The following is a 113,947-nucleotide window of genomic DNA, read 5'->3' as shown; positions in this document are numbered from 1 at the left end:
TGGACGCCGCTCCAGCCCGCAAGCTGGGGACCGGTCGACCCGCAGGCCGTGGCCGACCTCGGAAAGGACACGCCGATGGGCCGTTGTGGTGAGCCCGCGGAACTCGGTCCGGCCTATGTCTATCTCGCCTCGGCGGATTCAAGCTTCGTGACGGGCCAGACCCTGCATGTGAATGGCGGGAAAATCGTCAATGGCTGAAATGCTGCCCTCCCTGATGGTGCCGGTGTCGAGCTGGCTGCGATCGACGCCCCATCGCTACTGGCTGGAGCATCAGGGGCTGCGGCTGCTCGATTTTTCCAAGGCATCGCGACTCGAAGGTGGCTTCGGTCCGCTGGACGGACAGGGTCGGCTCACGCCGGACGCCGCGCCGGACACGACGCTGACGGCGCGCGCCACACATGTCTATGCGATCGCCGCCATGCGCGGCCTGCCGGGCTGCATGCCGCTTGCCGAACATGGCGTGCGGTCGCTGCTCGGGCCGTTACGCGATGCCGAGCATGGCGGGTGGTTCGCCGGGCTGACCGACGGACGCCCCGCAGCGTCGCAGACGCGCAAGCAGAACTACCTGCACGCCTTTGTGGCGCTCGCGGCCTCGTCGGCCTCCGTGGCGGGGGTGCCGGGAGCCGAAATCCTGCTGGAACTGGCGACCTCGATCTGGGAGACGCACTTCTGGAGCGAGGAAGAAGGCGTTTTTCGCGAGAGCTTCGCGGAAGACTGGTCGGATGAAGAGGATTACCGGGGCGCCAATTCCAACATGCATTCCGTCGAGGCCTGCATGGCGCTGGCGGATGTGACGGGAGACCCGGTATGGCGATACCGGGCGCTGCGGGTCGTCGAATGCTTCATTCATATGCTGGCGCGCGACGCGGCTTATGGCGTGCGTGAACATTACGACCGAAGCTGGACCTATCATCCGGACTACCATCGCGATCAGCCGACGGACGATCTGCGCCCCTATGGGATGACGCCGGGCCATTTCGTGGAATGGTCGCATCTGCTGCTGAAACTCGAAGCGGCCCTGCTGCGGGAAGACGGCGCGGCGCCGGAGTGGCTGCTGACCGACAGCACGGCCCTGTTCGAGAGCGGCATGGCCGCGGGGTGGGACCGCAACGGCAAGGGCGGCCTGCTTTATACGGTCGACAACGATCTTGTGCCGGTGGTGGAGAACCGGCCGCACTGGTGCCAGGCCGAGGCCCTGACGGCGGCGGCGGCGCTGCTGAAACGAACGGGCCATGCGCGCTATGAGGCATGGTATCGCACGATCTGGGATTATATCGACCTGCACATGATCGATCGCCGGGACGGGGGGTGGATTCAGGAGCTGGACGCGAACAACCGCCCATCCGAGGTCGTTTATCCGGGCAAGGCGGATGTCTACCATGCATGGCAGTCCACCCTGACGCCGCTCCTGCCGCTTTCTCCCAGTTTCGCGACGGCGGTGCGCGAGCTGTTCTGAGGCGGTTCTCAGGCCACGTCCACGCAAAGGGCGTAGCAGGCCGGGCCGCTGGCCTGAAATGCGGCGCTGGGGGCGAGACTCATAAGGGGCTTGGTGAACAGGATGCCATAGGGGTCGAGGGCCACGGGCTCCATCCCCGACGCGTCATTCTGGCAGGACCACGCGATGCTGCCCGTTCCATAGACACACAGCGCCCTGAGCCTGCCATGATCCAACGGTCCAGGCGCGAAGCGGTCTTCGACATGAAGCCATTGCAGCCGCACCTCATGCGACATGCCGAGGGCTGCGGTCAGCGATATGATCTGTTCAACATCGTCCTTCAGAAAGGGCGTCCGGTTTCCGCCCAGCGCAAGCCCTTCAACCTGCTTGAGCACGTGATCGAAGGGGCCCGAGAGAATGGCGCTCCTGGTCAGGTCTCCGCCGGTCGCACCGAGGCGCGCGTCCCAGTCCCGGGGCACCCTTCGCGCCCAGATTACGGCGTCAACGAACGGCATCAGGATGTCGCTTACGATCCGGGTGTCGGCCGATGCCGTCAGATGCGGCCCGATTTCTCCCGCCGGCCAGCTTTCGATGACGAACATGTCAGACTGCTGCCATCGGTGCTCGCGTCATGACGACGGTGCAGGCGTCCGGATGATCGAGAGTCAGGAGAAGCCGCTGGGTTCCCGGCGCCATCGTCGAGAGTGGCGGAGAGCGATGCAGGACGGCTCCATCGTCTGAACGACGTGGAAACAGGCGTCCTTTCAGCAGGATGAGGCTGCCTTCCGACGTGTCGTGAATGGTCTCGTCATCGGCCGTTTTCCATTGAACGCCCGGACCCGCATAGGTGCACAGAAGCCGCAGCGGCACGTTGTCGATGTGAAAACAGCGGCAACTGTCGTCATCGATGCGTTCCAGTCGCAGACGCAGATCCGGTGTTCCGGCCAGTTGCCGATACTGGCGGGCCAGCTGGATCGCATCCGCCAGAAGCGGAATGCAGCCCAGCGGAAACAGCGAGCGGATTTCCGCGTAGATGGCGTCCGGCGTTCCCCGCGTGAGGATCAGCCCCGGTCCTGCTCTGAGATATTGCGCAATCGAGCGAACGAGAATGTCGTCCAGCGCGCGTTCCCTCACCACGATATGCCTGTCTGGCTCTTCGATCGGGCGAAAGGCGGCCACGGCGTTCATATGCAGACGTGTCGGGCAGATCGAGGACATGCGATGGCTCCGGTGTATTGTTATGTTATAACATACGATCTAGGATCGCACCAGCGCAATCGCCCTCGTGGCCACAGGAAAGGAGCCTGCTCCATGTCCGCCAAACTGCCTGTCACCGTTCTTTCGGGGTTTCTCGGGGCCGGAAAGACGACGTTGCTCAATCACATCCTGAACAATCGGGAAGGCCGCAGGGTCGCTGTGATCGTCAACGACATGAGTGACGTGAACATTGACGCCGATCTCGTGCGCGAGGGCAGTGACCTGTCGCGTACGGACGAGAAACTCGTGGAAATGACCAATGGTTGCATCTGCTGCACATTGCGCGATGACCTGCTTCAGGAGGTCCAGCGCCTCGCCCGCGAGGGGCGCTTCGACTATCTGCTGATCGAATCCACCGGGATCGCGGAGCCGCTGCCCGTGGCCGCGACTTTCGAATTTCGTGACGAGGAAGGCCGGAGCCTCTCCGATCTGGCCCGCCTCGATACGATGGTGACGGTCGTCGATGCCGTGAACCTGCTCAGGGATTACAGCTCGACGGATTTTCTGCGCGACCGTGGTGAAGTGGCTGGCGAGGAGGACGAGCGGGCGTTGGTCGATCTGCTGGTCGAGCAGATCGAGTTTGCCGATGTCGTCGTGCTGAACAAGGTCTCCGCCGCGACACCGGACCAGCGCGAAGCCGCCCGGCAGATCATCGTGAGCCTCAATCCGGATGCCGATATCATCGAGACGGATATGGGCGTCGTGCCGCTGGCGCGCGTGCTGAATACGCATCGCTTCGATTATGAAAAGGCGCATCAGCACCCGCTCTGGTACAAGGAGCTTTTCGGCTCTTCGGAGCACGTTCCCGAAACCGAGGAATATGGCATCCGGAGCTTCGTCTACCGGGCGCGCCGCCCGTTCCTGCCGGATCGTTTCAAGACGTTCATAGACAGGACATGGCCCGGCGTCGTGCGTTCGAAGGGCCATTTCTGGCTGGCGACGCGGCCTGAATGGGTGGGAGAGCTGGGGCAGGCGGGTGCGCTGGTGCGCACGCAGGCCCTCGGTTTATGGTGGTGCGAAATTCCCCGCTCGCAATGGCCTGACAGTGACGAGTGGCGCGGCCATCTCTTTTCGAACTGGGACCCGGTCTATGCCGATCGTCGTCAGGAGATGGTGTTCATCGGAACCCGGGAGATGGATGAGGACGGTATCCGTGCCGCACTCGACGGCTGTCTTGTTCCCGAATTTCCCGGCGGCCGGTTCGATCCGCTTCTTTACGCCCATCTGCCCGATCCTTTCCCGGCATGGCGTTCGGCCTCGGAGGTTGTGTCCGACGATGCCTGAACCGTCCTTCGATCCCACCAATGAACGCACGCTGCGCCATGAGATGTGGCGGCGTTATGAGGGCAGGGAATGGGAGGCTTTCGATCAGTTGCCGCCGCTGGTCCGGCAGCGTGTGACCGAGCATGCCTATGATGCCTGGTCGGTCAACGTCCTCATGCTCTGGAAGCACTATAAACGCGTTTATGGTCGCACGATGCGCGCCGAGCGGGCCTTGATCCGCTATCTCGATTATTGCGAGAGACTCGAGCGCGAGGCCTTCGGCGCGCGCTATTCGGCGGAGAATGGCCGCTCCCTGCCGCATGACGCCGCGGCCGTGCCGGTACTACGGATGGGGAACCGGAGCCTGTCGAAAGCTCGCGGCCGCTCCCGCGCGAGCGCTCAGGCCTTGCGCAGGAATTCGGCCTTGAGCATGTAGCCCCCCGCTTCGACGGCGTGATCGCCGCCGCGCAGCCGGATGTTCTTGATCTTGGTGCCGACTTTCAGCGTCGTCGAAGAGCCTTTCACCTTGAGATCCTTGATGACGACGACCGTGTCGCCATCGGCGAGTGTCGATCCGTTGGCGTCTTTGACGATCTCGTCCATCGACGCGGCTTCGGCGATTTCGGCTGGCCACTCATAACCACAGGTATCACAAATATAGTTCGCACCTTCGAGATGCGTCTCATCCAGCGTGCATTGCGGGCAGGGCGGTGTGTTTTTGCTCATAACCGGGGCTTAACACCCCAGGTCCGGCCCCGACAATCCTTTTGGGCGTCTCCCGGATTTCCCCGGGTGGCCGAATGCGGAAAAGGGGGAGAAAAAGGAGCCGCCCGCGGCGACCCGCTATGCGGTCAGGGACTCAAATCTCCATGGAGGTTTCGCTTCTCTCTTGGCCTTGCCTGGTTCCTGCTCTACGCCCGCAGTGAAGCGTATGTGTGTGACAGGTCATGAAGCGGGGACCGGGATGGATGACATCGTAAGCGGCGGCGAAGCCCTCAACGGCGAAAATCTTGCGTGGCTCGCGGAGATGTATGCGCGATGGGCGCAAAACCCCTCGAGCGTCGATTCCTCTCTGGCGACGCTGTTTTCCGGATTTGACGAGGAACGGGCCCAGATCCTCGCCGAAATGAGCGGCGCCAGCTGGATGAAAGCGGCGGCTCCGGTCGCCGAACGCGAAAAAGCCCCGGGCGTAACGACTTCCGCCCTTCAGTCTCCCGAGGGGCCGATGATCACGGCGAGTGTCGATGACAGTCTGCGCGCCGTGCAGATGATCCGCGCCTATCGCGTGCGCGGGCATGTCGAGGCCCGGCTGGACCCTCTGGGCCTGCATGTTCCCCAGCCGCATGAGGATCTCGATCCGGCGACGTACGGGTTTGGACCGGAGGATTTCGACCGTTCGATCTATCTCGGCACGATGTTGCACACGCTCATGCCGCATCGGGAGACGGCAACCATTCGTGAAGTGCTCGCGGCCCTGCGCGAGACGTATTGCGGGCCGATCGGCGTGGAATACATGCACATCCAGGACCCGGCGATCCGGCGCTGGCTTCAGCAGCGGCTGGAGAGCGATGACTGGCGGCACAGTTTTTCGCCCGAGCAGAAGCGTCGCATTCTCGGGCAGCTGACGGAGGCCGAGGGCTTCGAGAGTTTCTGCCAGAAGCGCTTCACGGGTACCAAGCGCTTCGGCTTGGAGGGCAGCGAAGTCACGATTCCGGTGCTGCATGCCATCATCGAGCGATCGGCCAGCCACGGGACGCGCTCCGTCGCACTCGGCATGGCGCATCGCGGGCGTCTGAACACGATGGTCAATGTCGTGCGCAAGCCATTCGCGGCGATTTTCAGCGAGTTTGCGGGCGCTTCCTTCAAGCCGACGGACGTGCAGGGTTCCGGGGACGTCAAATATCATCTGGGAACGGCAGCGGTGCTGCGGGTCGCGGGGCAGAACGTGCGCGTGTCACTCCTGCCTAACCCGTCGCATCTCGAAGCCGTCGATCCCGTCGTGATCGGGCAGGTCCGCGCGGCGCAGGATCGCGACGGCTGCGTGGGTCTGGAAGGGCGATACCGCCATCTCGGCCTGCTGGTGCATGGAGACGCCGCGTTCGCCGGTCAGGGTATCGCCTACGAGACCATGGCGATGTCCCAGCTGGTCGGCTATCGCACGGGCGGCACGGTCCATGTTGTGATCAACAACCAGATCGGCTTCACGACCGTGTCGGCCCATGGGTATTCGGGCATGTATTGCACGGATATTGCCAAGGCCGTGCAGGCGCCGATCCTGCACGTGAATGGCGACGAGCCTGAGGCGGCCATTTACTGTGCGCGGCTGGCCGCGGATTTTCGTCGGGAATTCAACGCCGATATCGTGCTCGATCTCGTCTGCTATCGTCGTCATGGCCATAACGAAGCCGATGAACCGGCGTTCACGCAGCCGACGATGTACAAGGCCATCGCGGCGCGTCCGACGACGCGGACCCTGTATGCCCATCGGCTCGTGCGCGAGTACATCATGGACGATGCGGCGGTCACGAAGCAGTGGGACTCTTTCCAGAGCCGTCTCGACGAAGAGTTCGAGCGTTCGCGCAGCTATCGTCCCAATCGCGCGGAGTGGATCGATGCGGGGCGCGACGGCAGTCCGTCGCGCAGCGGGGTTTCCGAAGACGAACCTTCAACGGGGATCGGCGAGGCGCAGCTGGACGAGATCGTCCATGCGCTCACCCAACTGCCATCCGATTTCGCGCTGCACCCGCGTCTGCGCCGCGTCATTGACGCGCGCGCCCATGCGCTGGCGTCCGGCGAAGGGATCGACTGGGCGACGGGAGAGGCGCTGGCTTTCGGCAGCCTCGTTCTGGAAGGCCACAGGGTGCGTCTCTCGGGCGAGGACTGCCAGCGCGGGACGTTCAGCCAGCGTCATGCGGTGCTGATCGACCAGCTCAACCAGCAGGAATACACACCGCTCAACGCCATGCCCAATGCGCGCGCGCCGCTGGAGGTCTATAACTCACTTCTCTCCGAGTTCGGCGTGCTTGGCTTTGAATATGGCTACACGCTGGGAGAGCCCGAGGCCCTGGTGCTCTGGGAGGCGCAGTTCGGTGATTTCGCCAACGGAGCGCAGGTGATCATCGACCAGTTCATCGCATCGGGCGAGACGAAATGGCTGCGGACGTCCGGTCTCGTGATGCTGTTGCCGCATGGTTATGAAGGCCAGGGGCCGGAGCATTCGTCCGCACGTCTGGAGCGCTATCTCCAGCTTTGCGCGGAAGACAATCTGCGCGTCTGCAACATCACGACGCCTGCCAATTATTTCCACGTCCTGCGGCGGCAGGTCGTCAGCCCGCATCGCAAACCGCTGATTGTGATGACGCCCAAATCGCTCCTTCGCCACAAGAGCACCGTTTCCGCCATGGCGGATTTCAGGACGGGGACTGGCTTTCGCCCGGTGCTGTGTGAGACGGACGAGCTTCTGCCGGACGATCAGATCACGCGCGTCGTGCTGTGTTCGGGCAAGGTTTATTATGACCTCCACGCGGCCCGCGCCTCTTCCGACCGGCGCGACGTCGCGCTGATCCGTCTGGAGCAGATCTACCCGTTCCCGGGGGCGGCTTTGGGCGGGGTGCTGTCGCGCTATCCGAACGCGAAGATTATCTGGTGCCAGGAGGAATCGCAGAACGGGGGCGCGTGGCATTTCGTGGACCGGCGGATCGAGGACGTCCTGACGGAAATCGGTCACACCGCGGGACGTTCGCATTTCGTCGGGCGTCCGGCTTCGGCGTCGCCCGCCACGGGCCTTGCGAGCGTCCATCTTGCCGAGCAGCAAGGGGTCGTCGGGACGGCGCTGGCGCTGTTCTGACGGCGGGGCGAAAGCGTCAGAAGGGCAGCACGGCGTCCATGACCTGCTGGCCGTAACGCGGCGTCTGCATCTGGGTGAGTGTGCCGCGACCGCCGTATGAAATGCGGGCTTCCGCCATGCGTTCATGCGTGACGGTGTTGTCGGCGGTGATGTCCTGTGGGCGCACGATGCCGCTGACGTAAAGCTGGCGCAGTTCGCTGTTCACGCGGACCTGCTGCTGGGCCATCACGACGAAATTGCCGTTGGGCAGAACCTGGGTGATGGTTCCGGCCAGGCTGAGCGTCACGCTTTCATTGCGTGTGATGCGGCCCGTGGCCGCATTGTTGTTGTCACTGGCCGTCTGAAGCGTGTCGGCGCCGATGACATGCGAGATGACCTTCTGTTTGACGCCGAAAAGCTGCGGAATGCCGAAATTTTCCGCGGCACTTCGCTGTGCCGTGGTGTTGTTGTTGAGCTGCGCGGTATCGGAGATTTCGACGAGAATCGTGACGAGGTCCCCGACCTGAGACGCGCGCTGGTCCTTGAAGAACGCGCGGCTGCCGCTGTGCCAGAGACTCGCCGGTTCGGAGTTGGGCGCTTGCAGGGCGGGCATGGGCATCGTGACCGGACGGTAGTTCTGCGCCAGGGTCGGGTCCGAGATTTTTGTCATTCTGGGCGGACGACCGACTTCCGAAAGCTGCGCAAGATTGCTGCAACCTGTCAGGCCCAACGTCATCGCGGAGGCCATGAGAAGAGCATATTGTTTCATGTCCGCATGCCGTCCTGTTTCCGTCGGTGTCGTATGATGCCTGACGGAAACTAAGGAACGGTAAATGCTTGGCGCGAAATTCACGCTTAGGCGGATTTTCAGGATCGGCGGGCGAAAGCTGTCGCGGCGGAAGCGCGCATGCGGTTGTCCATCGGCACCGGCATGGCGCCCGGCAGGATCTCGATCTGCGAACGATCCGTCACCCGGCCGGTAATGACCATTTTCGTCGAGGGATTGAGTACTTCGACCATGTCGTTGCGGATGCCGTCTGCGAGGGCGATGCCGGAGGCAGTGACGCGCAGGGACGCCATGTTGTAAATCATGACGACGGAGTTGTCCTTGTGGACCAGCATCGGGTGCAGAAGCTGCGCGCTGGTCAGGGGACGATCCGGCGTCAGCGGTACGCGTGCCGTTAGCGTCATGGCCTCTTCGGGATCGTGCAAACTGTCAACGGGAAGCTGATCGGCGCGCATGCGGGAGACGATCAGGTTGTCAGCCGTGATCGGTTCGCCGATCTGAACGGTATGGCGCACCGTGAGAGCCTGTACCTGGTGCACGATCTGGCCTGACACACGTGTTTCGAGGGGCGTATCCCCGTCGATGGTCATGACGGCCGAGAAACTTCCGTTCTGGACGCCGCTGTAATTGACCTGAACCAGATGGGGCGGCGTGTCGATATCGAGCGGCACGACCAGCGGATCGAAGTGATCGATGACGAGTTCGGTATCCGGATCCCGCGGGGTCACATGCAGGGCGGCTTGCAGGAGCGACATCGCATAATCATGGCCGTAGACATGCGCCCCGCGACGGACGGTCACGCTGACCAGCGGGGACGCATCGGGCCAGTCGATACCGTACTGGGCGGCGATGGCCGTGAGCTGCGGACCACTGACCTCGTAGCTTTTGCCCAGGGCCGGCGCTTCGCCCAGAACCGTATCCTGATCAGGCGAGACACCATCGAACAGATCCGACAGATGGACTTTTTCGCCACGCAGCACGACCTCGTGCCGTAATGTTGCGGCCATGCCGGGTGACAGCCCGAGCCAGCCGACCGCGACCAGCGTCAGAGTCGCGAGGCGCCATAGCCTGGCTGTACCGGGTGGCATACGAATGACGGCCCGGCCCATGATCAGGAGCGGCTGAGGTTGGTCAGCGTCTGCATCATGTCGTCCGATGCAGTGATGACTTTACTGTTCATCTCGTAAGCGCGCTGGGCGGAGATAAGGTCCGTGATCTCGGTCACGACATTGACGTTCGACGCTTCGACATAGCCTTGCATGACCTGTCCGATACCCTGGGTCGAATTCGGATTGCCGACGTTCGGATCGCCTGATGCCTGAGTCTGAAGGAACAGGTTCTGTCCCATGGCGGCGAGGCCGTTTTCGTTGATGAAGGTGGCGAGCTGTATCTGTCCGACGATCTGTGACGTGGTCTGGCCCGGGGTCGTGACGGCGACCTGCCCCGACGTGTCCACGGAAACCGTGAGGGCGTTCTGCGGAATGCTGATCGGCGGAATGAGCGTGTAGCCATCGGCCGTGACGATCGTGCCGGAATCGGAAAGGGAGAAGGTGCCGTCCCGGGTATAGGCCGTTTCGCCGGAAGGAAGCTGGACCTGAAAATATCCTCGACCTTCGATCGCCATATCGAGGGAGTTGCTGGTCTGCTCCAGCGTGCCCTGTTCGTTGATGCGATAGATGGCGGCGGTGCGGACGCCCAGGCCGACCTGCGCACCGGCGGGGATGATGGTGCCCGTGTCCGAACTCGTCGTGCCGACCCGACGCATGTTCTGGTAGATCAGGTCCTGGAATTCCGCGCGTGAACGTTTGTAGCCCGTCGTCGTCATGTTCGCGATGTTGTTTGAGATCGTCTCGACGTTCGTCTGCTGGGCCTGCATGCCGGTGCCGGCGATGTCCAGTGAGCGCATCATGAGCAGTGGTCCTTCGGGATATCAGTCGGTGCGGGGGCGGAGGGAGCGGTGACGGATCAGGACGACGCCTGAACGATCCGGGAAATCGCGTTCTGCTGGCGTGTGGCCTCGTTCTGGACAAACTCGGACATGAACTCGAAATTGCGCTGGATCTGCATCATCTGCGTCACTTCCGACATGAGCTGGACGTTGCTGCTTTCGACCATGCCCTGCACGAGCTTGGGTTGCGGGTCCTGCCGGGTCTGCGTGTTGGCGACGAGAAGCTTGCCCCCCTCGACCTGCAGCTTGTTGTTATCCTGCGGAACAACGATGCCGATCTGTCCGATCACGCCGTTTTCCGTCGAGATCGTGCCATCGGAGGCGATGGTGACCGTCTGGTCCTGTCGCGGGATGCGGATCGGTTGCCCGTTGCGATCCAGAAGGGGATTGGAGGCCTCGTCCGTCACGGAGCCGTCCATGGCGCGGACGAAGCGACCGGAACGGGTGAGGCGGTTGCCGTTCGCCGTTTTGACGGTGAAATAGCCGTCGCCGCCAATGGCGATATCGAGCGGATTGCCGGTCTGTTCGAACTGGCCCTGTCCGATATCGCGGAATGTGGCGAGATCCTGATTATATTGAAGATTGGTCTCGCCGTCAGGGGCCTGAGCGCCGTTCTGTCTGGACAGATAATCGCTGAAAAGAATGTGCTGGGCCTTGAAACCATTGGTCGAGGCATTGGCGATGTTGTTCGCCACGATACTCATGGCACGCTGTTCGGTGTCCAGCCGGGACAGCGCAATATAAGTGGCGTTTTCCATAAGTCGGTCCTCAAGTTCCCGACTATCTGACCGCCTGTTCATTGCCAAAAGGTTGACGCTCGCCGGATTTCTTTATTTCGGAGCGAGTCGGAAGAGAAGATGGGTTCGATCGCGCGGCCGGAAAGCCGAGAAATTCACGCGCTTCCCGCCACTCGTTTGAAAAAGGGTGCGTGGCATCGGAAGGCGCCATCAGTCGGGCGATATTGGCCGCTCCGGCGGACATGTATCGGATCATCTCACGAATTCCCCTCTGGGATTGGAAAGTGCTGCTTCGGAATGATAGAGCAAATGATAATCAATCTCAATAAGAAAGGATGCCGGGATGCTCTTTCCAACCTCGATACGCGTGAGATTGTCCGCGCTTTACGCGTCGCGATAGGGAGATAACGTCTCCAGGGCGTCTTTCTCGGCCATGATGGCGTCCCGTTCGCTGACCAGAAAATTCGCGACCGCATCGCGCAGGGCAGGATCTCGAAGGTGATGGGTCGAACGTGTCAGGACGGGCAGATAGCCGCGCTGAATTTTGTGTTCGCCCTGAGCGCCGGCTTCGACGCGGCTGAGGCCGTGCGCAATCGCGAATTCGATGGCACGATAATAGCACAGCTCGAAATGCAGGAAGGGCCACTGCCCCTCGCAGCCCCAGTTGCGCCCGTAGAGCACGCCGCCGCCCATGATGTTCAGCGCGGCGGCAACGGGCGTGCCGTCATGTTCGGCGGTCATGAGGACGACCTGGGCGCCGAGCCGTGCGGCGAGAAGCGGGAAGAAACGTTCGGTCAGGTAGGCGTTGCCCCACTTCCGATCCACTGTCGACTGGTAGAACCGATAGAAAGCGCGCCAGTCGGCGTCGGTGATGTCGTGACCCTGCTTGGTATGAAATGTCAGGCCACAGGCTTGCGCGTCCCGGCGTTCGCGGCGCAGCGTCTTGCGTTTGCGGGACGAGAGCGCGGAGAGAAAATCTTCAAAGTCGCGATAATCGCGGTTATGCCACTGATATTGCAGGCCATAGCGCGCCAGCCATCCGGCCTCGACCAGTCGCTGCTGGTCCGTGGCCGTGCAGAATGTTGCGTGGATTGAGGAAAGTCCGAGTTCGTCGCAAGCCTGGGCGAGGGCTTCGGCCATGGCGTGCGCGAGGATTTCCGGCTCCGGCTGGGCCGGATCGATCAGCAGGCGTGGACCCGTGACCGGAGAGAAGGGAACGGCGACCTGAAACTTGGGGTAGTAGCGTCCGCCCGCCTGCTCATAGGCCTGCGCCCATGTCTGGTCGAAAACATACTCTCCGTAGGAGTGTCCCTTTCCAAAAAGGGGCGCGACGGCGGCGATCGTTCCGGTCTGGTCGCGCAGAACGGCGTGACGCGGAATCCAGCCCGTGCGGGCGCCGACGGAGCCGCTGTCTTCAAGGGCCGACAGGAAGCCGTGGCTGACGAAGGGGTTGTCCCCTCCCGCGCAACGGTTCCAAAGGGCGGAGTCGATCTCATGGATCGAGGCGTGCAGTGTCAGTGACCATTCCGGCATGGCGGCCAGTGTGAAGCGTGCGCGCCTCGATTGCAAAGGGTGGGTGCAAGGGATGGACGGGGCTGGTCAGCCGACTTCGAAGAGGGCTTCGACCTCGACCGGTGCGTCTAGCGGCAGCGACGGAACGCCGACAGTCGAACGGGCATGGCGGCCAGCGTCCCCGAACACGGCCACAGCGAGGTCGGATGCGCCGTTCATGACGGCGGCATGCTGCGTGAAGTCCGGGGTGCAGGCCATGAAACCGCCCAGGCGGACGACGCGCTTGACCTTGCCGAGATCGCCGATGGCGGCCTGAACCTGGGCCAGAACGTTGAGCAGACAGAGCCGGGCACATTCTTTGCCGAGTTCGGGCGCAATCACGTCTCCGAGTTTGCCTGTCGCCCTGAGCTTGCCTTCAACAAGCGGGAGTTGCCCGGAGATAACGAGCATATTGCCTGTCTGTACGGCGGCGACATAGGTCGCGACGGGGGTCGCGGCCTGAGGAAGGGTCAGGCCAAGGGCGGCGAGGCGATCGAGCGGCGTTTCCGACATTGTGTTCTTCAACCTTGTGGCAGTGGTGTTTGTGAAGGTTCGATCTGACGATCAACCGACCAGTCTCAGCCCCGCCCTGCGGCGCGGCGTGCCTGAGTCTTCGGGCATGGACAAGGGAAGCATGGGATCTTCCATGGCTTCCGGTTCGGCCTCCGGCGCCGCGTCCGGCAGGCGCTTGCCGAGATAGGCTTCGGACAGGGCCCGAAACGCATAATCGAGCAGAGACGTGGCATAGGCTGCGATCGGATCGCCCTCGACCGTTCCGCAGGGACCGAAACGCGTATGGGCGAAGCGTGCCACATAGGCGTCCAGTGGCGCGCCGTATTGCAGACCGACCGTCACCGCCTGTCCCACGCTGTCGAGCAGGCCGCGCACCATCGCGCTTTCGCGGGCTGGAACGATGGAAACCTCACCGATCGAGCCGTCTTCGTATTCGCCCGTCCGCAGATAGAGCTTGTGACCGCCGACCGAAGCGCGCTGCGTGAAGCCGCCATGCCGTGCGGGGAGCGGGCGGCGTGTTCCGCGTTCGAGGCGGGCGGGGCGGCTTGGCAGGGCGAGCGGGTCCGGGCGCGCGGGCATGCGATCCACGAAGCCGTTCAGCGCGCGATGCATGGCCTGATGGGCGGTCGGGCCGGGGAGGGAAATCGGAGACGTGCCGGTCATGGCGGCGGCCAGAGCCGTTTCGGGCGTGAATCCGCGATGGGCCAGACGCGCGATCGTGCTAGGCCGCAGATGCCCTTCCGCGTCCAGAGGGGAAAAGATGGGCGTCAGTCCGCAGGATTCGACGCCGAGCAGCGCATCCACGGGACCTGGCGACGAAAAGCCGGTTTCGATCGGCGCATGACGGGGCGCGTCTTCGGCGATACCGCTCTCGTCGCGGATCAGGGCAGCATGCTCGGCCAGCCCGGGGATCGGAAGGGATGCCGGGGGCAGGGGCACGGGCCCGGCTCCCTGTCTGGCCAGAGATGAGGCCAGCCATGCCAGCGCGCAGGCGGCGTCGCGGCCGAGATGGCTGTCATAGTCCATACCCAGCAGGGCAAGGCAGGCGTCGAGGTTGGTCAGAAGCAGCGTGCCCGCGGGGCCGGTTCGAGTCTCTTCGTCCGGCATACGTGGAGCGAGAGCCTCGAAAAGCGGGAGTTCACCGTTCAGCGTGTCGGCCGCGACCCCGTATTTGCGCCGTAGCACGTCGCAGGCCAGCCGGATGCTGGCGATGAACGCGTCGGTGGCGAACAGTCCGTCCTGAACGAAGGCCGCAAGATTGACGATGAAACCGCCGTTGCGATCCTGCATGCCTTGCCAGACGGACGCGATCGGCGCGAGCTGACGCATCAGGAGGAGGCAGGCGAGCGCCTTGCCGGGTGGCAGGAGATCTTTGCCGGAAGCGGGCGCGGGCAGGGCGTCCATCTCCGCCAGCCAGCGACCGGCTTCCGTGGTCAGCCGGATGGCGGCCATCGATTCCGGGCCGCGTGGCGGTGCGAGCTGAAGCAGCGCGCACGCGGCTTCGTCGTCCCACGGGGCGGGCAGGATGACGGACTGGACGGTCGGGTCATCGGGGTCGGCGGTGACGTGCGCAGTGCGCATGCGAACGCCGTTCCAATACTGGCGGGCTGCTGTCATGTCGTGATCCTAGGCCTGCGGGAGACCGCAAGAAAGCGCCTTAAAGCCTGCGATATGGTGGATAATACTCCGTATAACGTGGATATGGGGGATAACATCGGATGAGGCGCGGGACGGGATGCATGGACGCCACCCGGTTTAGCCTGTAGTACTGACGGCATGTCCTTCACCTTTGATGTCTTCGGGGCCTGACTTCCATGAGTGCAGCGACCGGCGTCCGTGCGCGCCCTGCCACTGTAGAACTCGTTACCGGTCTGCTGGTGCTGGGGGTTCTAGTCGTCCTGATCGTGGTCGCCATTGGCGGCCGACATCGTTCGGGGAGCGACGGTTATCCGTTGAACGCGGTTTTCAATCAGATTGACGGTCTCGATGTCGGTTCCGACGTCCGTCTTTCCGGCATTACCGTCGGGCATGTGACGGGCGAGGTCGTGGATCCCAAGGATTTCAGGGCACGCGTGACCTTTACAGTGCGTCCCGATATCAAACTGCCGGTCGACAGCGCCGCGATCGTTACGTCCGACTCCCTGCTGGGCGGCAAGTACATCGCGCTCTCGCCGGGTGGCAGCGAGACGATGCTCAAGGCGGGCGGCGAAGTTATCCAGACGCAGGGCTCCATCAGTCTGGAGCAGTTGCTGAGCAAGTTCATCTTCTCGGTGACGGATACGTTGCAGAAATCCAAGCCGCAGTCGGGGAAGGCCTCGGGAGGGCTGGAATGAGTGCTGCGACGGCCTGGCTGGACCGCGACGGCGCGCCGATCGGCTGCGTGGAAAAGCTGAAGGTTCTGCGCGAGAACGAGGAAGAGCTGCGGCAGGTCATGCAGGATGCCTTCGAGGACGCGGTGCTGATGGGCGTCGCGCCGGAGGCGATGCGGGTTTTTTTCAACGATATGGTGGCGCGATTGCGCGAGCCCGGGGCCTGAACGTGCGCCATCCCTTTTCGATTCCGCTCTCTATTCCGTTTCTGGTGGCCGGTTGTTTCGGATTTGCGCCTTGCGCTGTGGCGGCTACGCCCGTGGCGGGTCCTGTGATGTATCCGGCGGTCACTTGGCAGGGGCGTGGCGCGGCTGTTCTGCGGGTTCTCAATCGCGTGGACTCGCGTATCGAGCTTCTGACCATTCCGGTTGACGGGGAAGGGCGGTACGGCAGCCTGCATATCGCGCTGCATCGCTGCGTGGATCGGCCGCCGACGCTGCCCGGAGACGCCGCGATCCAGGCGACGATGACCGATGATTCCGATCCCGCCGTGAAATTCGACGGCTGGATGATGGCCGCCGAACCCGCTCTCGCCGTCCTGCAAAGTCCGCTTTATCAGGTGAGTGTCGTATCCTGTGGCGGGGATGTGCGCGCGCCTTTGGTCGGCCCTCTTCCGGCGGCCCCTCAGCCCCGGATCTCGACCGACACGCCCACTGCCCAGCAGACCGTCTCGGGTGACGGGGAAGCTCTGACAGGTGAGGCGGGCGTCATCCAGCTGGCCCCCACACCGGGCGCGGTTCAGCCTCTTCAGGCGCCCCCGCAATCCGGCCGCAGGCAGGCATCTTCACCTTCGAACGAGACGTCGTCCGGGCCGATGATGCTGGCGCCTTCCGCCGAACCTTCCGCTCCGGCGGGTGCGGGGCCTCTGCCGCTCTCGCCGCCTTCCCCGCCCCCGGATCCGGCTCGGAACGGCGACAGATTGCCGCCTCCGCAGCCTTTGCAGGACCCTTGACAGAGGAAATATCGCGACGTCCCCTGTTTTTGTCACGATATGATGTCACAATGCACCGATTACCGTCCCTGGTCAGGGTGAAGCCGCCTTAAAAGGAGGAAACTGGACCATGACAGACACGACTGCGACGCGGGATACGACAGTATCGCCGCATATCGACATCGCGCCTGGGCACGCTGCTTTTCTGCTCGATTTTGACGGGACGCTCGTCGATATCGCACCGACGCCTGACAGCGTGGTGGTCGAGCCCGGACTTGCCGAAACGCTGATACGGCTGCGCGACCTCTGCGGAGGGGCGCTTGCGATCGTGACCGGCCGCCCGATCGAACAGGTTGATCATTTCCTGCCGGGCGTCCCGACGGCGGTTTGTGGCGAGCACGGGGTGGCCATCCGCCGCCATCCTGGCGATCCGATCAGCCGGGATACACTGCTGGAATTGCCTCCGGCATGGCTGATGGAGGCCGAACGTCTTGTCGCGGCCTGGCCTGGCGCCAGTCTTGAGCGCAAACGGGCCGGGTTCGTGTTGCATTATCGTGGCGCGCCGGAAGCCGGATCTCCGATGGAAGCGGCGATGCGATCATGGCTGGAGGGCCAGAGCGCCTTTGAGCTTCATCCCGCGAAAATGGCATGGGAGATTCGCCCGGCCGGGATCGACAAGGGGAACGCGGTGCGCGCCCTTATGGAGGCAGCTCCCTTCGCGGGACGTCGCCCGATTTTCGTGGGCGATGATGTGACCGATATGGACGGCATAAGGGCGGCCGAACTCGTCGGCGGTGTGGGCTTCCGGATCCCGGAAGACTTTCCGACCCCTCATGCTTTCCGCATGTGGCTGCGACATTACGCGGAGGTGCGTGCATGGGACGTCTGATCGTTGTTTCCAACCGGGTGCCGTCGCCCCGCGAGCGCACACAGCCCGCCGGCGGCCTCGCCGTGGGGCTTCGTGATGCGATGAAAGGGGTGGAGAGCGTCTGGTTCGGCTGGTCGGGGCAGTATTCCGAAGACTCAGCGGATCAGGAGCCGGTTTTCGACAAGGTTGAAGGCGTCACTTTTGCGACGGTGGATCTGACACGGGAGCAATACGAGCGTTTTTACGAAAACTTCTCAAATGCCCTGCTCTGGCCGCTCTTTCATTATCGTATCGGGATCATCGACTTTCATCGTGAGGATCTGAGGGTCTATCGCGAGGTGAATGCGATGTTCGCCGATCATCTTGTCCGGTTTCTGAAGCCGGACGATACGATCTGGGTTCATGACTATCATCTGATGCCGCTGGGTGCCGAACTGCGCAAACGCGGCGTCAAATGCAAGATCGGTTTCTTCCTGCATATTCCGTTCCCGCCGTGGAGCGTCATGCGCGTCCTGCCTCCGGCGGCGGAATTCCTCCGGGAGATGGTTTCGTATGATCTGATCGGTCTTCAGACCGAGGAGGACGTGCGCAATCTCAACGAATGCTTCCGTGGCTGCGGTCTCGACAAGGCGGCGCAGGCCTTCCCCATCGGAATCGATCCCAAGGAATTCGCGCAGCAGGCCGTTGACAACATTCGCGATCCCGAAGTGAAACGCCTCAAGGACAGCCTGCGCGGACGCAAGCTGATCCTGGGCGTGGATCGCCTGGATTACTCGAAGGGCATTCCCGAGCGGCTTCGGGGTTACGAGACCCTTCTCAAGCGGTATCCGGAGCATCTGCGGGGCGCTGTTTTCCTGCAGATCTCGCCGCTGTCACGCGCCGGGGTCTCCAGTTATCAGACGCTGCGCCGCGAACTCGATGAGCTGGTGGGTTTCATCAACGGCCAGCATGCCGATTTCGACTGGACGCCCATCCGCTATCTGACCCAGCCCGTGCCGCGTGCGTTGCTGGCGAGCTTTCACCGGCTCGCGGATGTGGCGCTCGTCACACCGTTGCGCGATGGCATGAACCTCGTCGCCAAGGAGTTCGTGGCGGCTCAGGACGCTGCGGATCCCGGCGTGCTGGTTCTGTCCCATTTCGCGGGAGCGGCGCCGGAAATGGAAAACGCGCTGCTCATCAATCCTTATGATTGCGACGATGTGGCCGATGCGCTCGACCAGGCATTGACGATGCCTCTGGACGAGCGGCAAAAACGATGGGAAGCGCTGAACGAGGAAGTGACGCGCAATACCGCGGCGCATTGGGCGCGGCATTTTCTTGAGGTGCTTGGGGAGACAGCCAGTCCATCATGACACGTTCGGCCGTTCAGAGCAGTCTCGGGGTTCTGCTGATTTTCGCAAGTTTCTTCGCATTGGGAACGGCGTGGTATTCGCAGCACGTTCTCGGTGAAGTGCCATGCGAACTCTGCCTGGTCGAGCGCGTACCGTGGCGGTTTATTTTTGTCGCGGGCGTTCTGGCGTTCGTCGTGCCCCGGCGTGTCGGATTCTGGTCTCTGGTTGCGGGGCTTGTTCTGCTTACCGCGAGCGCGTTGCTCTCATTTGTGCATGTGGGGGTCGAGCATCACTGGTGGGAGAGCCCGTTTCCGTCGTGTCGGGCGCCGATCGTGCATGGCAGCACCTATCGTGAGAGGCTGCTGAGCATGCCGCTGCGGCCGACAAAACCTTGTGATGCGCCAAGCTACGTGTTCGGACTCCCTTTCTCGATGGCGGCGCTCGAAGGCGTTTATTCCGCGGTTCTGGCGGCCATCGTGATCGTCGGACTCGTGCGGCCGGGCGCGCTCGCGGATACGCGGCGGTCATAAACGCGTGGCCTGAATTGAACCGTCGGGCGATGTGAGTCTTTAACTCCGGATATGCCGCCATCCGGTGAAAGGACACATCATGACCATCCCAGTTCTCAAAACCCATGATGGACTGACGCTGCCCGCCGTTTCGTTCGGAACGTACAAGCTCAATGGTTCGGCCGGCGTCGAGGCGATGAAAAGCGCGATCGACGTAGGTTACGTATGGCTGGACAGCGCGTTCAATTACGAAAACGAAGGCGCGGTCGGCAAAGCCGTGCGAGACGGGCGTGTTTCCCGCGACAAGCTCATCGTGGCCTCGAAGCTGCCGGGACGTCATCATCAGTATGACGAAGCGCTGGCTACGATCGAGGAGTCGCTCTATCGCGCCCAGCTCGACTATTACGACCTCTATTATATTCACTGGCCCAATCCCAAAGAGGGCAAGTATGTCGAGGCCTGGAAGGCGCTGGTGGAAGCCAGGCGGCGCGGTCTGGTTCGCTCGGTCGCGGTGTGCAATTTCCTGCCCGAGCATCTTGAGCGCATCATCGAAGCGACCGGCGAGGTTCCGAGCGTCAACCAGATCGAGCTGCATCCGTATTTTCCGCAGGACGCGCAGCGCGCCTGGAACAAGGCGCATGATATCGTAACCCAGGCATGGAGTCCGCTTGGCCGTGCGAGCGCCATGCTCAAGGACCCGGTCCTGACGAAGATTGCCGAGCGCCTGGGCCGGAGCGTTCCGCAGGTGATCCTGCGTTGGCATACGCAGCTTGGCGTCGTGCCGATCCCCAAATCCGCCAAGCCCGAGCGACAGAAGGACAATCTGTTCCTGTTCGACTTCGAACTGACTGCGGATGATATGGCCGCGATCGCAACATTGGCCCGTCCGGACGGACGCACCAAAAATCAGGATCCGTCCTTCTACCAGGAGTTCTGATAGAAGGTTCGGCCTACGGTCGTCTTGCCGGATCGAAAGCGTTACGGTACCGCATAGGAACGTTCTTGATGTTCCCGGGGGTGGTATGCGGCGTCTTTTCCTGTGGTGTTCGACGATCTTCCTGTCTTCCCCGGCCTTTTTGCTCGCAACGGCGAGCGCGGGGGAGCCTCCCGCTCCCAGCCAGAATGCGCCTCTGGCGATGCGGCAGGTCTTCGCGCCTCTGGTTCTGCCGGACGCCTCTGACCGATATCGTTCGGGCAGTGGGCTGCCGGGGCCGGATTACTGGCAGAATCGCGCGGATTACAGCATTAGCGCGCATATCGATCCGGCTTCCCACGTTCTGGGCGGCGACGAGACCATCACCTATACGAACAACAGCCCGGATGCGCTGGATGTCCTGTGGGTGCAGCTCGATCAGAACATCTACAAGGACGGCGCGCGGGCCGGGTTCTCCAACCCGGAGCGTCATCCGCACCATACGGACGGCATGGTGATCGAACGGGTGGAGGTTGGAGAGGCTGCTCACCGTCAGGCGGTCGCGACGCTCGTCTCCGATACCCGTATGCAGGTGCGTCTTCCGACTGCGCTGGCCCATGGCGGCAGGGTGCGGCTGCATATCGTGTGGCATCACACCATACCGGGCGTCTGGGGTGGCCGGACGGCGGTGACGCCGGTCAGGGACGGCACGATCTTCGAGGTCGCGCAGTGGTATCCCCGCATGGCCGTGTACGATGACCGGCGCGGCTGGGACACGCTGCCCTTCCTCGGGCAGGAATTCTTCCTCGATTACGGCGATTTCGACTATGCGGTGACGGTTCCGTGGAACTTCACGGTCGCCGGGTCCGGCGCGCTGGTCAACCCGGCGGAAGTTCTCACGCCGAAGGAGCGATCCCGCCTCGACGCCGCCGGGAAGAGCGACACGCGCGTTATGATCCGCACGGCGGAGGACGTGACCGATCCCGCGAGCCATCTGGCCCGTGCGGGAGAGAAAACCTGGCGCTTCCACATGACCAACACGCGCGACGTGTCTTTCGCGGCGTCAGATGCCTTCGTGTGGGATGCCGCTCGCATCAACCTGCCGCCGGTCGCCCCCGCGCCGGGCATGAAGCCGGTGCCGCGACTGGCGATGTCGGTCTATCCGCGCGAGGGGATCGGACCGCAGGCGTGGGATCGCTCGACGGATTATGTCAAACACGCCATCGAGTATTTTTCGCAGCAGTGGTTCGCCTATCCCTGGCCGAACGCCGTCAATCTGGGCGGTCATGGCGCGGGTATGGAATATCCCGGCATCGTGTTCGATGGATGGGAGGATCACGGGCCGGAACTGTTCTGGATCACGACGCATGAGCTGGGCCATGACTGGTTTCCGATGATCGTCGGCTCCAACGAGCGTCGCAACGCCTTCATGGATGAAGGCTTCAACACGTTCATCGACGTCTATGCATCGGACCATTTCAATCACGGGGAATACGCGCCCAAGAGCGATAGCGAGTTCGCGCCGAAAACCGGTCGTCCGGCGGAGGATATCCTGCCGGTTCTGACCGATCCGCAGGCGCCGACGCTCATGACGCCGTCCGAACTGGTATCGGAAAAATACCGCCATCCGGTGACCTATTTCAAATCGGCCTACGGGCTGATGCTGTTGCGCGAGCAGATCCTCGGACCGGAACGGTTCGACCCGGCTTTCCGGCGTTATATCGCCTCCTGGGCGTTCCACCATCCGACGCCTTCGGATTTCTTCCGCTTCATGAGCAGCGAAACGGGCGAGGATCTGACATGGTTCTGGCGGGGCTGGTATTTCGAGAACTGGGCGCCGGGCTACGCGCTCGACAGCGTCGCGGCGGCCAAGGACGGCGGCACGATGGTCGTCGTGCGCAACACGGGCAAGCTGCTCCTGCCGGTGACGCTGTGCGTCACCTATGCGGATGGCTCTCATGAGGATCGGGTGGTGCCGACGGAAAGCTGGTATCTGCATGATCATGTGACGATCACCCTGCCGGACGGCAAGCGGGTCGCGCGGGCCGAACTCGATCCGGATCACAAGCTTCCGGAGCCGGACCGGACGGATAATGTGCGCGATGTTTCCGTGCCCTGATCGGGTCGTCTATCGCGCGCGATGGGAAAGGGAGAGACGGAGTTGGCGCAGGTCTGGATGTGGGCCCTGAAAATTCGGAGGAAGGTGTGTTTCCCTGGATCGTCGTTGCTGGCCATGGCGACTTTCGCGCATCCTTGCGCCGGAGCGGAAAAGACTTCAGAGACCGCGTTCTACACCAATAGCTGTTACGAAAAGGAAAGCGGGGACGTCGCGGGCTACGTCGTGAAAGAGCAGGGCGGTGGCCCGCATCCGGATCTTTGGATTTACTGGTCCGAAGGTGTTTTCATGGAACCGGCGCCTGCGAAGATCGTCAACGACGCGCGGGCGCCCGGACGTTTCGCTTTTGTGGCCTCATTGCCGGGCGGCTCCCGCCGACTGTCTTTTGACGGCGTGAAGACCGACAGGGCTCTGGAGGGGATGATGACCTCTCCGTGGGACACGACGCCCAGACACGTCGTGTTGGAGCGTCGTCCCGAGAAGGAAGCTTTCGACCCGCAACGCCATGTCGGCACGGGCTACTGCGCGCCTTTGACGTCGAGCCCGTCGTCAGAGGCACAGCATCCATAGATTTCGCGGCATCGCCATGTCATGCCGTGCCTCGATTTTTATGTGAAAACTCCATCTCTTCTGGGGCGGAGCCTGTCACCGGTTCGCGTGATCACGCCATGATCCTGTCCAGCGCGGCGCAGAATCCTTCCATGTCCCGCATCGATCCGATCGTCACGCGTGACATGGTCGGCCAGATGGGCCAGTTGCGGCCGATCTCGATCTTCTGCCGCGCGAAGGCTTCCTTGACGGCGGGGGCCGGTTTTTTCCAGTCGACCAGAATCATGTTGGCCTGGCTTCCGGGAATAAAGCGAATGTTTCGCCTGGTCAGATGGGCCAACGTCATGTCGCGTGCGGCGATCATGTCATTGCGGCGCTGGAGGATCATGTCCTTTTCGACGAGGCTTGGGCCACCGACGGCCATGGCGACGACGCTCAGCATGCTGATGAGGTTCTCGCCGTCGAAACGCATCATGCGGTCGTGCAGGGCGGGGCTTGCGAAGGTAAGGCCGAGACGCAGACCGGCCATGCCGAAGAGTTTGGAGAAGGTGCGCAGAACGAGGACGTCGTCACGGCCTTGTGTGAGGGGAATGGCGCTCCGGGCGGTCGAGAAGTGGATATAGGCCTCGTCGACGACCAGCACCGCGTCCTTCGGCTTGTTGTCGGCCAGCCACTGGATGTCTTCGAGCGACGTCACCGTGCCGGTCGGGTTGTTCGGCGAACAGATATAATACATGCCGGCGTTCGGGTCGGCGCGCAGCATGGCGCGGACATCGGTGGCGTAGTTGTTGGCGGCCGAGAGCGGCACGCGGGTCAGCTTGGTCCTGAGCCATTCGGCGCTTCCCCAGACCGCCTCATAGGTCGGGTTGGCGGTTACGACGCCGCGCGTCGGCGAGCAGAAGCAGATGACCGTGCGTAGCAGAGGCTCCGACGAGCCGGGCCAGGGCAGAACGTTCCCGACCGGAACGCCTTCCACCGTGGCAGCGGTCTCGATCAGGGTTTTGCGCAGGTGGTCGGGTTCGTAGCGGTTGCCCTGAAGGACGATCGCCTGTCCGGCCGCCGCCGGGGAAGGGAACGGTCCCGTCCAGCACTCGTTGGTGCTGATGCGGATCATGTCGGTATGGCCGACGAAGCCCGGATCTTTTCTGGGGGCGGCGGCGAAGGCTTCCGGCATCAGGCTGCCGAATGCGGCGCCCACCGACAGCAGGGAAGAAATGCGCCCGAACTGGCGGCGTGAATAGCCACGGGCGCGGAGATCGTCCTCAACCTCTTTCGAAAAAACCGTGGCCATATGCGCGTCTCCCTGTGCTGCGGGCGATTTCTGAATCCCGCACCACGCTAGGGAGGGCGGCATGGCGCTGTCAATGTCGTTCCGACGTGAAAACCTTCGGGTTGGAACCCGCTCAGTATTCCGGATTTTTCTGGTCTTCGGGAACCGAGGTCGGCGTGCCGGGGGTGCCGGAATAGGTCAGCAGCAGAACCGTTCGGGTGTCGCCCGAAACCCCGCGATGGATGTCGTTGACGCTCTCGGCGAACGCCTCGCCCTGATGGAAGGTTTTCTCTTTGCCGCTTTCCCGATCCTGGATCGTCAACTGCCCTTCGAGGACGTATCCCGCGTTTGGAACCGGGTGGTGGTGCCAGGGCAACGCCGTATGGGGCGGAATGGTCAGCTTCAGCATCGTGAGCTGGGGCTGGGTGGTCGGATAGTGCTCATAGGCGACGCCGTTCCAGGAGTGATCGTCTTTGAGCAGCGTCTGCGCGTGGGCCGTGGCGCTTTTCGGCGGTGCGGCGCGGGCAGCGACGGGTATGGCGCAGCAGAGGGCGGCGAGAATGGTGGTCCGGGACATGGACAGGGATATGGACATGCTGGAAATTCTCCGTGCTCTGTGGAGGAAAGACGAAACGTCAGATTTTCATGACGTGGAACGGCATGAAACGGCGGTCACTTTGTCGTCTTGATGTTTTACGGCTAGAAGCGCCAGCGGTTCATTACGGTCGGGACGTCCCGGCATGGCATGGAGAGAGCCTTGAGCGGATGGCAAGCCGGCGAAAGCCGCGTAACCGATACCGATCGTATGCATGTCGAGGCGGTGGTGACCCGGTCGGGCACATCGTTCGCGCGGGGCATGAAGGTCCTGCCGAAGGATCGACGCTATGCCATGTTCGCGATCTACGCGTTCTGTCGCGAGGTCGACGATATCGCCGATGGCGACGTTGTCGTGCCGGATCGCGGCGCGGCGCTGGCCGGGTGGCATCAACGCATCGTGCGTATTTACGCGGGCGAGACGCAGGATGCGCTGGATCGGGCGCTGTATGACGCCGTGCGTCGCTACGATCTGCGCCAGGCGGATTTCGACGCGGTGATCGACGGCATGGCCATGGACGCCGAGACCATCATCGTGGCGCCTGACGAGGCGACGCTCGACCTCTATTGCGATCGGGTGGCTTCGGCGGTGGGTCGTCTGTCGGTCCGGGCTTTCGGCGATGCCTCGGAAGCGGCGGACAGGGTGGCGTATCATCTGGGCCGCGCGCTCCAGCTGACCAATATCCTGCGCGATCTCGACGAGGATGCGGGGCGCGGACGGCTATACCTGCCCCGCGAGCTGTTGCAGCGTTACGATGTGCCGCTCGATCCGAACGAGGCGCTCTATGCGCAGGGGCTGGATACGCTGTGCCGCGTTCTCGCGGCGCGGGCACAGGATCATTTCCGCGCGGCGGTCGTGGCGATGAAGCGCTGCGATCACCGGGCGATGCGACCGGCGCGCATGATGGCGGCGTCCTATGCCTGTGTTCTGGCGGCTCTGATGAAGCGCGGCTGGCGTCATCCGGAACGGCCGGTGAAGGTCAGCAAGCTCGTGCGCGGCGTGCGGTCGTTGATTGCCTACGCGGTCTGAGGGCGACGTCATGACCCATGTGCATGTGATCGGCGGCGGGCTCGCCGGGCTTTCGGCGGCCATCGAGCTGGCGGGGCGCGCGTTCGTGACGGTCCATGAGGCGGGGCCGGCCTGTGGTGGGCGGGCGCGCTCCTATCATGACAAGGCGCTCGGCACGCGCATCGATAACGGCAATCATCTGGTGCTCTCCGCCAATGACGCTGTGTTTCGCTATCTGGGGCTGATCGGGGCCGAGAAATCCCTCAAAGGCCCCGGCGTTCCGATTTTCCCCTATTTCGATCTCGAAGCCGATCTGGCCTGGGCGCTCAGGCTCTCCAGAGGACGGGTGCCGTTCTGGGCGTTGCCGGGCGGGGCGCGCGTGCCGGGCATGAAGATGCGCGAACTGGGTTCGCTCTTCCGGCTGCTGAAGGCGGATGACGCGGCAACCGTCGAGTCCTGTCTGATCCCGGGAATGCTGAGCCGCCGCCTTCTGGAACCCTTCGCCGTCTCGGCGCTCAACACCGATTGTGCGACGGGCAGCGCGCGGCTGCTGGGGAACATCGTCGAGCAGTCTCTGGCGAAGGGCGGCATGGCGTGCTGTCCCTGGTATCCGTCCGAAGGGCTGTCGGAGAGCTTTGTGGACCCGGCCGTCGCGCATCTGGGTGCGCTGGGGAGCGAAGTGCGTCATGGCGCGCGCGTGACGGGGCTGGAGACGCGTGATGGACGTGTGACGGCTCTGGTTTTCGGGGCCGAAACCATGGCGCTCGGGGCGGAGGATCATGTTGTGATGGCGGTGCCCGCCCCTGTGGCCTCCGGTCTTCTGGCGCCCCACTGGCCCGGTTTCACGGCGCCGGACGCGTTCGAGAGCATCGTCAACGTGCATTACCGCCTGCCGGAAGTGCCGGATGTGCGCGGGCGCGTCGCGCAGGCCGGATTCGTCGGCGTGGTCGGCGGGATTACGGAGTGGGTGTTCGTCAAGGACGACATTCTTTCGGTGACGGTGAGCGCGGCCAACCGATATGGGTCAAGAGATCACGAAAATTTGAAAGCAACCATCTGGCAGGAGGTGCGCCGCGTGATCGGACCGGTCGTGAGCGGTGGTTTGCCTGTCGTGATGCCGCCGGTTCGACTCGTGTGGGAGAAGCGTGCGACCTTCGCCGCCACGCCTGCGCAGGACAGGCTACGTCCCGGTGCGGCCACGCCGTTCGGGAATATGGTTCTCGCGGGCGACTGGACGCAGACGGGACTGCCTTCGACCATCGAGGGCGCGATCCGTTCAGGGGTGACGGCAAGCCGGGCTTCGGGGCTTCTGCCGGGGGGCTGAACGGCTCGGATGCATCAAGAATGATGACCGATTTGCGACAATGGAGTAAAATCCCTGTTTTTATGGTCATTTGAGGACGATAGCCGACGATGTTGATCTATTCCGACGTTCTGGAACGGCCTGAAACGCCGGTGGTGCCCGATGCGGCCGCTGCCGATGCGCGCCAGGTTCAGCAGGCCGTGGAAGCCGCGCATGCTGCCCTGAGCGGGCGGCAGCGCGAGGATGGGCATTGGGTTTTCGAGCTGGAAGCCGATGCGACGATTCCGGCGGAATATGTGCTGCTTGAGCACTATCTGGACCGGATCGATGACGGGCTTCAGGCTCGGATCGGTCATTATCTGCGTCGCATTCAGGGCGAGCACGGCGGCTGGCCGCTTTATCATGATGGCGGCTTTGATCTTTCGGCGTCCGTGAAAGCCTATTTCGCGCTGAAGGCGATCGGCGACGATATCGACGCCCCGCATATGAAACTGGCGCGCGAGGCGATCCTGGATCGTGGCGGCGCGGCGCGCAGCAATGTTTTCACGCGGTTTCAGATGGCGTTGTTCGGTGAAGTGCCCTGGTGCGCGACGCCGGCCATGCCGATCGAGCTGATGCTGATGCCCAAACGGGCACTGTTTTCGATGTGGAACATGTCCTACTGGTCGCGCTCGGTCATAGCGCCTCTGCTGGTGCTGCGGGCTAAGGAGCCACGGGCGATCAATCCGCGCGGCATCCATATCCAGGAGCTGTTCGTCACGCCGCCCGACGCGGTGAAAGACTGGATCCGCGGACCGTTCCGCTCCATCTGGGGGCATGCGTTCAAATATGTGGATGTGGCGCTGCAGCCGCTTCAGTACCGCTTTCCCAAAGCTCTGCGCGAGAAAGCGTTCCGTCGGGCCATCGAGTTCATCGAGCCGCGTCTGAGCGGTGGTGGTCTGGGTGCGATCTATCCGGCCATGGCCAATGTCGTGATGATGTATCGCGCGCTCGGCGTTCCCGATAATGATCCGCGCGCGGCGCAGGCATGGCAGGCCGTGCAGGATCTTCTCGTCCATAATGGCGATGAAACCTATTGTCAGCCCTGCGTCTCGCCTGTCTGGGACACCGGACTGGCTGGTCTGGCCATGGCGGAAGCGTCTTCCGGCCCGGCGGCGACCAAACCGGCCGAGACGAAAGCCAGCCTGCGCAAGAGCATGGCATGGCTGCGCGAGCGTCAGATTCTCGATGTGAAGGGTGACTGGGCGCTGAACTGCCCGGATGTCCGCCCCGGCGGCTGGGCGTTCCAGTACGAGAACGACTATTACCCCGATGTGGATGACACGGCTGTCGTCGGTATGTTGATGCATCGTGAAGATCCCGAGGGGAACAGGGAAGCCATTTCACGCGCGCGGGAATGGATCATCGGCATGCAGAGCACCGATGGCGGCTGGGGCGCGTTCGATATCGACAACGACCTCGACGTTCTCAATCACATTCCGTTCGCCGATCATGGCGCGCTGCTCGACCCGCCGACGGCGGATGTGTCCGCGCGCTGCATTTCCTTCCTGGCCCAGCTTGGCGATCCGGATGACCGGCCGGTCATGGACCGTGGGCTCGAATATCTGCGCAGGGAGCAGGAGCCGGAGGGATGCTGGTTCGGGCGCTGGGGCACGAACTATATCTACGGCACCTGGTCGGTTCTGTGTGCGTTTAACGCGGCGGGCGTGCCGCATGACGATCCGGCGGTCCTGCGGGCGGTGCGCTGGCTGGAGAGTGTGCAGCGTTCCGACGGTGGCTGGGGCGAGGATTGCGCGAGCTACGAAGGCGGACCGCCGGGAGAATACAAGACGAGCCTGCCGACGCAGACGGCCTGGGCCGTTCTGGGACTGATGGCGGTGGGACGCCGCGACAGTGAGGCTGTCCGTCGTGGCATCGCGTATCTCGTGACCGTGCAGGGCGAGGACGGCGAGTGGCAGGAAGAGCCTTATAACGCCGTCGGTTTCCCCAAGGTCTTCTATCTTCGCTATCACGGCTACAAGCAGTTCTTTCCGCTCATGGCGCTGTCGCGTTTCCGCAATCTCGGCCTGAGCAATGCCGGGCGCGTCGAGTACGGGTTCTGATGCTTGGCGCGCTGGTTGGCCTGAAAGCCGAAGCGAAGCTTCTGCGGATGCTTCTGCCGGATGCGCCGATCGCCGTGAGCGGCGCGACGTTCGAGGGCGCGTGCGGGGCGATGGATCGTCTGCGACGGTCGGGCGCGACGTCGCTGCTGTCATTCGGATGCTCGGCGGGTCTTTCACCGGACGTTCGCGCCGGAGCCGTTCAGGTCGCGGCCTGGGTGGATGTCGATGGCGTCACCTACGAAACGGACTCCGCGATGCGGGCGCGTTTCGGGGCGGCGTTGCCCGATGCGCTGGGAGACGGGCTGCGTCACAGCGATACGCTGGTCGTGACGGCGGCTGAGAAAGAGGCGCTGTACAAGCGGAGCGGCTGTCTGGCTGTTGATATGGAAAGCGGGCTGGTGGCGCAAAGCGGGCTGCCGTTTGCCGTGCTGCGCGTGGTCTGTGACGATGCGCGTCGTGATCTGCCGCCGGTCGCCTGCGATGTGCTGGCCGGTGGACGGATTTCCGTGCCGCGGCTGATCGGGGGGCTGGCGCGTCAGCCGGGGCAGATCGGTGCGCTGATCGCGCTGGGTCGCGAAGCGGCCCGCGCCCGGCAGTCCATGAAGGCGTTTCTGACGCGCCTCGCCGTTTCAGGGTAGGTCCTGGAAGGAGAGCGCCCGGCCTCCGGGTTCTGCAAGGGGACCTTAATCTCTCTGATTCCGCATGTTGTTTGCGACCCGGCGATCGGGCAGACTCGTTTTCATGAGTGTTCAGAGTTCCTCCTCCGGCCTGTCGGTCCCGAAAATCCGCGCGCGCAAGGGAGGCGCGCCGATCGTGGCGTTGACCGCCTATAGCGCCCTGTCGGCGCGGCTGGTCGATCCGCATGTCGATGTCATCCTCGTCGGCGATAGTGTGGCGATGGTTGAGCACGGCATGACGTCGACACTGGGGGCGACGCTTGAACTCATGATTCTGCATGGTCGGAGCGTGGCGCAAGCGGCGAGCCATGCGCTGGTCGTCGTCGATCTGCCGTTCGGCAGCTACGAGAGCCGTCCGGAACAGGCCTTCGAAAATGCGTCGCGTGTGATGCGCGAGACGGGATGCGCCGCCGTGAAGCTCGAAGGCGGTGTGGCCATGCGCGAGACGATTGCTTTCCTGACACGTCGTGGCGTGCCGGTCATGGCCCATATCGGACTGACGCCGCAATCGGTCATGACGATGGGCGGGTTTCGGACGCAGGGTCGTGACGAGGCCGACTGGGCAATAATCGAGGCCGATGCGTTGGCCGTGAGCGAAGCCGGTGCGTTCGCGGTTGTTCTTGAGGGAATGGTTGAGCCTCTGGCCGTGCGGATTACGGAAAACCTTTCGATTCCGACGATCGGCATTGGTGCATCCGCGCGGTGCGACGGGCAGATTCTCGTGCTGGAGGATATGCTGGGGCTGACGCCGCGCGCGCCGAAATTCGTCCGGCGTTTCGGGACGCTGGGCGATGCGGCGCGCGGTGCGGTCGAAGCCTATGCCCAGGCCGTGCGGGAGCGGAGCTTTCCGGCCGAGGCGGAAACCTATGCCGCGACGCAAGCCATTGCGCCGCTGGAGTGAAGCCGTTCAGTCGTTCGTGATCGCCGGGGCCGCTTCGGAGGCTTGTCGCGTTTCCTGGACGGTTCCAACAATAACGTCTCCTTCACGACGGACATGGAACCCATGAGCGGCACCTCTTCTCCCACCCATCCTCATCGCCGCGAGAAACCGACGGCTCCAACGGGGGATGTCTTCCTGCGGACGTTGTGTCTGGCGAGCGATCTGAATTCGGTGGGTACGATGTTCGGCGGCTGGATCATGGCGCAGCTCGACATCGCGGCGACGCTGGCGGGCAATGCGCGTGCGAAGGGACGGGTGATGACGGCGGGGGTGAATGACCTGCGGTTGGTGCGGCCATTGCTGCCGGGGCATGAAATACAGATCTACTGCCATCCGGTGCATGTCGGGCGGACATCGATGCAGTTTCAGACGGAGCTCTGGGCGCGCCAGCCCGGGGACGAGGCGCTTGAATATTGCGCCCATGCGGTGTTCGTGATGGTGGCCATCGATCATGACGGGAAGCCGCGGGCTGTTCCCGCGGGCTGATCCGCTGTCAGAAAGGCTCTGTCAGGTTCGCAGGCTGCTCAGGCGTCCGGCTGCCAGCCCGGCCACAGCTCCGGCGGGCACGAGCCATGAGAAGGCGATGCCGTGCCCGTCCAGCTCAATCCGGGAGAGCGTGGCGACGGTGAGCACGGAAATTGCAAATGCGATGAGCGCGTCGCGCCCGGTGGCGCGCGGGCTTGTCATGGCCAGCAGAAAGACGCCCAGCACGGTGCCATAGCAGTAGGACGTGATCGAGAAGGCGAAAAGCACGGTCGATTGCGGGCCGCCGGAAAAGGCGAGCGTAGCGACGATCAGAGCCGCTCCCCAGAAGGCGGTGATGCCGCGTGACAGTGCCGTTTCGGGCCAGGGAAAACGGGCCAGGAGGGGGCGGAAATCGCCCATGACCGCGCCTGTCATGGCGTTCATCGCGCTCGAGAGCGATCCCATCGTGGCTGCGAGGATTCCTGCTACCAGAAGGCCGCACAGGGCTGGCGGCAGCGTGAGGATGAAATCCGGGAAAAGGTGATCGGGGGTGGCCAGCGGCGCGGCGTGGTTTTGTGTGCTCAGGAGCGCGCCGATGAGGGAAAGCGACGTGAAAAGCACGGCGACAAGCAGCGCGCTGCCGATCATGGCGCTCTGAGCGCCGCGCAGGCTGCGCGCCGCGAGGCAGCGCTGGATCATGAGCTGGTCCGTGCCGTGCGAGGCCAGTGTCAGCACCGTCCCGCCCAGGATCGCGGCGGCGAAGGTGAAGGGATCGGTGAGCGGCGGCAGGCCGTGCGAGAAAAGACGGGCATGGCTGATCGTCTCGGCGAGTGCGCCGTCGGGCAGGCGGTGGAGCAGGATCGCGATGCCGGCAAAGGCGCCTGTGAGATAGAGCACGAGCTGGATGGAGTCCGACCAGATGACGGCGCGCAGACCGCCGAGCATCGTGTAGGACAGGGTGAGCGCCATGATGACGATTAGCAGGGCGAGCCGTCCGAACGGGCTCGTCACGCCCGGCAGGCCCGAGGCGGCGCATAACGCGGCGACGGGGAGCATGCCCGCGAAGAGGCGGACGGATTCCGCCAGAACGCGTGTAACGAGGAAGGTGGCCGATACGAGGCGTTGCGTGACGGAACCGAAGCGCTGGCCCAGATATTCGTAGGCGCTCGCCATGTCCCGGTCGCGAAACAGGGGCAGGAAGAAAAGCGCCACGATCACGCGCCCGATCAGATAGCCGATCGCAAGGCCCGTGAAGACGAAAGAACGTCCGTAGGCGACGCCGGGGACGCTCACGACGGTCAGGGTCGAGGTTTCCGTGGCCACGATCGACAGGCAGATGGCCCAGGCGGGCAGATCGTGATGGGCGCGCGAGGGGTCGCCGTGCTGGCCGCGTGAGAGCGCCAGGGAGATGGTGGGCAGGAGCACCATATAGGCGACGATGACGAGCACGGCGATGGACATGGCTCCTGCCTACCCCGTCGTTCGCCTTTCGCAAACATCCTGAACGTGTCCGTTCCATGAGCCTGGGTTATCGCCCGTGGCGCGGGGAGGGGATTGTCGGTCCCGGAAGATCGCGACAGGATGGCGTTCATGAAACACAATGATGCGCGTGATTCGTTTCGCATGAGCCGCCGTGCGCTCATGGGTTCGCTACCGGTCTGGGGCTCGCTGCCGGTCTGGACGGCTCCGCTTCTGGTAACGGGATGTGCGGCGACGCCGGGAGAACGCTTTGCGCCGATCGAGCGGCGTGTGCGGCGGGACATCGCGGCGGGGCATACGCCGGGCGCGGTCGTGACCGTGTGTCATCGCGGGGCGCTCGTCTATCGGGGTGTTTTCGGCGCGCGCGCGCTGGTGCCGGAGCGTCTGCCGATGACGTGGGAGACGCATTTCGACATGGCGTCCCTGACCAAGGTGCTGATCACCGCGCCGAGCCTCATGCAGTTCTGGGAGGCGGGGTTTTTCGGGCTCGACGATCCTGTCGCGCGATACTGGCCCGAATTTGCCGCGAACGGCAAAGACGGCATTACCGTCCGGATGTTGCTGACGCATTATTCCGGCCTGCCGCCGGATGTCGATCTCAAGACGCCCTGGACGGGCAAGGAGGAGGGGCTGCGCCGGGTCATCGGATCGACGCCGGACCATCCGCCGGGGACGAATTTCGTCTATAGCGACATCAATTTTCTCGCGCTCGGTTTTCTGGTCGAGCATTTCAGCCGGTTGCCGCTGGACGTCTATGCGCGGCAGCATATCCTGAAGCCGATGGGGCTGGACCAGTCGGGATTTCTGCCGTCCGCCGCGCTGAAATCCGTGATCGCGCCGACGCAGTATGACGAGAATGGCGTGATCCTGGACGGCGTGGTGCATGACCCGACGGCTAGGCGCATGGGCGGAGTGGCCGGTCATGCGGGGTATTTCTCGACACCCGGAGACACGACGCGTTACGCGCTCGCGCTGATGGATCGGCTGAAGGGGCGCGCCAGCGCCTTTCCCCTGAAACGGGAAACGCTGCAACTCATGACCACGCCGCAGCAGCCCCTGAAAGAGGCCACGGATATCCGGGGTCTGGGGTGGGATATCGCGACCCATTTTTCATCGCCTCGGGGCGCGATTTTTCCGACGGGATCTTTCGGCCATACCGGCTATACCGGCACGTCGCTCTGGTTCGATCCCTTCTCCGACAGCGCCGTGATGATCCTGACCAATCGTGTTCATCCCGATGGAAAGGGCAATGTCGTGGCTCTGCGTCGCGATGTCGCCACACTGGCGGCGCGGGCGCTGGGGCTGGAAGCGCGCGGCTAAATCTACCCTGCCGGGGTTGGCTTTCATGAACGTGTCGAGGCGTTCCGGGCGTCTCTTCATGGGTCATCGAGGCGGGTGGTTTCTGGTTTGTTCAAAAGGAAAATGTTGCAAGACGGAATGGTTTTGCCTATGTCTATGGCACAGTGCCAATTATGAGCGTCCGCTTTTCGGGCGCTTTTTTTATGCCTGCATTTTAAATCCGAGAGAATTTGATGACTGTTGAACTGCAAATGACCCCGCTGGGCGCCGCACCACTGGGACTGAGGCTCCTTGAGGACCGTGTGTTGAGACTGGAAACGCTGTCCGGCACGTTATCGGATCAGCAGGAGCAGATGCGGGCGGAAATGCGTCGCGAAATCCTATCGCTACGCGAACAGATGAAATCGCTGGAAGTGAAAGTCGATAGCGGCAACCGGGAGGTGAATTCAAAGCTCGATCGACTGCTGGGCGAACGTGCGGTGGTGACCGGCCTGATCACGCTGATCACCTCCGTTCTCGGAACGGGAGCGGTGCATTTCGCGTTTTCGCTGGGGCAGAACGGATGAACGGGCTGGATCTCGGTCAACTCAAGCATTGTGTCGTCGTGCCGACGCTGGAGGCGCTGGGACTGGCGCAGCCCGCGGCGATCAACCTCGTGACCGGTACGGCGCTGGTCGAAACGCGATGTGTCTATCTCCGGCAACTCGGGGCGGGGCCGGCGCTTGGTCTGTGGCAGATGGAGCCGGAGACGCATGACGACTGCTGGGTGAATTATCTGAATTTTCCGGTGCGCCATGCGCTGCATGTCACGATCAGGGCGATGCTGGCGCCCGACCTGCCGCCGCTGGCGCAGCTTGTCAGCAATCTGCGCTATGCCTGCGCCATGACGCGGGTGCGATATCTGCGCGCACCCGCGCCTTTGCCCGATGCGCGGGATGCCGCGGCTCTGAGCGCCTATCACAAGCGGTATTACAACACCGTTCTGGGCGCGGCCGACGTGGCGGCGAACAGGGCGATGTTTGCCGAAGCGTTGACGGTGTGAGCCGGGGCGGAAGCCGCGTCATGCGCCGGGGAGCAGGCGCAGGACGATGAGACTGAGCGTGGCGAGGCCCAGGAGCGAGAGCGTCACGGTCAGGGCCACGCGAAGTCCGGCCCGGGCGACGGAGCCGAGATCCACGCCCAGACCGAGCGCGCCCATGGACATCACCGTGAGTCCCGTGGCCATGGTTTTGGCCAGCGCGACCAGCGTGCCGGGCACGAGGCCGGTGGAACGGAACGCGATGAGGATCAGGAAGCCGATGATGAACCACGGTACGAAGCGGAAGATCCGTCCGTGTTTGCGCGTCTCGTCGTGCGGGGTGTCGCTCCCGGGGAAGAAAAGCGCGGCGACCAGCGAGAGGGTCACGCAGACGGGTCCGAGCATCAGGACGCGCACCAGTTTCACCACCGTGCCGACCTGCATGGCGACGCTGCCGAAAGGGGCTGTGGCGGCCAGGACCTGCGGCACCGCATAAACCGTCAAGCCCGCGAAAGCGCCATAGGTGCTGTCCTGCATGGCCAGGGCGATGCCGATGAATGGCAGGGTCAGCACGACCGCCACGCCCAGAACGGCCGTGAAGGCGATCGCGGCGGCGACATCCCTGCTGTCGGCCCGGATGACGGGCGCGACGGCGGCGATGGCGGAATTGCCGCAGATGGCGTTGCCGCACGCGACCAGGAGCGCCATGCGTGCGGGCAGGCCGAGCGTCCGACCGATGGCGAAGCCGAGCAGCAGGGTGACCGCCACGATGGCGGCGATTCCGACCATCAGCAGCGGGCCGATGGCGAGAAGGCTGGTCGTGCTCACGGAAAGGCCGAGCAGGACGACCGAAATTTCCAGGAGCGTGCTGGCGCAGAAGGCGATGCCGGGTTGATGGCGCGGATCGGGCGTCCAGACGCTGCGTATCGCCGTGCCCGTCACGATGGCGAGGACGAGCGCTTCGAGCCAGGCACGGCCGAAAGCGGCATGTTCCGCGGCCTCGAGAGCATAGGCGATCGCGGTCACGCCAGCGCAGGCCGCGAGGCCGGGCAGGCGCGCGCGCGTCGCGGCGATGAGACGGTTCGAGGTCGGGTGTGGCCTGGATCGTGGCATGAAAGGTTCTCCCGACGGCCGGGATAGTGGATTTCAAACAATCAAAAAAATGAATTGATCTGTTTGTTTCGTTCGTTAAATTCGATGAATGACTTTGGAGCAGCTTCGGATTTTTGTCAGCGTGGCCGAGCGCGAGCACGTGACGGCGGCGGCCAGGGCCCTGAACGTCACGCAATCGACAGTGTCCGCGTCCATTGCGGCGCTGGAAGCCCGTCACGCGATCCGACTTTTCGATCGCGTCGGACGGGGTATCGTTCTGACGGAGGCCGGGCGGATTTTTCTCGACGAGGCGCGGCGCGTTCTGGCCGATGCCGAGCATGCGCGGAACGTTCTCGACGAGCTGGGCGGTCTCAGGCGCGGCACGCTGCGGATGATGGCGAGCCAGACGATCGCGGGTTACTGGCTGCCGCCGCTCGTTGTGGAATATCGACGGCGCTTTCCCGCGATCCGGATTCTGGTGGAACTGGGCAATACGGAGCAGGTCGCCAATGCCGTCCGCGAAGGGCGGTCCGAACTCGGCGTCGTGGAAGGCCATGTCGATGATCCGGCGCTTATGGCATGGACCGTGGGCTTCGATCGTCTGCGGCTCGTGCGGTCGACGCCGTTTGACGGAGAGACCGTCGATCGGAACTGGCTTGAAAACGCGGCCTGGATCGCGCGTGAGCCGGGGTCGGGGACCCGTTCGTTTCTCGACAGAGCGCTCCGGAAGTCAGGGATTAATCCGTCGACGCTTCGCGATGTTCTGGTTCTGCCTTCGAATGAAAGCGTGCGGACGGCGGCGGAATCGGGCGCGGGCGTGGCGGCGCTCTCTTCTCTCGTGGTCTCCGCGGCGCTGGCTTCAGGGGCCTTGTATGCGGCCCCGCTCGATTTCGGGCCGCGCCCTTTCTTCGGACTCAGTCACAGGGAACGCAGTCGCAGCCGGGCCGTCGCCGCTTTTCTGGATCTGATCGGAGAGATGGGCGAAGCAGAGTCGGGCCGTGGAGCGGGGGCTGGTCCGGGATCGTCACGGGCGCGGCCATGAGGTCACATTCTGGGCGGTGCGATACCGGGGATACATTGCATCACGCTCCCGGTATCGCCTCGATAAATGCTGGGATATTTATGACTAAAAAGAGGCGTAGAGCGCTCTTTTTGTGTTCTTTTCATAAAAACCACACGCATTTAGAGAAACGACACGGGATCGATGTCGATTTCAACTTTCTCCTGAGACGCGGTTCGCAGTCCCGCCAGCCAATGGCGCAGGATAGGCTGAACGGCGATGTTGCGCGGCGCGCGCAGCAGGAGGCGGCGACGGTGACGCCCCCGCAGCAGCGCGAGCGGCGCCGGGGCGGGACCGAGAATCTGCACGCCCGGGATCCGGGGGGCGTGCTCGCCGATCGTGCGGGCGAGACGATCGGCGGCTTCGGCGGTGTGGGCGCTGACAATCAGCGCGGCGAGGCGGCCATAGGGCGGCCAGAAGCCCGGACGGCGCTGGGCGGCTTCCTGGGCCAGGAAGCCCTGATAGTCGCCCGAGACGAGCGCTTTCATGACGGGATGCTCGCAGACATAGCTCTGGAGAAACACGTGGCCGGGCGCTTCGGCGCGGCCCGCGCGGCCGGCCACCTGATGGAGCAACTGGACCGTGCGTTCGGCGGCGCGCAGATCGCCGCCGCCGAGGCCGAGATCCGCATCCACCACGCCGACGAGCGTCAGATGCGGAAAATGCCAGCCTTTGGCGACGATCTGCGTACCGATGATGAGATCGACCTCGCGCGCCGAAATCTGACGGACGGCCTCGGCGGTGGCCTGGGGTGAGCCGAGCGTGTCCGAGGCCATGACGAGAATGCGCGCATCAGGGAAACGGGCGCGGGATTCCTCGAGGATGCGTTCGATGCCGGGGCCGATCGGCACGAGACTGTTCTCGGCCTGACAGCCTGGGCAGGTCGGTGGCATGGGCTCGGTATGGCCGCAATGATGACAGGCGAGTTCGTGGCGGACGCGATGCTCGACCAGCCAGGCCGAACAGTTCGGGCATTCCATGCGAAAACCGCAGGCGCGACAGAGGGTCAGGGGCGCGTAACCCCGCCGGTTGAGGAACAGCATGGCCTGTTCGCCGCGGGCGAAGCTCTGTTCGATGGCGTCGGTCAGGACGGGCGAGAGGAACAGCCCGCGTTCGGGCGGATGGGTGCGCATGTCGAGAAGTTCGACATCGGGCATGAGGGCGCCGCCGTGGCGGTCCGCGAGGTGCAGATGGCGGTAGCGCCCGGCTTCGACGTTCGCGACGGTTTCGAGGCTCGGAGTGGCGGAGGCCAGGACGATCGGCACATCGGCGAGGCGCGCGCGCACGACGGCCATGTCGCGACCGTGATAGGTCACGCCGTCTTCCTGCTTGAAGGCGGTGTCGTGTTCCTCATCCACGACGATCAGCCCCAGATCCACGAAAGGCAGGAACAGCGCGGAGCGCGCGCCGACGACCACGCGCGCCTGACCGTCGAGCACGGCGCGCCACGTGATGCGGCGACGCTTCGTGCCGAGGTCCGAATGCCAGATGGCGGCCTGCGCGCCGAAGCGCTTCGTGAAGCGCTCGGCCCATTGCGCCGAGAGCGCGATTTCGGGCAGCAGCACGAGAACCTGACGGCCCTGCCGCAGGGCCTCGGCGACCGCTTCGAGATAGACTTCCGTCTTGCCGGACCCGGTCACGCCTTCGAGCAAGGTCGCGCTGAAACAACGCGCGTCCACACCGGCGCGCAACTCCTGCGCGACCTCCGCCTGTCCGGGGGAGAGAACGGGCGGGTTGAAGGCGGGGTCGAGGGTTGCGAAATGCGCCTCGGGCGGCAGGGGTGTTTCGCGCAAAAGGCCGATGGCGGCCATGCCGCGTATGACGGCGGGGCTGGCATCGGCGAGGCTTGCGAGGTCGCCCGTCGAGCGCGGGGCGTTGCCGAGGGCTCCGAGAACGCGTGCGCGGGCCGGGGTCATGCGAATGTCGGCGGGGTCGGTTTCGCCACGCGTCCAGCCAAGCCTGGGGCGGGGCGTGTCGGTGTTGCAGGCACGCAGGGCCATGGCGAGCACGAGGCCGGGCGGCGTCAGCGTATAGGCGGCCAGCCAGTCCACGAAGCGGCGCAGGGATTGCGGCAGGCGTGGAATGTCGAGGGTCGCGCGGATGGGACGCAGCCGCCTGACGTCGATGGCGGGTCCGGGCGGGGCCGCGAGATCGGGGGGCACGGTCGAGTCGACGTCCCAGACGCAGCCGGTTTCCTCCCGTCGTCCGAGCGGGACGCGGACGAGCGTTCCCGGCTCCGGAATGTCGCCGACGGAGGGGGGGAGATAGTCCAGCGGGCCGGGGAAAGGGAGCGGCAGGAGAACGGGCAGGCGTTCGCGGCTCTCGCGCTTGTCCTTCGGCTCGACTAATGTTTCCCGCATCATGCTGACTGTCGATGGCTCCCTGCTCCGGATCGAGCCTAGCGCGAATGAGCGCGCGCGTCGCCGTACGGCGGGGTTCCATCTGTTTTCCGTTGAGGCCGCGCGGGCATGAAAGCGGGCGAGGCCGTCGAAACCTGGCTGGAATGGATGGCGCGCGAGCGCCGTTCCAGCATGCGGACGGTGGCGGCGTATCGCCATGATCTTGGTCTCGCCCTGGGGTTTTTGACCGATCATCTGGGCGGAGAGCCGGATCTCGCGGCGCTTGGAAAGCTCAAGGTGGCGGATCTCCGGGCATGGCTCGCGCATGAAACCGCCCGAACGGAGCAGAAGCCGACCCGGCGTGTGGTGACGACGGACGGGCGTGCGCGGAGTCGGGCCCGGCGGCTTTCGGCCCTGCGCTCGTTTTTCCGCTATCTCGCCGAGCGATACGGGATCGAGAACCCCGCGCCGCAGCTCCTTGCCGCGCCGAAAACCAGAAAGCGTCTGCCACGCCCTTTGTCGCGCGAGGATGCTTTGAAGGCGCCGGAGGATATCGCGGCGCTGTCGCATACGACCGAAGGGGCGGTGCGCGACGAGGCGCTTTTCATGCTGCTTTATGGCGCGGGATTACGCATCGGCGAGGCGCTGGATCTGGACTGTCGGGATCTCGGCGGCGCGGGGGATGGTCTGCTGCGGATCGTGGGCAAGGGGGGGCGCGAGCGGATCGTGCCGCTGCTTCCCGCCGTCGTGACGGCGCTCGAGGCATGGCGGCGCGTTCATCCCGCACCCTCGCCTGACGCGCCGCTGTTTACGGGTGTGCGTGGCGGCCGGTTGCAGGCGCCTGTCGCACGCCGCGCCATGCAGACCTGGCGCGAACAGGCCGGTCTGTCATCGAGCGCGACGCCGCATGCGCTCCGTCATTCCTTCGCCACGCATATGCTTGAAGGCGGCGCGGATCTTCGGTCCATTCAGGAACTTCTGGGTCACGCCAGTCTTTCGACCACGCAGGTCTATACGCTGGCGGATGAGCGCCATCTGCTCTCCGTCTGGCGGTCGGCCCATCCGATGGCCGGTGGGATGCCGGAGGCGACGGTTACGGACGGGAAAGCGGGGAAGAAGATATGAGGCGACGGGCCGGGGTTCTGGCGGCGCTCATGGCGTTGGGGAGCCATGTCGCGAGGGCGGAGTCGTGCCATGTGGCGCCCGTGCTGGAGGTCTCGATCCGCAGCGATTCCCTGTTTCTCAATGCCCCGGTTCGGCTGGATGGTCATGCCGGGCGGATGCTGGTCGATACGGGTTCGGAAGGCAGTCTGGTGACGCCGGAGACGCAGAAGCGCCTCGATCTGCGCGCGGATCCGCGCATCATGACGGTCATGCGTGGCGCGAACGGGCGTGGAACGCTTTCGCCGGTGGTCGTCGTGAGGTCGTTGCGGCTTGGCGGGTTCGAACTCGGGCCCCGTCCGATGCCGCTGGGGGCGTTGCCCGGCGTTCCTGACGATCTCGAACCGCCGATCATGGGCTTGATGGGCGCGGATCTGTGGCGCGGTTACGATCTGGAGATCGATGTCCCGCACGGGCGTCTGGTCTTCTGGGCCGTGGGTGGAGGCGCCTGTCGCAATGTGCCGTCATGGCCCGCGCCGTTCGAGACATTGCCCGCGGCGCTGGATCGTGGACGGCTGACGGTGCCGTTCCGGCTCGACGGTGTTGCCGGGCGGGCGCTGGTGGATAGCGGCGCGCGTTCGCATGTGGTGTCACGCGCGTTCGCGCGCAGGACCGGGGTCGATGACGCCGTTCTGGCGCGCGATCCCGGCGGGATTTCGAGCGGTGTGGACATGAATGCGAAACGCTATGTCTGGCATCGATTCCACCTCCTGTCTCTCGGAGAGGGTCACGAGGAGAGCGGCGCCGGTCTCTGGCGGGAGCCCGTTCTGACCGTATCGGACGTGCAGGATGGCGCGGACATGCTGATGGGCGCGGACTGGTTCGCGCGCCATGACGTCTGGCTGTCCTATGCCACGCGACAGGTGTTTTTCCGCTCGGTGGCACCCGGTCGCCGGTAAGGCGGCCTGAAGCCGCCTTTCGGTGGAGGCTCTACTGTCTTTGACGGGCGTCGGCCGCCACGAGGTCGATCCAGGGATGACGGCGCTCAACGAAGTCGACGATGCGGGCCTTGTGCCTGGCGCGTTCCGTAACGCCATTGGTCATGGAGGCGTCATGGGCACGATATTCCGCCAGGATTTTCGGCACGTATCGGCCCGTCAGGCCCAGTTCGGCGCAACGGCACCACAGATCATAGTCTTCCCATCCCATTGCATCGCGCGCGACATAATATCCGCCGACCGCGGCCCACGCCCATTTGGCGATCATGGCTGTCGCGTCGACATGGTTGCCGCCCGTCATGGCGAGAGGCTCGAAAGGAACATCGCCAAGGAGGGCGGGTCTGGAATGTCCTTGCGGATCGTCGGGGGTGGCGGCCACCATGACGACGCCGGTCGCGTTGAAAATTCTCATGATCGGATAGGCATAGGCCGTCTGATCGTCAGCCATGCTGTCGCGCAGTTCGGCGCAGGCTTCGGGCAGAAGACGATTATCGGCGTCGAGCTGCATGACAAACGGCGTTTCAGCCGCGTCCATGCCGACATTGCGCGCGCCCCCCAGCCCGGCATTCGTATTGGTACGCAGCAGGGCCAGACGGTTGAAGCGGGAGGCGTTGCGTTCCATCCAGCGTTGGACGAGATCTGTCGAATCGTCGGTTGATCCGTCGTCCACGACGATCAGGTCGAGGCATTCCAGGGTCTGGTCCCGCACGGAATCCAGCGCGTCGAGGATATAGCTGGCGTAATTGTAGGAGGTCACGACAACGGTGACTTCGGCCTCCCGGAGACAGTCCTGCGTATGGAGGGCGGTACTTTCCGGTATTGTCGGCAGTGGCGCGCGCGGGCGCATCTGCCGGGCGATCAGGGTTTCGGCGGAACGCGCCGCATCGGAAGGATCGCCCGTACCGAGCCCGTCGAAAACCGTGCGCAGGCGCTGTGCCTGTGCCTGCGGGCCGAAAGGCCAGAGCACGTCATTGTACGCGTCGCGCGCCATGCGGGCGCGTTTCGCCGGGTCGTCGATCAGAACCAGAAGCGCCTGTTTCCACGCTTTGGCGGAATCGGCGAGGACGCCTGTGATGCCATCGCGGATGACGCGGCGGAACGGGCCTGTCGGCGATGCGACGCAGACCGTGCCGGCCAGAGCAGGTTCGACATATTTGATTTCGGACTTGGCTTCACAAAAGACGTTCCCGGTTTCCAGCGGCGCGATCGAGATGTCGAAGCGCGCGAACTCGTCGGGGAGATCCGTGAGCGGGACCATGTCGCGCCATTCGATCTGATCCTGGACATCGGACAGTTCGGGAAATTCTTCCATGAGCAGCACAGGCCGCTTGTTCCCGGCTTCCCGGAACAGAACGAGACGGGCATGGGGGCGGGCGAGAAGGACATCGCGCAGGACGGGTACGACAGGTGCGAAGTCGCGCTGGTGGGTGCGTGAGCCGGTGGCGTAGCCGATGCGCACGAGTCCGTCTTCGCGCGTCGGGCGCATGCGGTGAGCCATGCGCGCTCGCGCCAAAGTAGCCTGATCATAAACATTGGGTACGAGCAACGTCAGACGCTTGTCGATGCGCATGACGTGGGCCAGTTCCTTCGTCGTGGCGAAGCCGAGGTCGCAGCGCAACATTGTACGACGCATATCCGCGAAACAGCGTTCGATTCTCTCTTCTGTAGCGCCGATGGATCGGATGCCGTCGATGATATCGATGCGGGCGAGGTGCGGCACGAACACGATGTCGTCCGCATCGAAAATCGTCACCGTGCCTTTTTCCTGTCCGAGGCGAAGCAGGGTGTCCACATGGCCACTGAATTCGACGCGCCAGAGAACCATGATATCGGCCCACGCGATATCATGCGGGCCGATTGCGGCGCACGGCGTGACGCGGGCTTCGTACCCCGCCACGCGCGCGGCGATGGCAAGCCGGTCGCAGCGATAGGCGACGCCGGGTGTGTCGGGCTCTCCGGCGATGAAAAGAATGCATCGCGCTGTTTGGGACCGAAGGGGCTCAGGCGATAGGGGTGCGGGCGATGGCGCGAGGGGAAAAGAGGCCGGAGACAGGCGCCGCGCCAGGCGGTGACGCAATCCTCGTGACGCGGAAGCGGTCTGTTCCTGAGCTGCATCGTGTTCGGCTAACGCTGCCGTCCGGTTGTTTTCAGCGGCTTTCCGCACCCTGTCGGCCTCCAGCCACGCCTGCGTCAATGCGTCGAGGCTGCGTCCTGCTTCGCGTTGCTCCAGCAGGATGCGTCGGTTCTGATCGGCCAGTCTGGTCGTGGATATCAGCGCCCGTCGCAGACGGATGATCTCGGCGGCAAGGCCCGCCTGACGGCGGATGTCCGCACGAAACTGACGTTGTCCGGGGTCAAGAAGACGGGCGATAGGCGTGCCGACCCAGCCGGACGGAGTGTCCGAAGAAAGGCAAGCGTGAACGTCCAGCCGGAAACATGTATTCGGCGCTTCGCCGAGGATCTCATCGCGCAAGGCAATATGGGCCGAGAGGAGCTGCCCGTCCGGAGGGAGCGCGGTTTCAATCCGGATCGACCATACGGAATCTATGTCAGGATCGGGGAAGGGGCGGATTCGGATGCCGCCATCAAGCCGGTCGTCGCCCAGAATTTCTCCCAGGAGCCAGACGAAGTCGGCGGGTGTCGTGACGGTGAGAACGGCTGATTTCGGCAGGCCCATGAACGTCCTGCGAACGAGCCATGACACGAAAGGCAGATATTCGGAGCCCGGATAAGAACAGGCCGAAGGTGGAATCGTTTCAGCCGGAATGTCGATGTCTGAAAATGTAAAATGCAGAGGGTTGGTCAAGAGTTACCTCGTTAAGACATGACATCGTTTGAACATGCGCATCTCTTCTATCATGCGAGTGTCGCGACTGTAAAAAACGGTCTCCCGCCTCAGGTGAATTCTTATTAAGTTGTGGATTTAAAAAGACTTTATTTCGGAATGGAGGGAGAATTCCCGGGTGTTCCGATAACTTTTGATTAAGAAAATCGCGGTAGGGTGAACCGTCATGGAGAGCATTTGGGGAGGAGGATTCGCAGTCAAAAACTCCCCGGAAACGGCGTGCAGAACGATGAGGTCAATCATCTCTCCCCAGAAGACTGAATTCAAGTGATCGAAATATAAGCCGCTCTTGGTTTGTTGCCTCGGGCTCTAATGCCCGGTGATCCACAGCAGAAGAGCTTTAGGAGTTAGCGATATGTCCATTACTACTGTCGTAGGCGCTTCAGGCGCGACGATTCAGGTTTCCGTGGATGGCGGCCTGAGCCAGAAGATGGTCGCCGATTATCAGAACTCGATTCTTCGCGCACAGGCCAAGGGTGGGCTCGCGACATTCGATCTCAAGCCTGGCGGCAATTCGGACACGCTTCCTGGTGGAGCGTCTGTTCTGCAGGGTGTTGTGACGGCGGGTGGTGCGTATAGCGTCACGGGTGCGTATACGAACCTTGTGGTTGCGGCCCTTGCTTCTGAAGGTTCGACGGTTCTTGATGGTCAGGTGACGGTTGATGCGTCGGGCTCGACGGGCTCTTCGCTGTCCATTCTCACCAGCAATCTTGGCAACACGGACGTCACTGTTGGCGACCAGTCTGGCAAATATGTTGCCACGGCGGGCACCAGCACGTTTGATTCGAGCAAGAGCGACGGTTCGTGGACGATTTCCACGGGCATGGACACGAAGAACACGCTCACTCTTGGTTCGGGTTCGAACTACGTCGTTTCCGAAGGTCAGGACACGATCGACGGGGTTGGCAGCAACGATACGGTCACGCTGCTTGGTGGTTCGTCGACCGTTACGCTTGCGACGCATGCTGCGGTTGTTGACGCGGCTTCGAGCGACCTGATCACGGTTGGCGACGGCAGCACCGTGTTTGGCGGCTTTGGTTCGACGGTGAACTTCTCCGGCGGCACGGGAACGGTTGTCGGCTCGATCGGCGACACCATCACGGCGGCGAGCTCGCTGCTTGTGGTTCATGGCGTTTCGAACGACATTGATGCCAGCGGCGCGCTGACGTTCATCAGCGGCACGGGCACGACGACGATCAACGCTGGTACGGCGACGATCTTTGGCGCGGCTGGGCTGGATGCGCTCGTGAACACGACGTCGAGTGCTGCGCTGTTCGTGGCCAACGACGGCAACGAGACGATTGACGGTTCGTCGGCTTCGATGGGTCTGCATGCGTTTGCTGGTGTTGGCGACAACACGGTGATTGGCGGTTCGGCGAGCGATACGCTGGTTGGCGGCACGGGCAATGCGACGATGACGGGTGGTTCGGGCGCGGCGAACCTGTTTGTCATTACGGATGGTCTTGCTGGCGGTGACTACACGATCACCGACTTTGGCTCGGCTGCTGGGAACATCATGGCGCTGTATGGCTATGGCCTGCAGAACAGCAGCGGTCTGCATAACGTTCTGGATGCGGCGACGGTGGCTGGTGGCAACACGACGATCCAGCTGGCGGACAACTCCAAGATCACCTTTGTGGGTGTGACGGATCTGAGCGCTTCCAACTTCAACCTGAGCTGATTCTCCGCTTCAGGATGTGTTGAAGGAAAGCCGGGCCTTGTGCCCGGCTTTTTCTATTGTCACCACCACATGGCACCTCACCTTGCGAGGTTGGGGCGAGATAGAGATGTCGTTCGTCGCGAATGCGATGTTCGAGGCGCTGCGTTTAGCAGATGCATCCGAATCGAAGGTGCTGGATAATGTGTGATAGCGGCACGACTTTTGCGGAAGAAAAAATTAAGCTCATATTTGTTATTTAAAATGAAATATCCTTATATTCAAAAACTTTTACTATAAAATAGAATATATATAAATACTTATATAAATACTTATATAAATATTTATTAAATAAATAATGTATTTATAATTTATTTCATAATATATACATATTAAGTATTTTTTTTATAAATGCGCAAGCAAAATATACCACTTTCCCGACGGTTTTACTTTAATTCGATTTCCTATTCTTTTCGAAGGCAAGGCGAGGCTGTGTCTTGCTGGTTAACAACCGCCTAACGTTGGTTAACAAAAGCTTGCTTGTTGTAGGGGCGTTTGCTAGTCCCGATACGAAGATTTGGGCGATCTTTGTTCACGCTCAGTCTTGGGTGTTCTGCAAAGAGCCAAGGAGCAAAACAGATGGCAATTATCACCGTCGTCGGTGCCTCAGGCACGACGGTTCAGGTCACAGTGGATGGTGGTCTGAATCAGAAACTGGCGATCGACTATCAGAACTCGATCCTCAAAGCGTCGACCTCAAACAGCCTCGCTGCATTCGATCTCAAGCCTGGCGGCAATTCGGACACGCTTCCTGGTGGAGCGTCTGTTCTGCAGGGTGTTGTGACGGCGGGTGGTGCGTATAGCGTCACGGGTGCGTATACGAACCTTGTGGTTGCGGCCCTTGCTTCTGAAGGTTCGACGGTTCTTGATGGTCAGGTGACGGTTGATGCGTCGGGCTCGACGGGCTCTTCGCTGTCCATTCTCACCAGCAATCTTGGCAACACGGACGTCACTGTTGGCGACCAGTCTGGCAAATATGTTGCCACGGCGGGCACCAGCACGTTTGATTCGAGCAAGAGCGACGGTTCGTGGACGATTTCCACGGGCATGGACACGAAGAACACGCTCACTCTTGGTTCGGGTTCGAACTACGTCGTTTCCGAAGGTCAGGACACGATCGACGGGGTTGGCAGCAACGATACGGTCACGCTGCTTGGTGGTTCGTCGACCGTTACGCTTGCGACGCATGCTGCGGTTGTTGACGCGGCTTCGAGCGACCTGATCACGGTTGGCGACGGCAGCACCGTGTTTGGCGGCTTTGGTTCGACGGTGAACTTCTCCGGCGGCACGGGAACGGTTGTCGGCTCGATCGGCGACACCATCACGGCGGCGAGCTCGCTGCTTGTGGTTCATGGCGTTTCGAACGACATTGATGCCAGCGGCGCGCTGACGTTCATCAGCGGCACGGGCACGACGACGATCAACGCTGGTACGGCGACGATCTTTGGCGCGGCTGGGCTGGATGCGCTCGTGAACACGACGTCGAGTGCTGCGCTGTTCGTGGCCAACGACGGCAACGAGACGATTGACGGTTCGTCGGCTTCGATGGGTCTGCATGCGTTTGCTGGTGTTGGCGACAACACGGTGATTGGCGGTTCGGCGAGCGATACGCTGGTTGGCGGCACGGGCAATGCGACGATGACGGGTGGTTCGGGCGCGGCGAACCTGTTTGTCATTACGGATGGTCTTGCTGGCGGTGACTACACGATCACCGACTTTGGCTCGGCTGCTGGGAACATCATGGCGCTGTATGGCTATGGCCTGCAGAACAGCAGCGGTCTGCATAACGTTCTGGATGCGGCGACGGTGGCTGGTGGCAACACGACGATCCAGCTGGCGGACAACTCCAAGATCACCTTTGTGGGTGTGACGGATCTGAGCGCTTCCAACTTCAACCTGAGCTGATTCTCCGCTTCAGGATGTGTTGAAGGAAAGCCGGGCCTTGTGCCCGGCTTTTTCTATTGTCACCACCACATGGCACCTCACCTTGCGAGGTGTATAACGTTCCATATGATACAGAAGCCGGCCGAAGATTTCCTTCACGAAGAAACTCCTTTTCCTTCGAACGCGCGTGACGAGCTGATCGGGAGCTATCGTTCGAGCAATCATATTGCCGGGCTGCGCGTCAGGGACATGCGTGCGGAAATCGACGGGCTGCGTGAGCTTCTGGCCCTGCGTGAGCGCTCCCTTTCCTGGCGTGTAACGGCGCCCCTGCGATTCGTGCGTGCGCTTTCCCTGGGGCGTCTGCCCTCGGGGCGTCCCTTGCGGGAAGTGCCAGGGCGTTTCCGGCAGATCTGGCGCGAGGGGCATCTGTGGGAGCGGCTGGTCAGGCGCGACGAACCAGGGAAGCTCCGCCTCGCTCAGCAACGGATTAACATGGCGGCTCAGGCCTATCGCCAGCCCGTCATACGCTCACCTGATCTGCTGGTCGGCCATGTGGTGATCATCGCGGAGCTTAGCCTCAAGCAGTGCGCGAAGTACCGTGTGTGGCAGAAGCGCGAAGCCCTTGAGACACTGGGCTGGCAGGTGACGGTCGTGGACTGGCGCGCGAGTCGCGCGGCCTGGACGGCCCTTCAGGGTGCGACGGATGTCGTTTTCTATCGGACACCGGGCTTCGACTCGGTCATGGCGCTCGTCTCCGAGGCCCATCGACTCGCTCTCGATCCGGTCTGGGAAGTCGACGATCTGATTTTCGACGCTGCGGAATATCGTCAGAACGGAAATATAGATTCCCTTCCCCAGGTGGAGCGCGACCTTCTTCTGTCTGGCGTGGGGCTGTTTCGGCAATGCATGCTGGCCTGCGGGCGCGGGATCGCTTCGACGGATGCGCTCGCGGAAGCAATGCGTGAAGCGGGTCTTGAGGATGTCCGCGTTGTTGAAAACGCTCTGGATGCGCAGACTCTGGCTTTTGCCACGACAGCCCGTGAACATCGCTCAGACCGGGATGGGCGTGTCTGGGTCTGTTACGGCTCCGGGACTAACACGCATGACGCCGATTTTCGCATCGCTTCGCGGGGACTGGCACGTGCCATGCGGCGGGAGCCGTCCCTATGTCTTCGAATCTTTGGAGATGTCTCCCTGCCCGAGGAGTTGCAGGGTTTTGGTGACAGGGTCGAACGGCGTCAGGGGCTCGATTACGCGCTCTATCTTCAGGAACTCGCCAACACCGATATCGCCATCGCGCCTCTGGAAGAGACGCGCTTCAACGATGCCAAAAGTAATATAAAGTATATCGAAGCTTCTATTCTTGAACTTCCCTCGATCTGTTCTCCCCGCGCCGCGTTTCGCGTGGTGGTGCGGAGCGGTGAAAACGGTCTGACCGCAGAAACCGAGGTGCAATGGGAAGACGCCTTCATCCGGCTGACGGGCGACGCGGCTCTCAGGCGCAGACTCGGTCAACGGGCTTATGCGGACGTTCTGGCGCGTTATGCGCCGCAGGCCATGGCTCGGGAGCAGGTCGCCCCCGCCTTCGGTCCCGTTCCATCGCTGGATCGGTCCGTTCCCCGGGTTCTGCTGGTGAATATCTATTTCGCGCCGCTCTCGTTCGGAGGCGCGACGATCGTCGTTGAAGAGATGGCCCGGCGTCTCGCTGCTTACGAGATGAAGCTCGCGATCTTCACGGGGCAGGATGTCATCGCCGCGTATGACCAATCGGCATCGCGTTACCAGACAGAGGGGCTCGATGTTCTCGCTGTCAGGGCGTCGGAAAATGAAGATGCCCTCGGAGCGATCGAGAATCCCGAAGCCGCCGCGGTTTTCGCGGAGTGGATCGATGTTTTCCGGCCCGATCTGGTGCATATCCACGCTCTGCAGGGACTCGGCGTCGGGCTGCTCAGGGCGTGCGAGGAGCGCGGCGTTCCGTATGTCCTGACCCTGCATGACGCATGGTGGCTTTGCGATCGTCAGTTCATGGTCAGGGAAGACGGACGTTACTGTTTCCAGAAGAAAATAGACCTGCGGATCTGTCAGGAGTGCGTCAAGGGCGCGGCCCATCTCGAAAGCCGGGCAGCGGTCATGCGTCATGGTCTGCGCAACGCCGCCCTGCTGCTGAGTCCGTCCGAGACGCATCGGGCGCTCTATGTGGCCAATGGCGTCGATCCCGAGAAAATAGCCCTTCATCGCAACGGCTTCCGGTGGCCGACCCGGCCCCGCAAAGCGCGTGTTCCAGGGGCTCCGCTGCGCTTCGGGTTCGTGGGAGGGACGGAAAATATCAAAGGTTACGGTGTGCTCAAGCGCGCGGCGGCCATGCTGGAGGAGAATGCCTGGTCCCTGACGCTCGTCGATAACAAGATCAATCTGGGTTTTCACTCGATAGATCGGGTCGACTGGGGCATTCGCGGTGAACTGCGCGTCGTGGCGGCCTATACGCAGGACACCATGGACGCGTTCTATGACGAGATCGACGTCCTGCTGTTTCCCTCACAATGGAAGGAAAGTTTCGGCCTGACCGTGCGCGAAGCGCTTGCACGGGACGTCTGGGTGGTGAGCACCAGTCCGGGAGGGCAGGCGGAACCGATCACGGACGGCGTCAATGGCACGCTCATCCCGTTGAACGGTCATCCCCAGGCTCTGGCCGACGCCATGGGCACGCTCATCGGCCGGGTCGGGGAGTTCGATACATACACGAACCCGCTCAAGGACCAGTTGTCGGATTACGATACCCAGGCTCGTGAGTTGAGCGCCTTTTACGATCGTGTTCTGAGGGAAGCGGCTGCAAAACGGGCGAGGCTCGACCACCGGTCCTCGGCGGCGACGGCCTGAACGAGGCGGCCGCGCCATGTTGCGTGTCGCACACCCGGACGTGGCGGATGGGAAGCGAGATAGGCGTCGATCCAGGCCGGATTGAAAAATGCGGGGTCGGGTATGAGTTTGCGCCAGTCCTGCGTGTCCGGAATTCCGCTGGGGTTGTCGCGCAGAAGTTCGGTTTTGATGAATGGGACGCGCCCGGATTTCAGGACGGCACGCCAGTCGGTGTGCATCGGATTGGTGGCAAGAAGCTTCGCCAGACCGCGTTTCGGCTCCCATGCCGCCTGGACGCGCAGTCCTGCGGCTTTCAGGGCGAGGCCGAGCCCGAGTTCGCCGTGAAGAACGATTTCCTCCTTGGTCATGTCCGCGAAGGGCTGTTCGAAAATGCGCCGGACGGCAGGGTGGGCGAAACTTTCCGCGCTGAACGCGATGAACCACGATTGGATATGATCGACGACGGCGCGTGAGGCGACCATACCCCAGACGTCGGTGTTTCGGGCGCGCATACGCCTGACCAGCGGCGGCAGGGGCGTCAGGGGGCCGAATACGCTGTCATTGGCCAGCAGGATTTCCGTCGCCCCCTCCGTGACGCCTTTGGCGATCAGATCCTGCCATGCCCCGAAGTCGAGCCCCGCGTTGGGTCGCAGGTGGAAGGTGATGGGCAGACCGGGAAACATACGCTTCGCCACGTCCAGCAAGGCGTCGTCATGACCCGAGAGGGCGACATGTACGCGGTAGCCGCACTCGACGATCTGTCGCAGCAGGTGCTGCGTCTGGGGCGCGATGGTGGGGACCGGGTCATAATGTGCAAAAAGACAGGTCGCTGTCATTACTTGGGTTCTTTGCGTGATAATGCCGGAAAAAAAGATACAAATTTGGTTCCTGTGTCAGTATGTTCCGGTATCAAACCTTTATTGTTTGACGGACTGACTGCATCGCCAAGGATCGGACCTCTATGAGCAAGGCTTTTATCACTGCCGTTATCCAGGATTCCATGCAGTGCACCGGCGTTGCCGCCAATCAGGCCGCCACGGACCTGCTGGCTGCCATCGTCGCGGATTTGAAGAAAGAAGGAAAATTCACGCTTCCGTCTTTCGGGACGTTCACGGTTCACAAGCTCAAGGCGCGCAAGGCGCTGAACCCGCGCACCGGCGAGTCCGTCAAGGTGAAGGCGCGCAAGACCGTACGGTTCAAGGCCAGTCCCAATTTGCGAAAGGCCGTCTGAACGGGAGGCCGGCCAGCGCGGGAGGCTGGTCATGATCATGCGTCGTGATGGGTATCCAGGTCGCCGAAGCGCGTGAATTCGCCCTCGAAGTAGAGCGGGATCGTGCCGGTCGGTCCATGACGCTGCTTTTCGAGGATCAGTTCCGCCTTGTTGTGGACCAGCGCCATCTTGCGCTGCCATTCTTCGACGGCGGTCTGATATTTGTCCATGCTGTCATAGGCGCTGTCCTTGGGCATGCGCTGCTGGAGATAATATTCGTCGCGATAGACGAACATGACGGCATCGGCATCCTGCTCGATCGAGCCGGATTCACGCAGATCTGACAGCATCGGTCGTTTGTCTTCGCGGGATTCGACCTGACGGGAAAGCTGGGACAGCGCGATGACAGGCACCTCGAATTCCTTGGCAATGGCCTTGAGGCCCTGCGTGATCATCGAGATTTCGAGGACGCGGCTGTCCGGGCGTGTGCCAAGCGCCGGGCGCATGAGCTGAAGGTAGTCCACCACGACGAGGCTCAGGCCTTTTGTGCGCTTGAGACGCCGACAGCGCGTGCGCATCGCGGAGAGCGAAATGGCCGGAGTGTCGTCGATCTGGAGCGGCAGCGTGGCCAGTTCCCGCGAGACGCGCACGAAACGGTCGAACTCCCTGGCGCCGATATCGCCGCGCCGGATCCGCTCGCCCGACACTTCGGCCTGTTCGGACAAAATACGTGTGGCAAGCTGTTCGGACGACATTTCCAGCGAAAAAATCGCGACCGCGCCGGAGGGCTTGCGATTCTGGTCTTCGGCCTCGCGCTGGAGAGCCCTGGCCGCCGAGAAGGCGATCTTGGTGGCCAGCGCCGTCTTTCCCATGGCGGGACGACCCGCGAGGATCAGCAGATCCGACGGATGCAGCCCGCCGGTCTTCTTGTCGAAGTCCCGCAGGCCGGATGTCAGGCCGCTGACGTCGCCGGTGCGCTTGTAGGCCAGCTCCGCCACTTCCAGCGCGCCGGTGAGGGCCTGTTCGAAGGTGACGAAGCCACCATCCTGACCCTTGTCCGTGGCGAGCTTGAAAAGCGTTTCCTCGGCGATGCCGATCTGCGTCGTGCCGTCCGTGCCATCCGCGGTGCCGTAAGCATTGTTGACGACGGTTTCGCCGATATCGATCAATTCGCGGCGAATCCAGGCGTCATGAATGGCGCGTCCGTAATCGCCTGCGTTCACGATGCCGACCATGGCGCCAAGGAGCCGCGCGAGGTAGCTGGTGCCGCCCACATCGTCGAGCACGCCGCTATGCTCGAATTCGGCGCGCATGGTGATGGGATCGGCGAGGCTGCCGCGATCGATGCGGCGCGCTATGGCTTCATAGATCCTGCCATTGACCGGATCGGCGAAATGCGCCGGGATCAGGAAGTCCGAAACCCGTTCATACGCCTTGTTGTTGGTGAGCAGCGCGCCGAGGAGCGCTTGCTCCGCCTCGATATTGGCGGGCGGCGAACGGCGCAGCATGGCTGTCAGGCCGTCGCTGGAGTCGGCGGGATGGGGAGGAGCGGAGGGGGTGTCGATCATGTTCACCCGCTATTTCTATCATGCGTCGGGATGATTCGCGACGGGAGCCTGAAAGCTCTCGCGGGGGGAGATCAGGCCGTCTGCCAGCCGAGACCGACGAAAGCGACGCGCCGGTGCGGCCCGTCTTCGCGCACGACGATGATCTGGCGTTCCTCGAGATAGGCCAGTTGCCGCCGTGCCCGTCCGAGGGAATGTGTGGCGTAGGCGCGTGCCAGCGCCGCGTCATCGGGGCAGGGAAGGCCGTCCATCGCGGCGCGTGCCAGCAGAAGTGCCAGCCCCTGCACGTCTTCCGGCAGGGTGCTGGCGATGGTTTCCGCCTGAAGCCATGGTTCGCTCCGGGCGCGTTCGGCTTCGATTCCCGAGCGGACGGTGGCCAGCAACATGCGGAATCGGGGCATGTCCAGCGCGTCCCGTCCCAGTCCTTCAATCCGCGCCCGGAGCTGAAAGTCCTGATAGAGCGTGGCCAGAGGACGATAATCCGCGTCGGGTTCGGCGGTGACGTCCGAGACCAGCCGCCATAACGTGTCCCGGTCCGCATCCTTCGACGGGGGGGCATCGGGGGCGACCATGCTGGCGGGGCGGTCGGCGGCGAAGGCGTCGAGCTGAGCCAGCAGGTCGGGCGCGGGGGTGCGACGCTCGCGCGGACGGGGCGTGAAGGATTCGACCGGTTCGAGGATCAGGTCGCGCATTTCGGTCGCGTCCATGGCTTCGAACGGGGCGAGCTTCGGGCCGGTCGCATGGCTGGCGGTCTCGACGGCGCCGATGCTGACCATCACGGGGCGCCGCGACAGCGCCGGACCGAGCGCCATGAACTGGCCGCGCGCGAGATCCCGAAAGGCCTCGGCCGTCCGGCGTTCCATGCCGAGAAGATCGGCGGCGCGCGCCATGTCGATATCGAGGAAGGTGCGGCCCATCAGGAAATTCGAAGCCTCGGCCGCGACGTTCTTGGCAAGCTTCGCCAGTCGCTGCGTCGCGATGATGCCCGCCAGGCCGCGCTTGCGCCCACGGCACATGAGATTGGTCATCGCGCCCAGTGAAAGACGCCGCGCCTCGTCCGACGTGTCGCCGCTCGCAACGGGCGCGAAAAGCTGCGCCTCGTCCACGACCACCAGAACCGGATACCAGTGTTCGCGAGGGGCGTCGAACAGGCCGTTGAGGAACGAGCCCGCGGCGCGCAACTGCATTTCGGCATCCAGGGATTCGAGATTGAGCACGACCGAGGCGCGGTGAACGCGCGCGCGCTCACCGGCGGCGCGTAGAGTGGCCTCCGTCTGCTCGGCGCCGTCAATGACGAGATGGCCGTACCGGGCGGCGAGCGTGACGAAATCGCCCTCGGGATCGATGATCGCTTGTTGCACGAGGCTTGCGGTCTGTTCGAGCAGGCGGCGCAGGAGATGCGATTTGCCCGAGCCGGAGTTCCCCTGCACCAGAAGGCGGGTGGCCAGAAGTTCGGGCAGGTCGAGCGGCACGTCCGCGCCGTCGCGGCCGCGACCAAGGGCAATGGATACGGTCATGGGCGCGTCCTACAGGAAACGGGCGCGCAAGTCAGCCTTTCGGATGCGCTTTCAGCCATGCGACAAGACCGTTCGCGGCGGCCCGTGCGGTCGAGAAACAGCCCTGCAACAGATAGCCGCCCGTGGGCGCTTCCCAGTCCAGCATTTCGCCCGCGGCAAACACGCCGGGCCGATTACGCAGCATGAAGTGCTGGTCCAGCGCTTCGAAGCGCAGGCCACCCGCGACCGAAATGGCGCGATCCATCGCTTCAGGCGCGGTCAGCCGTAACGGGGCGTTCTTGATACGCGCGGCGAGAGCGCCGGGGTCCGACGCCGGGACGCTCTCATGACGGGAGGCTTCATGCAGGATCGCGCGGGCGAGAGGCGACAGACCCGCGCCTTTGCGGAGGCGGTTGGCGAGGCTTTCGCGCGGGCGCATCTGTCCGAGCCGGGTCGCGAGGGACGGCTCGGTCGTGCCCGGTCGGAGATCGACGAAGGCGATGGCTCCGCCCTGTGTGGCGATGGCATCCCGTATCGGGCCGGACAGGGCATAGATCGGCGCACCCTCGATTCCGTGGCGCGTGAAGCTGAGATCGCCGCGATGAGTGCGATTGCCGTAACGCAGGGCGATGCCGCTGAGCACCGCGCCGTCCCAGCGCTCGAACTCCTCGCGCGTCCATTTCGGCAGGAAGCCGCAATTCGAGGGTGCGAAAGGGGCGATATCGCTGTCCGGCAACAGGGTGATCCAGGCGCCGTCCGATCCGAGCCGCGACCATGAAGCGCCGCCCAGGGCCAGAAGGGTCGCATCCGCGCGGCTCGAAACCCGGCCCTCGGGCGTATCGAACACCGGACTTTCCCGGGACCAGCCTGTCCATCTGTGGCGCGGTGCGAATGTGACGCCGCGCTTTTCCAGCCGCTCCAGCCATGCGCGCAATAATGGCGAAGCCTTCATGGCATTGGGAAAGACCCTCCCGCTGCTGCCGGTGAAGCAGCTCTGGCCAAGCGCCTCCGCCCATGCCCGCAGGGCCTCGGGCGGGAAGGCACGGATCGCCGCTTCGAGAGAAGGCCGGGCGTGCCCATAGCGCGTCAGGAACGTTTCGAGCGGTTCGGCATGGGTGAGATTGAGGCCGCTGGCGCCAGCCATGAGGAATTTTCGCGCCGGGTGCGTCATGCGGTCGTACACGGTCACACGCAGCCCCGCGCCGGAGAGGATTTCGGCGGCGAACAGCCCGGCGGGGCCGGCGCCGATGACGGCGATCCGGGGGGCGGTGACGGAAAGGGTGGAAGCGTGAGACATCGGCGCAACTATCTCGCCTGTGTCGCGTCTTTTGCCAACCGTCGAAGTCTGGTTCGCCGCGCCCAGATAGTGAAGCGCCGGTTAGCCTCGATTTCACTTGTGCGAACAGGAAAAAATCGCTTTTGAGTGCCGCGCGAGGGGCGGGGCACCGTCTTTGCGCCCGAAATTTTTTGCGCCCGAATCCTCTGCGCACGACATCGCCCGGGCGGCTTTCAGACCGCCATGGTGGAACAGGACAGACCATGATCGATCTCAACAGCGCGACTCTTGCCGAGATTCCCCCCCGTACCAGGCGCTTCGCGTATGATCGGAGCCATGTGCGGGCCGGTATCGTCCATCTGAGCGTCGGCAATTTTCACCGCGCGCATCAGGCCTGGTATATCGACCGCCTGCTCGAACAGGCAGGGCAGGAAAGCTGGGGGATCGTCGGTGTCGGCCTGCTGGATGACGCCAATGAGCGCCTGAAGATCGAGGCGTTTCCGGCCCAGGACGATCTCTATACCCTGACGCGCTATGCCCCGGACGGGACGAGCGCGCATCAGGTGATCGGCAGCCTCGTCGACTATCTGTTCGCGCCGCGTGACACGGCGGCGGTGCTGGATCTGATGAGCGATCCCTCGATCCGGATCGTCTCGATGACGATCACGGAAGGTGGCTATAATCAGGACAGCCGGACAGGCGGATACGACCTCTCCAATCCGGTGACACAGGCCGAACTTGCCGCGCCGCACGCGCCGAAATCGGCGTTCGGTTACATCGTCGAGGCCCTGCGTCGCCGCCGGGATGCGGGATTGCCTCCGTTCACGGTCCTGTCCTGCGACAATCTGCGCGATAACGGTGTCGTGGCGCATACCGCCGTTCTCGGCCACGCCCGTGCGCTCGATGTCGGTCTTGCGGACTGGATCGAGGCCAATGTCACATTCCCGAGCTGCATGGTGGACCGGATCACGCCCGCGGTGCTCAAACCCGACGCGGATCGCGTCAATGAGGAATGCGGTGTGCATGACCGTCTGCCGGTCATCTCGGAAGATTTCGCCCAGTGGGTGATCGAGGACCGGTTCTGTCAGGGGCGACCGCCGCTTGAGATCGTGGGTGCCCAGCTTGTGGATGACGTGCATCCCTATGAGCTGGCCAAGGTCCGGATGCTCAACGCCTCCCATTCGATGCTGGCCTATCCGGGCCAGCTCGCGGGGCTGGAATCGGTTCGCGACGCCGTCGAGCATCCGCTCATCCACAAGCTCGTGCATGACTTCATGACGTTCGACGTCATGCCTATCCTGAGTGCGCCCAAAGGCATGGATCTCGGCCGGTATCGTGACACCATTCTGGCGCGCTTCAGCAATCCGCGCGTGGGCGACCGCCTGTCGCGGATCACGGGAGACGGCGCCAGCAAGCTTCCGACTTTCCTGCTGCCGACTCTGGCGACGATCCTCGAGAAGGGTGGCGAGACGCGTCGCCTTGCTTTCTGCATCGCCTGCTTCCTGCGCTATCTCGGCGGACAGGACGACAGGGGCGAGGCGTTCGATCCGTTCGAGCCGCATCTGGATGTCACGGCGCGGGCTCTGGGCCGCGATCCCGCCAAGGCCCTGGTGTCGCTTCCGCTCTTCGCGGACGTGGAGTTCCGGTCCCATCCGGCACTGGTGGCGCAGATTGCCGATGATGTGGCGCGCATCCGCAATACGGGCACGCTTTCCGTGTTGAAAAGCCTCCTCGAGACGCTGGCCTGAGGCGCGCGGAGCGTTGTCGGTCCGCTTCCTCCCGGTAGGAGGAGGCGGGGCCCGACGACGCGCCATTCCGTGGTCCCGCCTGGGTTTTGAGGGGCTGGACAGCCCGGGGCGTCGAGGTTCGGCGCGTCGGGCGTTACAATTCATCCGGCTTTCTAGAGCGTTTTTTCTTGCATTTCTGTCCGTTTGAGCGTTCTTGCGGTGGCAGTGGGCGCTTTTAGCCGGGTAATCGACGCATGCCGCGTCAGCTTCATCCTTAAAAGTCGTGATTTCGCGTGTGTTTTGTACGCGACCGCTATTGTTAAAAAGGAGCCTCGTTATGGCAACAGGCACCGTCAAATGGTTCAACCCCACCAAGGGTTTCGGTTTCATTCAGCCCGAGAACGGGGGCCAGGATGCGTTCGTTCATATCTCTGAACTCGAGCGTGCCGGTCTGCATACGCTGAACGAAGGTCAGAAGGTCTCCTACGAGCTCGAAGCTGGCAGGAACGGCAAGACATCGGCCGTGAGCATCAAGGCGCTCTGACGCCTCGACGCGCACTTCCGGTGTGTGGAAAGCCGCCTTCACGGGCGGCTTTTTCTGTTTTTACGGATCTTGCGTCAGCGGCAGGTCCATCGCATTCCAGTCCGGCTCCGTGGCGCCCTGAAGCGCGCGCACGAAGAAGCCGAACTCGCGGCGTTCCGCATAGGCGATCGGTCCGTCCGAACGACCCGCCGTGTGGCCGTAGCCCGGTATGACCAGCAGTTCGAAGTCCTTGCCCGCGTGAATGAGCGCATTGGCGACCTGGAGGGTCGAGGACGGGTCCACATTGGCGTCCTGTTCGCCCACGATCATCAACAGACGTCCGCGCAGGCGCGAGGCGTTCTCCACGCCTGAAGCACGGCGATAGCTGTCATCGACCGGCCAGCCGAGCCACTGTTCGTTCCAGCTGATCTTGTCCATCCGGTTGTCGTAGCAGCCCGCGAAAGCGACGGCGGCCTTGTAGAATTCGGGATGGAACAAAAGGGCGTTCAAGGCGCTCTGTCCGCCCGCCGATCCGCCATAAATCCCCACATGCCCGATATCGTAGGACGGGTCGCGCGCGGCCATCGCCCTGTGCCAGAGAATGCGATCGGGGAACCCCGAATCTTCGAGATGCTTCCAGGCGACGTCATGGAACGCGCGCGAACGGTTCGCCGTGCCCATGCCGTCGATCTGCACGACGATGAAGCCGAGATCGGCGAGTTCCTGCATGCCGCTGAGCTTGTCGCCACCCGAATGATAGCCGAAGGGCCAGAAATCCTTGGGGACGAAGCTGCCATGCGGTCCGGCATAGATGTTCTCGATGACCGGATAGCGTCGGTGCGGATCGTAAGTCGCGGGACGCACCACGATGCCCCAGATATCCGTCGATCCGTCGCGGCCTTTGGTATGAAAGACCTCCGGGGGATGGAAGCCCGCCGCCCGCAAGGGCGTATCGTCGCCGGTTTCGACGGTCGTCAGGACATGGCCGCTTTCGGCGTCGCGCAGGACGCTGCGGGCGGGCAGATCGACGCGCGACCATGTGTCCGAGAGGCGCGTGCCGTCCGGCGAGAGAGAGGCGTGATGGTTCGCGGGCTCCGGTGTGAGCGGAACCAGATGCGACCCGTCGAAATCGACGCGGTAGTAATGGACGAAATACGGATCCTCGTCCCTGTTCATGCCGCTGGCGCCGAACCAGATACGGCGTTTGCGTGGATCGACGCGCAGGATCTCGCGCACGGGCCATGCGCCATGGGTGATGGCATTGCGGATCTGCCCGTTGGTGCTGTCCATCAGATAGAGCTGCCGCCACCCGCTGCGTTCAGAAGCCCATACCAGGCTTTCCGCGTCCTTGCCGATGACGTGATGGTACAGACGATCACCATCGACAAAGGTGTTCGAGCGTTCATCGGCCGCGAGATGGGCCTGGCCGGTCGCGGCGTCCACCATGACGAAGCCCGCGCGCTGATAGCCGCGCCGGATGAAGGGGAACATGAAGGCGCGGGCGTCTTCGCTCCACGCCATATCCTCAAGCGAAAGCGGGTAGGCGTTGGCGAACAGGGCGGTGTCGATCTCCGTCCGCTGGCCGGAAGAGACATCGAACAGCACCGGCTGTTCGATGTCGATCGCATCTCCCGGCTTCGGATAGAGCTGCGTCTGGAGGCGGGGCTGAAGGGCATGGACGGGTGAGGATTCGACGCGGGTGATGTAACGCGGATAGCCCGGACGCACCCGCAGCAGGGCGATGTGACGCGAGTCCGGCGACCAGCGCAGGGACTCCGGATCGTAAAAATCGCCGGTCGTGCCATCCGTGCTGAGCAAGCGCTCGCTCCCATCTCTGGTCGCGCGCAGGACGAGATTATGATCGCGAATGAAAGCGGACCATTGTCCGTCCGGAGACGGCTGGGGCGTGTTTTTCGCGGCCACTCTGAGATCCCGGACAGCATCGAAGCCGCGCGGACGCAGACCGCTATCGATAACGGCGCATGTCTGGCGGCTTAAGTCGCATGACCATGCCTCATCATGCAGCTCGAACGTGACATGTCCCGTTCCGGGCTCGATGGAGAAAGTCTCGAAAGGCAGGTCGGTGGCCGGGATCGGACGCTTCAGGGCGCTGGACAGCGCAGGCGCGAGGCGTGTGGTGTCGAAGGCGGGCGTCTTTCGGAAGCTGCGCGCGTCCATGGCGATATAGGCAAATCCGTTGGCGACGGTCTTGCGATAATAGAGCGTTTTGCCGTCGTCGCTCCATGTCGCGGGAAACGGCATGTCGCGTGTCAGATGTTTCCAGTCATGCCGCAAATTCAGGGAACGCTGATAATCCTGCGGCGTGGGCGTGGCGTGGCCGGTCCCGCAAAGGACCATCAGCGGTATCGGGCTGATGGCGGCCCGGATCACAGATCGTGCTGGATGACGTGGCGCGCACGAAGGACGATCGCAGGTGATCCGCATGAAGACGCATCCGTTTCTTTTCCGTTTCTGCGTATACGATAGACGAAGCCTGTTTCCTGAGGCAAGGTAACCGTCCGGAAGGCGGAACGGATCGCCTTCGTTTATATTTTCTCCGGCTTTGGGATATCCGACTGATGCGACTGACGGTTCTTTTCCAATATGCGCTCATGGCGGGCTCCGTTCTGCTGAGCCTGCCTGCCGCGCAGGCCGCCACGACCGGTCACGCAGCGCTCGTATCCCTCATTGCCAGCGAGGAGACATGGCAGAAGACGCAGGATGAGAAACCCGACGCCCTGCCTCATGTCGATCCGGCGACGTTCGAGAAAAAAGGCGCGCACTGGCACGCAACCCTTGCGGCGCTCGCGAAGATCGACCGGAATGGCCTGTCTCCGGCGGACCGGATGAATTACGACGTCCTGAAATATCAGGCGACCGTCGTCGAGAATGCCGTAAAATACCGGCAATACGAAATGCCGGTGAATTCCGACACGTCGTTCTGGGGGGAACTGGCCGAGGATGGCCAGCACTTCACGAAGGAATCGCAATATCGCAACGCGCTGGCGAAGATGCGCGACCTGCCGCGCTATTTCCGCGAACAGACGGACAATATGCGTTCGGGCCTGAAGCGAGGCTTCACCTCGCCCCATATCGGCCTCGTCGGACGCGATACGGGCATTCTGCTGATCACGAATGCCAGGACGCCTGAAGACACATCCTTCTACGCGCCTTTCCGCCAGTTCCCCTCCACCATCCCCGCCGCGACACAGGAGGAACTCCGCAAGGCCGCGCATGATGTGATCGCGCAATCGGTCATGCCCGCCTATCGTGACCTGCTGCGGTTTTTCGATCAGGCCTATGTTCCCGGCGCCCGCACAGCACTCGGCGCGAACACCATGCCGGATGGCAAGGCCTATTATCAGGCGCAGATCTACGAATTCACGACGACCAGCCGCACGCCGGAGGACATTCACGCTTTCGGCCTTCAGGAAGTAGCCCGCATCCGCAAGGAAATGGCCGATACGATCGCGGCCTCGGGTTTCAAAGGCAGCTTCGACGGTTTCCTGACCTTCCTGCGCAGCGATCCGCAATTCTATGCCAAAACGCCGGATGAACTTCTCAAGGATGCCGCCTGGATCGCCAAGGAGTTCGATGGCGTCTCATCGCACTTTTTCGGTTTCCTGCCGCGCAACCGCTTCGCCATCAGGCCGGTTCCGGCGGATGAAGCGCCGTTCTATACCTCGGCGCGGGGTGGCGAGGACGTCTATCTCGTCAATACCTATAATCTGAAAGCCCGGGCGCTCTACGCGATGCCCGCGCTGACGCTGCATGAATCCGCGCCTGGCCATTCGATGCAGATGTCGCTCGTGCGGGAAGATCATTCCATTCCGGAGTTCCGCAAGCAGTATATTTCCGCCTATGGCGAAGGCTGGGCGCTGTATTGCGAGCGTCTGGGGGCTGAGATGGGCATGTTCCACACGCCCTACGAAACCTTTGGCATGCTCTCCTATCAGGCCTGGCGCGCGGCTCGGCTCGTGGTCGATACAGGCATTCATGCCCAGGGCTGGACGCGCGAGCAGGCCCAGAAATATCTTCACGACAACACGGCTCTGGCCGATCATGAAATCGAAACGGAGGTCGACCGTTATATTTCATGGCCCGGTCAGGCGCTGTCCTATTATCTCGGCGAAGACGAGATCTGGCGTCTGCGTCATCGCGCGGAGAAGGCGCTCGGGCCGAAATTCAACATCAAGGCCTTTCATGACGCCATTCTCCAGACCGGCTCCGTGCCGCTCTCGACCATGGAAGACCACATCGACGACTTCATCCACAATGGCGGCAAGGGACCTCATCCCGACATGGAATGAGCTGTCGTAAAATCGGACGGCCTAAAAGCCGCCCGGTTCTTCGATGGTTTCAAGAAGCGCGTTGATTGTCTCGATCCTGCGGCCACGCGTGATCAGCATTCGGCCCAGCGTCAGGGCACGGAGACGCGCTTCCTTTTCGCCCGTGCGGTCGGAACACAGCGCATAGTCGCTGACCTGGGCATAGCCGATCGTGCGGCGGATCATTTCCATGCCCGCGAAGCCGGCAAGATCGCGCATCACCATGGCGAGTTCCTGCGCCTGCGCCTGGTGACGACCAGCGGCGTCGAGTAGCGCGCCGACATCCCCGGATGTGGGGTTGGTCTCCCAGAGCGCGCGATATTCATGCGTGAAACTGCGCCAGAATGTCTCGATTTCGTCAGCCATCCAGGTCGCGTGATCGCGTCGAGCCGCCGCATGCAAAAGCAGGTTGCCGACATAAAGCCCCGCGTCGAAGCCGATCGGGCCCATGAGCGCGAATTCGCCATCGATCACGCGCACGTCGTCGCCATGCAGCATGATGGAGCCGGTATGCAGATCGCCATGCAGCAGGGCCTGAGGGGCGCCGAGAAAACGCTCCTGCCAGTGCGAAACAGATGCGTGCAGCGCGGCATCCGTCTGGAGTTCGGCGACCGTTGCGTCGAGTTCGGGCGTCATCCAGTGATTGCGGGCACACGCGGCCCGATAGGGATCGGTAAGAACCAGATCGACCGTGATGCGGGTGAGCGTCGTGTTCCCGGCGAAAGCCGCGCAGTCCGCCATGGACTGTTCAAAGGGACGGCCCCGCCATGACGTGAAAAACGCTGTCTGGGCGACGTATTCGCCGATACGCGCTGAAAATCCCGCCAGTGCGGTCGCTTCTCCCAACATGCCGCGCAGCACGTGATGATGGTGCAGGCTTTCCATGACGATCAGATGCAGATCGGGGTCGAAATGCAGCAGGGCGGGCATGAGATGGCCCACATGGGGCGCGACGCGACGCATGTAGCGGGCTTCGAAATCGGTCCGTGTCAGCGGCATCTTCCAGTCCGGATCGACGCGCACATGGGGGAGGGACTGCTTGCAGCACACCGCGCCCGCCGGGCCTTCGACGATGAAGACGTGATTGAGATTGCCGTCGCTGACCTCGCGGACGGCCCAGCCCTCGTGTGGACCGCCCAGACGCGCGCCGAGCGCGTCGTGCGCTCCCAGATAGACACGGAGGTCCGGAGGGCTGAGCGTGCGGTAGCGGGTCATGGGGCGAGGGTTTCGATCATGGCAAGCGTGGTGGGAAGCATGTCGGGACAGGCAAGGGCTTCGACGGGGCTCATGAGTTTCAGCGCCGCGTATTCGTCGTTCCCGCGTTCGGCCCATGCGGCATGGACGGCGGAAAAATCCAGCGTGGTATCGAGAACCATGCCGATATCGACGATATGGGTGCCCGGATGTTCACAGGCGAGAAGCGGCGGCCCGACTGTCACATCTCGCGCGTTCAGGCCAAGCTCTTCCTCGATCTCGGCGACGAGCTGCTCGTGCAGGTCGACGGGGACATCGCCTTCTCGCGTCTCCACGCTTCCCGCGGGAACGCCCTGCCACCAACCGGGGTGGTAAATGGCTGTCGCGGCGCGCTGGCCGAAGACGAGACCGCCGCGAAGACGGAGCATGCCCGTGACGGCGAGCGGGCGCAGTCGCAGGACGCGGAACAGGTCCGGCGCGCGCATCTGGGCCAACACCATGCGGTATTCCGCCCAGTAGCCTTCGATCCTGTCTGCGGAGATCGCGGTCGCGCTGAAGACCCGGCCGTTATAAAGCGCGGGATGGCGTCGCGTCGCCTCGGTCCACAGCGCGTCGATGCGCGCCATGGTCTCGCGGTCGGGCGCGGCCGGGCACGGCGTCGTCACCACGCGCAGGCTCGGATGCAGGACGGTAACGAGCCAGTCGGAAGGTACGCGGGACGAGGCGGTCATGAGCGATTTCGATCCACGCAGGACGGAGGATGCTTTCAGGCAGGACAGGCGGATGCGGCAGATTTGACCACTTCGTCCCAAACGTCAAAAAAATCTCTCTTTGGCCATCGCGGGTTCGTTGTAAACTGTTCTTATGCGTCTGTTTTCCTGCCCTTCCTGCGGCCTGACCGTTTTTTTTGAAAATCGGGACTGTGTGCGTTGCGGAGCCCGGCTCGGCTATGCCGTGCATGCGAACGAGCTTCTCGCGCTCGAACCGGAAGGCGGGATCTGGCGGCCGGTCGGTGGCGGCAGCACCTATCGCTTTTGTGAAAATGCCGAACTGGATGCCTGCAACTGGCTGATTCCGGCGGAGAGCGGAGAACGGTTCTGCGTGGCCTGCCGCCATAACCGCACGGTTCCCAATCTGGGTGACGCGGCCAATCTCGCACGCTGGCGCAAGCTTGAGGAAGCCAAGCACCGCCTGTTCTACACGCTTCTGCGGCTCAACCTCCCTCTGGCCAGCCGCTGGGAACGGCCGGACGGGCTGACATTCGATTTCCTCGCGGATACGGATGCGGGGCCACGCGTCATGACCGGGCATGATAACGGATTGATCACGATTGCCCTGCGTGAAGCCGACGACGTCGAGCGCGAACGCATGCGCGTCGAAATGGGCGAGTATTATCGCACCGTGCTCGGACATTTCCGCCATGAGGTGGGGCATTATTTCTGGAACGTGCTCGTGCGCGATGGCGGTCATCTCGCGCAATGCCGGGACGTGTTCGGAGATGACCGCGCGGATTACGGCGAAGCTCTCGATCGCTATTATCGTGAGGGCGCCCCGCCTCGTTGGCAGGACAACTACGTGTCCGCCTATGCCACCATGCATCCATGGGAAGATTTCGCAGAGACCTGGGCGCACTATCTGCACATGGTAGCGACGCTGGAAACCGGCGCCAGCTATGGGCTCTCAACCGCTCCGCACGTCGTGGAAAAGGCCTCTTTGACGACGGTGCTCGATTTCAATCCCTATACCGCCCAGGAGTTCGATCTGCTGTCCCGGGCATGGCTGCCGCTGACGAGTCTGGTCAACAGCATCAACCGCTCGATGGGCGTCAGGGATGCCTATCCGTTCGTTTTGACCGACGTGGTTCTGAGAAAAATGGCCTTTATCCACGACCTCGTGCATCGCCGCCTGCCGGTGTGACGGCGGAACCCGTCTCCCGTGCGGGGAGGTTCAGCCGCACCGAGACGGGGCAATGGTCGGAAAGCCGAGCTTTCTCTTCGTCTGCGGCCGGATGGAACAGCATGACGCGCAGGGAATCGGCCCTGAGCCATTGCCGTGCATCGTTACCCAGCAGGATGTGGTCGATGAAATAATTGCCGCCCCAGCACGGATTGGCACGGCCCGATGTCGTCAGGGTCATCGGCGCATCGGCCTCTAGTTCCTGCATCAGCGGGTCCGCGGCGGTGAGGCGACGGTTGAAGTCTCCCATGACCGCGAACGCGACACCTTCATCCTGGCGCTGAAGCACCCAGTCGTCGAGAATCGCGAATTGCTCGCGTAGGATCGGACAGGAATAGCCCCGTTCCTTCAGCGGGCGATCCCAGCAACCGCTTTTGAGGTGAATGACGAGAATTCTCAGATCGGGGCCGCCGGTATGATCGTGGAGCGTAACGTCGAGGCCTCCGCGCAGATGATGGAGCGCCCCCGGAGGCGCGACGTCCAGCGCCTTGAGTTCCGGATTGATCTGGACGTCGATCCCTCGCCGGACAGCGATCCCGACATGCTGGGGAATGGCGTCGTCGGTCAGAATGACGCGATATTCGGGCTTCGGAAAAATGAGCGCGGCGGCTGCTGGCGTATCGACTTCCTGCAATCCGACGATATCGGCGTCCAGATGGGCCGCATATCGAGCCAGATGCGCGAAATCCGTCGGATTGCGGCGGATGACATCAGGCGGAAGCGCCGGATCACCGGCGGGGCGGAGGGAAAGCCAGTCAAGATTCCACGTCGCCAGCTTGAAGTCGCGTGCTTGAATCGGGCTGATGAGCAGCGTCGAAGTGACGGCGAGGATCGCAACCCCTCGCCCGATGGCCGAGAGGGCAATCAGCTCTCTTCGGCTTGCAGCGTGACAAGCGCCTCTTCGACGGTGCAGGTATGCCTCGTCTTCTCGTCGAGAACCGTGATCTTGCCCTCCGCGATGTCGTAGAACCAGCCCGAGATCGCGAGATCGCCGCGTGCAAGAGCGCCTGCAACGGCGGGGTGCGTGCGCAGATGCGTCAATTGCAGCAGGACATTGCGCTCGGCGAGGTCACGAATGGTCGCGGGTCCGACATCGGTCGCTTCCAGCGGGCCGACGGCGGCGAGGGCGGCTTCGGCTGCGCCCAGCCAGCGGCGGACGGTGGGCATGGTCTTGAATTTGTCCGACGACAGGTCGCACAGGGCATTCATAGCCCCGCAGTTGGAATGACCGCAGACGACGATGTTGCGTACCTTCAGTACCAGAACCGAATACTCGATGGCCGACGATACCGCGCCGAGCATGTCGCCATAAGGCGGCACGATATTACCGACATTGCGAACGATGAACAGTTCGCCCGGCTTCGTCTGCGTGATGAGGTTCGGGTTGATGCGGCTGTCCGAGCACGTGATGAAGAGCGTCGAGGGAGACTGGCTGCTCGCCAGACTCTCGAACAGTTCCTGATGCTCGGGGTAAACCTCCCGGTCGAACTTCTGAACGCCCCTGAGGAGTTCGATCATGCTCGCATTCGGGTTGGGTGCCATATCGTCCTTGCCTTTATCCATGGGGGCAGCGTTAACGTGCCGTCTTCGCGTGCTCTACGCGACGGATGCCGCAAGGTTCATCGGCATGTCCAGTAAAGGACACGCCTGACACAATTCGTCAACCGGCGATCATGCCGCGCAATGCGGCGAACACGGCATCGGCGTCCGCGTTGGGTCCGCCGGCCTGCGCCATATCCGGGCGACCGCCGCCTCCTTTGCCCCCCATGACGGCGCTGGCTGCGCGAACGAGATCCACTGCGTTGAACCGATCCAGGAGATCGGGCGTGACCGCGATCACGACGCTGCCCTTGCCTTCGGCGTTCGAGACGAGCGCGACGACACCGGAGCCGATCTGTTTGGCAACGGCTTCGGCCATGCTCTTGAGTTCACGTGGCGAAACCTCGCCGAGATCGCGACCCGCGAACGTCACGCCGTTGATGTTCTCGGCTCCTGCCGCGCCCTCGCCAGTTGCGAGGCGACGCTGCAACTCGGAGACCTGCTTTTCCAGCGTGCGGCGCTCCTCCAGCAGAACCGCGAGGCGCGCCGGGGCGTCGGCGACCGTGGTGCGGAGCAGTGCGGCCATATCGGCCAGACGCCGTTCGTCCTCTTTCGCCATGCGCTCGGCGGCGAGGCCCGAGACCGCCTCGATGCGACGCACGCCCGCCGACACGCCGCTTTCGGACACGATGCGGAACGGACCGATCTCGCCCGTGCGTCCGACATGCGTGCCGCCACACAATTCGATCGAATAGGCGCCGCGCTCGTCGTCGCCCGCGCCCATCGACACGACGCGGACCTCATCGCCGTATTTTTCACCGAACAGCGCCATCGCGCCTTCGGCGACCGCCGCCTCCGGCGTCATGATGCGGGTTTCGACGGCCGTGTTCTCACGGATGCGGGTATTGACCTCGGCCTCGACGGCGGCGAGTTCCTCGGGCGTGATCGGGCGCGGCTGGGAAATGTCGAAACGCAGACGGTCCGGGGCGTTGAGGCTGCCTTTCTGCGCGACATGCGTGCCCAGCGCCCGGCGCAGGGCTTCATGCAGCAGATGGGTCGCGGAATGATGCCCGCGCGTCGCCTGACGGCGCATATGGTCAACCTGGGCCGTGACGGCCATGCCGGGGCGGAGCGTGCCTTCGATCACCCGGCCATAATGGACGATCATGTCTCCGTTACGCTTCTGCGTGTCGGTGACTTCGATCATCAGGCCATTGGCGGAGAGTTTGCCGTGATCCCCGACCTGACCACCGCTTTCGGCGTAAAAAGGCGTCTGGTTCAGCAGGATCGCGACGTCCCTGCCGGGACCGACCTCGCTCAGGATCTCGTTGCCATGCGCGACCAGCAGGACTTCGGCGTCGCTCTTTTCGGTCTTGTAGCCAAGGAACTCCGAGGCGCCGAAGCGGTCCCGGGCATCGAACCATACCGTTTCCATGGCCGTGTCGCCCGACCCGACCCATGCCGCGCGTGCGCGCTGGCGCTGCTCGGCCATCGCCGTCTCGAAACCGGCCACATCCACCGTGCGACCCTGTTCGCGCAGCGCGTCCTGCGTCAGGTCCAGCGGGAAGCCGAACGTATCGTAGAGCTTGAAAGCGACGTCGCCCGCCAGGGCTTCGCCCTCACCGAGACGATCGGTCTCATCGTTGAGCAGCGACATGCCGCGTTCGAGAAGTGCGGTAAAACGCTCCTCCTCGCCGCGCATCGTCTCCGCGATCAGCGTCTGATGCTGCACCAGTTCCGGGTAGGCCGCGCCCATCTGCTGGGTCAGCTTGGGCAGCAGACGATAGAAGGTGGGCTCCGTCGCGCCGAGACGCTGAAGATGGCGCATCGCCCGGCGCATGATGCGGCGCAGGACGTAGCCCCGGCCGTCCTTCGAGGGCATGACGCCGTCCGCGATCAGGAAGGCGCTCGAACGGAGATGGTCGGCAACGACGCGATGGCTGGCGCGCAAAGCCCCGTCAGGGTCGGTATTGAGCAGATCGCCGCATCCGAGGACGAGCGCGCGCAACGTGTCGGTGTCATAAACGTCGCGCTTGCCCTGCATGACGGCCGCGAAACGTTCGAGCCCCATGCCCGTATCGATGGACGGGCGGGGAAGAGGCGTGCGCGTGCCCGGCGGATCCTCGAAATACTGCATGAAGACGAGGTTCCAGATCTCGACGAACCGGTCGCCGTCTTCGTCGGGCGAGCCCGGCGGCCCACCCCAGACGTCGGGTCCGTGATCGTAGAAAATTTCGGAACACGGACCGCAAGGTCCGGTGTCGCCCATGCGCCAGAAATTATCCGATGTGGCGATGCGGATGATCTTTTCATCCGGCAGGCCCGCGATCCTGCGCCAAAGCTCCGCCGCTTCTTCATCTTCCGCATAGACGGTTGCGAGCAGTTTTTCTTTCGGGATGCCGAAATCACGGGTCAGCAGGGTCCAGGCGAACTCGATCGCGTCGGCCTTGAAGTAGTCGCCGAACGAGAAATTGCCCATCATTTCGAAGAATGTCAGATGGCGTGCCGTATAGCCGACATTGTCCAGATCGTTGTGCTTGCCGCCTGCCCGGACGACCTTCTGCGCGGTCGTCGCGCGATTGTAGGGGCGTGTTTCCTGGCCGGTGAACACGTTCTTGAACGGGACCATCCCCGCGTTCGTGAACAGGAGCGTCGGATCGTTCTGGGGAACGAGTGAAGCCGAGGGGACGATACGATGGCCGTTGCGCTCGAAATACGTCAGGAACGTAGAGCGGAGTTCGTTGGTCGTGACGGGTGCTGAACTGGTCATGGAGGGAAGGCAGTTCCGGTAGAGGCGGTGAAAGTGTCCTTTCACTAGAACATTGCGCGTCTAAAGGAAATCATCTCGCCTCAGTGCTTTTCAGGTGAAGACGGTTTACCCCGCTGAAGGAAGGCATCGAGCGGCTCGATGGTCATATGGATAAGCTCGGCCGGGGTCTCGGGCGACTTCTCGCGAAAAACAAGACGCCGCGAGAGGCTGAAATTCGCCAGCATCCCCGCCACGGACCCGGCCATCAGAGCAAGGACAGGATATCGGGCGCAGAGCGGGATTGTAAAACAGAGCGTATAGACCGTGCCGCGATTGAGCACGAAGCCCAGACTGTTGGCCGCGAGAAAATGCAGCCATTGCAACATGATATGCTTGTGAGAGCCTGCGCCCTGGAACGTCCACAGGCGGTTCAGGGCCCAGTTGATCGAGGCCGCCAGAAAATAGGCGCAGAAGATGGCCGTCGCGAGACCGACAATCGGGCGCAGCAGATAGACGGTGGCGGTGTCCCAGAACAGTCCGAGCACACCGACGGTTCCGAATCTCAGAAACTGGGACAGGACTTTTCGTTCCACGAGCATTCGACATCACCATGCGGAGGATAAACTGCGTGAGTCCACGCATTCCATGCCATCTGTGAGGATAGAGGCTGGCTGCCTGGGTGCGAAGACGCAAAGAGGCCCTGACACAGTTTTCAATAAAAAAGGCACCCGAAGGTGCCTTTTTCCTGAACCGCCTCCCCGTGAAGGGGAGGCCGCGTTCGAACGTGATCCGCGGGATTAGCGCAGGATGATTTCGACGCGACGGTTCTGCGGCTCGCGGGTGTTCGGACCCGTGGGGACCAGCGGGTGCTGTTCGCCGTAGCCGTGGATGTCGATGGCAGCAGCCGGGACACCGTCACGGATCAGTTCGGCCTTCACGCTGTCAGCGCGACGGACGGACAGGCCCTGGTTGTACTTCTCACCACGCGGGCCGGGATGGGCCGCGGAGTTGTCGGTGTAACCATTGACTTCGATGCGCGTCGTCTGGACGTGGGTCGAAGCCTGGGCGGCCTGAGCAACGATCTCACGAGCGCGGCCCGTCAGGACAGACTTGTCCCAGTCGAAGAACACCAGATAGGTGCGCGCGACCTGCGGAGCGGGCGGCACGACAACCGGCGCCGGCGGCGGCGGCGGGGGAGCCGTGTCGAACGCATAACGCAGACCCAGGATGAACTGGTGGTTGAAGCGTTGATCGAAGTTCACGTGACCCTTGTGCAGGCCGGTCTGGTTCCACGCCGTGGAGTGGTAGGCCCCATCCATGAACGTCTGGCCGATCATGCGGTACTCGGTCGTGACGGCCAGGCCGGGAACGCCCGGAATGTCATAGGCCGCACCGACGATGCCCTGATAGGCGAAGCCGCCGTTCGTGCCGCCGACCCGGTTCACGTTGCCATTGCTGTAGCTCGTGGTGATCGGGTTGTAATGCTGCCAGAGATAGCCCGCGCCGACACCGACGAACGGCGTAACCGGCACGTTGATGCCGAACTGGGCCAGATCGATGTCATAAAGGACATTGACGAGGCCGCCGTAAGACTGGTCGGAACCGTGCGTCGAACCCTGGACAGACGTCGGGCGACGATGGTTGATCTCCGAGTAGTTGTAGAGACCTTCGACCTCAAGCCGCAGACCGTTGCCGAAGCCCCAGCCGAAAGCACCGAAGCCGGTGAAGCCGTCATGGTGACGATAACGCGACTTGGAGCCGGCGTTGTTGGTCGTGCCGTCAGCTTCGCTAAATCCGGAGAAGTGAGCGTGCTGGGACTGCACGAGGTTGTACCCGCCGCCAAGGTCGACGTACGGGCCCGTGATCGTGCTCGCCATGGCGAGTGTCGGGGCAACGGCCATCGACGTCATGGCCAGAAGTGCGGTGCGGAGACGCATTTATTTCGTCCTCATTAATTCATCCATTCGAGCTGCTGCCGGGGACCCCTCCAGGGGCGCCGTGCAACAGACTCAGCGCGATGCATAAGTGCGTATAGAGCGCTCGGTTCCCTTGGAGGAAGCGGGTTGCAGTGCCCCGGGTCCCGATTGCCGGGACCCCGTGGCTAAACTGCAACAGTTCATTCCGTCGGAAAGACGAACGCCTGTTGGCGACACCGGCTTTAGCTGAAAGCCGAAGCCAGTTCTACATCGTTATCGTAGTATCTGGTCGTATTCTCTGGTTTCGCCATGTAAACGAGATGAAATTTCGTTCAGACGGTGCAACCTTCGTCCTGAAGGAACTCGAAGACGGTCGTCATCGGCACGTCGCGCGTCGTAAAACAGTCTCCGATTCTGCGAATCAGGACGAGCGCCAGTTGCCCGTCCCGCATCTTTTTGTCGCGCGCCATGTTCGAGACGAGGGTTCCAGCGCTCAGCGGTTCCCCGAACCAGTCCAGCCCGGCGGGCATACCGTTTTGACGCAGGTGAGCATCGAGACGGGTCAGGGTGTGTTCTTCACAAAAACCGAGTCGTACCGAAAGGGAGGTGGCGAGATGCAACCCGATTGAAACGGCTTCGCCATGGAGCAGGCGGCCGTCATACCCGAACCAGGCTTCGAGGGCGTGAGCGAAGGAGTGCCCGAGATTCAGCAGGGCCCGACCGCCCTGCGCCGCCTGCTCGCGTTCATCGGCTTGTACGACGCGGGCCTTGAAGGCGCAGGCTCTGCGCACGCCCTCCGCCTGGGCGGCCGGATCGCCGGCCAGCACGGCGGCGCCATGGGTTTCACACCAGCCGAAGAGGTCGGGGCCGTCAATGAGTCCCGCTTTTACGATCTCCGCATATCCGGCGACCCGCTCCCGGTGCGGAAGGGTCGACAGGGCCGATGTGTCCGCGAGCACGATCTGGGGCTGATAGAACGCACCGATCAGGTTCTTGCCGCTGGTGGCGTTCACGCCGGTCTTGCCGCCGACGGAACTGTCGACCTGCGAGAGGAGAGTCGTGGGGATCTGAACGAACGGTACGCCGCGCAGGGCCGTCGCGGCGATGAAGCCGGCGAGATCGCCGACAACGCCGCCACCGAATCCGATGATCGTGGTGTGACGTTCGATGCCATGAGCCAGGATGTCGTTGATCAACTCCGCATAGACGGCGAGGGATTTCGATTCCTCACCGCCGCGGATCACGAACGCCCTGGCGGTGATGCCGGTTTCCGCCAGCCCCTGCATCAGGCGGGGCAGGTGCAGCGCGGCTACGCGCTCGTCGGTGATGACGATGGCGCGTTTCTGCGGGATCACGGGTGCGATGTGGGCACCCGCGCGCGCGATCAGATCCGGACCGATCATCACGTCGTAGCGGTGAGACGCGAGATGGACCGGCACGCGCGGCGGGTGCCGATGAGTGGAGAGGGCTTCCAGAACCCGCTTCGAGCTGGTTTCCACGCTGTCGTCGCCGCAATCCACGATGATATCCGCCTCCGCGTAAAAAGGATGTCTTTTGATCTGAAGTTCTTCGAGGATGGCCGTAGGGTCGCCCTGGGCGAGCAGGGGCCGACCCGTGCGCCCGGCGACTCGGCGCACGAGAACGGGCAATGCGCAGCGGAGCCAGATGGAGACGGCATTCCGGCGGATCATCTGACGCGTCCGCGCATCCATATATGCGCCGCCGCCGGTCGCCAGGACGCATGGAGGACCCTGGAGGAGGCGGCTGATCACGCGGCGTTCCCCGTCGCGAAAGGCCGCCTCGCCATGACGGGTGAAAATTTCAGGAATGGTGCAGCTGGCCGCACGTTCGATTTCGTGGTCGGCATCGATGAAGGGAACGCCGAGGCGTTGTGCGACGCGGCGTCCGATCGTGGTCTTTCCGGCACCCATGAGCCCGACCAGGACGATAATGCCGGATGCGGAGAGGTCCCGGACGGCAAAGGGGATCGCCAACCCGGCTTGCGGGTCCAGATTCGGGGGCGCGTCGGTCATGATGTCGTGCGTGTGCAAGGGGGACGTGACATTTCCAAGAGCTTACCATAGAGGGAAGCAAGCCGCCATGCGGTGTTCAGCGGGTGTTTTTGCAATGGCTCGCCAACTCGACGGAGCACAGATGATCTATAGCGTTCCCAGAATTCTCGCGGCTGCGGTGCTGGCGGTCATTCTGGCGGCTGGCGGTGGCCTTCTCTGGCTCGGTAGCCATGTGACGCCACCGGCTCAGACCCTCGTACATAAAGACCTGCCTCCCGATCGCTTCGCGCTCGCCCCACCGGCCCCGGCTCCTCTGGCCGTCCCGACGCCCGTGGCCGCTCCGGTTGCCAGTGTCCCGGCGGCGCCGGTTCCGAGTGCGACAAAGTCCACACCGCCTGCTCCGGCCTCGCCACGCTGACCTCCGTTGAGCGGTTCGTCCGACCGTCATGTCGAGGCGTTTCTGGAAATGCTCGCGGCCGAACGCAACGCCGCGGCGCGTACGAGAGCGGCCTATGAGTCCGATCTTGCGGATTTTGCCGCGCATATGGTCGCACGGCGTCCGGCTGACGGCGGCGAAAGCCTGCTGACGGCCGGTCCGGCAGTCGTTCAGTCCTATATGGCGTCTCTCGGTGCGCTTGGGTTTTCCGCGCGCACGAGCGCGCGACGTCTCTCATGTCTGAGGCAGTTCTATCGTTTTCTCCTGCGGGAAGGTCTGCGCGAGGATGACCCGACCGCGCGTGAGCGGGCGCCGAAGCTTCCCGCCAGTCTTCCGAAGGTGCTGTCGGAAGAGGAAGTGCGTCATCTGATCGAGGCGGGAACGACCGGGCACGATGATCCGCGCCGTGATCTCGTGGCTCATGCCGCGATCGCGCTCCTGTACACGACCGGTCTTCGCATCTCGGAACTGCTTTCTCTCCCCGCGAGCCTGCCTCAGAATCAGGCGCCGATGGTTCTGGTGCGCGGCAAAGGCGGCCGCGAACGGCTGGTGCCCATTTCCGAGGATGCCCGTAACGCGGCGAAGAGGCTCATCGCGCATGACCGGAAGCTGGGCAGTCCCTGGCTTTTCCCCGGTCGCGATCCAGCGCGCGCCCTGACACGGCAGGGATTCGACAAGATCCTCCATCAGTCCGCGCTTCTCGCCGATATCGATCCGGCACGCGTCACGCCCCATGTGCTGCGCCATGCCTTCGCCAGCCATCTGTTGGGGCGCGGCGCGGATCTGCGCGCACTTCAGATGCTGCTGGGTCATGCGGATATCGCGACAACACAGATTTACACGCATGTGCTGACCGAACGGTTGCGCCAACTGGTCGAGGCCCATCATCCTCTGGCCACGCCCGGGGCGGCGTAAGCCGCCAGAGAAGAATCACATGGGCGTGTGACGCCGAATGCGCATCATGGATTGTTGGCAATGGGCGGACCGTGCTATCGGGGCGCCCCATGCGCCAATATCTCGATTTCGAAAAGCCCGTTGCCGAGCTTGAAAACAAGATCGCCGAACTCCGCCAGATGGCGCAGGGCGGCGAAGGCATCAACATCGCCGATGAGATCGCCAAGCTTTCGGACAAGGCTGACAAACAGCTTCGTACGGCTTACGCGAAGCTGACGCCCTCCCAGAAAGTTCAGGTCGCCCGGCATCCCCAGAGGCCGCAGGCCCTGGATTACATCCGTGAGCTGCTGACGGATTATATGCCGCTGTCCGGTGATCGCCTCGGCCATGAGGACAAGGCCATCGTGGGTGGTCTGGCGCGGTTCCGCGGAACGGCCGTTGTGGTCATCGGCACGCAGCGCGGCACGGAAATGGAGTCGCGTCTGGAGCATAATTTCGGCATGCCGCGTCCCGAAGGTTATCGCAAGGCGCAGCGTCTGGTGAAACTGGCCGGACGTTTCGGACTACCCATTCTGACATTCGTCGACACGTCAGGGGCCTGGCCGGGCATCGACGCGGAAGCGCGCGGTCAGTCCGAAGCCATCGCGCGCTCGACCGACACGTTCCTGCGCGCGCCCGTTCCCGTGATTGCGACGATCATCGGCGAGGGTGGCTCGGGCGGCGCGGTCGCGCTCGCGGCCGGGGATCGCGTCCTGATGCTCGAACATTCCATCTACTCGGTGATTTCACCCGAAGGCGCCGCTTCCATCCTGTGGCGCGATCCGAAACAGGCGGGCGCCGCCGCGGAAGCACTGAAGATCACGGCGCAGGATCTCGAGCGTCTGAAACTGATCGACGGGATTATTCCCGAGCCGCTCGGTGGCGCTCAACGCAAACCGCAAACCGCGATCACTTCTGTCGGCGACGCGATTGCGGCCGAGCTTCCGGCGCTCACCGTGCTGGAACCCGCAGCGCTCGTGCGCCAACGGCGTGAAAAGTTTCTCGCGATGGGTCGCGACGCTCAGCACTGAAACCCCAAACACTGAAACCAGGGGCGAGACCGGCGTCACATCATGTGAATGTCGGCTCGCCGGCGACCGGCGTGCATCCGAGGCTTTCGATGAGGGCATGTACTTCGCGGCCCGCGGCTTCGACCCTTGCGGCGTCATAGCCTTTGGTCACCAGCGTGACGCCATATCGTCCGTCCGGACGCTCGAAAGGATAAGACCCGAGGTCCAGCGTCGGGTAGCGCGCCTGAATGGCTTCCAGGCCCTCCGCCAGATTGCCTTCGCTCAGTTGCGTCGAATGCCACGCCACGGAGACGAGAGGTGCACCGCCTTTCAGCGTGGGCGCCAGAGTCTCGAACATGGCCTGCATGACGCGCGGGATGCCAGCCATTACGTGGATATTGGCGATGGAGAATCCGGGCGCGACCGAGACCGCGTTGCGGATCGGCGTGGCGCCGCGCGGCAGCATGGCCATGCGCTGCCGGGCCGCGTTGAACTTTTCCCGGCCCATATGCGCTTCGAGAAGGTCGAAGCTTTCGCGGTGGATCTCCAGCGGAACGCCCACGGCTTCGGCAATGCAGGCCGAGGTGATGTCGTCATGTGTCGGCCCGATGCCGCCCGTCGTCAGGACGTGATCGAAACGCGCGCGGCATTCGATGACGGTGTTGACGATGCGTTCCCGCTTGTCGGGAATGACGCGCACTTCGTCGAGCGCGATTCCGATGGCGCCCAGCCCCTGGGCGATAAAGCGGATATTGGCGTCCTGGGTGCGGCCCGAGAGGATCTCGTTGCCGATGACGAGCAGGCAGGCGGTCACGGTCATGGGAAGTCTCCGTTTCGGCGTTGAGGATAAGGAGGACGGCGGCGCATATCAACAATCCCTCCGCCCCGGAACGCTGACGGTTCAGGCGCGTCCTATGTCCGCCACGGCCTGAGGGCCGCGATTTTGAAGGAGTCATCATGTCCCTGACACAGCTGTCCCCGAGCCCGACCTGCATTCTGGATCTCCGGGCCAATCTCGGCGAAGGCCCCGTGTGGATCGCCGAGGAGCACGCCCTTTATTTCGTCGATATTCCCGGCGCGCGCGTCCATCGCTACATGCCCGCGAGAGATCGCGACGCCGAGCACCAGCACCAGTCATGGGAAGCGCCCACGCGCATCGCATTCCTGTTCCCGACCTCGGACGGCGTGTTCCTGTGCGGCGGCGTCGATGGGTTGTATCGCTTCGATCCGCGTACGGGTCAGTTCGCTCGACTGGTCTCCATCGAACCCGAACATCCAGGTAATCGTCTCAATGACGGCTGTATCGATCCGCGCGGAATGCTCTGGTTCGGAACCATGGATGACGGAGAATCCCACCCTCGGGGTTCGATCTACCGCGTGCGCGGAACTCCGGCCGGTCTGGAGGTGACGCGTCATGACGAAGGCTATGTGGTTTCAAACGGTCCGGCCGTTTCACCGGACGGCCTTACGCTGTATGCCTGCGACTCACCCGGCCAGACGATTTACGCCTTCGACCTCGACGAGAACGGAACGCCGGGAACGCGTCGCGTCTTTGCACGCGTGGAAAACGGCTATCCCGACGGCATCGTCTGCGACAGCGCCAATACGCTCTGGTGCTGCATGTTCGCGGGCGGGCGGATCATCCGTTTCGGGCCGGATGGCACGAAGCTTGAGGAAATCCCCATGCCCTGCACATTCCCGACCAAGCTCGCTTTCGGCGGAGACGACCTTCGCACGGCTTACGTGACCACCGCGTGGCGCGATCTGAGTGAGGCGGAGCGAGCACGCGAGCCGCAGGCGGGCAGTCTTTTCGCCTTTCGCGTGGAAACCCCCGGGCTGGCGCAGCACGTTTTTCAGCTTGGCGACATGTCGAGGCTGGAAGCCTGAGGCTCTACGACCTGTCGCCGTTCGGGGACGGCCAATCCCGCGCCGGAAGGGCGCGGGAGATCGTGCGTCAGAAATTGACGCCCGCGCTCAGGAAGACATATCGCCCGGTCGAAAGCAGACCGCCATACTGGTTGATGTTGGTGCCGTAACCGGAAAGCGGAACGAAGGGCGGCTTCTTGTCGAGCAGGTTGGACACGCCCGCCTGGAGGTCCCACCGTCCGGGATGATAGCCGATCGTGATATCATGCGTGAAAATTCCGGGCACCTTGCAGTAAACGACCTGACCGCAGATCTCGTCATTGGAGCCGTTGTTGTTCAGCATGCCGCCCGTATAGGTCATCATGTAGGTGAACGAAAACTCGCCATGCGTCCAGGTCGCCTGCGCGTAATCCCGCACGCGGGGCTGGCCGCTGCCGCCGTTTTCGAAAAGGCGACCGGCATAATTATAATAAGCGCCACCATCGAGATAATTCTGGAGATAGCTCGTGAGGTACTGAAAATTGTTCGACAGCGAGAACGTATCGAACGGTGTGACCCGCAGTCGGTAATTCAGATCGAAATCGATGCCGCTGGTGATCAGGCTTCCCATATTGTTGTCCAGATTGAACACCTGGGAAATCGCACCCTGACCCGTTCGCGGCGCGACGAAAGAGCAGTATGACGGAGCCATTCCGGTGTAGCACTGATCCACGATGTATTGGACAGGATAGGTCTGGATCATGTTTTTAAGCGTGTAATGCCAGTATTCGACCGACGCCGAGAGGCCGCGTATCCATCGCGGGGTGATGACCGTGCCGATGGTGTACGTCCTTCCCGTTTCGGGCTGGAGTTTGGGGTTTCCGCCGGTGACCGTCGGGATCTGGCCTGAATTGGGATTGACGAAAGTGGCGGGGTTGTTGCCGTATTTATGGCAGTTCGCCTCAACGATCGGTGCGAGGGAGCCGTAGCTTGCGACCTGCGCGCAGGGGTCGTTGCCACCCGGATATCCGAGCGCCTGACCGCCATACATCTCGCTGATATTCGGTGCACGGAAAGACGTGCCGAGCGTGGCGCGGAAGCGTATGTCGCGGATCGGCGCCCAGTTGATGCCCAGCTTCCAGTTCTCCGCGTCGCCGAACGTATTGTAGTTGGAATAACGGCCCTGTCCGTCGATCGTCAGGTCTTTCGCGAGGAGCGTATCCTTCAGCAACTGGAGCTGCGCCTCCATATACACTTCAGTGACGTTGTAGCCGCCGCCGGTATATTGGGAAACGTTGCCGGTCGTATCGCCTGTCGAAACGATTGGATCGGGAACGAAGGCGCCCTGCTCGCTGCGGTGTTCGATGCCGCCGGCAAACTTGACCTCGCCCGCATGACGGTAGGGCAGGGAGACGAGGTGGTTGTTGTTCACGCGAAAATTGAAATCGCGCATCTGGTAATAATCATGATCATGTTCGGTGAAGGTCGCATATTTTGCCGCGGCACCCGTCCATGGCTGAAACGGATTGACCAGCACGCAGCCCGGTTTGCTGGTGCAGGCTGACGGATCGTAATAAACCGAGCTGTAAGGGTCGCTTGGGTCTGACTGTACTGCGCCCAGCTCCTCATTCATGTGACGATAATTGCCCATGTTTTCGGTCGTGTCCGTCTGGATCGACGATCCATAGGTCATGGAAAGATCGTAGTTCCAGTCATCGACGATTTGACCCTGTGCGCCGCCGGATACCTGCCACGTATCGACCCCGTTCGAAAATTCGCGCAGACCCATGTCGTTCGTGCGCTTGTAGATGACGGCATCCTGAGCCGGGAGGCCCGCCTGCGCCAGAACCGCCTGAAGATAGGGATTGCCTTCCGGAATCATGAAAGGAGAAGGCAGGGTGGAGGGGTAGATGGAGCCGCTCACCGGATTGCCCGCCATCTGCTCGTCCGACTGGCGATGGGCGTAGCGCACATTGGCGTAAACCTGGAAGTGCTTGTCGAAGTCGTAGTGCATCTCACCCGACAGGTTCGCCTCCTGAAGGTTGTTGCTCAGTGACTGATCCTGGGCATAGCTGTAATGATCAGCGGTCGTGTAAGGCCTGATAGTGCCATCCGTCGTCGTGATGTAAGAGCCGCCCGAGGTCTGCGGGAAAATATGTGGTTGCACCGTGACGGAACTGCAGCATGTGAAGGCGTGGCCGGGCGCTGGATTGTTGGTCCAGGGATTGTTGACGGCCCATGGACGGTTTTTTTCCAGGATGCCGCTTTGTGTCATGTATTGACCAAAGACAGTAATGTTGCCGCGGTCATGGTCGAAATTGAACCCTTTATATCCGGATATGCGGCCCTGCATGGCGTCTCCGACATCTGAAATGCCGCCACGGACCCGGATACCGGCATCATCGAGGTTATGACGCAGTTTGATGTTGATGACGCCGGAAACCGCATCGGCGCCGTAAAGTTCGGAGCCGCCATCTTTAAGGATTTCCACCGATGCGATCTGGTCCATCGGGATGGTGTTCATGTCGACGCAGCCCGTGGTCGTGGGTGTCTGGCGCTTGCCGTCGATCAGGACGAGTGCTCGATTGGAACCGAGATTTCGGATATCGGGGCAGGATGCTCCGCCACCGCCATTGGGCGAATAGTTCGTCGACCCCGAAGATCCCATGGAAGGCAGTCGCGCGAAGTAGTCGCCAAGTGTCGATGCCGAGGTTTTCGCGATTTCCGCCGATGTGATGACCTGAACCGGATTGGCGTTCTGGTTGTTTGCCGTGCTGACGGCTGATCCCGTGACAATAATGGTTTCCGAAGACGCCGAGCGAAGGGCCGACCGGTTGACGGCCGTGCGGGTCGTCGTTTTTGCGGACGTACTTTTAGCCGAAGATGGCGACTGAACTTTGTTTTTGTCGATACTGCCGGATGAGGTCGTCTCGGCGGATGCGAAGCTCGGAAAAATGACTACGGCGCTCAAAAGAAGTGAACGGCGGAAGACGTGTATATTGGCGCCGGGACGGCTTGTTTTTTTATTCATCAGTTTCTGTCCGTTTCGTTCAAGGCGGGCAAGCGGAAAACGTAACGAATACGAAATATAATCGCCGACGGAAAAATTCAACGTAAAAACGTTGCGAAGTAGTATCTTAAAAGCTCAGGAAACAATACGATACAAAAACGTTTATGATGGTAATAGTATAAGCCTCCAGCTCGCTGAGCTATGAGGTTTTTTATCGATTCCGGAAAGATTATCCGACCTGATTCGAAACGTTCCGCTGAGGGCGGCGCTGGGGCGGACGCAAAAATTCGTCCGTGCGCGCGTTTTACAGAAGTTCGCGCAGGAGCGGAATGATCGGCTTGTCGGGAGCGGGCATCGGATAAGCGTCCAGACGTCCGGCCTCGACCCAGGCCAGTTCCTGACCTTCCCGAGGCATGGGCGTGCCACGCCAGCGGCGGCAGAGGTAGAGCGGCATCAACAGATGAAACCGGCCGCAATCCTGCGAGACAAAGGTAAACGGGGCCGTGCAGGCCGTCGACAGTTCGACGCCCAGCTCCTCGCGGAACTCGCGGACGAGCGCCTGCTCCGGGCTCTCCTCGGGTTCGACCTTTCCTCCCGGAAATTCCCACAACCCTGCCAGTGGTTTGCCTTCGGGGCGCTTGGCCAGCAGGACGCGCTGCTTCTCGTCGATGAGAGCGGCGGCCACGACGAGAAGGGTGCGTCGCGGTGGTGCGCTGGCGGGCGCTTCGTCGTGCGCAACGTCGTGGGTATCGGCCTCAGCATCGGAGGTGGTGAGGGTGTCGCGCGTGCCGACATATTGCGTGACGGGATGTTCTCCGCCACGCGACAGAAAGGACTTGCTGGCCACGCCCGTTTCCGAGAAGCCGAGACGCCGCAGCACCGCCGCCGAGGCGGGATTGTCGAGCGCTACGTCGGCGATGACCCTGTCGATGGGAAGGGTCGTCAGGGCCCAGCGCGCGGCGCGTCCCGCGGCCTGTGTCGCGATTCCCTGCCCCCAGTGATCGCGGCCCAGCCAATAACCGAGACTCGCGCTACGACTGCGGTGATCCGTAACCAGTCCCACGCAGCCGAGCAGGATGTCGTCACGCATGATCGCGAAGTGATAGGCGTCGCCCTGCTGGCTGCGTTTGCGGGTATCGGCGATCCACGCATCCGCCAGTTCGCGCGGGTAGGGGAACGGAAGCTGACTCAGCATCCGCACCACGCTCCAGTCATTGACCTGGCGATGCAGCGCGGAGGCATCTCCCGTTTCAAGAAGGCGAAGCGTCAGTGATCCTGTTCGCAGGGTCGGATTCACGCGTCGGACGCGTCCGCTTGGATGCCGCACCGGCGCAGGAGATCGCGCAATGTGTTGATGACGGGGAAAACCTCCTGGTTCCGGTCTCCGCCCTGCGCATTCCAGGCCTGCTGTTCGAGTTCGACGATTTCACGGTCTTCCGCGAAAATGCGGTTGGTGAAGCCCACGAAGAGCGGCCACGCCAGTTCGAGCGCGCCCTTGAGCTTCGGACGTTTGATGGAGAGCATCCCGAAAACGCGGCAGGTCAGTTGCTCCTCGTCCTGCGGGACATAGACGATGAAGAGATCCATGACCGGCGGCTCGTCGCCCGTTGCGATCGAGAGCGTCTGGTAGGGGTAGGTCGTGCGAATGGTCATCACGTCGCGATGCTGATCCTTCGCGTTCGTGCCCCGACGCTCGCCGAAAACGAGGGCTTCTCCCCAGGGCTGCTTGCCGCCGGTGCGCGCGAAGCTGTAGCGGGCTTCCACGAGCCTGGGCTCGTCCCGACCGCCCAGAAAACGCGGCTTCATCTTGCCCATCTGCTTCGAGTGCATGAACTGATGGTTCATATCCATCAGGTTCTCATGCATGAAGCTGTAATGGCATTTCACGCGCTCGCCGAAGCGGCGCGTCTTGTAGCCGGGATCCGCCGCACGGGACAGGGACGGCAGAGGGACACTTTCGGCCAGATCAGGATCGCCGGGAAAGATGAAAATCAGTCCCTCGACCTCACGGCAGGGATACGTCTTCACGCCGTTCGGCAGCTTGCCTTTGCCGAGATACGGCACGTCGATGCAGCGGCCCGACCGGCCATAAGCCCAGCCGTGATAGCAGCATTTGACGGCCTCGCCTTCGACCTGCCCCTTGCTGAGCGGTACCTGGCGGTGCGCGCATCGGTCTTCCAGCGCGAAAACAGTCCCGTCCATGGGGCGGACGAGCGCGATCGGATGGCCGGCATAGCGCGTCCCAATCGTTTTGCCGCGTTTGAGTTCGCGTGACCATGCCACGGGATACCAGTAGTTCGGGTCGGCCTTGACCGTGCGAAGGTCACGCGGCCGGGCCTCGGTGGAGGCATCCACGTCGCCAGGGCTGTGAGCTGAGGCGATCTCGGGGACAAGACTCTGCGACATGGAGTTCCTTGCTGGGAGGTTCCTGGCGGAAAGGTGGAAAACGTGTTGGCTTCCCCTTTAGCAGCGACAGGACGGCATGGGAAAGTATGGTTCTGGCAGGAACCCTCCAAAAGAATGTTTCATGAAAAGAGACTGTTTCAGTCCCTTAAAAAGAAACGGTTTTCCATGGAAATTGAAACGATTCCGGAATGCGGCCGGTCGCGGTCTGAAGCGGAGTAATCGAGCGCCGCTTCTTTGACCGTACGGTTGTTTCGTGAGGTTTTCGTCAGGGCGTTTTGTGCGCGCCGGACGATGCCTGATCGAGTTCGGCGGAAAGCCCGTCGATGAATTGCGCGGCGACGCGCCCGGACCGGCTGCCGCGCTCCATGGCCCATTGCAGGGCACGACGGCGCAGAGTCTCCTCGCTGATCGGCAGATCGCGGGCCTTGGCATAGGCTTCGACCATGGACAGATACATGTCCTGATTGGCGCCGTGAATCCCGATCCACAGGCCGAATCGGTCGGAAAGGGAGACTTTTTCCTCAACCGCCTCATGAGGATTGATGGCGTTTCCGGTCTCGTTTTCCGAGGCGTCCCGGGGCATCAGGTGCCGACGGTTGGATGTGGCGTAAAAAATGACGTTCTCCGGCCGACCCATGATGCCGCCATCCAGGACCGATTTCAGGGATTTGTAGTCCGCGTCCTGACTTTCGAAGGACAGATCGTCGCAGAAGACGATGCAGCGACGTTTCTGGCTGCGCAGAAGCGTCAGGAGTCGCGGCAGGGTGGAAAGATCGTCACGCGGGATCTCGATCAGAACCAGCGCTCCAGGGCTCTCAGCGTTGACATGCGCGTGCGCGGCTTTGACGAGGGAGGACTTGCCCATGCCGCGAGCGCCCCACAGCATGACGTTGTTGGCCGGCAGGCCCCTGGCGAAGTGGCGCGTGTTTTCAAGCACGAGGCGGGACTGACGTTCGACTCCGCGAAGCAGGGCGAGTTCGACTCCGGCGACATGGGACACGGGACTCAGGGTGCCGGTCTGTCCCTGCCAGACGAAGGCATCGCAGCTTTCGAGTGTCCGGGCGTCGGGAAGAGGCGGGGCAATGCGCTCAAGCGCCGAGGCGATGCGGGAGAGATGTTCGAGCAGCGGCGCTTCCAATTGAAATCTCCGGAAATCTTGACGCGACGGGTGCAGAAACTATGGTCCGCACCAGTGTCCGGCAAGTTCATGCCGAGGCAGCATTCTTACCATGAAACGGAATCCGTCACCATGAATAGCGGGATTGTCTCCTTCCTGCCGATGATCGCTGTGTTCATCGTCTTTTACTTCATGCTCATCCGCCCTCAGCAGACGAAGCAGAAGGAACTGAAGGCCCAGCTCAACAGCCTGCGCCGCGGCGATCGGATTCAGACCGCCGGCGGTATCATCGGAACGGTTCAACTGGCCAAGGAAGGCACCCCGGAAATCGATGTCGAGATCGCGCCTGGTGTAAAGGTGCAGGTCGTGCGTTCGACGATCGCGACAATCCTGTCTTCCACGACCAGGCCCGCCAACGACCTGCCGAAAGGCAAATAAAAAAGGCCACCCTTCACGGGTGGCCTCTTTGGCGGGGGAGCCGGATTGTGGCGTCCGGCTCCTTTGTCGTGTGATCAGGCTTTGAGGAGTTCCGCTTCGGCGAACTCGTAATTGGCAAGCTTGTCGAGATAGTTCGTCACGTAATCCGGACGGCGATTACGGAAGTCGAGGTAATAGGCGTGTTCCCACACGTCGAGGCCGAGCAGGGCTTTGCCCTGGCCTTCGGCCAGCGGATTGGAACCGTTCGGCGTTTTCGTCACCGCCAGCTTGCCCGACGGGTCGAGGACCAGCCATGCCCAGCCCGAGCCGAACTGCGTCGTTGCGGCCTGCTTGAAGGTCGTCTTGAACGCGTCAAGCCCGCCGAGATCTTCATCAATCTTCGCGGCCAGCTTGCCGGGAATCTTGCCACCTTTGGGCGAGAGATTCTTCCAGAACAGGATATGATTCCAGTGCTGGCCCGCATTGTTGAAGACGGGCGCCTGCGCCGGATTGCCCTTGACCAGCAGAATGATCTCTTCAAGCGTCTTGCCCTGAAGCTCGGGCTTGGTTTCAACGAAGCCGTTCAGCGCTGTCACGTAAGCCTGGTGATGCTTGCCGTGATGCAGTTCCAGCGTCTCCTGGCACATGCCTTCGGCGGCCAGAGCGTTGGTGTCATAGGGAAGGGGGGGCAGTGTAAAGGCCATGATTGCCTCTCCGTTCTTGGTTGCGTGAGTCGCGGGTCCCGACTCTAGCCGAGCTGTGCATGGGTTGCACACCCGTCAACGCCCGGGACCGATCACGTTTCCTTTGTTGTCTCTCTCGTCTGGACGACGCTGTGTTCGAGCGCGCCGAACAGGGCGCTGTAGTCCTCATCCGCATGGCGGCGGTTCGAGAGCGCCAGCGCCTGGGCGGCGACCGCCATGCCGGGCATGAAGGCACCGACCGTCGTGCCCGCATTGGTGAGCAGGTTCATATCCTTCGACATCAGCCGAGTCGGGAATTGTGGTGAAAAATCGTGGTTCTGCGCGGCATTCAGCTTGCGCTTGTGATGCGGCGAAATCACCGCCACCTGCTGAAGCGTGTCGTAGAGCACGTCCCGGTCGAGCCCCGCGCAGAGACCATAGGAGACGCCCTCGGCGATGATGTCGAGCGTGGCGCCCATGATCCCGTTGATGACGAGCTTGATCCGCGTCCCGGCGCCCACGGGCCCCGCATGCACGATCGACTTGCTGAAACACGCCAGAACGGGACGGGCCCGTTGGAGATCTTCGACGCTTCCGCCCACCAGCATGACCAGCTCGCCTTTTTCCGCCTCGGGCGTGCTGCCGGACATGGGGGCGTCGAGAACCGTGATGCCGTGTCTGGCACCGGCTGCAACGAGCGTTTGGGTCGCTTCAGGTGAGACGGTGCTGGTGTTGATGAGCAGTCCGCCGGACCGCAGGCCGCTCAGGACGCCCTCATCGCCGTAACTCGACGAGGCGAGCGCCTCGTCATTCGGCACGCAGATGATGACGATCTCCGCAGCTTCGCCCACCGCTCTCGGGGTCGGCAGAAGTGTCGCCGCCGTGTCGGACGTGCGGCCGGACGGCACATAAGCGACGATGCGATGACCTTTTGCGCGCAGATGGGCGCCCATCCGCCGGGCCATCGCGCCGTAGCCGATGAAGCCGACAGCAGAAGTGTCCACAGGGGAAGTTTCTGAAGTGTGGGTCGTGTTCATAAGGCCTCCTGACGATCACGTGTCCTCAGGCACGCGTCCCAGGGAGATTACACGTATTCGTCGGCATGCGGTTCCGTGCCGGATTCGGGGCGTTCGAGGTTGCCCGTATCCAGATGTCGACGGATATCGTGCAGGAGGGTGCGCAGGGCGGGCAGCGTTTCGCGCCGCAGCGGGTGCCAGATATCGGCCAGAAGAAGTCCGTCCGGCAGGATGCTCAGCGTGTCCCGGCGGAAGGGAATCCGGTGTCGCGGCATGCCGCACGCTTCCAGCAGCGCGACATGCGCGGTGATCCCCATCGCGATGGCGACGCGCAGCCGGGGTAATGTACGAAGCCGGGCCTTCAGCTTCTCGTGGCCCAGCCGCGTCGGGCCCACGGAGGGGAGTATGGCGCTGTCATCCGTGGCGCTGGTGAGGGTGAAAATTTCCGATGGTGTGCCGGGGGCTTCGGCCGTGCGCGGAAAATCGTTTATATCCAGAAGATCTTCCAGCGCCTTGCGGCGGGACGACGGCAGGCTGCCGCCGATGACGAAAAGCGCCTCGACGCCCGAATAGGGCGTCCTGACGTGAGCGAGATCGAGCGGAATGGCGGGGGTGGCCCGCTTCCGGTGCGCGGGCGCGCCATCGGAGTAAGGAAAGGTCAACGCGTACTCGCTTCTTCGCTGCTGATATCGGCAGGATGCCGCACCGGCGGCGCTTTCACTTTGTTTTCAGGGGTGTGACGTCGGAAATGATGGGCCATATCGGCAAGGTCGAGAAAACGATCCGCCTGTCTGCGCAGTTCATCCGCGATCAGTGGCGGAGAAACGCGCAGCGAGGACACGACCGTCACCTGCACGCCGCGACGCTGCGCGGCTTCCACGGCGCGACGCAGATCGGCATCGCCGCTGAAGATCACGGCGTGGTCCATCCTGTCAGCCTGATCGAGCAGGTCCACGGCAAGTTCGACATCCATGTTGCCCTTTATACGGCGTCGTCCTGAAGAATCCGTAAACTCGCGGGCCGCCTTGGTCACGAGGGCATAGCCGTTATAGGCCAGCCAGTCCGTCAGGGGCTTGAGCGGAGAATACTCTTCCGTTTCCGGGAGTGCTGCGTAATAGTAGGCGCGGACAAGATTGCAGCGACTTTCAAAGTAAGTGAGAAGTTTTTTGTAATCGACATCAAAACCTAGATTGCGAGATGAATAATAAAGATTGGTGCCATCGATAAAAAGAAAGGTACGCTCTGAACTGTTCGACATAAAAATCTCTTTAGTTAATGAATGTGCGAGTGGTGAATTGAAAGATGAAAGCCAAGCGCACATTGTGCGAGTGGGTTGAGGTCATGGCGCTCCCGGCACCCGACGGGATAGTATACGCTTGAAGGAGCCGAACTTCCAAAACAGCGTGAATGGCGGCCAGGCCCGTCACGAATCCGGTTTGCGACAGTCTGTGCGCCATGCTATTTACCGTCTTTAGCCTGTTTTCAAGTTTTACCATGTGAGGTGGCCGCTATGGCGCGCGTAACCGTCGAAGACTGTATCGAGAAAGTTCCCAACCGCTTCGAGCTCGTCCTGCTCGCGGCGCAGCGCGCGCGCTCCCTTTCGCGTGGCGAGGAGCTGACGATCGATCGGGACAACGACAAGAATCCGGTCGTTGCCCTGCGCGAGATCGCGGACGAGACAGTCCCTCTGGCGGGGCTGCGCGACGGGATCGTCCGCTCGCTGGCCCGCGCTCCGGAGCCGGAACCGGTTGACGAAGAGGTGATGGATCTGATTCCGACTGATCAGAACATCTTCGGACTTCAGGAGGTTTCGGCCGAGGAAGAGCATGCGCACATGGCCGAGAACATGTCGCAAGAAGAGATCGAGGCGATGGCCAATGAAGGACGGGGCCGCCGCTGATCCAGTCCTGCGGCGCCGGTCATGAAGTGAAATCGGCGCCCCTGCGCATTCAGGGATATGTGCATTCAGGGGTATCTGACGTTCGGGGAGGGCGCGCGCCATGTCTGACACACTCTCCGAAAAGGCTCCGGCCGAAAAAGCTCCGACCGAACAGGCTTTGACCGATGGCGAGCGCGGGCATAACGCCCCCATGCCGGAGCGGCACGCCGGACGGCCCGAGGACAAGGGCGGTTCGATCGAAGGACTGCTGAGGCGTGTCGAAAGCTACGCGTCGGCGGCGGATCTGGACCTCATTCGCCGCGCCTATGTCGTGGCCGAGGAGGCCCATCGCGAACAGAAGCGCGATAACGGCGATCCCTATATCATTCACCCTATTGCGGTGGCGAATATCCTCGCGGGCTTCCGCATGGACGCGGCGTCGATCGCCGTGGGACTGCTGCACGATACCGTCGAGGACACCGGTGTCACCCATGCCACGCTGAAAGACCAGTTCGGCGAGGATATCGCCAATCTGGTCGATGGCGTCACCAAGCTGACGCGTCTGGAACTCCAGTCCAGCCGCACGAAACAGGCCGAGAATTTTCGCAAGCTCGTCCTGGCGATGTCACGCGACATCCGTGTTCTGATCGTCAAGCTGGCCGACCGGCTGCACAACATGCGCACGCTCCATTATGTGGAGCGCATCGACCGTCGGCAGCGTATCGCCCGCGAGACCATGGATATCTATGCGCCGCTTGCCGAGCGCATCGGCATGGATCGCGTGAAAACGGAATTGCAGAACCTGTCCTTCTCCCAACTGGAGCCGGAAGCCGATGCGACGATCCGGGCGCGGCTGAACTTTCTGCGTGGCCACGGCGCGGGCGTGATCGAGCAGATCCGGACCGAGCTTTCCGGACTGTGCAGGGAAGCGGGAATCGAGGCGATCGAAGTGACGGGACGCGAAAAATCGCCCTATTCGATCTGGACCAAGATGCAGATGCGCAACGTGGCTTTCGAGCAGTTGTCGGACATCATGGCGTTTCGCGTCCTCGTGCCTTCTCGCGACGCCTGCTATATGGCTCTCGGTGCCGTGCATGGCGCCTATCCGATGATCGTCGGGCGCTTCAAGGACTACATCTCCACGCCGAAGGCCAATGGGTATCAGAGTCTTCATACAGGCGTGACCCTGCGTCATCCGCGTAACCAGAAGATCGAGGTGCAGATCCGCACGTCGGAAATGCACGATCTCGCCGAGAACGGCGTCGCGTCTCATTGGGCCTATAAAGAGACGCCGGGCACCATTCCCGCGGATAGCGAAGTCGTCGCGCTGGGGCTGCACAAGCTGCGCTGGGTGCAGGACCTGCTGGAAATCCTTGAGGATTCAGGCGCTCCCGACGAATTTCTCGAAAACACCAAGCTCGAACTGTATCAGGATCAGGTCTTCTGTTTCACGCCGAAAGGGCAGCTGATTTCCCTGCCGCGCGGCGCGACGCCGGTGGATTTCGCCTATGCGGTCCATTCCCAGGTCGGCGATGCCTGCGTCGGTGCGAAGATCAACGGACGGCTGATGCCGCTGCGGCACGAGTTGCAGAACGGCGACCAGGTCGAGATCATGACCGCACGCGGCGGCACGCCCTCGCCGTCGTGGGAGCGGTTCGTCGTCACCGGAAAGGCGCGCGCGCGCATCCGGCGTTATGTCGCGCTCCAGCAGCGCCAGACCAGCATCGACAACGGACGCGCGGCGCTCGCCAAGGCTTTTCGTCAGGAAGGCGTGGATGGCAGCGAGAAGGTTCTGGAATCGATTCTCAAGGAGTTGCGCCAGCCGAGCGTCGAGGATGTATATGTCGCGGTCGGCAACAGTCAGATCGGGCCGCGCGACGTCGTCAACACGGCCTATCCGGAACTGCGCGCCGCGCCGCGCGCGCCGCGCATGGTCCCCGGTCTTGCGCCACGAATCGGTACGCCCTCCATGTCGCAGCGCTATGGCGGCGGGGCGGGGGCCGTTCTCAAGGGGATCGGACCCGGGATCTCCGTGCATTTCGCCGGATGCTGCCATCCGCTTCCGGGAGATGCGATTGTCGGCATCATCGCGCAGGGCAAGGGCGTGACGGTCCATATGCGGGACTGCCACAATCTGAGCAGTTTCGCGGGCACGCCGGAGCGGTTTCTGGAGATCGACTGGGACTATGAGGAACTGGCCCAGAACAGCGCCGGAGCGCCGCATATCGGGCGCGTCAGTGTCGTGGCCACCAACGAGCCGGTGGTGCTGGCCACGCTGACCAATACCGCGTCGAAGCATCATGGCAGCGTTCTGAACCTCAAGATCGTCAATCGCCAGCTCGATTTCATGGAAATTCTCGTGGATCTGGAAGTGCGCGACCTGCGCCATCTGGCGACCCTGATTGCCGCTCTCCGGGCGGCGCAGGGCGTGATGCAGGTCGAGCGCGCCAAAGGCTGAGACGATGATCGTCGGGATCGGAACGGATCTGTGCGACATGCGGCGTGTCGAGCGTCTCATATCCCGTTTCGGGACGCGCTTTCTCGAACGCGCTTTCTCTCCCGAGGAGCGCGCCTATGCCGACCGGCGTTCCGGGGAGGCGCGCATCGGAATCTACGCCAAGCGCTGGGCGGCCAAGGAGGCCTGTGTCAAGGCGCTCGGCACGGGTTTTGCCAACGGCGTTCATCTGGCCGACATCCATGTGACGCGTCGTCCAGGTGGTGCGCCGGGCCTTGCGTTGCGGGGCCAGGCTCTGGACGTGCTTCTGGCGAAAATTCCCCCGCGCATGATACCCGACATTCATCTCAGTCTGACGGACGAGCCCCCCACCGCCATGGCGGTCGTGCTGATCCAGGCGTTGCCCGAATCCGTCGGCGCGGCTGATCCCATCCACATCCGCCCGTGAGCCGCCCGTGAGCTGCACGTGACCCGGCCGCCCGCTGCGATGGACCATCGCCAGTTTTCCCACCATGCGCTATGAGCGATTTCATGACAGACCAGCGAACCACCGATCCGGCCAATTCTCCGGACCTTGCCACAACGACGGACAGGCGCGAGACGCCCGGCGATCTCATACGCTTCGTGCTCGTGTGGCTGACGATCATCATCGTCGTGCGGTCGTTCATCGTCGAGCCGTTCAACATCCCGTCAGGTTCCATGATCCCGACCTTGCAGGTCGGCGATTACGTCGCGGTCACGAAATATAATTACGGCTTCTCCCGCTTCTCGCTGCCCTTCGGTGTGAACATCATTCCCGGTCGGATCTTCGCCAGCGAACCGCATCGTGGCGACGTGGCGGTGTTCCGTTTCACCAAGAACACGTCCATCGACTACATCAAGCGGATCGTCGGGCTGCCGGGGGATCATATCCAGGTCCGCGGCGGCGAACTTTACCTGAACGGTACGCTGGTGCCGCGTCATTCCATGGGTCCTTACGCGGCCTATGACGAGAATCGCACCCGTCTTGCCGGGACCCGTTATGACGAGGATCTGCCCGGCAGCGGCGGACGTGGCGTCGTGCATCACGAAATTCTCAAGCTGACCGAAGACGGCGAGCAGAACGACACGCCCGAATATGTGGTGCCGGCGGGTATGTTCTTCGCTATGGGCGACGACCGTGACGACAGCGCGGACAGCCGCTTTCAGGGCGATGAGCCTGAGGACCTCGGCTACGTGCCGATGCAGAATCTGGTCGGCAAGGCGCAGTTCGTCTTCCTCTCCATCGACCAGAGCCACCCGTTCTGGCAGGTCTGGGAGTGGCCGCTGGAGATCCGCTGGTCGCGGCTGTTCAAGGCTGTCCAGTGACCCGAAACGCCCTTTCGCATCCTGCGGAGGTTCTGCAGGAGACGCTGGGTCATCGCTTCCGCCGGCCCGAACTGCTTCTGCAGGCTCTCACACATCGTTCCGCCGTCGCGGCGCGCGGTCGGCAGGTGCGGCGCCATGCGCCGCCGCGCGATTCAGGTTCGAACGAGCGGCTTGAGTTCATCGGCGATCGCGTTCTCGGACTTATCATGGCGGAGTGGCTTCTGGAGCGCTTTCCGCACGAACCTGAAGGTGGTCTCGGTCCTCGTCATGCCTCGCTTGTTTCCCGGAACGCTCTTGCGGGCGTGGCCGAGAAGATCGGGATGCCCGAAGCGCTGACGATCGCGGTTCATGAAGAGCAGGCCGGCATAAGGCAACTGGCCAATGTGCTGGCGGATGCGCTGGAAGCGGTTCTCGGGGCGATCTATCTCGATGCCGGGCTGGCTCCGGCGCGCGATTTCGTGCGGCGTTACTGGACGGATCTGATGACAGGTCAGGTGGACCCGCCCAAGGATCCGAAGACGGCCTTGCAGGAGTGGGTGCTTGGCCGTGGCGCGGTGCTGCCGGTTTATGAAACCCGATCCATGGAAGGGCCGTCTCACGCGCCGCGCTTCACGGTTTCGGTGTCGGCGATGGGGGCGGAGGCTCAGGGCTCCGCAGGAAACAAACGACAGGCGGAGAGTTTGGCGGCGGCCCATCTGCTGGAGACGCTCGGGCGCGGGCCTGGCGCCCGGAAGGGCGGCGCGGCGGTTCGAAGCGCCGTTCATGTCGACGCAGGAAAGGAAAATTCATGACCACCCGTTGCGGATTCGCAGCTCTGGTCGGTGCGCCGAATGCCGGTAAATCGACGCTCATCAACCGCCTGACGGGCACGAAGCTCTCGATCGTCAGTCCCAAGGCCCAGACCACGCGGTTCCGTGTGATCGGCGTGCTGATGCACGATCAGTCGCAGGTCCTGCTGGTCGATACGCCCGGCATTTTCAAGCCGCGTCGCAAGCTCGACCGCGCGATGGTGGCCGCCGCATGGACGGGAAGTCAGGATGCCGACATCACGCTGCTGCTCATCGATGCGAAAGTCGGGCTGCGCGACGAGGTTCGCGCGGTCGTCGAAGCCCTGGCGAAGCAGCAGCGCCGCGTCTGGCTGGTCCTGAACAAGACGGACCTCGTGACGCCGGGACAGTTGCTGCCCCTGACGCAGGAACTGTCGGCGCTGGTCCCGGTCGAGCATGTTTTCATGCTCAGCGCGCGAACGGGCGATGGAGTCGAGGCGATGGTGCAGCATCTGGCCGATGCCATGCCGGAGGGGCCCTTTCTCTATCCTGAGGATGACCTGACGGATCTGCCCGATCGCCTGCTGGCCGCGGAACTGGTGCGCGAACAGATCTTCATGCAGACGCATGAGGAAATTCCCTATCAGGCGACCGTCGAAACGGAGAGCTTCAAGGAACGTGAAGACGGCTCGGTACGGATCGAGGCGACGATCTACGTTTCGCGACCCGGCCACAAGGCGATCCTGATCGGCGAAAAAGGACAGCGTATCCGTTCCATCGGCGAAAAGGCGCGTCATGAACTCGTGCGTCTGCTTGAGCGTCCGTGCCATCTTTTTATCAATGTAAAAGAGCGGGCCGGATGGGATGAGGAGCGCGCCCGTCTCCGGGCGATCGGTCTCGACGACAGCGTCTGAGCGGCCCTCGGACAGTCGTTCTCCGTGAGGTGGATGCATAACCGAGCTTGTGAGGTTCCGGCTCGGACGATAAGACAGGCCGGAAGTGTTTCACCCCGTCATGGGGGTGAGCCTGCCGAATGATGCCGTTTTCCAGAATGATATGGGGCCGATGACCGACGCAACCACCGTACCAGCACAGTACCGCCGCGTTCTGCTCAAGGTCTCGGGAGAGGCGCTGATGGGCAGTGGCTCTTTCGGCATCGAGCCCGCCATGGTGGAGATGGTCGCCCGCGATATCGCGGAAGTCGCCCAGGCCGGGATTCAGGTCTGTCTCGTGATCGGCGGTGGCAACATCTTCCGGGGTGTCGCGGCCGCGGCCAAGGGAATGGATCGTACCCAGGGCGACTATGCCGGGATGCTGGCGACGGTCATCAACGCGCTCATGTTGCAGAACGCGCTCGAAAACGTCGGTGTGAATACGCGCGTGATGTCCGCGATCCAGATGTCCGCGATTGCCGAGCCCTATATCCGCCGTCGCGCGGTGCGGCACATGGAAAAGGGACGGGTGGTGATTTTCGCCGCCGGAACGGGCAATCCGTTCTTCACGACGGATACGGCCGCGGCCCTGCGCGCCAATGAAATGGAGTGCGACGCCCTGTTCAAGGGAACGCAGGTCGACGGCGTGTATTCCGCCGATCCGCGCCGCGATCCAAACGCGACGCGCTATGATTCGCTGACCTATATGGACGTCCTGGCGCAGGATCTGAATGTGATGGATGCGGCGGCGATTTCGCTGGCGCGCGAGAACCGCCTTCCGATCGTGGTCTTCAATATGCACTCGGAAGGCGCCTTTCCGGCGGTTCTGCGTGGCGAAGGTCGCTTTACCCGCATCGTCGAGGCTGACTGAACATATGCGCCGTCCCACGGCGCCAGAGTGACTGAGGAGAGCTGTGGCCATGCCCGCCGATCTGAATGACCTGATACAAGATCTGACACGCCGCATGGACGGCGCGGTCGAGAGCCTGCGTCGCGACCTGTCGGGTCTGCGGTCGGGCCGCGCGAGTCCGAACCTGCTGGAGCCCGTACGTGTCGAGGCTTACGGCGGTGAGGTGCCGCTGGGGCAGGTCGGCACGGTGGCTGTCCCCGAAGCGCGCATGCTGACGGTTTCCGTCTGGGACAGGAGTCTGGTCGGCGCCGTGGAGCGCGCGATCCGCGATGCGGGTCTCGGCCTGAACCCGTCGGCCGATGGTCAGACGGTGCGCGTGCCGATCCCCCAGTTGACGGAGGAGCGCCGCAATGAGTTCGTGCGGGCGGCGGGACGTTATGCGGAGAACGCCAAGATCGCGGTGCGCGGCGTGCGTCGTGACGGCATGGAGCAGACCAAGGGTTTCGAGAAAAAGAGCGAAATCAGCCAGGACGACATGAAGGCCTGGACCGACAGCATCCAGAAGCTGACGGATCAGTACATCAAGAATCTTGATGAGATTCTTGCCACCAAGGAACGTGAAATCCGTCAGGTCTGATCGGTCATGTCCGCCTCCGTGCAGCCCGAAACCGGGCGTGATGCGCCCGTGACGGCCGGGGGCGCGCTACCCTCCCATATCGCCTTCATCATGGACGGCAACGGGCGCTGGGCCCGCTCGCGGGGATTGCCGGTGCTGGCGGGGCATCGTGCGGGTGCCGAGGCCGTGCGGCGCTGTGTGCGCGCCGCCGTGGCTCATGGCGTACGCTACGTCACGCTTTATGCGTTTTCGTCGGAAAACTGGCGACGCGGCCCGCGCGAGGTCGGCGACCTCACCAATCTCCTGCGTTACTATCTCCGGCACAAGGTCGCCGAACTGCATGCGCAGGGCGTAAGGCTGCGCCTGATCGGGGAACTGGGCCGCTTCGAGCCCTCGCTGCGCGAAGAAATGGATCGGGCCGAGGCGCTGACGCGCGGCAACACGCGGTTGACGCTCGTTCTGGCCCTGTCCTATGGCGGTCGCGCCGATATTCTCCAGGCGGCCCGCCGTATGGCCGAAGCGGCTGTCCGTGGTGAGATCAGCCTTTCCGCCATCGATGAGACGATGATCGCGGGCCTGCTCCAGACCGGCGACACGCCGGACCCGGATCTCGTCGTGCGGACGAGCGGCGAGCGCCGACTTTCCAATTTCCTTCTCTGGCAGTCGGCTTATGCCGAACTCGCCTTTCTCGATGTCCTGTGGCCCGATTTCACGGAACAGCATTTCGCGCGGCTGCTGGACGATTACGCGGGGCGCGAGCGCCGTTTTGGTGGCCGGAACGCCTGAAAATCATGAACAAGCCTTCTGAAAGCGCCCCTTCGGGCACCAACTGGCATGATCTCGGCACGCGCCTGCTGTCGGCGGCCATCATGTTGCCGCTGGCTTTCGGCGGCATATGGGCCGGTGGGGTTTTCTACGACGTCCTGATCGTGTTCGTGACGCTTGGAATCGTCTATGAGGGCGCGGCACTCCTTCTGCGGCGCCGGAGCGCGGATATCGGCCTGCTGGGCTGGGTGGTCTTCGCCAATGTCGGCGTCCTGCTGGTCGGATGGATCGGCCATCTCGATCCGATGACCGAAATTCTCTTTCTCGCCCTGATGTTCGTCGCCGGGCCACGTGTCGGCCTGCTGGCGGTGATCGCCATGATCGGCGGCCTGTCGCTGCTCTGGTTGCGCGATCTTCCGCATTGGGGACTGGTCTCGGTTTTGTTCGTGCTGTGCATCGTGATCACGAGCGATACGAGTGCGTATGCCGCCGGGCGCATTTTCGGGGGCGCGAAGCTCGCCCCCCGGATCTCGCCGGGCAAGACCCGCTCGGGGGCGCTGGGCGGTCTCGTGGGGGCGGCGATCGTCGGCGGGGTCGTCGCGCAACTGGCTGCTCCGGGCACGTGGCTCGGCGGTCTGATTACCGGCCTGGTTCTCGGTGTGGCTTCGCAATGCGGAGATCTCGCCGAGAGTGCGTTCAAGCGGCGGCTCGGCGTCAAGGATTCCAGCCGCCTCATTCCGGGACATGGGGGACTTCTCGACCGTCTCGACGGGCTTCTCGCGGCCGCCCCGCTGGCGGCGCTGATCTCGATGGCGGTGACGGACGGCCTGACCGGCGGTCCGTTCTGGACGGTCTTATCATGATGGACGGCATCCTTTGCGCGGTCCGGCGGGACGGATGTCGCGCAGCGCGCGCCCACGGTGAGAACAACTTTGGGTGAGAACAACTTTGGATGCGACCAACTTTGAGCGTGACCCACGCGGAGTGTGAAATTCCATGACCACGACCCTTCCTCATCGCGATGTGCGTAGCGTTACGGTGCTCGGCAGCACAGGCAGCATCGGGGGCTCGACGATCGATCTGCTGCTTTCCAACCCGGACCACTTTTCGGTGCGGGCCCTGGTCGGCGGAAAGAACGTCCAGGTTCTGGCGGAACAGGCCAAGGCTCTGAACGCCGAGTTCGCCGTCATCAACGATGAGGCGCAGGGTGAGGCCCTCAAGGCTCTCCTGGCGGGCACGGGCATCCGCACCGGCAGCGGGCGCGCGGCGGTGCTTGAAGCCGCTTCCATCCCGGCGGACTGGACGATGGCCGCCATCACGGGGGCGGCGGGTCTGGAGCCGACGTTGGCTTCGACGCGGAACGGGGGCGCGATCGCTCTGGCGAACAAGGAAGCGCTGGTTTGCGCGGGCGATGTCATGTTGCGCGCGGTGAAGGCGGCGGGGGCGACGCTGTTGCCCGTCGATTCCGAACATAACGCGATTTTCCAGAGTCTCGCGGGCGCACCGATCGGGAGCGTCGAAAAGATCGTCCTGACGGCGTCGGGTGGTCCGTTCCGCACGGCGTCTCTGGAGACGATGCGGGCGGCGACGGTCGAGATGGCGCTCAAGCATCCGACCTGGACCATGGGCGCGAAGATCACCATCGATTCGGCGTCGATGGCGAACAAGGGGCTCGAAGTGATCGAGGCGGCCCGCATCTTCGATCTTGCGGAATCGCAGATTGACGTGCTGGTCCATCCGCAGTCCGCCGTGCATGGCATGGTGCAGTTCCGCGATGGCAGCCTGATCGCCCAGCTTGGCGCGCCGGACATGCGCGTGCCGATCGCCAATACGCTGGCCTGGCCGTACCGAATGGAGACGAACGCGCCCCGCCTCGATCTCGCAATGTTGAGGCGCCTCGATTTCGAAGCGCCGGACATGATTCGTTTTCCTGCCCTGCGTCTCGCGCGCGAGGCCTTGCGCGCGGGCGGTGCCGCCCCCACCATCTTCTCCGCGGCCAACGAGATCGCGGTTGAGGCTTTTCTGACCCGCCGGATCGGGTTTCTGGCGATCGGCGATGTGATCTCCGCGTCCATGGATGCTCTCGGAGCGCCGGTGGTCGACGATCTCGACGCGGTTCTGCACTGGGATGCCGAGGGCCGCCGCGTCGCCCAGGCATTCGTCGAACGTGGCGCGCGTAATTCTGTTGAAGGACCTTCCCTGGCCCATGCATGACCTGATTCGTACGATCGTCGCCTATGTCCTGATCCTGGGACTGCTGGTCTTCGTGCACGAGATGGGACACTTCCTCGCGGCGCGCTGGCGTGGCGTGAAGGTCGATGTGTTCTCGATCGGTTTCGGCCCGGCGTTGTGCCGATGGCATGACCGGTGGGGCACGGAGTGGCGCCTGAGCGCCATTCCTCTGGGTGGCTATGTAAAGCCGCACGGCTTCGAAGGGCCTGATGACGCGACCGATGAACAGAAGGCCGCCTGGATTCCCGGCAAGACCTTTCACGACAAGCCGGTTCTGTCCCGTGCGATCGTCATCGTCGCGGGCCCGCTCTTCAATTTTGGTTTCGCGATATTGCTGTTCGCGCTCTGCTTCACATTGGCGGGCAAGCCCGAAATGCGCTACGACGTCGAGCCCGACGGCGCGGCGGCCCTGGCCGGAATGAAGGCGGGAGACGTGGTCACGCATGTCGATGGTCTGGGCGTTTTCAACATCGCCGATCTCCAGCACCAGATCGCCCCGCGTGCTGGCCAGAAGGTTATGCTGACAGTCATGCGCGATGGACATGAAATCACCATGCCCGCGATGGTTGGCAGCGCGCCCGGCGCGGCGCCCGGGAGTGCTCCCGTGGGCCGTCTGGGCGTCATGGCGATGGCGGTGCCCGGAAAACCCATGTCCGTCGGTTCGGCTTTCGTCGCCGGCATTCATGAGACATGGACCGTTTCGATCGAGACGCTTCAGGGTGTGTGGCAGATTCTGAGCGGTCACCGGAGCGCGCGCGAACTCGGCGGAACCATCCGGATCGCCCAGATGTCGGGGCAGGTCGCGAAATACGGCTTTGTCAGCATAATTTCCTTCATGGCGCTGCTTTCGGTCAATCTCGGGCTGATCAACCTGTTTCCGATCCCCATACTCGATGGCGGGCGACTGACATTCTATACGCTCGAGGCGATCAAGGGGCGGCCGCTGTCCCGCCGGGCGCAGGAAATCGGCTATCAGGCCGGGTTCGCGCTCATCGCCGGACTGTTCCTGTTTTCCACGTTCAACGACCTGAGTAACCTCGGACTGTTCCGCTGGCTTGCGCCACATAGCGGGTGATCGGGCGATCTGTCCGGTAAAACGATGTAACGCGTCGGTGGGGGTGCTTGCGCGATACATGAAAATTCGGATACCTCCGCGTTTGGACGTGCGTGCCTTGGGGTTGCGGTCGGCTGCTGATATGATGCACCGAGCAGCCTCTCACGCCGGAGTGGTATGAAGTGGGGAACGCCCGTCTTGTCAGGTAAACGTCTCGTACTGCTGGCTTCGGCCTGCCTTGCTCCTTTGTTCGTGCAGGGTGTCATGGTTTCGGAAGCCGCGGCCCAGGCACCACATCGCCATCGTGCGGAACCCGCCCGTCAGGTATCGGGGGCGAACAACCGCATCGAGGCCATCACGGTCAACGGCAACAGCCGGATCGAGACGAGCACGGTCATGTCCTACATGGTGGTGCAGCCGGGTGATTCCTTCAATCAGGAGAACCTCGATCGCTCCCTCAAAACCCTTTATGCGACGGGACTGTTCAAGGATGTGACCCTGCGCCGCGAGGGCAGCACGCTGATCGTCGATCTCGTCGAGAATCCGATCGTCAACCGGATCGCGTTCGAAGGAAACAGCGCGATCAAGGACGAGGATCTGCGCAAGGAAATCGCCATGCGTCCGCGCGCGGTGTATTCCGAGCAGGCCGTGGCCGCCGATCGCAAGAAGCTCCTTGATCTCTATGCGTCCAAGGCCCGTTTCGGTGCCACCGTGACGCCGCAGATCATCAATCTTTCCCATAAGCGCGTGGACGTGGTCTTCAAGATCAACGAGGCCCGCCAGACGCTGATCAACAAGATCGCCTTCGTGGGTAACAGCTTCTTCAGCGAGGCCCGCCTTGCTTCGGTCATCTCGTCGAAGGAGACCGAGTGGTACCGGTTCTTTTCGTCTTCGGATGAATATAACCCGGAACGCGTGAAGTATGACGCCGAACTCCTGCGTCGTTTCTACCTACACAACGGCTTCGTCGATTTTCACATGATCAACGCGACGGGCGAGCTCTCTCCCGACCGCAAGACGTTCTACGTGACGTTCACCTTCTCCGAAGGCGAGCGCTATCGGATCGGACGGATGGATGTGCGTTCGAGCCTTCGTCACGTGGATTCGGCATCCCTGAAGAACTATCCCGATCTGTTCCAGCATCAGTGGTATGACGGCACGGCGATCCAGAACAACGCCACGGGTATGCAGGAGCGTCTGCAGGCCGAGGGGCATCCGTTTGCGATGGTCCGTCCGGTGATCGCGCGCAATCCGGAGAAGAAGGTCGTGAACCTTCTTTTTGATGTCACCGAAGGGCCGAAAGTGTATGTCGAGCGCATCGACATCAACGGTAACACCATTACGCAGGACAAGGTGCTGCGTCGCCAGCTTCCCATGGCCGAAGGCGACCCGTACACTCCGGCGGACAAGAAATATTCCAAGATGATCCTTGAGGATCTCGGGTATTTCAAAACCGTTTCCGTCGACCAGGCCCAGGGCTCTTCCGCCGATCGGGTGAATGTCTCGGCCAATGTCGTGGAAAAGCCCACAGGCGAGTTTTCTCTGGGTGGCGGTTACTCGACGGACGTCGGCGTGCTCGGCAATATCGCGCTCAAGCAGCACAACCTGCTCGGTACGGGCGTCGATGCGGGTATTTCCGGGACGGTCGCCTATTACGAAAAGCAGGTCGATCTCGCGATTACCGATCCCTACTTCCTGGATCGCAACCTCGTCGCCGGTATCGATATTTTCGGTATCCAGAACAACTACATGACTTACCAGTCCTATAAGGAAGGCCGTTTCGGCGCCACCTTGCGGCTGGGCTATTCGTATAACCGCTACCTGTCGCAGTCGTGGAGCTATTCGATCATCGATCGTGACGTCGGCAGCTTCTACAGTCTCGACGAAGCCTCGACGTATGGCTACGAATACGTGCCGTCGATCTATGTGCAGCAGTCACGTGGCTGGTCGGTTCTCTCCCAGCTCAGCAGCACGATGACCTATGATCGTCGTGATAATCGTACGCGGCCGCACAAGGGTTTCGTGGTCAACGTGGCGGGCGATGTCGCAGGTCTGGGCGGTGACACCCGATACATTCGTGGCAAGGTCGACGCGGCCTATTATGTTCCGCTCGATTCCCTGACCGGCAGCCATGACTGGACGCTGCAATTCAAGGCGGGTGCCGGTTATATGGCGGACTGGGGCCACGGCAACGTCAACATCATCGATAACTTCTATCTTGGTGGTGAAAACCTGCGTGGCTTCCTTCAGGGTGGCGTCGGACCGCGATCGGGTCACTATATCCAGGACGGCAAGGTTCTGCCGGCACAGGGTCAGGAAGATCTGATCGGGGGTCGCTTTATCTACACGGCTTCCGCTCAGCTCAACTTCCCGCTGCCCATGGGTGATGACGTCGGCATTTCCGGACGCGGGTTCATCGACGCTGGTAGCGTCGCCGGATTGCGTGTCAAGAACCGCTACACCGACATGGCCACGGACGGCGCCAATTACACGCCCGTCACGGGCGATACGATGGTCCCGCGCGTTTCAGGCGGTCTGGGTATATCGTGGAAGAGCCCGTTCGGTCTCGTCAACATCGATGGCGCATTGCCGATCCTCAAGTCGCGCAACGACCGTCTCTATCCGCTCCGCTTTGGTTTCGGTCAGCAGTTCTGACGCGCAAGCCGATTTTTTCTGCCGGGACAGCCGTGCTGTCCCGGCATCCGTCATATTACGCCGAGGTTTCGATGTCCTTGTTTTCCGGCGCCCGTCTGAAATCTGGCGCTCTCGTTCTGACATTCCTTTCCAGCGCCGCCTTCGCCGCGCCGGTCTTCGCGCAGTCCGCGTCCGGCGGGAATGGCGGCTGGTTCGTGCCGAAGGCCGCCGAGCCGCCGAAGGCCGCCCCCGCGCAACGTGTCGTGCGTCGTGCCGTTCCGGTTCAGGACGCTGACGATGGAGGGCAGGGTGACGAGGGTGGTCAGCCGCAGCAGTCGGAAACAGCGCCCGTTCTCCCGCTCCCTCCGATTCCTGATTCTCCTGACCTTCCCAAGGAAGCGCCGCCGCCAGCCTCCGTCATCGGCGTGATCAGCGTGCCGAGCGTGATGCGGATGTCGTCAGCCGCCGACGAGGCGCAGCATATTCTCGGTGGTCGTCGCGATACACTCGCGGCTGCGGCTCAGAAAGAGCAGTCGGCCTGGCGCGCCGAGCAGCAGAAGCTGCAGAACGATGCGCGCTCGCTGTCGTCCGACCAGATCCAGGCGCGGGAACGCCACCTTCAGGAACGTCGGGCGAAGGCCCAGCGTGATTTCGCGAACCGGGCCCGGATTATCCAGGAAGCCGCCAACGTCTCGCTCAACCAGATCGAACGCGAACTGGTGCGCATCGTCCGTCAGGTGGCTCAGGCTCACGGCATGAATATCGTGATGCATAGCGAGCAGATCGCGCTGCATGTTCCCGAGCAGGACATCACGCAGGAAGTCGCCAACCAGTTGAACAAGATCCTGCCGCATGTCTTCATTCCCGCCGAGGATGTGGATCCGGAGGTCATGGCGAAGTCCGGCAAATTCCCGACGACCGCCGATCCCGCGCAGGCCGAGGATCAGGCTCCGGCCTCCGCTCCGGCGCAATCGGCTTCCGCTCCAGGTGACTCTGTCCTGAGGCGGCATCGCTGATCATGTCGGATCATTCGCTTCCGGGAGATGCGCGTTTTTTCACGCGTATGGGGCCGTTTCCGGCCTCGCGTCTGGCTGAAGCGGCTGACGCCGAAATCGTTGCGGGCAGTGCCGCACCGGTGGACGTCCTGTTTCGTGGGGTCGCACCTTTGCAATCGGCGACGGCGCAGGACATCAGTTTTCTCGATAACCGTCGCTATCTCCCGCTTCTGGGCGAGACGCGCGCGGGAGCAGTTGTGCTTGGGCAGGCCTTTCGCGACCAGATTCCGCCTCATGCGATCGGCCTGGTGTGCAAATCGCCCTATCTGGCCTGGGCGCGTGTCGCGAGCCTGTTTCATCCGGTCACGCCAGCCCGGCCCGGTATACATCCTTCAGCGGTCGTGGGCGCCGACGTTTCGATCGCGCCGGATGTCGAGGTTGGCCCCTTTGCCGTCATTGGCGATCGGGTGGTGATCGGCGCGGGGACGGCCATCAGTGCCCACGCCGTCATTGGTGATGGAGTACGGATCGGCGAGCGCTGCCGGATCGGGGCGCATGTTGCGGCGTCTCATGCCCTGATCGGACATCGTGTGACGCTGTATTCCGGTGCGCGCATCGGTCAGGACGGTTTTGGCTTCGCGGTGGGACCGGCCGGATTCGAGAGCGTCCCGCAACTGGGGCGGGTCGTGATCGAAGACGATGTCGAAATCGGTGCCAATGCCACGATCGACCGGGGATCCATGCGTGATACGGTGATCGGAGCCGGTTCGCGTATCGATAATCTGGTCCAGATCGGGCATAATGCGCAGCTTGGCCGCTGTTGCATCGTCGTTTCCCAGGCCGGTATTTCCGGCTCGACCGAACTGGGCGACTATGTGACGATCGCCGCACAGGCGGGGTTGATCGGGCATATCAAGATCGGAGACAAGGCGCGCATCGGCGCACAGTGCGGCGTGATGTCCGACGTCGAAGCGGGTGCCGATGTCATTGGCAGTCCGGCGATGCCGTTCAGGGAGTTTTTCCGCAACGTCGCCGTATTGCGCAAACTCGCGCGGCGTCCGGACAAGCCTTCATCCGAAGCGGATAAGGCTGCCGGTTAGCACGATGGAGCGTCTTGCCGGCATACGACTGGTGGCAAGTGCGGTCGCCGTTTGCTACAGGGCGGGGAAACGCCACCTGTGGCGGGACGTTTTTGGGTATGAGACACAGGCGAAATCCCGCGATGGGTTCACATCGGGGAACAGGCCACGGGAGCGAGGTTTCTAATGGATTCGACGGCGGAACAGGGTGAGGTCAAGGTTTTGACGGACATGCCGGACGCACCCGCGACCATCGAAGCAATCGACATCATGCGGATCATGGCTGCGATCCCGCACCGTTACCCTTTTCTGATGATCGACCGGATGGTGGACATCGTGCTGGGCGAATCCGCCGTCGGTGTGAAGAATGTCTCGATCAACGAGCCTTTCTTTCAGGGTCATTTCCCTTCGCAGCCGGTCATGCCGGGCGTGTTGATCATCGAGGCGATGGCGCAGACCGCGGCGACGCTGGTGGTCCTCACGCTTGGCGCGGCTTTTGAAGGCAAGCTCGTCTATTTCATGACGATCGAGAGTGCGAAGTTCCGTCGCCCCGTCGCTCCGGGGGATCAGCTGCGTATTCACGTCGAGAAAGAGCGCGCCCGTGCGAATGTATGGCGTTTCAAGGGCGTGGCGCGCGTGGACGGACACGCTGTGGCCGAGGCCACGTTCAGCGCCATGATCATGGGCTAGGCGGATCCCTACGTGAATCATACCTCCTCACGCGATTCGTCGATTATCGTTCATCCCAGCGCGATCGTCGATCCGCTCGCCCGGATCGGGGCGGGAACGCAGATCGGCCCGTGGTGCATGGTCGGCCCGGATGTCGTGCTGGGCGACGGCGTTCGTCTTCATGCCAATGTCGTCATCGACGGTCATACGCGGCTCGGAGACGGCGTCGAGGTCTTTCCGTTCGTAACCATCGGCATGGCGCCGCAGGATCTCAAATATCGTGGCGAGCCGACACGATGCGAGATCGGCTCCCGAACGGTGATCCGCGAAAACGTGACCATCCATCGTGGCACCGCGCAGGGCCATCAATTGACGAAGATCGGGGCTCACTGCCTCATCATGGCCAATTCGCACGTGGCGCATGACTGCTTCATCGGCGATGGCGTCATCATCGTGAACAACGTGGTGATGGGCGGTCATGTCGTGATCGGCGATGGCGCGCGTATCATGGGATCGGCGGCCCTGCATCAGTTCGTGCGGATCGGACATGGTGCGCTGGTCGGCGGCGTCTGCGGTGTGGAAGCGGATGTCATTCCTTACGGCAGTGTGCTCGGAAACCGTGCGCGTCTCGTCGGCCTGCACTGGATCTGGCTGCGTCGGCAGGGCGTGGACGCAGCCGAAATCCAGGCGATGCGCAGGGCCTTTCGCATTCTCTATCCGCGCACGGGAGCCACGGCGCGCGACGGTGTTCTCGAGGAGCGCGTGAACATCGTGCGTCGCGAGTTCGCCGATATCCCGCGTGTGCTGGAAATCGTGGCGTTCATGGAAGCGCCCAGCCGTCGCGGACTCGTAAGAGGTCGGCGTCCTGGCAGCGACACGAGCGACATCGAGGGCGCATGACGGCCTCGCCGGTCGGCGTTCTGGCCGGAGGCGGCCCTCTTCCCGCGCAGGTTGCGGAAGCGATCGAAGCCCGCGGCGGGCATGTCTTCGTCATCGCCTTTCAGGATTTCGCCGATCTGTCGCGTCTTGCACGCTGGCCCCATCGCGTTGTGCGGCTGGCTGCGGCCGGTGAGATTCTCTCGACGTTGAGAAAGGCCGGGTGTCGCGATCTCGTGCTGATCGGGCCTGTTCGTCGGCCAGCCCTGTGGGATCTGCGGCCCGATGCCGAAGGCGCGCGGATTATGGCGCGCATCGGCCGCGCCCTGTTCGGCGGCGATGACGGACTGCTGGGCGCGCTGGTGAAGGTTCTCGGCGAAGAGGGGTTCCGGATCAGGGGCGCCCATGAATTTCTCGACCAGTCACTCGGCCGTCCCGGCGCCATGGGACGGGTTCGCCCCGATGCGCAGGCCTTGCAGGATATCAGGCGCGGTGTGGCTGTGATCCGTGCCCTCGGCGCACTGGATATCGGACAGGGATGCGTCGTTCAGGATAACCTCGTCCTGGCGGTGGAGGCTCTCGAAGGGACGGATGCCATGCTGGCCCGCTGCCACGCTCTGAAGCAGCCCGGGCCGGGAGGTGTTCTGGTCAAGACGCTCAAACCCGGTCAGGAGGCGAGAGCCGACATGCCGACGATCGGGCCGGTCACAATCCGCAATGCCGCGGCAACCGGGCTGCGCGGTGTCGCGTTTCAGGCCGGAAGCACTTTGCTGACCGACCCTGAGGCCTGTGTGCGGGCCGCCGATGAACTCGGACTTTTCCTCTTCGGGATCGACGCTGCCCAGATGGGCGAGCGCGAAGTGGCGTCGGCTTCGACCTGAATTATCCGTATCTTATCATTCACGTGGAGAAAGAAATTGGCTTCCTATCTGCATACGATGGTCCGCGTCAGCAATCTCGAGCGCAGTATTGCTTTCTACAAGGTGCTCGGCTTGAAGGAACTGCGTCGCCGCGAGGTGCCGGATGGCAAATACACGCTCGTTTTCATGGGTTTCGAAGACAATGCTCATGGACAGGCGGAAATCGAGCTGACGTATAACTGGGGTCATGACGAGCCTTACGAGGTCGGTACCGGCTTCGGTCACTTCGCGCTGGGTTATGACGACGTCGCGCGCGTGGTCGAGAAGGTGCGCGAGGCTGGCGGCAAGGTAACGCGTGAAGCGGGGCCGGTGAAGTTCGGCACCACGGTCATTGCGTTCGTCGAAGATCCGGACGGCTACAAGATCGAGTTCATCCAGCGCGGCACGCTCTGAGACGCTTCGGGCTGAAGCGTTTTCAGGACTTTGTCGTTGTCCGTAGAAGTACGGTCGCCGATTCGATCGCGGCAATGATCGTTTCGGCCTGACGCCGGACGTCCGGATCGGGGTGCTGCGACAGGATGTCGGCGGTCAGTAGGGCCGGGGACAGCCGGTTGCGCAGATCATGGCGCAGCTTCTTCAGGTCCATGCATGAGTCTGCCTCGTGTTCGTCGGGTTGTGGCATGATCATCCTTTTCTCGCCGTAAAAAGGCGGAGTTCATTGACAGTTGGCTGCGGGGTCCGTAAAAGCCCGCGCCTGAGATGAGAGGCGCGAGACGCGTCGTTCCTGTGCGGCATGCGCCGCGCATACCGTAGAAGGGATTAGAGATATGAAGCGCACCTATCAGCCTTCCAAGATCGTTCGCAAGCGTCGTCATGGTTTCCGCGCCCGCACGGCGACTGTCGGTGGTCGTCGCGTTCTGGCGAACCGTCGCTCCAAGGGACGCGCGAAGCTCTCGGCTTGAAGATCACGGGCTTTTATGCCCGTTCAGCCTGACAGGCTGAGGAAACGCCCGCAGTTTCTGCGGGTTGCCGGGCGTGGCCGCAAGGTCGCCATGCCCGGCGTCGTGTTGCAGGTGCTCGCCCATAAGGATGAGGCGCCGCCACGAGCCGGTTTTACCGTGACAAAAAAAGTGGGTAATTCCGTGGTCCGCAACCGGACGCGCCGGTTGCTGCGCGAGGCGTTGCGCGCGGTGGCCCGCGAAGAGGCTCTCGCGCCTGTCGACATCGTGCTCATCGGGCGGGATGCGACTCGCGCCCGCGGATTCGGCGTTCTCGTCGAGGACCTGCGACGGGCGCTGCGCAAAGGCGGCGCTTTGAAGGGGTGAATGCTCCGGGGCCTGGCGCGCGCCTCGTTCTGGTGCTGATCCGTTTCTATCAGTGGTTCATCAGCCCCCAGCTTGGCAGTAATTGCCGTTTCAATCCCACGTGCAGCGCCTATGCGATGACGGCCGTTCGGCGCCACGGCGCCATACGGGGCGGCTGGCTGGCTTTTCGCCGGGTGCTACGCTGTCATCCTTTCTCCCGCGGCGGTCACGATCCAGTGCCGGACAGCCACGACCACCGGAAATGCAAGTGACCAGCCGAGCTAATTTGTTCGCGCCTATTGTTTTGCGCGGCATTTTCGGCCAACTGACGCGTGATCCTCGGGCGTTCTGTCGTGAATGCCTGTCTCCTCTGTGAACCAACGGGTCGTGGCGTGCTGTCCCTGCGTGCTGCCCGAAAAGAAAGACCGGCACTCCGCTGATGGAAATGAAGCGCATCATCGTGGCCGTCGCGCTGTCCTTCGCGATTCTTATCGGTTTCGATTATTTCGTGCCGAATCATCCCAAGGATGATCCCGCGAAGCAGAAGACGTCTCAGACCGAGCCGCAGAAGAAGAAGGAAACGCCGCTTGGCGTGCCCGCTTCGTCCTCGCCTTCGAACACGGCTGATGCGGCCCCCGCATCGGAAGCGGCGCGGCTGCATGTCGAGGGGCCGGATGTGCAGGGTTCGATCAATCTGCGCGGCGCGCGCTTCGACGATCTCGTGTTGACGCATTATCACGAGACCCTCGACAAAGGCAGCCCGCTGGTTCGCCTTCTGGAGAAGCGTGAAGGCACCGAGCCGAGCTTCGTGGAAGTGGGCTGGCAGAACGCGCCGGGCTCCAGTGCGAAGCTGCCCGATGAGAATACGGACTGGTCGACGAGCGACAAGGAACTGTCGCCGGATCATCCCGTGACCCTGCATTGGGATAACGGTCAGGGACTTCTGTTCTCGATCGTGCTGACCATCGACCGCCGTTACATGGCCGAAGTCACGCAGAAGGTCGAGAATCACTCGGAGCAGCCGGTCTCTCTGATCCCCTATCAGCGCGTCGAGCGCGACTTTACGCCGGTGGAGACGGGCGGCTGGATCGTTCATGAAGGACCTCTGTCGGTCATCAACAACCGCCTCAACGAGGATTCCTACAAGAACATGCGCAAGGGCGCGAGCAATCCGGGCAACCAGTCCTGGGGCGCGAACGGAACCGGCGGCTGGGGCGGCATCACGGATAAATACTGGCTGACGGCGGTCGTCCCCGACCAGACGGCGCCCGTGTCCATCCATTACCAGTATCTCCCGCAGGGCGAGGGTGGTTCATACCGCGTCGAATTCACCTCCCAGGCGCCGCAGAGCGTGGCCGCGGGTGCGAGCCTTGAGACCGGCAGCCGGGTTTTCGCCGGCGCCAAGGAAGTCGAACTGCTCGACGACTACACCAACGAGCTGAAAATCCCCTATTTCTACAAGGCCGTGGACTTCGGATGGTTCGCTTTCCTGACGCGCCCGATGTTCCATATCCTGCACTGGCTCTATGGCCATATCGGCAATTTCGGTCTGGCCCTGATGGTCCTGACGCTCATCGTCAAGCTGATTCTCTATCCGCTGGCGACACGGTCCTTCACGTCCATGGCGAGAATGCGGGCGCTGTCGCCGCGTATTCAGGCGATCCGCGAACACGCCAAATCCGATCCGACCGCGATGAACCAGCAGATCATGGCGCTTTATCGCGAGGAGGGCGTCAATCCCGCTGGCGGCTGTCTGCCGATCCTGATCCAGGCACCCGTGGCGTTCTGCCTCTACAAGGTCCTGAACATCACGATCGAAATGCGTCACGCACCGTTTTTCGGCTGGATTCGCGATCTCTCCGCGCCCGATCCGACGAACATCTTCAACCTGTTCGGGTTGATTCCGTTCGATCCGACCCATCTGTCCGAGATGCTGCATATCGGCATCTGGCCGATCCTGTTCGGCGGGACGATCTGGCTCATGCAGCGCCAGAGCAGCATTACGATGGATCCGGCGCAGCAGCGCATGATGCAGTTCATGCCGATCCTGTATGTCTTCTTCCTCGGGCGTCTGTCGGCTGGCATCGTGATCTACTATACGTGGAACAACGTCCTGACCTTCGCTCAGCAGAGCCTGATCCAGCATCGCACGAAGGTCGCGGACAGCAAGGTGCCCGGCAAGTCGTGATGAGTCCTGATGAATCCGCCGTCCTGACGCCCGAGCAGATCGAAGCGGGTCGTTTGTTGTTTGCGTCCGAATGCACATTTTTTTTCGGTTCGCAGACGCTTGATCAGTTGCCGCCGCCCGGAGTTGCCGAAATCGCCTTCGCGGGGCGGTCCAATGTGGGCAAGTCGAGTCTGATCAATGCCATGACGGGCCGCAACCGGCTGGCGCGCGCCTCATCCGAACCGGGGCGCACCAAACAGCTCAACTTTTTCAATCTCGGCGACCGCCTCACCCTGGTCGACATGCCTGGTTATGGTTTCGCCAAGGCGGCCAAGGCGGTCAAGGAAGATTGGCAGAACATGATGTTCACCTATCTTCGTGGGCGCACCGTTCTGCAGCGCGTGCTTCTGCTGCTGGATGCGCGCATCGAACTGAAGCCCTCCGATCGCGACGTCATGGAACTGCTGGACAAGGCGGCCGTGGTGTTTCAGGTGGTCCTGACCAAATGTGACGCGCTCAAACCCGGACGTCTGGACGCCAAGCGGCGTGAAGTCGAAGCGGAAATGGCCAGACACCCGGCGGCATATCCGCATCTCGTGCTGACGAGTAGCGAGACGGGTATGGGGATCGACACGCTGCGTGCCGAAATGGCGCGGCTGGTCGAAATGGGAGAGGCGCGCCAGGCACACGCCGAATCATGAGCGGAGGGGCAGACATGACCGACCCGGTGAGTGAAACGTACGAAGATCCGCAGCGGCAGGCCGCGATCCTGGCCAGCGCGCTGCCGTTTCTCAGGCGTTATGCAGGCGATACCATCGTTGTGAAATACGGCGGCCATGCCATGGGCGAGGCGCGTCTTTCCGATGCGTTCGGGCGGGATATCGCGCTGCTCAAACTGGTTGGGATCAATCCGATCGTGGTGCATGGCGGCGGGCCGCAGATCAGTGCCATGCTGGAGCGGCTTCAGATCCGGTCCAACTTCGTCGACGGCCTGCGGATCACGGATGCCGCGATGGTCGATGTCATCGAAATGGTGCTGTCGGGTTCGGTGAACAAACAGGTCGCCGATCTCATCAACCGCGCCGGGGCGCTGGCAGTGGGTCTCTCAGGCAAGGATGGGGGGTTGATCCGGGCCCGCAAGCTGATGCGCACCGCGCGCGATCCGGACAGCCAGATCGAACGCGTGATGGATCTCGGCTTTGTCGGTGAGCCGGTGCGTGTGGATCCGCGCGTGCTGTATGCGCTGCTGGGGTCCGGTCTGATCCCTGTGATCGCGCCAGTCGGCGTCGGCGAAAACGGCGAGACCTATAACATCAACGCGGATACGGCGGCCGGGGCCATCGCGTCCGCCGTCAACGCGTCGCGTCTGCTGATGCTCACGGATGTGGCGGGCGTTCTCGACGAGAACGGCGATCTGATCCCCGAACTGACGGCCGAAGAGGCGCATCGGCTGATCGAGAACGGTCAGATCCGGGGCGGGATGATCCCCAAGGTCGAAACCTGTCTGCGCGCGGTGCGCGAGGGTGCGAAGGCGGCCGTGATCATGGATGGTCGCGTGGCTCATGCCAGTCTTCTGGAGCTGTTCACCAAGACGGGTTCGGGGACGTTGATCCGGGCGCGGTGACGCGCCCGCCCGTGCCCGGCGCATGCGCGGCGGGATCTCTATGGGGAGGCGTGTTCAGGGCACCTCATGGCAGAACTGCCATGGCCGGTTGCTGTCCTCGGCGCGCATGAGCGCGCGCTTGGCGTGTTCGATCAGTTCCTGCGGGTCATCCGTCACGCCGCTTTCCCGGCACATGACGCCGATCCGAATGGGCAGATGATGAGGTTCGTCCAGCAGGAGCGGCGCCCCGTGCAGACAGATACGATCTGCACGCTCGGCCGCGGCGAAGCGATCCGCGCTGTCCATCCAGATGGCGAAGGTGTCGACGCCGAGGCGGCCAATGGCATCCGTTGCCCGGACTGATTTTTCGAGCAGCTTGCTGATCTGCTCCGTTATGCTGAGGAGACGATCGGTATCTGTGGTGTTGAGGAGATCGATCAGTCCCTCGACGCGGATCACCATCAGGCTGGCGGGCAGTTCCAACTGATCGAGGCGCGAAAGGCGTCGGTCTACGGCGGCGAGAAAACCGCGCGTGTTCAGCAGATGAGACGACAGGTCAATGGGCAGGGTCTTGAGGATATGGCGATGCAGCGTGTCCGTTTCCACAAAGCCGGCCATCAGATCCAGCGCGAAAGCGGCAACGTCGATTTCATGATCTGACCATGGCTTGTTACGGAAAAGGAAGAGGCCCAGTTCCCCGATGGCGCGAAGCGGCGTGGTCAACCAGAGAGCGACGCCTTCGCTCGCATCTTTGACGCGTCGGCAGGGGGCGGGTTCGTCGAAAACCGCGAAGTCGGCGAGGAGATGCGCGTCCAGGGGCGGCCCGGAAGTTTTCATGAGCGTCCATCGTGACGTGCCGGTCGCTGCCGCGTCCACACCCAGTGCATTGTCCGTGAAGAGGATCGCAGCGTGGGCGTCGAAAAAGGAACGAAGCGCGTCCAGCGCATCCTGACAGGCAATGCGCGTGTCCGGAGTCTTGCGAAAGACATCCAGAACGATGCGACCGACAAGGATGCCCGCGTTCGAAGTCATGGCGGTGGCGAGAGAGACAGGCATTCGCAGAAGGCCCCCACGCGATCCGCGCAACAGCCCGTCAGGATCCAGATAGGGCAGGGCGCAGAGATGGACATTGTTGGGAAGGATCTCGCGGATGTGGGGAATGCTCGCATCGAAGGGCGTGGTCCTGTCATCCCATATGGCATTGGCATTGGTTCCCAGTGAGGGGAGAGCACCGGACCAGTTCAACGGCACGAGGGCCGTCAGGGCGCCATCGGCATCCGTCTCGAAAAGAAGATCGAAAATCGCCCGTCCAAGCCTTCGCCAGCGTTCCCGACTTTCCATGAGAGAGAATACCAGAGCGGTATCGATCGTCGCCGGAATCGGCGAAGGCTCGATGGTGGGGTCGGAAGGGCTGGCAACAGGCCCGGAGAATCGGGGTGCTTTCATGAGCGTGGGAACTAGAGCACGTCCACTGAACGATGAATCGTGTGGGGTGACATGGGGCATAGATTGTGATTCACCGTTTCCATTGATGGAGATGGTGATGGC

At 62.7% G+C, this 113,947-nt stretch carries 104 protein-coding genes and 1 pseudogene (1 of these 105 cut by a window edge); 65 read left to right on the top strand and 40 right to left on the bottom strand.

The features are described 5' to 3' along the window. Positions 1-198, top strand: the 3' end of a protein-coding gene (locus PWM43_RS11910) for a glucose 1-dehydrogenase (protein ID WP_289842735.1). 663 nt of this gene lie to the left of the window's left edge; the window shows 198 of its 861 coding nt (coding positions 664-861); its start codon lies beyond the left edge, outside the window; it ends in the stop codon at positions 196-198. After that, complete coding sequence (locus PWM43_RS11905) at positions 191-1,456, top strand: AGE family epimerase/isomerase (protein WP_289842734.1); 1,266 nt, start codon at positions 191-193, stop codon at positions 1,454-1,456. Before PWM43_RS11910 ends, PWM43_RS11905 begins: the two co-directional genes overlap by 8 nt. A gap of 8 nt (positions 1,457-1,464) precedes the next feature. On the opposite strand, the gene PWM43_RS11900 is transcribed toward PWM43_RS11905, so the two are convergent. Together PWM43_RS11900 and PWM43_RS11895 are read right to left on the bottom strand one after the other, a co-directional pair. Then, entirely contained in the window at positions 1,465-2,037 is a 573-nt protein-coding gene (locus PWM43_RS11900; protein WP_289842733.1) for a hypothetical protein, read from the bottom strand. 1 nt (position 2,038) lies between these two features. Continuing rightward, complete coding sequence (locus PWM43_RS11895; RefSeq protein ID WP_289842732.1) at positions 2,039-2,653, bottom strand: DUF1826 domain-containing protein; 615 nt, start codon at positions 2,651-2,653, stop codon at positions 2,039-2,041. A gap of 93 nt (positions 2,654-2,746) precedes the next feature. Between PWM43_RS11895 and zigA the strand changes: the two genes are divergently transcribed. Beyond that, positions 2,747-3,976, top strand: a complete 1,230-nt coding sequence (zigA, locus tag PWM43_RS11890; RefSeq protein ID WP_289842731.1) for a zinc metallochaperone GTPase ZigA — start codon at positions 2,747-2,749, stop codon at positions 3,974-3,976. Next, a pseudogene (locus tag PWM43_RS11885) lies at positions 3,969-4,304 on the top strand (DUF6525 family protein); the annotation flags it as partial. The gene zigA and the pseudogene PWM43_RS11885, both read left to right, overlap by 8 nt. A 50-nt stretch (positions 4,305-4,354) precedes the next feature. Here PWM43_RS11885 and PWM43_RS11880 read toward each other — a convergent pair. Continuing rightward, complete coding sequence (locus PWM43_RS11880) at positions 4,355-4,681, bottom strand: zinc ribbon domain-containing protein YjdM (RefSeq protein WP_289842729.1); 327 nt, start codon at positions 4,679-4,681, stop codon at positions 4,355-4,357. Positions 4,682-4,919: 238 nt separating this feature from the next. Here PWM43_RS11880 and PWM43_RS11875 point away from each other — a divergent pair, with 238 nt between their 5' ends. Next, a complete protein-coding gene (locus PWM43_RS11875) occupies positions 4,920-7,802 on the top strand; it encodes a 2-oxoglutarate dehydrogenase E1 component (protein WP_289842728.1) in 2,883 nt (960 codons plus the stop codon). Between the two features lie 16 nt (positions 7,803-7,818). On the opposite strand, the gene flgH is transcribed toward PWM43_RS11875, so the two are convergent. The 7 genes from flgH to PWM43_RS11840 form a co-directional block, all read right to left on the bottom strand. Next, the gene (flgH, locus tag PWM43_RS11870) at positions 7,819-8,550 is read right to left on the bottom strand and encodes a flagellar basal body L-ring protein FlgH (RefSeq protein ID WP_289842727.1); all 732 of its coding nucleotides are present in this window, start codon (positions 8,548-8,550) and stop codon (positions 7,819-7,821) included. Positions 8,551-8,648: 98 nt separating this feature from the next. Beyond that, complete coding sequence (gene flgA / locus PWM43_RS11865) at positions 8,649-9,656, bottom strand: flagellar basal body P-ring formation chaperone FlgA (RefSeq protein WP_289842726.1); 1,008 nt, start codon at positions 9,654-9,656, stop codon at positions 8,649-8,651. A 23-nt stretch (positions 9,657-9,679) separates the two neighbouring features. Further along, positions 9,680-10,474: a flagellar basal-body rod protein FlgG gene (gene flgG / locus PWM43_RS11860; protein WP_289842758.1), complete on the bottom strand. Its 795-nt coding sequence runs from the start codon at positions 10,472-10,474 to the stop codon at positions 9,680-9,682. Between the two features lie 59 nt (positions 10,475-10,533). Beyond that, on the bottom strand, positions 10,534-11,274 hold the full coding sequence (gene flgF / locus PWM43_RS11855) for a flagellar basal-body rod protein FlgF (protein WP_289842725.1): 741 nt from the start codon (positions 11,272-11,274) through the stop codon (positions 10,534-10,536). Between the two features lie 363 nt (positions 11,275-11,637). Then, positions 11,638-12,786, bottom strand: coding sequence for a GNAT family N-acetyltransferase (locus PWM43_RS11850; RefSeq protein WP_289842757.1), 1,149 nt, complete (start codon positions 12,784-12,786; stop codon positions 11,638-11,640). A 66-nt stretch (positions 12,787-12,852) separates the two neighbouring features. Continuing rightward, positions 12,853-13,317, bottom strand: coding sequence for a RidA family protein (locus tag PWM43_RS11845; RefSeq protein ID WP_289842724.1), 465 nt, complete (start codon positions 13,315-13,317; stop codon positions 12,853-12,855). A gap of 51 nt (positions 13,318-13,368) precedes the next feature. Then, positions 13,369-14,934: a TSCPD domain-containing protein gene (locus PWM43_RS11840; RefSeq protein WP_289842723.1), complete on the bottom strand. Its 1,566-nt coding sequence runs from the start codon at positions 14,932-14,934 to the stop codon at positions 13,369-13,371. A 197-nt stretch (positions 14,935-15,131) separates the two neighbouring features. On the opposite strand from PWM43_RS11840, the gene mlaD reads away from it, so the two are divergent. The 9 genes from mlaD to PWM43_RS11795 all read left to right on the top strand — a co-directional run bounded on the left by mlaD (position 15,132) and on the right by PWM43_RS11795 (position 22,924). Next, positions 15,132-15,650: an outer membrane lipid asymmetry maintenance protein MlaD gene (gene mlaD, locus PWM43_RS11835; RefSeq protein ID WP_289842722.1), complete on the top strand. Its 519-nt coding sequence runs from the start codon at positions 15,132-15,134 to the stop codon at positions 15,648-15,650. Then, on the top strand, positions 15,647-15,853 hold the full coding sequence (locus PWM43_RS11830) for a hypothetical protein (RefSeq protein ID WP_289842721.1): 207 nt from the start codon (positions 15,647-15,649) through the stop codon (positions 15,851-15,853). Before mlaD ends, PWM43_RS11830 begins: the two co-directional genes overlap by 4 nt. A gap of 92 nt (positions 15,854-15,945) precedes the next feature. Beyond that, the gene (locus PWM43_RS11825) at positions 15,946-16,638 is read left to right on the top strand and encodes a DUF2155 domain-containing protein (RefSeq protein WP_289842720.1); all 693 of its coding nucleotides are present in this window, start codon (positions 15,946-15,948) and stop codon (positions 16,636-16,638) included. A 109-nt stretch (positions 16,639-16,747) separates the two neighbouring features. Further along, positions 16,748-17,506 (top strand): trehalose-phosphatase, encoded by a 759-nt coding sequence (gene otsB, locus PWM43_RS11820; RefSeq protein ID WP_289842719.1) that lies wholly within the window; start codon positions 16,748-16,750, stop codon positions 17,504-17,506. After that, positions 17,494-18,837 (top strand): alpha,alpha-trehalose-phosphate synthase (UDP-forming), encoded by a 1,344-nt coding sequence (locus PWM43_RS11815; protein ID WP_289842718.1) that lies wholly within the window; start codon positions 17,494-17,496, stop codon positions 18,835-18,837. Before otsB ends, PWM43_RS11815 begins: the two co-directional genes overlap by 13 nt. Beyond that, positions 18,834-19,346, top strand: coding sequence for a disulfide bond formation protein B (locus tag PWM43_RS11810; protein ID WP_289842717.1), 513 nt, complete (start codon positions 18,834-18,836; stop codon positions 19,344-19,346). The genes PWM43_RS11815 and PWM43_RS11810 overlap by 4 nt, the downstream gene beginning before the upstream one ends. 79 nt (positions 19,347-19,425) lie before the next feature. Beyond that, positions 19,426-20,262 (top strand): aldo/keto reductase, encoded by an 837-nt coding sequence (locus PWM43_RS11805; protein ID WP_289842716.1) that lies wholly within the window; start codon positions 19,426-19,428, stop codon positions 20,260-20,262. 199 nt (positions 20,263-20,461) lie between these two features. Continuing rightward, entirely contained in the window at positions 20,462-22,357 is a 1,896-nt protein-coding gene (locus PWM43_RS11800) for a M1 family metallopeptidase (protein ID WP_289842756.1), read from the top strand. A gap of 114 nt (positions 22,358-22,471) precedes the next feature. Continuing rightward, positions 22,472-22,924 carry a hypothetical protein gene (locus PWM43_RS11795; RefSeq protein ID WP_289842715.1) on the top strand — a complete coding sequence of 151 codons (453 nt, stop codon included), beginning with the start codon at positions 22,472-22,474 and terminating at the stop codon, positions 22,922-22,924. Between the two features lie 91 nt (positions 22,925-23,015). Here PWM43_RS11795 and PWM43_RS11790 read toward each other — a convergent pair whose 3' ends face one another. Together PWM43_RS11790 and PWM43_RS11785 are read right to left on the bottom strand one after the other, a co-directional pair. Further along, positions 23,016-24,194, bottom strand: a complete 1,179-nt coding sequence (locus tag PWM43_RS11790; RefSeq protein ID WP_289842714.1) for a pyridoxal phosphate-dependent aminotransferase — start codon at positions 24,192-24,194, stop codon at positions 23,016-23,018. Positions 24,195-24,306: 112 nt separating this feature from the next. Further along, positions 24,307-24,768 (bottom strand): cupin domain-containing protein, encoded by a 462-nt coding sequence (locus tag PWM43_RS11785; protein ID WP_289842713.1) that lies wholly within the window; start codon positions 24,766-24,768, stop codon positions 24,307-24,309. Between the two features lie 150 nt (positions 24,769-24,918). On the opposite strand from PWM43_RS11785, the gene hpnD reads away from it, so the two are divergent. The 6 genes from hpnD (at position 24,919) to PWM43_RS11755 (ending at position 31,284) form a co-directional block, all read left to right on the top strand. Continuing rightward, positions 24,919-25,797, top strand: a complete 879-nt coding sequence (gene hpnD / locus PWM43_RS11780) for a presqualene diphosphate synthase HpnD (protein ID WP_394356076.1) — start codon at positions 24,919-24,921, stop codon at positions 25,795-25,797. Positions 25,798-25,807: 10 nt separating this feature from the next. Further along, positions 25,808-27,100, top strand: a complete 1,293-nt coding sequence (gene hpnE, locus PWM43_RS11775; protein WP_289842712.1) for a hydroxysqualene dehydroxylase HpnE — start codon at positions 25,808-25,810, stop codon at positions 27,098-27,100. An 89-nt stretch (positions 27,101-27,189) separates the two neighbouring features. Then, positions 27,190-29,181, top strand: a complete 1,992-nt coding sequence (gene shc / locus PWM43_RS11770) for a squalene--hopene cyclase (RefSeq protein WP_289842711.1) — start codon at positions 27,190-27,192, stop codon at positions 29,179-29,181. Beyond that, on the top strand, positions 29,181-29,819 hold the full coding sequence (locus PWM43_RS11765; RefSeq protein WP_289842710.1) for a nucleoside phosphorylase-I family protein: 639 nt from the start codon (positions 29,181-29,183) through the stop codon (positions 29,817-29,819). Before shc ends, PWM43_RS11765 begins: the two co-directional genes overlap by 1 nt. Positions 29,820-29,922: 103 nt before the next feature. Continuing rightward, a complete protein-coding gene (gene panB / locus PWM43_RS11760; protein ID WP_289842709.1) occupies positions 29,923-30,759 on the top strand; it encodes a 3-methyl-2-oxobutanoate hydroxymethyltransferase in 837 nt (278 codons plus the stop codon). Positions 30,760-30,861: 102 nt separating this feature from the next. Next, on the top strand, positions 30,862-31,284 hold the full coding sequence (locus PWM43_RS11755) for an acyl-CoA thioesterase (RefSeq protein WP_289842708.1): 423 nt from the start codon (positions 30,862-30,864) through the stop codon (positions 31,282-31,284). A 21-nt stretch (positions 31,285-31,305) separates the two neighbouring features. On the opposite strand, the gene PWM43_RS11750 is transcribed toward PWM43_RS11755, so the two are convergent. Then, positions 31,306-32,724 (bottom strand): sodium:solute symporter, encoded by a 1,419-nt coding sequence (locus PWM43_RS11750; RefSeq protein ID WP_289842707.1) that lies wholly within the window; start codon positions 32,722-32,724, stop codon positions 31,306-31,308. Between the two features lie 180 nt (positions 32,725-32,904). Here PWM43_RS11750 and PWM43_RS11745 point away from each other — a divergent pair, with 180 nt between their 5' ends. The 3 genes from PWM43_RS11745 to PWM43_RS11735 all read left to right on the top strand — a co-directional run bounded on the left by PWM43_RS11745 (position 32,905) and on the right by PWM43_RS11735 (position 35,083). Beyond that, positions 32,905-34,062, top strand: coding sequence for a serine hydrolase domain-containing protein (locus PWM43_RS11745; protein WP_394356077.1), 1,158 nt, complete (start codon positions 32,905-32,907; stop codon positions 34,060-34,062). A gap of 212 nt (positions 34,063-34,274) precedes the next feature. Continuing rightward, positions 34,275-34,607: a hypothetical protein gene (locus tag PWM43_RS11740; RefSeq protein WP_289842705.1), complete on the top strand. Its 333-nt coding sequence runs from the start codon at positions 34,275-34,277 to the stop codon at positions 34,605-34,607. Further along, positions 34,604-35,083 carry a hypothetical protein gene (locus PWM43_RS11735; protein ID WP_289842704.1) on the top strand — a complete coding sequence of 160 codons (480 nt, stop codon included), beginning with the start codon at positions 34,604-34,606 and terminating at the stop codon, positions 35,081-35,083. The genes PWM43_RS11740 and PWM43_RS11735 overlap by 4 nt, the downstream gene beginning before the upstream one ends. An 18-nt stretch (positions 35,084-35,101) precedes the next feature. Here PWM43_RS11735 and PWM43_RS11730 read toward each other — a convergent pair whose 3' ends face one another. Continuing rightward, positions 35,102-36,172, bottom strand: coding sequence for a YeiH family protein (locus PWM43_RS11730; RefSeq protein ID WP_289842703.1), 1,071 nt, complete (start codon positions 36,170-36,172; stop codon positions 35,102-35,104). Positions 36,173-36,260: 88 nt separating this feature from the next. Here PWM43_RS11730 and PWM43_RS11725 point away from each other — a divergent pair, with 88 nt between their 5' ends. After that, positions 36,261-37,193 (top strand): LysR substrate-binding domain-containing protein, encoded by a 933-nt coding sequence (locus PWM43_RS11725; RefSeq protein WP_289842702.1) that lies wholly within the window; start codon positions 36,261-36,263, stop codon positions 37,191-37,193. Between the two features lie 140 nt (positions 37,194-37,333). On the opposite strand, the gene PWM43_RS11720 is transcribed toward PWM43_RS11725, so the two are convergent. Beyond that, positions 37,334-39,574 (bottom strand): primosomal protein N', encoded by a 2,241-nt coding sequence (locus tag PWM43_RS11720; protein ID WP_289842701.1) that lies wholly within the window; start codon positions 39,572-39,574, stop codon positions 37,334-37,336. A gap of 105 nt (positions 39,575-39,679) precedes the next feature. Between PWM43_RS11720 and PWM43_RS11715 the strand changes: the two genes are divergently transcribed. Both PWM43_RS11715 and PWM43_RS11710 read left to right on the top strand, forming a co-directional pair. Next, entirely contained in the window at positions 39,680-40,675 is a 996-nt protein-coding gene (locus tag PWM43_RS11715; RefSeq protein ID WP_289842700.1) for a tyrosine recombinase XerC, read from the top strand. Then, positions 40,672-41,610 carry a retropepsin-like aspartic protease gene (locus PWM43_RS11710; RefSeq protein WP_289842699.1) on the top strand — a complete coding sequence of 313 codons (939 nt, stop codon included), beginning with the start codon at positions 40,672-40,674 and terminating at the stop codon, positions 41,608-41,610. Before PWM43_RS11715 ends, PWM43_RS11710 begins: the two co-directional genes overlap by 4 nt. A gap of 31 nt (positions 41,611-41,641) precedes the next feature. Here PWM43_RS11710 and PWM43_RS11705 read toward each other — a convergent pair whose 3' ends face one another. Continuing rightward, entirely contained in the window at positions 41,642-44,455 is a 2,814-nt protein-coding gene (locus PWM43_RS11705) for a glycosyltransferase (protein ID WP_289842698.1), read from the bottom strand. Positions 44,456-44,849: 394 nt separating this feature from the next. Between PWM43_RS11705 and PWM43_RS11700 the strand changes: the two genes are divergently transcribed. The 4 genes from PWM43_RS11700 to PWM43_RS11685 all read left to right on the top strand — a co-directional run bounded on the left by PWM43_RS11700 (position 44,850) and on the right by PWM43_RS11685 (position 50,972). Further along, complete coding sequence (locus PWM43_RS11700) at positions 44,850-46,175, top strand: beta strand repeat-containing protein (RefSeq protein WP_289842697.1); 1,326 nt, start codon at positions 44,850-44,852, stop codon at positions 46,173-46,175. Positions 46,176-46,194: 19 nt separating this feature from the next. After that, complete coding sequence (locus PWM43_RS11695) at positions 46,195-46,362, top strand: hypothetical protein (protein ID WP_289842696.1); 168 nt, start codon at positions 46,195-46,197, stop codon at positions 46,360-46,362. Between the two features lie 428 nt (positions 46,363-46,790). Then, the gene (locus tag PWM43_RS11690; RefSeq protein WP_289842695.1) at positions 46,791-48,116 is read left to right on the top strand and encodes a beta strand repeat-containing protein; all 1,326 of its coding nucleotides are present in this window, start codon (positions 46,791-46,793) and stop codon (positions 48,114-48,116) included. Positions 48,117-48,221: 105 nt separating this feature from the next. Next, positions 48,222-50,972 carry a glycosyltransferase gene (locus tag PWM43_RS11685; RefSeq protein ID WP_289842694.1) on the top strand — a complete coding sequence of 917 codons (2,751 nt, stop codon included), beginning with the start codon at positions 48,222-48,224 and terminating at the stop codon, positions 50,970-50,972. Here the strand turns inward: PWM43_RS11685 and PWM43_RS11680 are convergent. Beyond that, positions 50,897-51,787 carry a rhamnan synthesis F family protein gene (locus tag PWM43_RS11680; RefSeq protein WP_289842693.1) on the bottom strand — a complete coding sequence of 297 codons (891 nt, stop codon included), beginning with the start codon at positions 51,785-51,787 and terminating at the stop codon, positions 50,897-50,899. The genes PWM43_RS11685 and PWM43_RS11680 overlap by 76 nt on opposite strands. A 125-nt stretch (positions 51,788-51,912) precedes the next feature. Between PWM43_RS11680 and PWM43_RS11675 the strand changes: the two genes are divergently transcribed. Beyond that, positions 51,913-52,182: an HU family DNA-binding protein gene (locus PWM43_RS11675; RefSeq protein ID WP_289842692.1), complete on the top strand. Its 270-nt coding sequence runs from the start codon at positions 51,913-51,915 to the stop codon at positions 52,180-52,182. A 35-nt stretch (positions 52,183-52,217) separates the two neighbouring features. Here the strand turns inward: PWM43_RS11675 and PWM43_RS11670 are convergent, their stop codons facing one another. The 3 genes from PWM43_RS11670 to PWM43_RS11660 all read right to left on the bottom strand — a co-directional run bounded on the left by PWM43_RS11670 (position 52,218) and on the right by PWM43_RS11660 (position 56,519). Continuing rightward, positions 52,218-53,729, bottom strand: coding sequence for a replicative DNA helicase (locus PWM43_RS11670; protein WP_394356075.1), 1,512 nt, complete (start codon positions 53,727-53,729; stop codon positions 52,218-52,220). A 71-nt stretch (positions 53,730-53,800) separates the two neighbouring features. Then, positions 53,801-55,243 (bottom strand): ATP-binding protein, encoded by a 1,443-nt coding sequence (locus PWM43_RS11665; protein ID WP_289842691.1) that lies wholly within the window; start codon positions 55,241-55,243, stop codon positions 53,801-53,803. A gap of 31 nt (positions 55,244-55,274) precedes the next feature. Then, on the bottom strand, positions 55,275-56,519 hold the full coding sequence (locus tag PWM43_RS11660; RefSeq protein WP_289842690.1) for a TIGR03862 family flavoprotein: 1,245 nt from the start codon (positions 56,517-56,519) through the stop codon (positions 55,275-55,277). Positions 56,520-56,761: 242 nt separating this feature from the next. Here PWM43_RS11660 and PWM43_RS11655 point away from each other — a divergent pair, with 242 nt between their 5' ends. Further along, positions 56,762-58,246, top strand: a complete 1,485-nt coding sequence (locus PWM43_RS11655; protein WP_289842689.1) for a mannitol dehydrogenase family protein — start codon at positions 56,762-56,764, stop codon at positions 58,244-58,246. Between the two features lie 316 nt (positions 58,247-58,562). Further along, complete coding sequence (locus PWM43_RS11650) at positions 58,563-58,769, top strand: cold-shock protein (protein WP_289842688.1); 207 nt, start codon at positions 58,563-58,565, stop codon at positions 58,767-58,769. 60 nt (positions 58,770-58,829) lie between these two features. Here PWM43_RS11650 and PWM43_RS11645 read toward each other — a convergent pair whose 3' ends face one another. Further along, the gene (locus PWM43_RS11645; protein ID WP_289842687.1) at positions 58,830-61,193 is read right to left on the bottom strand and encodes a S9 family peptidase; all 2,364 of its coding nucleotides are present in this window, start codon (positions 61,191-61,193) and stop codon (positions 58,830-58,832) included. Positions 61,194-61,327: 134 nt separating this feature from the next. Between PWM43_RS11645 and PWM43_RS11640 the strand changes: the two genes are divergently transcribed. Continuing rightward, a complete protein-coding gene (locus tag PWM43_RS11640) occupies positions 61,328-63,058 on the top strand; it encodes a DUF885 domain-containing protein (RefSeq protein WP_289842686.1) in 1,731 nt (576 codons plus the stop codon). Positions 63,059-63,079: 21 nt separating this feature from the next. Here PWM43_RS11640 and mtnK read toward each other — a convergent pair whose 3' ends face one another. Both mtnK and PWM43_RS11630 read right to left on the bottom strand, forming a co-directional pair. Continuing rightward, entirely contained in the window at positions 63,080-64,291 is a 1,212-nt protein-coding gene (gene mtnK, locus PWM43_RS11635; protein WP_289842685.1) for an S-methyl-5-thioribose kinase, read from the bottom strand. Then, positions 64,288-65,001, bottom strand: a complete 714-nt coding sequence (locus PWM43_RS11630; RefSeq protein WP_289842684.1) for an NUDIX hydrolase — start codon at positions 64,999-65,001, stop codon at positions 64,288-64,290. The genes mtnK and PWM43_RS11630 overlap by 4 nt, the downstream gene beginning before the upstream one ends. A gap of 133 nt (positions 65,002-65,134) precedes the next feature. Here PWM43_RS11630 and PWM43_RS11625 point away from each other — a divergent pair, with 133 nt between their 5' ends. After that, on the top strand, positions 65,135-66,187 hold the full coding sequence (locus PWM43_RS11625) for a zinc-binding metallopeptidase family protein (RefSeq protein ID WP_289842683.1): 1,053 nt from the start codon (positions 65,135-65,137) through the stop codon (positions 66,185-66,187). Here the strand turns inward: PWM43_RS11625 and PWM43_RS11620 are convergent. The 6 genes from PWM43_RS11620 to aroB form a co-directional block, all read right to left on the bottom strand. After that, complete coding sequence (locus PWM43_RS11620) at positions 66,150-67,001, bottom strand: endonuclease/exonuclease/phosphatase family protein (protein WP_289842753.1); 852 nt, start codon at positions 66,999-67,001, stop codon at positions 66,150-66,152. The genes PWM43_RS11625 and PWM43_RS11620 overlap by 38 nt on opposite strands. 89 nt (positions 67,002-67,090) lie before the next feature. Next, a complete protein-coding gene (locus PWM43_RS11615) occupies positions 67,091-67,768 on the bottom strand; it encodes a carbonic anhydrase (RefSeq protein WP_289842682.1) in 678 nt (225 codons plus the stop codon). Between the two features lie 118 nt (positions 67,769-67,886). Continuing rightward, positions 67,887-70,535, bottom strand: coding sequence for an alanine--tRNA ligase (gene alaS / locus PWM43_RS11610; protein WP_289842681.1), 2,649 nt, complete (start codon positions 70,533-70,535; stop codon positions 67,887-67,889). An 80-nt stretch (positions 70,536-70,615) separates the two neighbouring features. Further along, the gene (locus PWM43_RS11605) at positions 70,616-71,107 is read right to left on the bottom strand and encodes a GtrA family protein (protein WP_289842680.1); all 492 of its coding nucleotides are present in this window, start codon (positions 71,105-71,107) and stop codon (positions 70,616-70,618) included. Between the two features lie 204 nt (positions 71,108-71,311). After that, positions 71,312-72,451: an OmpA family protein gene (locus tag PWM43_RS11600; protein WP_289842679.1), complete on the bottom strand. Its 1,140-nt coding sequence runs from the start codon at positions 72,449-72,451 to the stop codon at positions 71,312-71,314. A 311-nt stretch (positions 72,452-72,762) separates the two neighbouring features. Beyond that, positions 72,763-74,463 carry a 3-dehydroquinate synthase gene (aroB, locus tag PWM43_RS11595; protein ID WP_289842678.1) on the bottom strand — a complete coding sequence of 567 codons (1,701 nt, stop codon included), beginning with the start codon at positions 74,461-74,463 and terminating at the stop codon, positions 72,763-72,765. A gap of 121 nt (positions 74,464-74,584) precedes the next feature. Between aroB and PWM43_RS11590 the strand changes: the two genes are divergently transcribed. From PWM43_RS11590 to PWM43_RS11580, 3 genes are all read left to right on the top strand, one after another. Further along, positions 74,585-74,860: a hypothetical protein gene (locus tag PWM43_RS11590; RefSeq protein ID WP_289842677.1), complete on the top strand. Its 276-nt coding sequence runs from the start codon at positions 74,585-74,587 to the stop codon at positions 74,858-74,860. Positions 74,861-74,866: 6 nt separating this feature from the next. After that, complete coding sequence (locus tag PWM43_RS11585) at positions 74,867-75,793, top strand: tyrosine recombinase (RefSeq protein ID WP_289842676.1); 927 nt, start codon at positions 74,867-74,869, stop codon at positions 75,791-75,793. 89 nt (positions 75,794-75,882) lie between these two features. After that, complete coding sequence (locus PWM43_RS11580) at positions 75,883-76,842, top strand: acetyl-CoA carboxylase carboxyltransferase subunit alpha (protein WP_289842675.1); 960 nt, start codon at positions 75,883-75,885, stop codon at positions 76,840-76,842. Positions 76,843-76,882: 40 nt separating this feature from the next. On the opposite strand, the gene PWM43_RS11575 is transcribed toward PWM43_RS11580, so the two are convergent. Beyond that, the gene (locus PWM43_RS11575) at positions 76,883-77,641 is read right to left on the bottom strand and encodes a competence/damage-inducible protein A (RefSeq protein WP_289842674.1); all 759 of its coding nucleotides are present in this window, start codon (positions 77,639-77,641) and stop codon (positions 76,883-76,885) included. A gap of 137 nt (positions 77,642-77,778) precedes the next feature. Between PWM43_RS11575 and PWM43_RS11570 the strand changes: the two genes are divergently transcribed. Then, on the top strand, positions 77,779-78,708 hold the full coding sequence (locus PWM43_RS11570; RefSeq protein WP_289842673.1) for an SMP-30/gluconolactonase/LRE family protein: 930 nt from the start codon (positions 77,779-77,781) through the stop codon (positions 78,706-78,708). Between the two features lie 67 nt (positions 78,709-78,775). On the opposite strand, the gene PWM43_RS11565 is transcribed toward PWM43_RS11570, so the two are convergent. The 4 genes from PWM43_RS11565 to PWM43_RS11550 form a co-directional block, all read right to left on the bottom strand. Continuing rightward, positions 78,776-81,697 (bottom strand): TonB-dependent receptor domain-containing protein, encoded by a 2,922-nt coding sequence (locus PWM43_RS11565; RefSeq protein WP_289842672.1) that lies wholly within the window; start codon positions 81,695-81,697, stop codon positions 78,776-78,778. 283 nt (positions 81,698-81,980) lie between these two features. Next, positions 81,981-82,973: a bifunctional GNAT family N-acetyltransferase/(deoxy)nucleoside triphosphate pyrophosphohydrolase gene (locus PWM43_RS11560; RefSeq protein WP_289842671.1), complete on the bottom strand. Its 993-nt coding sequence runs from the start codon at positions 82,971-82,973 to the stop codon at positions 81,981-81,983. Then, positions 82,970-84,082: an aromatic ring-hydroxylating oxygenase subunit alpha gene (locus PWM43_RS11555; RefSeq protein ID WP_289842670.1), complete on the bottom strand. Its 1,113-nt coding sequence runs from the start codon at positions 84,080-84,082 to the stop codon at positions 82,970-82,972. Before PWM43_RS11555 ends, PWM43_RS11560 begins: the two co-directional genes overlap by 4 nt. A 265-nt stretch (positions 84,083-84,347) precedes the next feature. Next, positions 84,348-85,220 (bottom strand): ATP-binding protein, encoded by an 873-nt coding sequence (locus PWM43_RS11550; protein ID WP_289842669.1) that lies wholly within the window; start codon positions 85,218-85,220, stop codon positions 84,348-84,350. Between PWM43_RS11550 and yajC the strand changes: the two genes are divergently transcribed. Beyond that, a complete protein-coding gene (gene yajC, locus PWM43_RS11545; RefSeq protein WP_289842668.1) occupies positions 85,197-85,637 on the top strand; it encodes a preprotein translocase subunit YajC in 441 nt (146 codons plus the stop codon). The genes PWM43_RS11550 and yajC overlap by 24 nt on opposite strands. A 74-nt stretch (positions 85,638-85,711) precedes the next feature. Here yajC and PWM43_RS11540 read toward each other — a convergent pair whose 3' ends face one another. The 4 genes from PWM43_RS11540 to PWM43_RS11525 all read right to left on the bottom strand — a co-directional run bounded on the left by PWM43_RS11540 (position 85,712) and on the right by PWM43_RS11525 (position 88,573). After that, positions 85,712-86,320, bottom strand: coding sequence for a superoxide dismutase (locus PWM43_RS11540; RefSeq protein ID WP_289842667.1), 609 nt, complete (start codon positions 86,318-86,320; stop codon positions 85,712-85,714). Between the two features lie 92 nt (positions 86,321-86,412). Then, positions 86,413-87,336, bottom strand: coding sequence for an NAD(P)-dependent oxidoreductase (locus PWM43_RS11535; protein ID WP_289842666.1), 924 nt, complete (start codon positions 87,334-87,336; stop codon positions 86,413-86,415). A gap of 47 nt (positions 87,337-87,383) precedes the next feature. Next, positions 87,384-87,977: a uracil-DNA glycosylase family protein gene (locus tag PWM43_RS11530; RefSeq protein ID WP_289842665.1), complete on the bottom strand. Its 594-nt coding sequence runs from the start codon at positions 87,975-87,977 to the stop codon at positions 87,384-87,386. Continuing rightward, positions 87,974-88,573, bottom strand: coding sequence for a LabA-like NYN domain-containing protein (locus PWM43_RS11525; protein WP_289842664.1), 600 nt, complete (start codon positions 88,571-88,573; stop codon positions 87,974-87,976). The genes PWM43_RS11530 and PWM43_RS11525 overlap by 4 nt, the downstream gene beginning before the upstream one ends. A 252-nt stretch (positions 88,574-88,825) precedes the next feature. Between PWM43_RS11525 and rpoZ the strand changes: the two genes are divergently transcribed. The 19 genes from rpoZ to gloA all read left to right on the top strand — a co-directional run bounded on the left by rpoZ (position 88,826) and on the right by gloA (position 107,778). Further along, positions 88,826-89,215: a DNA-directed RNA polymerase subunit omega gene (gene rpoZ, locus PWM43_RS11520; RefSeq protein ID WP_289842663.1), complete on the top strand. Its 390-nt coding sequence runs from the start codon at positions 88,826-88,828 to the stop codon at positions 89,213-89,215. A gap of 190 nt (positions 89,216-89,405) precedes the next feature. Next, positions 89,406-91,652, top strand: coding sequence for a RelA/SpoT family protein (locus tag PWM43_RS11515; protein WP_289842752.1), 2,247 nt, complete (start codon positions 89,406-89,408; stop codon positions 91,650-91,652). 4 nt (positions 91,653-91,656) lie between these two features. Then, positions 91,657-92,097 carry a holo-ACP synthase gene (gene acpS, locus PWM43_RS11510; RefSeq protein ID WP_289842662.1) on the top strand — a complete coding sequence of 147 codons (441 nt, stop codon included), beginning with the start codon at positions 91,657-91,659 and terminating at the stop codon, positions 92,095-92,097. 83 nt (positions 92,098-92,180) lie between these two features. Further along, positions 92,181-92,996, top strand: a complete 816-nt coding sequence (lepB, locus tag PWM43_RS11505; protein WP_289842661.1) for a signal peptidase I — start codon at positions 92,181-92,183, stop codon at positions 92,994-92,996. Continuing rightward, positions 92,993-93,787 (top strand): ribonuclease III, encoded by a 795-nt coding sequence (gene rnc, locus PWM43_RS11500; RefSeq protein WP_289842660.1) that lies wholly within the window; start codon positions 92,993-92,995, stop codon positions 93,785-93,787. Before lepB ends, rnc begins: the two co-directional genes overlap by 4 nt. Next, positions 93,784-94,677 (top strand): GTPase Era, encoded by an 894-nt coding sequence (gene era, locus PWM43_RS11495; protein ID WP_289842659.1) that lies wholly within the window; start codon positions 93,784-93,786, stop codon positions 94,675-94,677. Before rnc ends, era begins: the two co-directional genes overlap by 4 nt. 151 nt (positions 94,678-94,828) lie before the next feature. Next, entirely contained in the window at positions 94,829-95,566 is a 738-nt protein-coding gene (gene pyrH / locus PWM43_RS11490) for a UMP kinase (RefSeq protein ID WP_289842658.1), read from the top strand. A 49-nt stretch (positions 95,567-95,615) separates the two neighbouring features. Beyond that, entirely contained in the window at positions 95,616-96,182 is a 567-nt protein-coding gene (gene frr / locus PWM43_RS11485; protein WP_289842657.1) for a ribosome recycling factor, read from the top strand. Positions 96,183-96,188: 6 nt separating this feature from the next. Then, on the top strand, positions 96,189-96,947 hold the full coding sequence (gene uppS / locus PWM43_RS11480) for a polyprenyl diphosphate synthase (RefSeq protein ID WP_289842656.1): 759 nt from the start codon (positions 96,189-96,191) through the stop codon (positions 96,945-96,947). 5 nt (positions 96,948-96,952) lie between these two features. Continuing rightward, on the top strand, positions 96,953-97,789 hold the full coding sequence (locus PWM43_RS11475; RefSeq protein WP_289842655.1) for a phosphatidate cytidylyltransferase: 837 nt from the start codon (positions 96,953-96,955) through the stop codon (positions 97,787-97,789). Positions 97,790-97,922: 133 nt separating this feature from the next. Next, a complete protein-coding gene (gene dxr, locus PWM43_RS11470; RefSeq protein ID WP_289842654.1) occupies positions 97,923-99,140 on the top strand; it encodes a 1-deoxy-D-xylulose-5-phosphate reductoisomerase in 1,218 nt (405 codons plus the stop codon). Next, entirely contained in the window at positions 99,133-100,233 is a 1,101-nt protein-coding gene (gene rseP, locus PWM43_RS11465; protein ID WP_289842653.1) for an RIP metalloprotease RseP, read from the top strand. The genes dxr and rseP overlap by 8 nt, the downstream gene beginning before the upstream one ends. A 156-nt stretch (positions 100,234-100,389) precedes the next feature. Next, a complete protein-coding gene (bamA, locus tag PWM43_RS11460; protein WP_289842652.1) occupies positions 100,390-102,867 on the top strand; it encodes an outer membrane protein assembly factor BamA in 2,478 nt (825 codons plus the stop codon). A gap of 71 nt (positions 102,868-102,938) precedes the next feature. Continuing rightward, the gene (locus PWM43_RS11455) at positions 102,939-103,862 is read left to right on the top strand and encodes an OmpH family outer membrane protein (RefSeq protein ID WP_289842651.1); all 924 of its coding nucleotides are present in this window, start codon (positions 102,939-102,941) and stop codon (positions 103,860-103,862) included. 2 nt (positions 103,863-103,864) lie between these two features. Continuing rightward, positions 103,865-104,941, top strand: coding sequence for a UDP-3-O-(3-hydroxymyristoyl)glucosamine N-acyltransferase (gene lpxD, locus PWM43_RS11450; protein ID WP_289842650.1), 1,077 nt, complete (start codon positions 103,865-103,867; stop codon positions 104,939-104,941). Between the two features lie 210 nt (positions 104,942-105,151). Beyond that, positions 105,152-105,610 (top strand): 3-hydroxyacyl-ACP dehydratase FabZ, encoded by a 459-nt coding sequence (gene fabZ, locus PWM43_RS11445; protein WP_289842751.1) that lies wholly within the window; start codon positions 105,152-105,154, stop codon positions 105,608-105,610. A 12-nt stretch (positions 105,611-105,622) separates the two neighbouring features. Further along, entirely contained in the window at positions 105,623-106,489 is an 867-nt protein-coding gene (gene lpxA / locus PWM43_RS11440; protein ID WP_289842649.1) for an acyl-ACP--UDP-N-acetylglucosamine O-acyltransferase, read from the top strand. Continuing rightward, the gene (locus tag PWM43_RS11435) at positions 106,486-107,346 is read left to right on the top strand and encodes an LpxI family protein (protein WP_289842648.1); all 861 of its coding nucleotides are present in this window, start codon (positions 106,486-106,488) and stop codon (positions 107,344-107,346) included. The genes lpxA and PWM43_RS11435 overlap by 4 nt, the downstream gene beginning before the upstream one ends. Positions 107,347-107,382: 36 nt before the next feature. Next, positions 107,383-107,778, top strand: a complete 396-nt coding sequence (gene gloA / locus PWM43_RS11430; RefSeq protein ID WP_289842647.1) for a lactoylglutathione lyase — start codon at positions 107,383-107,385, stop codon at positions 107,776-107,778. 22 nt (positions 107,779-107,800) lie between these two features. Here gloA and PWM43_RS11425 read toward each other — a convergent pair whose 3' ends face one another. Continuing rightward, positions 107,801-107,971: a hypothetical protein gene (locus tag PWM43_RS11425; RefSeq protein ID WP_289842646.1), complete on the bottom strand. Its 171-nt coding sequence runs from the start codon at positions 107,969-107,971 to the stop codon at positions 107,801-107,803. Between the two features lie 181 nt (positions 107,972-108,152). Between PWM43_RS11425 and rpmH the strand changes: the two genes are divergently transcribed. The 6 genes from rpmH (at position 108,153) to argB (ending at position 112,420) form a co-directional block, all read left to right on the top strand. After that, a complete protein-coding gene (gene rpmH, locus PWM43_RS11420) occupies positions 108,153-108,287 on the top strand; it encodes a 50S ribosomal protein L34 (RefSeq protein ID WP_289842645.1) in 135 nt (44 codons plus the stop codon). A 15-nt stretch (positions 108,288-108,302) separates the two neighbouring features. Continuing rightward, complete coding sequence (rnpA, locus tag PWM43_RS11415) at positions 108,303-108,650, top strand: ribonuclease P protein component (protein WP_289842644.1); 348 nt, start codon at positions 108,303-108,305, stop codon at positions 108,648-108,650. Next, positions 108,647-108,901, top strand: a complete 255-nt coding sequence (yidD, locus tag PWM43_RS11410) for a membrane protein insertion efficiency factor YidD (protein ID WP_289842643.1) — start codon at positions 108,647-108,649, stop codon at positions 108,899-108,901. Before rnpA ends, yidD begins: the two co-directional genes overlap by 4 nt. Positions 108,902-109,068: 167 nt before the next feature. Further along, positions 109,069-110,817: a membrane protein insertase YidC gene (gene yidC / locus PWM43_RS11405; RefSeq protein ID WP_289842642.1), complete on the top strand. Its 1,749-nt coding sequence runs from the start codon at positions 109,069-109,071 to the stop codon at positions 110,815-110,817. Continuing rightward, positions 110,817-111,497, top strand: coding sequence for a ribosome biogenesis GTP-binding protein YihA/YsxC (gene yihA / locus PWM43_RS11400; protein ID WP_289842641.1), 681 nt, complete (start codon positions 110,817-110,819; stop codon positions 111,495-111,497). Before yidC ends, yihA begins: the two co-directional genes overlap by 1 nt. Before the next feature lie 14 nt (positions 111,498-111,511). Next, positions 111,512-112,420 carry an acetylglutamate kinase gene (argB, locus tag PWM43_RS11395; protein ID WP_289842640.1) on the top strand — a complete coding sequence of 303 codons (909 nt, stop codon included), beginning with the start codon at positions 111,512-111,514 and terminating at the stop codon, positions 112,418-112,420. 54 nt (positions 112,421-112,474) lie between these two features. Here argB and PWM43_RS11390 read toward each other — a convergent pair whose 3' ends face one another. Then, positions 112,475-113,845 carry a GGDEF domain-containing protein gene (locus tag PWM43_RS11390; protein ID WP_289842639.1) on the bottom strand — a complete coding sequence of 457 codons (1,371 nt, stop codon included), beginning with the start codon at positions 113,843-113,845 and terminating at the stop codon, positions 112,475-112,477. Positions 113,846-113,947 lie beyond the last annotated feature (102 nt).

Source organism: Brytella acorum (assembly GCF_029309905.1).
In the GTDB taxonomy this organism is placed as follows: Bacteria; Pseudomonadota; Alphaproteobacteria; order Acetobacterales; family Acetobacteraceae; genus Brytella; species Brytella acorum.
Note: the sequence above shows the minus strand (reverse complement) of the source record. Positions and strands in the feature narration are given on the sequence as shown.

What these genes read in the sequence shown, in the direction of transcription:
- PWM43_RS11905 (WP_289842734.1), top strand. Translation starts at nt 191, where the DNA reads ATGGCTGAAATGCTGCCCTCCCTGATGGTGCCGGTGTCGAGCTGGCTG.
- PWM43_RS11900 (WP_289842733.1), bottom strand. Translation starts at nt 2,037, where the DNA reads ATGTTCGTCATCGAAAGCTGGCCGGCGGGAGAAATCGGGCCGCATCTG.
- PWM43_RS11895 (WP_289842732.1), bottom strand. Translation starts at nt 2,653, where the DNA reads ATGTCCTCGATCTGCCCGACACGTCTGCATATGAACGCCGTGGCCGCC.
- zigA (WP_289842731.1), top strand. Translation starts at nt 2,747, where the DNA reads ATGTCCGCCAAACTGCCTGTCACCGTTCTTTCGGGGTTTCTCGGGGCC.
- PWM43_RS11880 (WP_289842729.1), bottom strand. Translation starts at nt 4,681, where the DNA reads ATGAGCAAAAACACACCGCCCTGCCCGCAATGCACGCTGGATGAGACG.
- PWM43_RS11875 (WP_289842728.1), top strand. Translation starts at nt 4,920, where the DNA reads ATGGATGACATCGTAAGCGGCGGCGAAGCCCTCAACGGCGAAAATCTT.
- flgH (WP_289842727.1), bottom strand. Translation starts at nt 8,550, where the DNA reads ATGAAACAATATGCTCTTCTCATGGCCTCCGCGATGACGTTGGGCCTG.
- flgA (WP_289842726.1), bottom strand. Translation starts at nt 9,656, where the DNA reads ATGCCACCCGGTACAGCCAGGCTATGGCGCCTCGCGACTCTGACGCTG.
- flgG (WP_289842758.1), bottom strand. Translation starts at nt 10,474, where the DNA reads ATGCGCTCACTGGACATCGCCGGCACCGGCATGCAGGCCCAGCAGACG.
- flgF (WP_289842725.1), bottom strand. Translation starts at nt 11,274, where the DNA reads ATGGAAAACGCCACTTATATTGCGCTGTCCCGGCTGGACACCGAACAG.
- PWM43_RS11850 (WP_289842757.1), bottom strand. Translation starts at nt 12,786, where the DNA reads ATGCCGGAATGGTCACTGACACTGCACGCCTCGATCCATGAGATCGAC.
- PWM43_RS11845 (WP_289842724.1), bottom strand. Translation starts at nt 13,317, where the DNA reads ATGTCGGAAACGCCGCTCGATCGCCTCGCCGCCCTTGGCCTGACCCTT.
- PWM43_RS11840 (WP_289842723.1), bottom strand. Translation starts at nt 14,934, where the DNA reads ATGACAGCAGCCCGCCAGTATTGGAACGGCGTTCGCATGCGCACTGCG.
- mlaD (WP_289842722.1), top strand. Translation starts at nt 15,132, where the DNA reads ATGAGTGCAGCGACCGGCGTCCGTGCGCGCCCTGCCACTGTAGAACTC.
- PWM43_RS11830 (WP_289842721.1), top strand. Translation starts at nt 15,647, where the DNA reads ATGAGTGCTGCGACGGCCTGGCTGGACCGCGACGGCGCGCCGATCGGC.
- otsB (WP_289842719.1), top strand. Translation starts at nt 16,748, where the DNA reads ATGACAGACACGACTGCGACGCGGGATACGACAGTATCGCCGCATATC.
- PWM43_RS11815 (WP_289842718.1), top strand. Translation starts at nt 17,494, where the DNA reads ATGGGACGTCTGATCGTTGTTTCCAACCGGGTGCCGTCGCCCCGCGAG.
- PWM43_RS11810 (WP_289842717.1), top strand. Translation starts at nt 18,834, where the DNA reads ATGACACGTTCGGCCGTTCAGAGCAGTCTCGGGGTTCTGCTGATTTTC.
- PWM43_RS11805 (WP_289842716.1), top strand. Translation starts at nt 19,426, where the DNA reads ATGACCATCCCAGTTCTCAAAACCCATGATGGACTGACGCTGCCCGCC.
- PWM43_RS11800 (WP_289842756.1), top strand. Translation starts at nt 20,462, where the DNA reads ATGCGGCAGGTCTTCGCGCCTCTGGTTCTGCCGGACGCCTCTGACCGA.
- PWM43_RS11795 (WP_289842715.1), top strand. Translation starts at nt 22,472, where the DNA reads ATGGCGACTTTCGCGCATCCTTGCGCCGGAGCGGAAAAGACTTCAGAG.
- PWM43_RS11790 (WP_289842714.1), bottom strand. Translation starts at nt 24,194, where the DNA reads ATGGCCACGGTTTTTTCGAAAGAGGTTGAGGACGATCTCCGCGCCCGT.
- PWM43_RS11785 (WP_289842713.1), bottom strand. Translation starts at nt 24,768, where the DNA reads ATGTCCATATCCCTGTCCATGTCCCGGACCACCATTCTCGCCGCCCTC.
- hpnD (WP_394356076.1), top strand. Translation starts at nt 24,919, where the DNA reads ATGGAGAGAGCCTTGAGCGGATGGCAAGCCGGCGAAAGCCGCGTAACC.
- hpnE (WP_289842712.1), top strand. Translation starts at nt 25,808, where the DNA reads ATGACCCATGTGCATGTGATCGGCGGCGGGCTCGCCGGGCTTTCGGCG.
- shc (WP_289842711.1), top strand. Translation starts at nt 27,190, where the DNA reads ATGTTGATCTATTCCGACGTTCTGGAACGGCCTGAAACGCCGGTGGTG.
- PWM43_RS11765 (WP_289842710.1), top strand. Translation starts at nt 29,181, where the DNA reads ATGCTTGGCGCGCTGGTTGGCCTGAAAGCCGAAGCGAAGCTTCTGCGG.
- panB (WP_289842709.1), top strand. Translation starts at nt 29,923, where the DNA reads ATGAGTGTTCAGAGTTCCTCCTCCGGCCTGTCGGTCCCGAAAATCCGC.
- PWM43_RS11755 (WP_289842708.1), top strand. Translation starts at nt 30,862, where the DNA reads ATGAGCGGCACCTCTTCTCCCACCCATCCTCATCGCCGCGAGAAACCG.
- PWM43_RS11750 (WP_289842707.1), bottom strand. Translation starts at nt 32,724, where the DNA reads ATGTCCATCGCCGTGCTCGTCATCGTCGCCTATATGGTGCTCCTGCCC.
- PWM43_RS11745 (WP_394356077.1), top strand. Translation starts at nt 32,905, where the DNA reads ATGGGTTCGCTACCGGTCTGGGGCTCGCTGCCGGTCTGGACGGCTCCG.
- PWM43_RS11740 (WP_289842705.1), top strand. Translation starts at nt 34,275, where the DNA reads ATGACTGTTGAACTGCAAATGACCCCGCTGGGCGCCGCACCACTGGGA.
- PWM43_RS11735 (WP_289842704.1), top strand. Translation starts at nt 34,604, where the DNA reads ATGAACGGGCTGGATCTCGGTCAACTCAAGCATTGTGTCGTCGTGCCG.
- PWM43_RS11730 (WP_289842703.1), bottom strand. Translation starts at nt 36,172, where the DNA reads ATGCCACGATCCAGGCCACACCCGACCTCGAACCGTCTCATCGCCGCG.
- PWM43_RS11725 (WP_289842702.1), top strand. Translation starts at nt 36,261, where the DNA reads ATGACTTTGGAGCAGCTTCGGATTTTTGTCAGCGTGGCCGAGCGCGAG.
- PWM43_RS11720 (WP_289842701.1), bottom strand. Translation starts at nt 39,574, where the DNA reads ATGATGCGGGAAACATTAGTCGAGCCGAAGGACAAGCGCGAGAGCCGC.
- PWM43_RS11715 (WP_289842700.1), top strand. Translation starts at nt 39,680, where the DNA reads ATGAAAGCGGGCGAGGCCGTCGAAACCTGGCTGGAATGGATGGCGCGC.
- PWM43_RS11710 (WP_289842699.1), top strand. Translation starts at nt 40,672, where the DNA reads ATGAGGCGACGGGCCGGGGTTCTGGCGGCGCTCATGGCGTTGGGGAGC.
- PWM43_RS11700 (WP_289842697.1), top strand. Translation starts at nt 44,850, where the DNA reads ATGTCCATTACTACTGTCGTAGGCGCTTCAGGCGCGACGATTCAGGTT.
- PWM43_RS11690 (WP_289842695.1), top strand. Translation starts at nt 46,791, where the DNA reads ATGGCAATTATCACCGTCGTCGGTGCCTCAGGCACGACGGTTCAGGTC.
- PWM43_RS11685 (WP_289842694.1), top strand. Translation starts at nt 48,222, where the DNA reads ATGATACAGAAGCCGGCCGAAGATTTCCTTCACGAAGAAACTCCTTTT.
- PWM43_RS11680 (WP_289842693.1), bottom strand. Translation starts at nt 51,787, where the DNA reads ATGACAGCGACCTGTCTTTTTGCACATTATGACCCGGTCCCCACCATC.
- PWM43_RS11675 (WP_289842692.1), top strand. Translation starts at nt 51,913, where the DNA reads ATGAGCAAGGCTTTTATCACTGCCGTTATCCAGGATTCCATGCAGTGC.
- PWM43_RS11670 (WP_394356075.1), bottom strand. Translation starts at nt 53,729, where the DNA reads ATGATCGACACCCCCTCCGCTCCTCCCCATCCCGCCGACTCCAGCGAC.
- PWM43_RS11665 (WP_289842691.1), bottom strand. Translation starts at nt 55,243, where the DNA reads ATGACCGTATCCATTGCCCTTGGTCGCGGCCGCGACGGCGCGGACGTG.
- PWM43_RS11660 (WP_289842690.1), bottom strand. Translation starts at nt 56,519, where the DNA reads ATGTCTCACGCTTCCACCCTTTCCGTCACCGCCCCCCGGATCGCCGTC.
- PWM43_RS11655 (WP_289842689.1), top strand. Translation starts at nt 56,762, where the DNA reads ATGATCGATCTCAACAGCGCGACTCTTGCCGAGATTCCCCCCCGTACC.
- PWM43_RS11650 (WP_289842688.1), top strand. Translation starts at nt 58,563, where the DNA reads ATGGCAACAGGCACCGTCAAATGGTTCAACCCCACCAAGGGTTTCGGT.
- PWM43_RS11645 (WP_289842687.1), bottom strand. Translation starts at nt 61,193, where the DNA reads ATGCGGATCACCTGCGATCGTCCTTCGTGCGCGCCACGTCATCCAGCA.
- PWM43_RS11640 (WP_289842686.1), top strand. Translation starts at nt 61,328, where the DNA reads ATGCGACTGACGGTTCTTTTCCAATATGCGCTCATGGCGGGCTCCGTT.
- mtnK (WP_289842685.1), bottom strand. Translation starts at nt 64,291, where the DNA reads ATGACCCGCTACCGCACGCTCAGCCCTCCGGACCTCCGTGTCTATCTG.
- PWM43_RS11630 (WP_289842684.1), bottom strand. Translation starts at nt 65,001, where the DNA reads ATGACCGCCTCGTCCCGCGTACCTTCCGACTGGCTCGTTACCGTCCTG.
- PWM43_RS11625 (WP_289842683.1), top strand. Translation starts at nt 65,135, where the DNA reads ATGCGTCTGTTTTCCTGCCCTTCCTGCGGCCTGACCGTTTTTTTTGAA.
- PWM43_RS11615 (WP_289842682.1), bottom strand. Translation starts at nt 67,768, where the DNA reads ATGGCACCCAACCCGAATGCGAGCATGATCGAACTCCTCAGGGGCGTT.
- alaS (WP_289842681.1), bottom strand. Translation starts at nt 70,535, where the DNA reads ATGACCAGTTCAGCACCCGTCACGACCAACGAACTCCGCTCTACGTTC.
- PWM43_RS11600 (WP_289842679.1), bottom strand. Translation starts at nt 72,451, where the DNA reads ATGCGTCTCCGCACCGCACTTCTGGCCATGACGTCGATGGCCGTTGCC.
- aroB (WP_289842678.1), bottom strand. Translation starts at nt 74,463, where the DNA reads ATGACCGACGCGCCCCCGAATCTGGACCCGCAAGCCGGGTTGGCGATC.
- PWM43_RS11590 (WP_289842677.1), top strand. Translation starts at nt 74,585, where the DNA reads ATGATCTATAGCGTTCCCAGAATTCTCGCGGCTGCGGTGCTGGCGGTC.
- PWM43_RS11580 (WP_289842675.1), top strand. Translation starts at nt 75,883, where the DNA reads ATGCGCCAATATCTCGATTTCGAAAAGCCCGTTGCCGAGCTTGAAAAC.
- PWM43_RS11575 (WP_289842674.1), bottom strand. Translation starts at nt 77,641, where the DNA reads ATGACCGTGACCGCCTGCCTGCTCGTCATCGGCAACGAGATCCTCTCG.
- PWM43_RS11570 (WP_289842673.1), top strand. Translation starts at nt 77,779, where the DNA reads ATGTCCCTGACACAGCTGTCCCCGAGCCCGACCTGCATTCTGGATCTC.
- PWM43_RS11565 (WP_289842672.1), bottom strand. Translation starts at nt 81,697, where the DNA reads ATGAATAAAAAAACAAGCCGTCCCGGCGCCAATATACACGTCTTCCGC.
- PWM43_RS11555 (WP_289842670.1), bottom strand. Translation starts at nt 84,082, where the DNA reads ATGTCGCAGAGTCTTGTCCCCGAGATCGCCTCAGCTCACAGCCCTGGC.
- yajC (WP_289842668.1), top strand. Translation starts at nt 85,197, where the DNA reads ATGTTCGAGCAGCGGCGCTTCCAATTGAAATCTCCGGAAATCTTGACG.
- PWM43_RS11540 (WP_289842667.1), bottom strand. Translation starts at nt 86,320, where the DNA reads ATGGCCTTTACACTGCCCCCCCTTCCCTATGACACCAACGCTCTGGCC.
- PWM43_RS11535 (WP_289842666.1), bottom strand. Translation starts at nt 87,336, where the DNA reads ATGAACACGACCCACACTTCAGAAACTTCCCCTGTGGACACTTCTGCT.
- PWM43_RS11525 (WP_289842664.1), bottom strand. Translation starts at nt 88,573, where the DNA reads ATGTCGAACAGTTCAGAGCGTACCTTTCTTTTTATCGATGGCACCAAT.
- rpoZ (WP_289842663.1), top strand. Translation starts at nt 88,826, where the DNA reads ATGGCGCGCGTAACCGTCGAAGACTGTATCGAGAAAGTTCCCAACCGC.
- PWM43_RS11515 (WP_289842752.1), top strand. Translation starts at nt 89,406, where the DNA reads ATGCCGGAGCGGCACGCCGGACGGCCCGAGGACAAGGGCGGTTCGATC.
- acpS (WP_289842662.1), top strand. Translation starts at nt 91,657, where the DNA reads ATGATCGTCGGGATCGGAACGGATCTGTGCGACATGCGGCGTGTCGAG.
- lepB (WP_289842661.1), top strand. Translation starts at nt 92,181, where the DNA reads ATGACAGACCAGCGAACCACCGATCCGGCCAATTCTCCGGACCTTGCC.
- era (WP_289842659.1), top strand. Translation starts at nt 93,784, where the DNA reads ATGACCACCCGTTGCGGATTCGCAGCTCTGGTCGGTGCGCCGAATGCC.
- pyrH (WP_289842658.1), top strand. Translation starts at nt 94,829, where the DNA reads ATGACCGACGCAACCACCGTACCAGCACAGTACCGCCGCGTTCTGCTC.
- frr (WP_289842657.1), top strand. Translation starts at nt 95,616, where the DNA reads ATGCCCGCCGATCTGAATGACCTGATACAAGATCTGACACGCCGCATG.
- uppS (WP_289842656.1), top strand. Translation starts at nt 96,189, where the DNA reads ATGTCCGCCTCCGTGCAGCCCGAAACCGGGCGTGATGCGCCCGTGACG.
- PWM43_RS11475 (WP_289842655.1), top strand. Translation starts at nt 96,953, where the DNA reads ATGAACAAGCCTTCTGAAAGCGCCCCTTCGGGCACCAACTGGCATGAT.
- dxr (WP_289842654.1), top strand. Translation starts at nt 97,923, where the DNA reads ATGACCACGACCCTTCCTCATCGCGATGTGCGTAGCGTTACGGTGCTC.
- rseP (WP_289842653.1), top strand. Translation starts at nt 99,133, where the DNA reads ATGCATGACCTGATTCGTACGATCGTCGCCTATGTCCTGATCCTGGGA.
- bamA (WP_289842652.1), top strand. Translation starts at nt 100,390, where the DNA reads ATGAAGTGGGGAACGCCCGTCTTGTCAGGTAAACGTCTCGTACTGCTG.
- PWM43_RS11455 (WP_289842651.1), top strand. Translation starts at nt 102,939, where the DNA reads ATGTCCTTGTTTTCCGGCGCCCGTCTGAAATCTGGCGCTCTCGTTCTG.
- lpxD (WP_289842650.1), top strand. Translation starts at nt 103,865, where the DNA reads ATGTCGGATCATTCGCTTCCGGGAGATGCGCGTTTTTTCACGCGTATG.
- fabZ (WP_289842751.1), top strand. Translation starts at nt 105,152, where the DNA reads ATGCCGGACGCACCCGCGACCATCGAAGCAATCGACATCATGCGGATC.
- PWM43_RS11435 (WP_289842648.1), top strand. Translation starts at nt 106,486, where the DNA reads ATGACGGCCTCGCCGGTCGGCGTTCTGGCCGGAGGCGGCCCTCTTCCC.
- PWM43_RS11425 (WP_289842646.1), bottom strand. Translation starts at nt 107,971, where the DNA reads ATGGACCTGAAGAAGCTGCGCCATGATCTGCGCAACCGGCTGTCCCCG.
- rpmH (WP_289842645.1), top strand. Translation starts at nt 108,153, where the DNA reads ATGAAGCGCACCTATCAGCCTTCCAAGATCGTTCGCAAGCGTCGTCAT.
- rnpA (WP_289842644.1), top strand. Translation starts at nt 108,303, where the DNA reads ATGCCCGTTCAGCCTGACAGGCTGAGGAAACGCCCGCAGTTTCTGCGG.
- yidC (WP_289842642.1), top strand. Translation starts at nt 109,069, where the DNA reads ATGGAAATGAAGCGCATCATCGTGGCCGTCGCGCTGTCCTTCGCGATT.
- yihA (WP_289842641.1), top strand. Translation starts at nt 110,817, where the DNA reads ATGAGTCCTGATGAATCCGCCGTCCTGACGCCCGAGCAGATCGAAGCG.
- argB (WP_289842640.1), top strand. Translation starts at nt 111,512, where the DNA reads ATGACCGACCCGGTGAGTGAAACGTACGAAGATCCGCAGCGGCAGGCC.
- PWM43_RS11390 (WP_289842639.1), bottom strand. Translation starts at nt 113,845, where the DNA reads ATGAAAGCACCCCGATTCTCCGGGCCTGTTGCCAGCCCTTCCGACCCC.